The sequence below is a fragment of the Cryobacterium fucosi genome (assembly GCF_004403515.1).
GTDB classification, from domain to species: Bacteria; Actinomycetota; Actinomycetes; order Actinomycetales; family Microbacteriaceae; genus Cryobacterium; species Cryobacterium fucosi.
This window is the reverse complement of record NZ_SOHH01000064.1, coordinates 1-113200: the sequence shown is the minus strand read 5'-3', so window position 1 is coordinate 113200 and position 113200 is coordinate 1. Positions and strand designations below refer to the sequence as shown.

The following is a 113200-nucleotide window of genomic DNA, read 5'->3' as shown; positions in this document are numbered from 1 at the left end:
TCGTAGTCCATGGCGAGGCCGAACAGCACGGCCATCAGGAGGATCGGCAGGAAGCTCAGGATCGGCCCGGGATGGGCGACCCCGATCAGGTCGGCGAACCAGCCCCATTGGAAGATGGCCACGGTGGCGCCGATCGACGCGAACACGGACAGCAGGAAGCCCAGGGCGGCCTTGACCGGCACGAAGATCGAACGGAAGACCATGGTGAGCAGGAGGATCGACAGCCCGACGACGATCAGCGCGAACGGGATGAGGGCGTTGCTGAGCCGGTTGGAGATGTCGATCGAGACCGCCGTCGCACCCGTCACCGCGATGGGGGTGCCCAGCGACGCGTCGATCTCGGGTGCGAGGGCCCGAATGGACTGCACGAGGTCCTTGGTCTCCGGGGCGTTCGGGGCGCTGCCCGGCATCACCTGGATGATGGCGGTGTCGACCGTCGGATTCGGCGTTCCCTTGCTGACGAAGGCGACGTCGGGCAGGGCGCGCAGGCGTGCGCCGATGGCGCCGAGGTCGGCGAAGATATCCGTCGTCTGGGTGATATCGACGACCACGATCAGCGGCCCGTTGTAGCCGGGCCCGAAACCGTCCTCGATCAGGTTGTAGGCCGTGTACTGGGTGGATGCGGCCGGTTCGGAGGCGCCGTCGGGCAGGTTCAGGTCGAGGCTGAGGGCCGGAATCGCCAGCGTGCCGAGGATCCCGACGACGACGAGCACAACGAGCGCGGGCGCCTTGAGAACGACGCCCACCCAGAGCCGGCCGAGGGTGGGGCGACCGGTGTCCGGCATCATGGCGCGTCGGTGGGCCCGTCCTCCGGGTCTCGGGGCGAGCCTCGCCCCGGCCAGGCCGAGGATCGCCGGCAGCAGGGTGATCGCGACCCCGATCGACACGAAGACCGCGAACGCCGCGGCAACGCCCATCACACTGAGGAACGGGATCCCGACGACGAGCAGCCCGAGCAGGGCGATGATGACGGTCAGGCCGGCGAACACGACGGCACCGCCCGCCGTGGCGACGGCGGTGGCGGCGGACTCGTGCGGCTCGATGCCGCGCGCCAACTGGGTGCGATGCCTGGACAGGATGAACAGGGAGTAATCGATGCCGACGGCGAGGCCGAGCATGAGGGCGAGCATGGGAGCGGTGCTGGACACGGGCACGAACGCCGAGATCGCGGTGATGCCGCCGATGGCGACGCCGACGCCGATCACAGCCATCAGCAGCGGCATCCCGGCGGAGACGAGCGAGCCGAACGTGACGAGCAGCACCACCCCGGCGAAGAGCAGGCCGAAGACCTCGGTGATGGTGATCCCGAACGTGTTGTCCTGGAACACCTGGCCGCCGAACGCCACCTGGAGACCGGCGTCCCTGCCGATCGATGTGGTCGCGGTCAGCCCGTCGAGGGTGGCCTGGGTGACCTCGGTCGACGGTCCGCTGAGCTGCGCCTGGCTGAACGCGGTCGACTCATCCTTCGAGATCGCGCCGGAGGCGTACTCCGAGAAGGGGGTGATCACCGTGTCGACGCCGGGCACGTCGCCGATCGAGGTGGCCATCTCCTCGATGGCGGCCCGGTAGGCCGGCTCGGTGACGGATGCCCCGTCCGGCGCCCGGTAGACGACCTGCACCTGGGCGCCGGCCGCAGCCGGGAACACCTCCGCGAGCTTGTCGATGGTGTCCTGGGATTCGGTGCCGGGGATCGCGTACGACTCCTGGCTGTGTCCGCCCAGAGCGAAGCCGCCGCCGAGGATCCCGGCCAGGAGGAGAACCCAGATGCCGAGGATGAGCCAGGCGCGACGGTAGGCGACATGCCCGATGCGGTAGAGCAGGGTGGCCATGGTGCTACTTCCGGGACTCGGACGTGTGGACGGCGACGGGGGCGAGAAGTTCGGTGATCACGACGGAGAGGGCCTGGCGGATCTCGTCGGCCGGGGCGATGTCCTTGTTCAGGAAGGTCATCCCCGCGACGAGGGTGTACGCGGCGCCGCCGAGGGCGATTCCGAAGCGGATGCGGTCTTCCGTGCTGGCGCCCTCGTGGCAGAGGGTGTCGGAAAGGCGCACGATCAGCAGGCCCGCCCGGTCGATGACCGGAATGCCGCGCAGTGACTGGGCCTGGTTGATGAAGGTGTGCAGCTCCAGCCGGAACTCGAGCAGGAAGTCGATGAAGTCGTCGACGAAACGCCGCCGCGACGCGGTGCCGTCGGGGGCGGCGACGAACCGGCCGAGGATGACCTCGAGCCGGTCGATCGCGGGGGTCAGGACCTCCCCCAGCAGGGCCTCCTTCGAGGCGAAGTGATACAGCACGCTCGATTTCGAATAGCCGGCGGCATCGGCGATCTGCTGCAAGGAGGTACCGGCGAAGCCGATCGACGCGAACTGGGCGAGTGCGGTGGCCCGCAGCTCGTCGCCGGTGCTCGGCCGGGTGACCGGATGCTGCCGGGACTCGGCGTGAGGCGCGACAACGGGGTGAGTCGGGGAAGATTCTGGAGGCACCCGATCACCCTACTTGACCGATCGGTCAAATCCTGCACGATCGGTCAGAGATTGAGACAGCACGCGGGGAACCTGAGACGGCCCGGCCCGGTAGCGTAGGAGGCAGGAGGCCCTCACATGCGAAAATTCATCTTCAGTAGCGCCATGATCGGTGTCGTCGCCGGCGGGTGGAACATCCTGCAGGCCACCCGGAGCGGTCCCAGGGACTGGCGCCTCGTCCTGATGTGGCTGGGTTGGGCGCTCAGCGCCGCGGTTGCCATCGGCACGGTCATGAAGGACGCGGACGAACGGCAAATCGAGAGCTGACTTGCGGTTTCCCGCGGCGTGTCATCCAGTCAAGCCCCCTTCCGGGCGGCACACTGGTAGCAACAGCAGCATGCCAATTGAAAGGGGCTCCCGATGTTTGGTCGCCGACGTCGCGTCGCACCGGTCATTGCCGCACCCGTGCCCGAGCTCAGCGACGAACAGGTTTTCGCCCTCCTGCACAACCAGCTGTCACAGCTGGTAGGCGCCCAGGGCAAGTGGACGCTCGTCCCCCGCAGCGACAGCGACACTGACGTGATCTTCCACGGCCTCAAGGCCCACCAGATCGCCGCCTCCCTCGCCGCGGTGCTGCGCTCCGAGACTTCGCTCCTGCGCGGCGAGGTCGTCGCCGAGCCCACCGCGCTGCCCTGGACCCCCGCGCCGATCTCCGCTTGGGCTGGTCCAGAGCACGCTGAACCAGAGCGCGCAACGGTGAACGCTCCGGTGCACCTGCCGACCTTTTCCGCGGCCCAGCCCGTGACCCAGCCGGCCCCGCAGTCGGCGGAGCGCGCTCGCCTCGTCGCCTAGCTTCTCCCGCTCCGCCGGACGCCTCCCCTCAGCCGAGTTCCTTCCACTCTGCGGGGCCGGTCGACCCCGCCGGGTAGTCGTCCATTGGGACCTTCCCCGCGCGCCAGGCCGCCAGCACGGGCGCCACAATGCGCCAGCATTGCACCGCGGTGTCGGCCCGGACCGACAGGGCAGGGTCTCCGTCGAGCACCCCCTCGAGCACCTCACCGTAGGCCAGCAGCTGGCCAGGGCCGAAGGATGCTCCGAGGCGCACCCGGTCGAGGGTGCGCGGGTCTCCCGGTCCGTTGAGGTTGAGGTCGATGGCCATCTCGTCGGGCCCGAGGAAGATTCGCAACACGGTCGGTCCCGGCAGTCCGCTCAACCCGATCGGCAGGTGGGGCACGGGTTTGAAGGTGATCGCGATCTCCCGGCGGCGTTCGGCGAGCGCCTTGCCGGAGCGGAGGGTGAACGGCACGCCTGCCCACCGCCAGTTGTCGATTTCGAACGTCACCTCGGCCAGGGTCTCGGTGTCGTTGGCCGCCCGGACGCCCTTTTCGTCCAGGTAGGCCGGGAGGTGCCTCCCGTCCACGGTTCCCGCGGCGTACCGTGCGCGCCGGCTGGACCGGGTCGGGCTCCCGCCGCGCAGCCGGGTGGCACGGAGCACGAGGCCCTTCGCGTCACGGAGATCGGCGGCACCCAGCGACGACGGCGGTTCCATGGCCAGCACGGCCAGCACCTGCAGGAGGTGGCTCTGGATCATGTCGACCAGCGCCCCGGCCCGGTCGTAGTAGCCGGCGCGGCCCTCGAGTCCGAGCTGCTCGTCGTAGACGACGTCGACGCGTTCGATGTGGAGGTTGCTCCAGAGCGGTTCGAAGATCCGGTTGGCGAACCGCAGTCCCACGAGGTTGAGCACAGTGGAGCGTCCGAGAAAGTGGTCGACCCGGTGGATCTGGTTCTCCGGCACGAGCCTGGCCAGCCGGGCGTTCAAGGCAATGGCCCCCTGTTCGTCGACGCCGAACGGTTTCTCCAGGGCCAGCTGCGTGCCGTCGGGGAGGGCGACGTCGGCGAGGGCGTCACAGACCCCGGCTGCGACGGCGGGCGGGAGGGCGAAGTAGATCGCGGGCACGCCGGAGCAGAGTGCGATCAGGCGCTCCAGCTCGGCCGCGTCTGCCAGGTTGCTCGTGTGGTATTCCGTCGTCTCGAGGATGTCGTCCACCGCGGCACCGGACCCCTCACCGACCGCGAACGATTCTTTCAGCCGGGCCAGCCACTCGGCAGGGCTGAATTCCTCGCGGCCCGCCCCGATCAGCTGAACCCGCCGGTCGGGATGGGCGGTGAGCAGCTGGCCCAGGGCCGGGAGGAGGAGACGGCCGGCAAGGTCTCCGCCGGCGCCGAGGATCAGGAGCGTCGTGATTGGCTTGGTCATCAGCCCAACGTAGCTGGCAGGATGACTGCATGGCACTCAATATCGAGGATTATGCGCTGATCGGCGACTGCCATTCGGCCGCGCTCGTCGGCCGGGACGGGAGCATCGACTGGCTCTGCCTCCCCCGGTACGACTCGGCGTCGATGTTCGGGGCGCTGCTGGGCGACGAGGACCACGGGCGCTGGCTGCTGGCGCCGGCGGACCCGGCCGCCACCTGCACCCGTTCCTATGAGGAGGGCACCTTCATCCTCACCACGCAGTGGACGACGCCCGGCGGTTCGGTCGAGGTGATCGACTTCATGCCGCACGGCGATCATCGGGCCGACGTGCTGCGCCGGGTGCGCGGAGTGTCGGGGGCGGTGGAGATGATCGAGGACCTGCGTATCCGTTTCGGCTATGCGACGACCATGCCGTGGGTGCGCCAGGTCACGACCGGCGGTGAGCACGGATTGGTCGCGGTGGCCGGGCCGGACGCGATCATCGTGCGCGGCCCGGTGCTGCACGCCGCCGACCACCGGCACGCGGCCCGTTTCCGTGTCATCGCCGGCGAGGACGTCGACCTGCAGCTGAGCTGGTACCCGTCTCACCGGGAACCGCCGCCCACCCTCGACGTCTCGGCGGCGTATGCGACGACGGCCGCGTGGTGGCGTGGCTGGGCCGGGACCTGCACGCACGAGGGTCCCTACCGCGACGAGGTCGTGCGGTCGATGCTCGTGCTGCGCGCCCTCACCCACGAGACCACCGGGGGCATCGTCGCCGCGGCCACCACCTCCCTGCCGGAGCTGCGCGGCGGCCACCGCAACTGGGACTACCGCTACGTCTGGCTCCGGGATGCGGCCCTGACCCTGACCGTGCTGCTCTCCCACGGGTACGAGGTGGAGGCCCACGGCTGGCGGGCCTGGCTGCTGCGGGCCGTGGCCGGCGACCCGAACGACGTGCAGATCATGTACGGGCTCGCCGGGGAGCGGTACCTCCCCGAGCGTGAGCTGACCAGCCTGCCCGGCTACCGGGGTTCCGGACCGGTGCGGGTGGGCAACGGCGCCGTCGACCAGTTCCAGTCCGACGTGATCGGCGAGGTGATGGTGGCCCTGCACGCCGCCCGGGAGGCCGGCATCGCCGAGACCGAGTTCTCCTGGCCGTTGCAACGCGCGCTGGCCGGGTTCCTCGAACAGAACTGGTCACGGCCGGACCAGGGCATCTGGGAGGTTCGGGGGCCGGCCCGCGAGTTCACCCATTCCCGGGTCATGGTCTGGGCCGCGTTCGACCGGTTGGTGCGTGGTGCGGCCGAGTACGGGCTGCCCGGCCCGGTGGAGCGCTGGGCGCGGCTCCGCGACGAGGTGCGCCACGAGATCGAGGAGCGCGGGTTCGACCGAGCCCGGAACAGCTACACCCAGTACTTCGGCGGCGAAGAGGTGGATGCCTCCCTGCTGGTGCTCCCACAGGTCGGCTTCTGCGACGCGTCGGACCCACGGATGCTGGGCACGGTCGCCGCGATCGAAGCCGACCTGCTGCGCGAGGGCCTGGTTCTCCGCTACCGAACGGACGCCGTCGTCGACGGCCTCGCCGCGGGTGAGCATCCGTTCCTGGCCTGCTCGTTTTGGCTGGTCGAGCAGTACGCCGCCTCCGGCCGCGAGGCGGACGCTGTGGCCCTGATGGATCGCCTCGTCGGCTTCGCCAACGACGTCGGACTTCTGTCGGAGGAATACGACGTCGACGCCGGCCTGCAGGCCGGGAACACTCCGCAGGCGCTGAGCCATTTGGCCCTCGTGCGGGCGGCCGACGCGATCGTCGGTTGCGTTGCGGCAGCCGCGGGCGCACCCGCGACCGCCCCGGCGACCAGAGATCCGGCCGATTCTTTGTAGGTCTTCCCCAGCGGCGGGGTGGCCGCTAATTCTAGATTGAAGAGCATGACAGCCCGAACCCTCACCGTGCGCGATCTCGCCCAGATCGCCATCTTTGCCGCCCTCATCGCCGCCCTCGGGCTCCCCGGCGCCCTGACGATCGGAGCCGTCGCCGTGCCGATCACCTTCCAGACCCTGGGTGTGATGCTCGCCGGAGCGATCCTCGGGGCGCGCAAGGGCTTCTTCGCCGTGCTCCTCTTCCTCGTTCTCACCGCGGCGGGCCTTCCGTTGCTCTCCGGCGGCCGAGGCGGGCTCGTCTGGTTCACCACTTCGCCATCGGCCGGCTACCTCTACGGCTGGCTCGCCGGGGTGGCCGTCATCGGCTACCTCACCGCGGTGCTGCTCCCGAAGTACCCGTTCTGGCCGGCCCTGGGGGCGACCGTGCTCGGTGGGATCCTCGTGATCTACCTTTTCGGCGTTCCGGTCACCGCGATGAACCTGGGCCTGCCGCTCTGGGCCGCGCTCGTCGACAGCATCAAGTTCCTGCCCGGCGACCTGGCCAAGGCCGTCGTGACCGTGCTGGTCGCCCGCCAGGTGCACAAGGCCTACCCCGGCCTGATCCCGGTCGCCGTCCGCCGCAAGCCGTCGATCGCGGCGGGGCGCGCTGGTCGATGACCCGGATCACGTTCGACGGGGTGTCCCATTCCTATGGGGAGCGCAGTGTGCTGCGGGACATCCGGCTGGACCTCAGCGAGCACCGGATCGGGGTGGTCGGGGCCAACGGCTCCGGCAAATCCACCCTGGTGCGGATGATCAACGGGCTGATCACCCCCACCAGCGGCACCGTGAGCGTCGACGGCCTCAATGTGGCCCGGAACGCCAGGGAGGTGCGTCGGCAGGTCGGCTTCATCTTCACCAACCCCGACAACCAGATCGTCATGCCGACCGTGCAGGAGGACGTGGCCTTCACCCTTCGCCGGCGGGGGCTGACCCGGGAGCAGGTGGCCGAACGCACGGCGGCCGCCCTCGACCGGTTCGGGCTCAGCGCCCACGCCGACCACCCGGCCCACCGGCTCTCCGGCGGTCAGAAGCAACTGCTGGCCCTGGCTGCCGTGCTCGTGGCCGAACCGAAAATCGTTGTCGCGGACGAGCCGACAACGCTCCTCGACGCCCGGAACGCCCGACGGATCACGGAGCTCCTGCAGGAGATGAGCCAGCAGGTCATCGTCGTGACGCACCAGCTCGAGCTGCTGGCCGGGTTCGACCGGGTCGTCGTGATCGAAGAGGGCGAGGTCGCCTTCGACGGCATCCCCGACGCGGCCCTCGACGCCTACCGGGAGTTGCTCGCGTGAAGGCGCCGGACGAGATGCGCCTGCCGTCATGATCGGCCTGTACCACCCGGGATCCTCGATCATCCACCGCACGCCGACCCTGCTCAAGCTGTTGCTGTTGTCCGTCGGCGTGACAGTCGTCGGGCTGCTCGGCGAGCCGTGGCAGCTGCTTGCCGCCCTCGGCGGCGTCTTCGTGCTGTACGTCGTGGCCGGCGTCCCCCCCCGGCCGGCCTGGCAGCAGATCGGCCCGATTCTCTGGATCCTGGTCATCGCCGTGCCGCTCCAGGCCCTGTTCGCCGGCTGGACGACGGCCGGCATGATGGCCGGTCGCCTGGTGGTCGCGGTCGCGCTGGCCGCCCTGTTCACCCTCACGACGACGGTCACGGCGGTTCTCGAAGGGTTCCAGGCGCTGCTGCGTCCGTTCCGCCGATGGGTCGATGCGGACCGCGTCGGCCTCCTCGTCGCGCTCACCCTCCGCTGCATTCCGCTCGTCGCGGAGATCGTCGCGGAGGTGCTCGAAGCGCGCAGGGCGAGGGGCGCCCAGGGTTCCCTGCTCGCCCTGGCCGTTCCCGTGGTCGTGAGGTCGCTGTACGCCGCGGATGCGATCGGTGAGGCTTTGGTGGCCCGCGGACTCGACGACTGAGCGCATCCGCTCTAGATTGGGAGCCCGCGCCGCCCGCGCGCCCGATGGAAGAGGAACGATGTCCCGGACTGCGACAACCGGAGAGTCCCGGCCGGGCCGGATCCTGCGCCGGGTGCGCCTGCTCGGTTGGTTGGCTCTCTCCTCGTTCGTGCTCGCCATCGTCGTCTTCCTGGTCTGGGCGAACACCGTGCGCACCGTTGAGCGGGGTGCCGCCGACAGGGTGTTCCGCAATCCGGCGGTGTCGGTGACCGACACCGCGAACGCGGTCGTCCTCGCCCCGAGGTCGGGGGCATCCGGTGTCGGCCTCGTCTTCATCCCCGGCGCCCGGGTGGACCCGTATGCCTACCTCTACAAGCTCGCGGGAACGGTCGAGGAGACCGGGCTGACAGTCGTCATCGCGAGGCCAGTGCTGAACCTGGCCATCCTCGACCTGCGGCCGCTCGACACGTTCATCCGGGTCGCCCCGAGCGTCACGACCTGGCTGGTGGGCGGGCACTCCCTCGGCGGGGTCAAGGCGTGCCTATATGCCGACCAGCCCCAGGTCGCCGGGCTCGTGCTCTTCGGGAGCTATTGCGCAGCCCCCCTGACCCGGCCGGACCTGCCTGTGCTGAGTGTCACCGGCAGCGCGGACGCCCTGAGCACACCGGGGAAGATCGCCGACACCGCAGGGCTGCTGCCTGCGGACACCACATTCGTTGAGATTCCGGGGGCCAATCACGCCCGGTTCGGCGACTATGGAGTGGAGATCGGCGACGGCATCGCGACCGCGACCACGGATGCCATGGCCGCCGCGATCACCCGCGACCTCACCGCGTTCCTGGCCGATTCGACCCCGCAGTAGCCGAAGACAGGAGTCCCACCATGCCCTCCCCCACGACAGTCGACGAGTATCTGGCTTCCCTCCCGGAAAACCTCGCCGCCATCGGAAGGACCCTGCAGGCGCAGTTCGACGAGGCGCTGCCGCGTGCGGACGGGCAGATGTGGCACGGCCACCCGGTCTGGCTCACCGCGAAGACCCCGGTCGCCGGCTTCAAGGCGTATCCGGCCTACGTGACCCTGTTGCTGTGGCGAGGCCAGGACATCACGGACCCCTCCGGCCGGCTGGAGGCGGCCGGTTCCGGCAGGATGAGTTCGGTGAAGCTCCGCGGCAGCACCGATCTCGACCTCCCGCTCCAGGCCGACTGGCTCCGACAGGTGCGCGAGCTCGGCACCGCCTGACCCGGCGCGTCGGTGGTCGAGCCCGTCCGGTGGTCGAGCCCGTCCGTGGTCGAGCCCGTCCGGTGGTCGAGCCTGTCCGGTGGTCGAGCCTGTCCGGTGGTCGAGCTCGTCGAGACCCGGCGGCGTGATTTCGACAGGCTCAATCACCGTCGGTGGTCGAGCTCGTCCGGTGGTCGAGCCCGTCCGGTGGTCGAGCTCGTCGAGACCCGGCGGCGTGATTTCGACAGGCTCAATCACCGTCGGTGGTCGAGCTCGTCGAGACCCGGTGCGCCGGTTTCGAGGGCCACGCGCCCCCCTTGTCGCACCCATCCTGCGGGGCCACACTGGGCACACCAGCACCTACCCGAACCCGATCGCTGGAGGTCCCGCCATGAGCACACTCGTCGTTTACGACTCCAACTACGGCAACACCCGAATCGTGGCCGAAAAGATCGGCGCGGAAATCGCCGAGGGAACCGCCGTGGTCTCCGTCTCCGGTCTCACCCCCGAGCGCCTCACCGGCGTCGACCTCCTTGTCGTCGGCTGCCCCATCATCGGCTGGCGGCCGTCACCGCGGATGCAGGCCTTTCTTGCCCAGCTCGGCGTCGGCACGCTGCACGGCGTGAGGGCGGCGGCTTTCGACACCCGCGTGCGGCTGTTCATCCACGGTGACGCCGCCGGAAAGATCTCCCATGCCCTGGAGCGCGCCGGCGCCCACATCGTGGCCCAACCCCACGGCTTCATTGTTGAAGGCCGCGAAGGTCCCCTGGCCGCGGGCGAACTCGAAAAGGCCGCCGAGTGGGCCGGAGCGATCATGCCGACCCTGCATCGCTGAGCCTCGGTCCGACCACTCCGCCTCGGCCGACGTAGGCAGGCGGAAGGCCCCCGTCGAGATCGACGGGGGCCTTCCGGTGAGCCGGGGCTTTACGCTACCTGCTGGTGAGCGACTCGACGTAATCCTGGTTCTCGGCAATCCACTTCGCGACCACGGGGCCGTAGTCACTGCCGTCGTATTCGACAAACATGGCGTCCTCGAGCGACTGCAGCTGGTCGAGGTCCATCTTGAAGCCCGAGAGCCAGCCGGCGGCCTTCGGGAAGTCCTTCGTGAAGTCGGACTTGGCGTAGGTGTGCAGGCTTTCGGTTGCCGCCAGGGCACCCTCAGGGTCTTCGAGCGTCTTGATCGGCAGGGCGCTGTAGGCCCAGTGCGGCTGCCACAGGGTGACGACGATGTTCTCGCCGGCCTTGGTGGCCGCGGTCAGCTCGGTGAGCATCGCAGCCGTCGACGAGGTGACGAAGTCCATCTTCTTTAGGTCGTACGCGGGGATGACCTTGTCGGTCGTCGCCGCGGTCAGGCCCGCGCCCGGCTCGATTCCCACGATCCGGTTGTCGAACTTGTCGGCGTTCGCGGCGAGGTCGGCGAGGGAATCGACCGGGGCGTCGGCGTTCACCGCGATGGTGAGCTTCGCCTTGTCGTTCCACGCGCCGAGATCGACGATGTCGTCGCCGTACTCCTTGAGGTAGGAGGCATGCGTGTCGGGCAGCCAGACGTCGAGGGTGGCGTCGTAGTCGCCGGTGGAGAGACCGGAGAAGACCGGCGCAACGTCGGCCTCTTCGAGCGTGACGTTGTAGCCCTTCTCGTCGAGGATCGCCTTCCACAGTTCGGAGGCGGCGACGCCCTCGTCCCAGCCGTTGAACACGGCGATGGTCATATCTTTCTTGTCTGAGTTGCCGTTGCCGACCTTCGAGTCGGCGGCGGTGCAGCCGGTGAGAGCGAGGAGCCCGGCGGCTCCGATGGCGATCATGGTTTTCGAACGGTTCTTCATCGTTCTTCCTTACTTGTCGCCCCTGAGGGCGACCGGGTTGACGCTGGATTGGACGCGGCGATGCCGCGCGGGGAACGGATGCGAGAGCATCCGGGAGAGCTGGATCAGGCCGGTACCGGCGCGGCCGAGCGTTCCGGCGCGGGTTCCGGTAGCGCTTCCGGCGCCGTGATGGGAGCCCCGGGCCGGCGGCGGAGGGAACCGAGTGCCCGGCCGAGTGGCGTACCGCCCGTGCCGAGCGCCGCCGTGAGCCGGTCGAGGTAGATCGCGAGGATCACCACGGCCAGGCCCGCTTCGAAGCCGAGCGCGACGTCGATACGGTTCAGGCTGGCGACGACCTCGGCACCGAGACCGCCGGCACCGACCATCCCGGAGATGACGACCATCGACAGGGAGAGCATGATGACCTGGTTGATGCCGGCCATGATCGTCGGCATGGCCAGCGGAAGTTGGATCTGCCGCAGAATACGCCACGGCGACGCGCCGAAGGCCTGGCCGGCCTCGACGACCTCCTGGTCGACACCGCGGATGCCGAGTTCGGTGAGCCGGACCCCGGGTGCCATCGCGAAGATGATCGTCGCAACGATGCCAGGGACGACGCCGACCCGGAACAGGATGAGCGCCGGAATCAGGTAGACGAAGGCAGGCATGGTCTGCATGAAGTCGAGGATCGGTTTGATGATGCTCGACGCGACCTTCGACTTGGCCGCCAGGATTCCCAGCGGCACACTGAACACGATGGCGAGGATGCTGGCAACGAGCACCAGGGCCAGGGTGTCCATGGCGTTTTCCCACTGGTCGACGCCGAGGATCACGAGCAGGCCGACCACGGTGCCGAGGGTGAACTTCCAGCCCCGGGTGAAGTACGCCAAAGCCGCGGCGACCACGATGATCACCCAGAACGGCGGCGAGACGAGGAGCACGTCGACGACTTCGAAGGCGCCCTTGAAGACGGCGCGAATGAAGTCGAAGAGGAAGCCGAACGATTCGGTGATGTAGTCGATGAAACCCTCGACGATGGTGCCCAGGGGAAGTCGGAAGTCGTTCACAGGCCGGCTCCTTCCAGAGCGGTGTCGCGCAGGGTTTCGGTGATCACCTTGACGGAGATGGTGGCCGGCGGCTCGATCACGGGCAATTCGCCCGTGCCGGTGCTGACGTTGCCGAGGGCGGCCAGCAGTGTCACCCGAGGGATCACGCCGAGGAGCCGGTTCTTCTCATCGACCACGGCGATCGCCAGGTCGCTGCCGACCGACGCTTCGACCAGGTCGACCAGAGGGGTGTCCGGGCTGACCGAGGTGGCGTCGCCGCGGACGATGGCGCGCAGGTCGGTGTCGCCGGCCTTCACCTGGCGCAGCACGTCACGGTCGCGGACGACCCCGGCGAAGCTGCGGTCGCGGTTCAGCACGAACGTCGCGGAGGTCTGCAGGTCCCGCATGGTGCGGAGCGCGGCCCGGGGGCCGGCCGTGATCGTCACGACGCTGCGCACAGGCTCCATCACACTCGCGGCTGTGAGAACGCGGGCGCGGTCGACATCCTGCACGAATTGGGCCACGTAGTCGTTTGCCGGGTCGGTCAGGATTTCCTCTGGCGTGCCGATCTGCACGATGCGGCCGTCGCGCATCACCGCGATCCTGTCGCCGAGGAACATCGCCTCGTTGAGGTCGTGGGTGATGAAGATGATGGTCTTGCCGAGCTCGGCCTGCAGTTCGTTCAGCTGTTCCTGCATCTCCCGGCGGATCAGCGGGTCGAGTGCGGAGAACGCCTCGTCCATCAGGAGCACGTCGGTGTCGGCGGCGAGCGCACGGCCGAGGCCGACGCGCTGCTGCATCCCACCGGAAAGCTCGGAGGGCAGGCTGTCGGCCCAGCCGTCGAGCCCGACCAGGCGAATGATGGTGCTCGCGCGCTTCAGGCGTTCGGAGCGGGCGACGCCCTGCACCTCGAGCCCGTAGGCGACGTTGTCGATGACGGTGCGGTGGGGCAGCAGTGCGAAGTGCTGGAACACCATGGACACGTTGTTGCGGCGCACATCGCGCAGCTGCCTGGCCGGGATCCCGGTGATGGACTGCCCGGCGACAGTCACGGTGCCGGAGGTCGCGTCGAGGAGCCCGTTGAGCATGCGGATGAGGGTGGACTTGCCCGAGCCCGACAGTCCCATCACGACGAAGATCTCTCCGCGTCGCACCTCGAAGGAGGCGTCGATGACGGCCGCGGTGCCCAGTGAGGCTACCTCGTCCCGGCTGGCTCCCCCGGTCAGTTTCCTGACCATCTCGTGCGGGCGGCGCCCGAACGCTTTGTACAGTCGATCAGCCTTGACGGCAATGGTTTCGGTCACGGATTCTCCGATGCACGACGGGCGCAGCCGTTGTCACGGCCGACGGATCGGGTGCACGCTTTGTCGAACGGGTGGGCCGTGACCGGCCCGGGCACCATTGTGGCGTGGGCTGGGGCGACCATGGGGCCGACTCCATCAGAGCCTCACCATACGCCCACGGCCGACTAGGCTGGCGGCGTCGTGTTCGCGTTCTGGTGAAGGGTCGTTAGACCAAGAGTCAGTCTAACACAATCCCCCTTTTCGGGGGTGATCAGCCCCCCTTCCTGCCGGTCAGCGGGCGACCGCCGAGGCGGACATCCTCCGCCACGGCGTCAGCACGAAGAAACCAGGTGCGCACGGTCGCGGCCTGGGCCTGGCCCTCGTGCGCCAGACCGTCAATCGCCTCGTCGGCACCCTCACCATCGGACGCCGGCGCGGCGCGGTGTTCACCGTCACGCTTCCCGGTCTGTCGATCCCCGCGAGCGGTCGGGCAACGCTCGGGGCGGAGACCTCACGTGCCTGACTCCGACATCCGGGTGCTCGTCGTCGAAGACGAGGCCATCGCCGCGGAGGCGCACACCGCCGACCTGGGCCGCTTGACCGGGTTCGTGCACGCCGGAACGGCCTCCGACGGCCAGACCGCCCTTCGCCTGTTGTCGGCTGCGGCCTCCCTCGGCAAGCCGATCGACCTCGTCCTGATGGACCTGACCCTGCCCGACCTGCAGGTCGTGCGCGGCGCCGTCGCCGCGGGCATCGTGCAGTACCTGATCAAGCCGTTCACATACGCCACCTTCGCGCAGAAACTGGCGCAGTATCGCGATTTCAGGCTCCAGCTGGGCACCCCGTCAGCGCTCACCTCGCAGACGGAAATCGACCAGGCATTCGCCAGCCTCCGCACACCCAGCGAGCTGCCCCGGCCCAAGGGGCTGGCCGAGGGCACCCTCGCCGCCGTGGTCGACTTCGTCAAGTCGCGCAGCCAGCCGATCTCGTCCAGCGAGGTCATGGACGAACTCGGGATGTCGCGGGTGACGGCCAGACGCTACCTCGATTTCCTGGCCGACTCAGGCTCGGTGCTGCGCACGCGGGGAGGAGCCCGCGTTTCAGATGATACTCTCAGCTTGTGCGGCGATCTAAGACCCAGCGTCTCGCCGCCGGAACAGGTTCTTGGGGGCTGTCTGCATGATCGATCTCGCACCGTCGATATATCGTCAACGACTGGTGATCGAGGCTTACCCCAGGGAAGAGATTAGCGCCGAGCAGATCACGCGCTACCTTGCCGGGCTGGCTCCGGTGCTGGACATGAAAGCCCTGATCGAGCCGGTGACGCACCGCAGTGATACGTTCGGGTGGGCCGGCTGGACGCATTGGGAAACCTCGGGAGCGCACTTCTATGCCTGGGAGCAACCCATCCTCTTCTACAGCGTGGACATCTACACCTGCAAGGCCTTCGATCCGCTCACCGCAGTCGAATACACGAAGGAATTCTTCGACAGCGACGACGCCGTCTACAAGGAATTCTGATGACCGACCGACGGGTCGCGCAGGAGACCGCCGAGTTCACACCAGGCTACGACCTGTCCGCGGATGAAGTCGGGGACCTCACTGCGGAGCTCCTGGCCTCCCTCGACTGCGACTGGCCGGCGAAATACCGCTACGTCGGCATCGAGATTGCCGGCGACAGCCCGTTCTCCAACATCGCCCGCCACATCGAACGGGTCGTGTTCGAGGAGTCCTTCGGCAACGATGCCGCGCAGATGACGGCGGAATACGGCCCGTACGAGGCCGGCAGCGTCTTCTTCGTGTCGATCGACCGGTCCACCGAGATGCCGAGCGGCGCTCTGAGGATCATCGGCAACTCCCCGCGGGGCTTCAAAACCCTCAACGATGCCCGATCCGAGCCGTTCAGCATTCGGCCGGCCGACGTGGCGGACCAGCACGGCATCGACGACCCTGACGCCCTGTGGGACGTCGGGACGGTCGCCGTCCTGCCGCAGCACCGCAGCGGCGCGGGCGCCGTCAGCGTACAGCTCTATCGCGCGATGTACCTCTCCGCGCTCCAGCACGGGATCGACCACCTCGTGTCGATCATCGACGATGTGCCGCTGCGCAAACTGGTCGGGTTCCTCGGTATCCCGTTCGTACCGCTCGCGGGCTCCGCCCCCGGACCCTACCTGGGGTCGCCGAAGAGCCAGGCCGTGTATTGCCACGTCCCCGACTTCCAGCCCAGAACGAGAAGGCATCGGTGGACGGTGCGGGGATTCCTCGCCCGTAAGGCCCTCGCCCGCCTGGCCAGAGGGAGCGACGACGACGCGCTCAGCCTGGTTTCCTGAAAGATCCGGCTTCCTGACGCCGATACGACCGGCGCGACCGTCCGACAACGCCGGGTACGAAAAAAGGGCCGGATTCCTGGTCGCCCAGATTCCCGGCCCTTCATGGTGCACCCCCCCGGACTTGAACCGGGAACCCACTGATTAAGAGTCAGTTGCTCTGCCAATTGAGCTAGAGGTGCATGTTTCCGACCCGGGCTGACCCGAACCGACTCTAGAGACTAACATCTCGACGGGCTCCGATGCGAATCGTGACGCACACCGGCGAGCCACTCCCGCATTTACTATTCTTGGACGTGTGACCACGCCGCGAACACCCTCCCTCGACGACGACCTCGACCTGGCGACCCGCCTCGCCGACGTGGCCGACGCCATCTCCCGGGAGCGGTTCACCGCCCTCGATCTCGTCGTCACCGAGAAGCCGGACCGCACTCCGGTGACGGATGCCGACCAGGCCGTGGAACGCGCCGTCCGCGGGGTCCTGGCCGAGCAGCGCCCGACCGACGGCATCCTCGGCGAGGAATACGGCGCTGAAGGCACAACCATTCGGCAATGGATCATCGACCCCATCGACGGCACCGCGGGCTTCCTCCGCGGAATCCCGATCTGGGGCACGCTCATCGCCCTGGCCGTGGACGGGGTTCCCGTCGTCGGCATGGTCAGCGCCCCGGCGCTCGGCAAACGCTGGTGGGCGCGCACGGGCGGTGGAGCCTGGATGACCGACGAGCGCACACCCGGCGCCTCCCCCACCCGACTGCGCGTCTCCGGGGTGGCGACCCTCGACCACGCCTCCCTGAGCTACAACAGCATCCAGCAGTGGGACCAGGCAGGACAGCTTGACGCCCTCGTCCGACTGTCCCGGCAGGTCTGGCGCACGCGCGCCTACGGCGACATGTGGTCGTACATGCTGCTGGCCGAGGGGCTGCTCGACATCGCGGGCGAATTCGATCTCAAACCGTATGACATGGCGGCCCTCGTGCCCATCGTGCAGGAGGCCGGCGGCCGGTTCACCTCCGTCGACGGCAGGGACGGCCCCTGGCACGGCAGCGCCCTGGCCACGAACGGCCTGCTCCACGAGGCGACGCTGCGCACCCTCGGCCGCGCTGAACCCGCAACCGTCGCCCCGTAGTGCCGGCCAGGAGGAACTTCCCGTCGGCGGCACTGGTCGGGGTCCCGTTCGCGGTCGCGATCGCCTTCACCGGCTGCAGCGCGGTCGCCGATCTGCTGCCGGCGACGCCGCCGAGCGCGACCGCCACCACTCGGCAAGCCGCCACGCACATCACACAGCGCCTCGCCATCGCCGATTGCCTGAACGACCTCGACGCCGCCTCCCCCGCCGGGATCCCGGTCGCCTCGTGCGCCGCCCCGCACGGCTACGAGGTCTATGCCATCCTCCCCGTCCCCGGCGTCGACTACCCCGGCGACGACGCGGTCACCGCGGCCGCGGAATTGGGTTGTGCCACCCGGTTCGAAGCCTTCGCGGGGATGGACTACCGCGGTTCGGCGCTCGACTTCGGCTATATCACGCCGACGGACGCGAGCTGGGTCGGGGTGGGCGACCACGCGGTGACGTGTGTGATCTACGATCCGGCCGGGATGGTGGCCGGAACCCTGGCGGGCGCCGCGCGCTGAGCGCGGCCCGGGACCCGGAAGGGACCGTACTCTGGAGGCATGAGGATCAATGCCTTCACGGACGTGTGCCTCCGGGTGGCCATGCTCCTGGCCGCCGCACCGGATGGCGTGCTGCTCACCTCGCGCGTCATCGCCGACGGCGTTGACACCCCGTACAGCCATGTCAGCAAGGCGATCATCCGGCTCCGGGAGCTGCAGGTCGTCGAGGTGGTCCGAGGCAGGTTCGGCGGCGTACGTATCAGCGCGACAGGGCGGGAGACCACGGTCGGCTGGCTCATGCGCCGATTGGATACCCGCACCGACGTGGCCGACTGCGAGACCCCCCACGGGGACTGCCCGCTCAGCGGCGGCTGCGGACTGCGTGCCGCCCTGCGACGGGCGAGGGAGGCCTTCTACTACGAATTGGACGACACGACGATTTCCAGCCTCATCCCTCGTCGCGGGTCCGCATCCGTCAGCCTGACGTTGAGCACAATGACCGGGAACACACCGTAGGACCGGGCGCGTTGCGCATCCGTTGAGCCCGAAACGGGCTAATTAGCATGTGAGATGCTAGTTTGAGAGGCGTCCCCCCTCACCTTCCAAGGAGCCGGCATGCTGTCACCCCAGTCCCTTCCCCTGATCGATGCAACGCTCCCGATCGTCGGTGAACGTATGCCCCGCATCGCCGAGAACTTCTACGGCCGCATGCTCACCGCCCACCCCGAACTCTTTGACGGCCTCTTCAGCCGCTCCAACCAGAAGAGCGGAACCCAGCAGCAGGCCCTGGCCGGCAGCATCGCCGTCTTCGCCACCTACCTGGTCAAGAACCCGGACACCACCCCGGAGGCCATGCTCTCCCGCATCGCCCACAAGCATGTCTCCCTCGACATCCGCCCCGAGCAGTACGACGTCGTCTACCGGTACCTCTTCGAGGCCATCGCCGACGAACTCAGCGACGTGATCACCGCCGAGATCGCCGCGGCCTGGACCGAGGTCTACTGGCTGATGGCACACGCCCTGATCAAGCTGGAGAAGGGCCTCTACGCCGGAGCTGCCAGCGACAGGCCGCTCGCCCCCTGGGTGGTGACCGGCAAGGTGGCGGCCGGCACCGATGCGATCACCTTCACTCTCGAGCCGGCCGACGACACCCCGGTCACGCCGAGCCTGCCCGGGCAGTACGTCAGCGTCACGGTGCGGATGCCGGACGGCATCCGCCAGGTGCGCCAGTACTCGCTCTCCGCCGGCACCGCCACGACTCGCGTCTTCACCACGAAGCTCGACGCCGACGGCGAGGTCTCCCCCGCGCTGCACCGCGACGTACAGGTCGGCGACGCCCTGATCCTCTCCAACCCCTGCGGCGACATCACCCTCGCCGAGGGGGACACCCCGCTGGTCCTGGCCTCGGCCGGCATCGGCTGCACCCCGAGCGCGTCCATCCTGCGGTCGCTCGTGGACAGCGCGTCCACGCGCGAGGTGCTGGTCCTGCACGCCGAGAGCTCCCTCGAGAGCTGGGCACTCCGCGATCAGATGCGCGAAGACGTCGCCCTCCTCGAGACGGCCGAACTGGAGCTGTGGCTGGAAACCCCGAGCCTCGAGACCCCGAGCGACGACGCCCACGCCGGTTTCATGTCGCTGAAGAATGTGGTGATCCCCGAGAACGCGTCCGTCTACCTATGCGGCCCGCTGCCGTTCATGCGCAGCCTCCGGGCCCAGGCCCTGGAGTCCGGCGTTCCGGCCGACCGCATCCACTACGAGATCTTCGGCCCCGACCTCTGGCTGGCGAGCGTCTGACCCGTCAGGCCGCGTTCGCGCTCGGCTCGCCATCGCCAACCCACGCCGCCCGCCGGTCGAATTCGACGGACATTTTCGGATAAACGCCCGAAAATTGCGCTCTCACGGGCGTTCAAGCCAAAATCTCCGTCGAATTCGACCGGACGTCCGCCCGTATCACGCCTCCTCGTCCCACTGGGTGCCGTCGAGGTCGCCGCGCAGCGTGCCGGTGGCCGCGTCGACGGCCGCGCCGACGGTGTCGGCGAAACGCTCAGGCGGAAACCGTCCGTTCAGCCCATAGGCGCGCAGGTGGTCCTTGACGGGGCCCTTCATCTCGGCGAAGACGAGGGTGATCCCGCGGGAGGCGAGGAAGTCGTCGAGTTCGAGCAACTCGTCGACCGCGGTCGTGTCGATGTCGGTGATCGGCTCGGCCGCGAGAATGACGGTGCGCACCCCGCTGCCGGCCGCGGTCACGGTCGCCCGCACGTAGTCGTCGAAGATCCCGCCGTTGGCGAAGAAAAGCGGCGCGTCGAAGCGCACGATCACGACGCCGGGCAGCCTCTCACCCTCAGGGTGCCTGGACAGGTCGTGATAGCCGCGAAGGCCCCGGATGCGGCCGAGTTCGGCCCGGTAGGGCCGCCAGGCATGGCTGACGAAGGCGCCCAGCGACAGTGCGATCGCCACCGCGATGCCCTCGATCACCCCAACCACCAGGACGCCCAGGAATGCGGCTATCGAGAGACCGGCATCGACCTTGTTCATCCTGACGAGCGCGACAAGTGCCTTCACATCGATCAGCCCGGCCGCGGCGACCATGACCACGGCGGCGATGGTCGCCGCCGGGAGGTACCTGGTCACATCGGGCGCCAGCAGCATGAACACCAGGATGAGCACGGCCCCGACCACACCGGTGAGCTGCGTGCGTGACCCCGCCTTCTCCGCCACGGGCGTGCGCGACGACGACGCCGAGATGGGAAAGCCGCCGAGCAGCCCGGCGGCGATGTTCGACACACCGATCGCAGCCATCTCCTGACTGCCGTTGACGTTCTCTCCCCGGCGTGCCGCGAACGTGCGCGACAGCACGGCGGTGTCGGCGAACGCGATGAGCGCGATTCCCAGGGCAGGGGCAATCAGCGCGGCGACATCCGCCCAGCCCAGCCCACCGAGCGCCGGCGCCGGGAGCCCCTTCGGCAGTGCCCCGACGACGCGCACGACATCCTGCAGCCCAAGGAGAACGGTCAGGACCGTGGCGAGCACAACGGCGACGAGCACCCCGGGGATCCGAGTCCGTCCCCGGGAGAACAGCACGATGAGCCCCAACGAACCGAGCCCGAACAGCAGCGCGATCGGGTTGGTCCGGCCGCCCAGGATGCCGGAAAAGATGGAGACCGCGTCGCCGACGGGTGATTCGGACTCGATCGAGAAGCCGAGGAACGCGGGCAGCTGCGACACGATCACCAGCAAGGCCAGGGCGTTGAGGTAACCGACCCGGATCGGCTTGGAGAGCAGGTCGGTCACGAACCCGAGACGCAGGACCCCGCCGACCAGGAGAATCACACCGACCATGATCGCCAGAACCCCGGCCAGGGCCACGGCGCGACCGTCATTGCCGATCGAGAGCGGCACGATCACGGCTGCGATGATCGGAGCCAGCGCCGAATCGGGGCCGAGGACCAGCACCCGGGACGGCCCGAACACGGCGTAGGCGGCCAGCGGGATGATCGTGGCGTACAGGCCCGCGGCCGGCGGAAGACCCGCAACCTCCGCGTAGCCGATGCCCACCGGGATGAGCATCGCCGTCAGTACCGCTCCCGCGCGGAGATCGGGAAGCAGCCACGCGCGCCGGTAGCCCAGCGCCGTGTCGATTCCGGGCACCCACCTCCGCAGCCACTTCACAGCCATGCACCTCCTCCCACGGCCCCATTCTGGCGCACCGGCTTGGTTCCTACCGCCAACCGGCCGGGAATTGGCTGTGGACCTCCGACAATTCCAGCCAGCCCCTGCTCTCGAACGTCGTCTCGCGTTCATCCGGAGTCTCGACGAACGGCGTCGGGGCGTCTTATCGCGTTCCTAGCGTGGGGATCATGACGATAAAGACATCCACCGGGCTGGTCGCCCTACTCCTGCTCGGCCTCGTTGGCGGGATTGCCGCCGCGGCCATAGCGCCCAATGTTGCCGGTCCGCAACAGGACGGAACGGCGCTGACACCGGTGGGCCAGCTGGTCACACCGATCGGCCGGCAGACGAACCTGGGCGATCTCCCCCTGAACTCCACTCTCTCCCCGGACGGGAAGACGCTCCTCGTCAGCAACAACGGCCAGGGCACACAATCGCTTCAGGTCGTGGATGTGGCGGCCGGCGCGGTCCTTCAGACCCTCCCTTACACCTCCCCGGAGTCCCTCTACATGGGACTCGCCTGGAGCCAGGACGGCACGAAGGCCTTCGCCAGCGCGGCGGCCAATTCCAAGATCCGCACGTATTCGTATGCTGACGGTGTCCTCACGGAGGGCGCCTCCCTTCCGCTTCCCACCGTTGCCCCCGACGGGACCGCCCTGAACCTCTTCCCGGCCGGCCTGGCACTGACCCCCGACGGGACGCGTCTGGTCGTCGCAGACCAGCTCGCTGACGCGGTGTCCGTGATCGACCTCGGCACGGGCGCCGTCGTGACAACACCCGTCGGCCACCGCCCGCTCTGGGTGACACTGGCCGCCGACGGACTCACCGCATATGTGACCAACCAGGGTGCCGCCACCGTGTCAGTGGTCAGTCTGGCCGACGCGGCACCCGCCGTCACCGGCACCCTGATGGCAGGCCTGCATCCGAACAAGTCGGTGCTGGCCTCGGATGGCGGCCACCTCTATGTGGCCGACGGGGACGCCGACACAATCTCGGTCATCGACCTCGCGGCAGGAACCACGTCGTCGATCAGCGTGTCACCCTCGGAGGACTCACCGGTCGGGTCGAACCCCACCGGGCTGGCCCTCAACACCGACGGATCCAAACTTTTCGTCAGCAACTCCGGCAACAACGACGTGGCGATCGTGGACCTCGGCACGCAGACCGTCGACGGTGTCGTGCCCGTTGGGTGGTACCCCACCTCCCTGTCCTTCGCCGACGGCCGGCTGCACACCACGAACGCCAAGGGACTGGGCGCCGGACCCAACAACGCTGCCGGGCGTCCTGACCCCGAGTCGAGTGCGGCGACGGCGGAGAACCAATACAGCGGCTCGATGATCACCGGCACGTTGAGCAGTTTTGAAGTTCCCGTGGCCGAGGACCTGAAGCGGGCGACCCGGCAGGTCGCCAGCAACAACCGCTCCGCGAAGGCGGAGGGTGAGGTCATCCCCCGCAAGCCGGGCCAGGACAGCCCGATCAAGCATGTGATCTACGTCGTGAAGGAGAACCGTACCTACGACCAAGTGCTCGGCAGCCTCGGCCGGGGCAATGGGGACCCGGCCTTGAACCTCTTCGGCGATGAGTCTGCCCCGAACGTGCGCGCCCTGTCGAAGCAGTTCACCACGATCGACAATTTCTACGCGGACGCCGAGGTCAGCGCGAACGGCTGGAACTGGGTGGCATCGGCGAACTCCAACCCGTACGCGGAGCAGATGTGGCCGGCAAACTACTCCGGCCGGAAGGCCCCCTACCCCAGCGAGAACGCCGACCCCGAGATCGCGGCGCAGGAACCCGACAACACGTATGTCTGGCAGCGCCTCGCCCGGGCCGGCGTCAGTTTTCGCAACTACGGCTTCTTCGTCAGCCTGGCCGAAGGGCAGGCCGTGGCCAAGGATCCGGTGCTCGACGCCCAGACCGACCACGCCTACCGGGGCTATGACCTCTCCTGCCCCGATTCCGCGGGCACGTTCGCACCGTTGAAGGCGGACTGCGGCACGTCCCGGATCGACGAGTGGTCCAGGGACTTCGCCGCCAACGTGGCCGCAGACACCGTGCCGACTGTGCAGTTCGTTCGACTGCCCAACGACCACACCCAGGCCACCCGGGTCGGGAAACCGACCCCGAAGGCCTACGTGGCCGACAACGACTTCGCCTTGGGTCAGTTGGTGGACACCGTGTCGCACTCCCCGATCTGGGGTGACACCGCGATCTTCGTGACCGAGGACGATGCCCAGAACGGGCCAGACCACGTCGACGCGCACCGCACCGTCGCCCTGGCGATCAGCCCGTACACCCAGACCGGGAAGGTGGATTCCACCTTCTACAGCACCGCATCGATGGTGCACACAATCGGGCTGCTCGCGGGCATCCAGCCGATGACCCAGTTCGACGCGTTTGCGACGCCGATGAGCGCATCGTTCACCTCGACCCCCGACAACAAGCCATATTCGGCGATCAGGCCCAGCTACGACATGACGACGGTCAACGCCGCGAACGCGCCGCTGGCCGGACAGGTCGAAGGGGAGAACACGGACACCGAGGACAGGATCGACGAGCAGCTGTACAACCGAGCCATCTGGAAGTCCGTGCGGGGAGCCGGTTCGACCATGCCGACACCGAAACACCAAGTCATCGGTTCGGGCGCGGCGGCCGGGACCGACGACGACGATTGATCGAACACGTGAGAATGGCCCGGATCCCCGTGGGGATCCGGGCCATTCTCTGTCGATCTTCTCGAAACGACAGCGTGTGATCGCGACCGATGGTGGAGATGCGGGGAATTGAACCCCGGTCCACTGCTGTGGTCATATGCCTTCTACGGGTGTATCCAGTGAAATCGTTCTACTCGGCTCCGGAATTTGACACTGTCATCTAATCCGACAAGCCCAGCCCTCGTTCAAGTCCCCCCACACCCCGCGGCTCAGAGTGGGAGCAAGCTCTCTAAATGACGTCAGGATCCGGGTAGGGAGCATTCCCGGTCTGGCGGACTTCTTAGTGCGCTCGCTTAGGCAGCGAGGGCGAAGTCAGTGCGGTTTGAATTGGCACTTATTGTTTTGCAGAGATCGTTTACGAGATAACCCTGCATCCTCGACCCGCTTCTCATAATTGCGCAGGCAATGTCGAAACCGATCATCCCCATACGCACTCGACGCCATCGCCCGGCTTGCCGCCGCGCTGCACTCGAGTGGGTCACTATCACACGCTGTTGAGTTTCCAAGGCTGCGCGGCCCGTCCTGATGAACGCCCCGTGCAGCCTTTAACTCTACAACAGAAACCCTCCCCCGTCGAGACCCCGCGAACCACGTCACCGGGTCTCGACAAGCTCGACCACCGGAGGTCGAGCCCGTCGAGACCCGGACATCGAGCCCGTCGAGACCCGGACATCGAGCCCGTCGAGACCCGGAGGTAGAGCCCGTGGACCACCGGAGGTAGAGCCCGTCGAGACCCGGAGGTCGAGCCCGTCGAGACCCGGAGGTCGAGCCCGTCGAGACCCGGAGGTCGAGCCCGTCGAGACCCGGAGACAGGACCTAGTCGCCCAGGTTCTTCCTCGCCGAAATGGCCCGGTCGGACTCACGCTTGTCCTGGCGTTCCCGCAGGGTCTGGCGCTTGTCGTATTCCTTCTTGCCCTTGGCGACCGCGATCTCCACCTTGGCGTTGCCATTGCTGAAGTAAATCCGAAGCGGGACGAGGGTGTAACCGCCCTCTTTGGTCTTGTGGCTGATCTTGATGATCTCCTGCTTGTGCAGGAGGAGTTTGCGCTTGCGCCGCGGCGGGTGATTGGTCCAGGTGCCCGCCTTGTACTCCTGGATGTGCACGGCATCCAGCCAGACCTCGCCGGACTCGATGAACGCGTAGCCGTCGACGAGGGACGCGCGGCCGGCCCTGAGCGACTTGACCTCGGTGCCGCTGAGCACCATCCCGGCCTCGTACGTCTCCTCGATGAGGTAGTCGTGGCGTGCCTTGCGATTGGTCGATACGACCTTCTCGCCTTGTTCCCTGGGCACGGCCTACTCCTCAACGATGGTGGGTGTGGCAGCCCTGTGACGGCCAGCCCACCAGTCTAGCGTGCGGGTGACGCTACCGGATCAAACCTTGAGATAACGGGTGATCGCGAAGTTCGCCGAGAAGGCCGCCAGCACGGCTCCGACCACAAGCAGAATGGGCACCACGACGAGGGCGTCCGGCATCCCCACCAGCGAGAAGCCTTTGAGACGTTCACCGAGGTAGCCCTGCACGAACCAGTTCACGATGCCCACGATCGCACCGCCGGCCAGTAGTGAACCGAGCAGCGCCGCGAAGACGCCTTCGAGGATGAACGGGGTCTGGATGAACCGGTTCGAGGCTCCGACGAGCCGCATGATCCCCAACTCCCTGCGTCTCGAGAACGCCGAAAGCCGGATCGTGGTGGCGATCAGCAGCGCGGCCGCCACAAGCATCAGCGCGGCGATCCCGATGGCGGTGTAACTGGCCACGTTCAGCACCGAGAAGATCTGGTCGAGGTACTTGCGTTGGTCGGCGACGTTCTCGACCCCGGGAATGCCGGACAGGCTCTCCACGAGCACATCGGACTGGGACGGGTCCTTCAGATTGACCCAGAAGGTCTGGTTGAGCTGGTCCGGCGTCACGTAATCGGCCACCGGGTTGCCGGCGAACTGCTTCTTGAAGTTCTCGAACGCCTGGTCGTGCGTTTCGAAGTAGTACTTGTCGATGAACGGTGCGAGGGTCGGCGACACGAGCTGGGCCTTGACCGCATCGATCTGGTCTGCCGACGCCTCACCGGCCGTGCACGTCTCACCGGGCGAGATCGCCGTGCACATGTAGATTCCGACCTGGGCGCGGTCGTACCAGAAGTTCTTCATCTGGCCGATCTGCATCTGCATCAGGATGGCCGCGCCGACGAAGGTCAGCGAGATGAAGGTCACGAGCACGACCGACACGACCATGGAGGCATTGCGGCGCAGGCCGTTCGCCGCCTCGGAGAGCACAAGTCCGAGTCTCATCGGGTGGGCCCTACATTCTGTTCGCCGGACTGGTCCGTTTTCTCGCCGGGGGCACGCAGGCCGAGTTTCTCTGCGAGCGTCAGCTGTTCGGGCACGTCGTGCTGAGTGACCGGCAGCGCCGGCCGTGCCATCGGGCGTCCTGAGTCGGCGGACGGCGCCGGATCCGGTTCGACGTGCGGAAGGGGCATACCCGTGTCGGCGGCGATGACGGCAGCCTGTTCGCGTCCTGCCCTGGTCGGCGCGGGTCTGTGACGCACGGCGGGCGCGGCGACGGGTTCCGGGGCCGACGGGAAGGTGAGCGGCTCGGAGGGCGCCGGCGCGAAGACCGAAGCGAGCCGTGGTGCCACGGCAGGGGCCGGCGTGTGAGCCGCAGGGCGGTGAGCCACGGGGACGTGAGTCGCAGGGGTGTGAGCCGACTGGACGCTCGCGCGCCGGTGGGCTCCGGCGCCTTCGGTGATGGTCGGAATCGCCGCGGTGGCATAGCCACCCTGACGCTCGTCTCGCACGATCTTGCCGCTGGCGAGTTCGATCACGCGACGTTGCATCTGGTCGACGATGCCGGCCTCGTGGGTCGCCATGATCACCGTGGTGCCACCGGCGTTGATCCGCTCGAGCAGGGCCATGATCCCCGCGCTGGTGGTGGGGTCGAGGTTTCCGGTCGGCTCGTCGGCGAGCAGCACCTGCGGTTTGTTCACGATGGCGCGGGCGATGGCCACGCGCTGCTGTTCACCGCCGGAGAGTTCATGCGGGAACCGCTGTGCCTTCTCGGCCAGGCCGACCATCTTCAGGGTGTCCGGAACCGCTTCCTGGATGAATCCCCGGGACTTGCCGATCACCTGGAGGCTGAACGCCACGTTGTCGAAGACCGTCTTGTTCGGCAGCAGGCGGAAGTCCTGGAAGACGACGCCGAGATTGCGCCGGAAGTAGGGCACCTTGCGGTTGGAGATCGACCGGAGGTCCTGGCCGAGCACGTGGATGCTGCCGCTGGTCGGTCGGTCTTCCTTCAGGACCAGGCGCAGGCAGGTCGACTTACCCGAGCCGGACGCACCGACGAGGAAGACGAACTCGCCGCGCAGCACTTCGACGTCGATATCGTCCAAAGCGGGTCGGTTCGTTCCCGGATACTTCTTGGTGATGTGGTCAAAACGGATCATGGCCCTTTGAGCCTAAGCAGGCATCCGGGTTTTTCCTACTGCGACATACCGAACCGCAGACACTGTCGGAAAGCGATTCAGTCCTTCGGCGCCTGTTTACGCCAACGGATGCCCGCGGCGATGAACGGGTCGAGGTCGCCGTCGAATACCTGGCTGGGATTGTTGGTCTCGTAGTTGGTGCGCAGGTCCTTGACCATTTGGTACGGCGCGAGCACATAGCTGCGCATCTGGTCGCCCCAGCTCGCGGTGATGACGCCCGCCAGTTCCTTCTTGGTCGCGGCCTCCTGCTCACGCTGCAGGAGCAGCAGCCGGGACTGCAGCACGCGCATGGCGGCGGCGCGGTTCTGGATCTGGCTCTTCTCGTTCTGGCAGCTCACCACGGTTCCGGTCGGCAGGTGGGTGATCCGCACGGCGGAGTCGGTCGTGTTCACCGACTGCCCGCCGGGGCCGCTGGAACGGAACACGTCCACCCGGATGTCGGTGTCGGGGATCTCGATCGATTCGGTCTGCTCGATCAGGGGCACGACCTCGACCGCGGCGAACGACGTCTGGCGCTTGCCTGCCGAGTTGAACGGGCTCATTCGCACGAGCCGGTGCGTGCCGGCCTCGACGCTCAGGGTGCCGAAGGCATAAGGGGAATCGACCTGGAAGGTCGCCGACTTGATGCCGGCCTCCTCTGCGTAGCCGACGTCGAGCACCTGCACGGGGTAATTGTGCTGCTCGGCCCACCGCAGGTACATCCGCAGCAGCATCTCGGCGAAGTCGGCCGCGTCGACGCCGCCGGCGCCGGAGCGGATGGTGACCACCGCGGGGCGCTCGTCGAATTCGCCGTTGAGCAGGGTGTGCACCTCAAGGTCGCCGAGCACCTTCTGCAGGCTCGCGAGCTCGGTGGTCGCTTCCTGAGCGGATTCCTCGTCGCCCTCACCGTCGTTGGCCATCTCCACGAGGACTTCGAGGTCGTCAAGGCGGCGTTCGATGCTCTCGATGCGGGCGAGCTCGGACTGGCGGTGGCTGAGCGCGCTGGTGACCTTCTGGGCGTGCTCGGAGTCGTCCCACAGGTCGGGGGCCCCTGCCTGGTCATTCAGGTCGGCGATGTCGGTGCGCAGTTGGTCGATGTCGATCACCGCCCGGATGTCGCCAAAGGTGGCCCGCAGTGCGGCGATCTGCTCCGAAAAGTCCAGCTCAATCATGTCGGACCCCAGCCTACCGGGCCGCTCCGGGCAGACCATGGCCGTGCGGAGCCTGAAGTAGCATCGAGGAGTCATGAGTAACGCCGAACGCTCCTTCAGCCTGCGCTCCGTTGCCTTCGCCGCATTCCTGCCGACCCTGCTCTTCTCGATCGGCGAGGGGGCTATCATCCCGCTCATCCCGATCGTCGCCAACAATCTCGGGGCATCCCTCGCCGTGGCCGGGCTCATCGCCGCCATGATCATGGTTGGCGAGCTGATCGGCGACATTCCCAGCGGCTGGGTGGTCTCCCGGATCGGCGAGCGCAATGCGATGATCTGGGCCGCGATGCTCTCGATCATCGCCGTGCTGATCTGCATCGCCGCACCGAATCCGCTCGTCCTGGGACTGGGCATCTTCCTCGTCGGGCTCGCGACTGCAGTGTTCGCCCTGGCCCGCCACGCCTTCATGACCACGTATGTCCCGCTCGCCTACCGGGCCAGGGCGTTGTCCACCCTCGGCGGCATCTTCCGGGCGGGCTGGTTCATCGGCCCGTTCATCGCGACGGGCCTGATCCGGTTGACGGGCAGCACCCAGTCGGTGTTCTGGGTCTTCGTGGTCTGCTGCCTCGGTGCGGCCGCCATGCTGCTGCTGCTGCGCGACCCGTCGAGCACCTTCGGCGCGCCCGAGCTGGCCGTCGCCCCGGACGGCACGACCCGCAGCGCGGGCGAGGAACTGGCCGCCGAGGAATCCGAGGGCCTCTTCCGCACCATCTGGAGCTACCGGGCCGTGCTCGGCAAGCTGGGGACCGGGGCGGGCCTGATCGGCGCCATGCGCGCCACCCGCACGGTGCTCCTCCCACTCTGGGCGGTGAGTATCGGCATCAACGAACCCGACATCGCGCTGATCATCGGCATCGCAGGCGGCATCGACTTCGCCCTCTTCTACGCCAGCGGGCAGATCATGGACCGGTTCGGACGATTGTGGACGGCGTTGCCGTCGATGGTCGGGCTCGGGGCCGGGCACCTCGTGCTCGCGTTCACGCACGACCTTTCGACGAACGTGGAGTGGTTGATCGCGGTGGCGATGTTCCTGTCCCTGGCCAACGGGATCGGCAGCGGCCTGCTGATGACCCTCGGGGCGGACCTTGCCCCCGAGACCAACCCGGCGCCCTTCCTCGGCGCCTGGCGGTTCACGGCCGACCTCGGCGGGGCCGCCGCTCCCCTGGCGGTGTCCGGCCTGACCGCCCTGGTCTCCCTGTCGCTGGCCAGCGGCGTGATGGGGATCTTCGGCCTGTTCGGGGCGGTGCTGCTCGGACGCTACATTCCGCGCTACGCGCCCCGCCGCCCGCGCCCTCGCCCGTAGCAGGAATTCCGGCCGGTCCGATGGCGTTGAATGGTGACATGCCACTGCAGGGAGAATACGAACCGAGCCCGCAAAAATGGGTGCGCGACCAGGTTGAGCTCTACGAGGGCTCCGGCGGCACCGAGGGAACCACGATGCGAGGGATGCCAGTGATCGTGCTGACCACCGTCGGCGCGAAGTCGGGCAAGCTGCGCAAGGCCCCGCTGATGCGGGTCGAGCACGAGGGCCGGTATGCCGCGATCGCGTCGCTCGGCGGCAGCCCGAAGAACCCCGTCTGGCACGCGAACGTGGTCGCGCATCCGCTCGTGGAGTTGCAGGACGGCCCGCGGAAATGGGACATGCTCGCCGGGGAGGTCACCGGCGCCGAACGGGACGAATGGTGGGTTCGGGCGGTGGCCGCGTATCCCGACTATGCGGACTATCAGACCAAAACCGACCGGGTGATCCCGGTCTTCGTGCTCGAACCCGCGCCCGCGAGGAGTTCGACCTCTGCTCCCGCAGACGTCACGAGATGCCGCCCGCGGTGATCTCCAGATCGGATTTCGGGCGTTCCCGCTGGGTGGCGATCGCCACCCCGGCCGCGACGCACACGACGAGAATCGCCACCTGTTGCTGCAGCAGGAACGTCTCCCCCAGCACCAGGGCGCCGAACAGCGCGGCGATGACCGGGCCGACGCTCGTGATGATCGCGTAGAGCCGAGGGGTGATCCGGCGCAGGATGTAGGTGTCGAGCGTGTACGGGAACGCCGACGAAAGCACCCCGACCGCGAGGAGCAGACCGAGGACTGCCCAGTCCAGGCGGGAGTAGTCGACTGTGACCAGGGCGAACGGCACGAGCAGGGCCAGGCTGACGACGCTCGCCACCGAGATGCCTTCCAGGCCGGGGAAGGTCACCGCCACCCGGCGGGTGAGCAGGATGTAGGCCGCCCAGGCAGCCGCTGCGGTGAGGGCGAAGAGCATGCCTGGGAGGTTGAGCTCCCCGGTCGACCAGGTGAGCAGGAAGACCCCGACTGCCGCGGCGCTCGCGCAGACGAAGTCAATCGGCCGACGCGACGACGCCAGGGCGAGGGATGAACCGAAGTTGATGCTGACCTCGGTCGCGAGCTGTGCACCAGCGCCGTTCAAACGGTCACGCCGGGCGGTCACGGTTCTCCTCGTCCGCACCCGGTCGGGCGCGCTTTTCGAGAGTACCGGGTCGCCGGTCCCGATTCGGAACCGGAAGTCGTCCCCGGTTACCGGAACACCGACCGCGCGACGGCGGTGACCTCCAGCGGCACACCCTCCGGCAGGAAGAAGGCCAGAACTGGGGGACGCCAGACCGCGCCCAGCGCGACGGTCGCGCTCTGCCCGTCGGTCGAGCCGGCCCCGGTCAGTTCCACGCCGGCGACGCCGCCGTGGGGCGCCGTCGCCAGGTAGGCCTCGGCGGCCACCCGCACCTCCTCGGACCGGAGCGCGGGCCGCGGGACCGGCCCGGACGCAAGGTCGGTGACGCCCACCGCGTCGAGCGAAAAGGACTCGGCGCCGGCGAGCGCCGCGCCGTCGGCCAGGGTGAGCAACCGTTTGCGCTCCAGGTAGAGCGAGCTCGCGGCCACGACGACGAGGATCAGGACCAGGGCGAGGAAGGCGTAGAAGATCGTCAGGATCAGGGTCGAGCCCTCTTCGTCCGATCCGGTTCTTCCCCGGACGCGCCGGATCGCGGCGAACCTGTGGCCACAACGACCGACCGCGGGTCGCGATATCATCCCGCCCTCCGGAACCGGGACACCGTCTGGGTGGCCACGGCTTCAATCGGGATGCTCGCCGCGCTTCGCAGGGACAGCAGGTCGGGGACCAGCGGCAACGCCACGCGAATCCGCACCGTGACGGTCACCGTGCTGCGCCTGGCCAGGCAGCCTCCGTCCCCGCAGTCGATTGTGACCGCGGCGCGGTCTCCGGGGATGCCGTAGTCGTCCAGCCCGACCTGCACCGCGCGGATCGCCGCGGCGCGGGCCGCGGCCTCGTCCGGCGCCTGCACGTACACCCGGGCCGCCTGCCGCGCGGCGCCCTCCACCGCGAATGCCCCACCCTGCAGCGCCGACATGGCCAGCACGAGGTAGACGAGCGGGACGAGGAGGATCGATCCGGCGGTGATGAACTCGAGTGCGGCCGACCCGTCTTCCCCGGCGAGGAATCCGGTGCCGGCCTGCCGAAGCCTGGCATTCCGCATCCGCTCCGGGCGGCCGGTCCGCTCAGTCCAGGCCTTCCACGACGGCATGCCCGACCACCTCCAGACCGCGATCGAGTCCGAGGAGGCCAAGCAGCGGGAGCGGGGCGATGACCCGAACCTGCACACTCGGGAAGCCGTCGTATTCGCCGTAGCCGGCGACGACATCCGTGGCGTATCCGGGTCCGAGCGCCACGGTGACCAGTTCCCGGGTGCGCGCGACGCCCTCGGCCAGGCTGCTGTCAGCCAGTGCGGCGAAACGTGCTCCCTCGGCCGCCGCGTCGAGTGCGGTATTGCGCACGTGCAGGGCGAGCGCAAGTTGCATGACAGTGAGGGTCAGCACGGTGAGCAGCGCGCCCACCAGCACGAATTCGGCCGCCGCCGAACCTCTGTCGCCGCCCAGGCCGGATGCGCGTCGGAAGAGGGCCATGATCCGCGGTCAGAAACCGCTGACGCGGTCGATTGCTTGCTGGAACACCCCGCTCAGGGCGGGGCCGGCCAGACCCCAGATGATGATGACCAGGCCCGCGGTCATCAATGTGATCAGGACCCAGCCCGGGACGTCCCCGGTGTCGTCGCTCCACAGGGCCCGGAAACGCCGCCGCAATGTGGTCATCATGCTCCTCTTTTCCGTGGAAATCACTCGGTGGGATGGTGGATCAGAAACCCGATTGCAGGATGAACAGGCCGGGGAAGACCGCGAACAGGATGGTCAGGGGAAGAATGAGGAAGACCAGGGGCACGAGCATTGCCACCTCCTTCTTGCCGGCCACCTCCAACAACTCCCGCTTGGCACTGTCCCGTGAGTCCTGCGCCTGGGCCCGCAGAACCTCGGCCAGGGGCGTGCCTCGGTCCAGCGCGCCGGAGACCTGGTCGACGAGACGGGTCACCGCCGGAAGGTGAAGGCGACCGGACATCGATCGCAACGCGGAGTGCAGCGGCACGCCGATCCGCACATCGGCGACAACGCCGGCGAATTCGCGCGACAGCTCCCCCGTGCTCGTGCGAGACACCCGCGCGAGCGAATCCAGGATTCCCTCGCCCGCCGACAAGGAGAGCGTGAGGAACTCCAGAATCGTCGGCAACTCGCTCTGCATCCGCGCCAGCCGGGCTCCCGCCGCGCGGGTCAGGAACCAGTCCCTCGCCAGGGCGCCGCAGAGGCCGGCCAGCACTGGCAGGGCGACCGGCACCCCCACGGGCACCGAGCGGAAGGCCGGCAGCGCGATGACGAGACCGCCGCCCAGCCCGAAGGCGACAAGCGCCCAGACCACCTGCTCTGACCGGAATCGATCGACGCTGTGATCCGCCCCGGACTGGCGCAGGCGCCGCTCGATCCCGTCCGCACCACCGAGCACGGCCCCGAGTAGCCGTTTGAGGGAGCCGAACGCCGGGGCGAACAGGGTTCCGAGCACGGGGATCGGGTCTACCGACCTTCGGCCGACGAAGGCGCGAGCCTCGGCGGACACGTCCAGGATGTACGGGGCGAGCCTGTGCACGAGTCGAGGCCGGCTCAGACGCGGGATCGTGCTCACCATCGACCACAGGCCGATCCCCAGCGCGCAGCCGCACAGCAGGCCCCACGCCAGCGGCGCACTCACCGGAACCACCGGCGTTCCTCCGGGAGCCGGCCCAGGGCCACCATCACCCGGTAGGCCACGACCGACATGCCGAGGCCGCCGAGCACGACGGCCACGCCGGCACTGGTGTTGTACGCGACGGCCGCCTCCGGCCGCGACCCGAGGAGCAACAGGATCACCCATGGCGCCGCCACTCCCAGCCGTGCGGCATTCACCACCCACGACTGGCGGGCCTCGACCTCGGCCCGGATGGCCGCATCCTGCCGGAGCCAGGCCGCAAGGCTGCGGAGCACGATCGTGAGGTCGCTGCCGCCGACCTCCCTGGCCATCCGCAGGGTTTCGAGGATGCGATCGGCGACCGGGTCGGCCAGGGACTCCTTCAGCCGGTCCACGGCGTAGGCGAAATTCCCGGTGGACCGGTAGTCCCCGGCGAACGCCGCGAACGCGGCCCTGGTCGCTGCCGGGCCGGCATCCGCCAGGCTGCTCACGCTGTCGGGGAGGGCCAGGCCCGACCGCACCGCGGAGACGAGATGGTCGACGACGTCGGGCCAGACCGTATGGTTCGCCCGGCGCGCTGCCCGCGCGCGCCAGGAGACAACCAGCACGGGCAAGGCGATGCCGCCCAGCCCCGCGACGATCGATAGCGCCCCGATGCCGAGGAGCGCCTCGGCGAGCGCGAAGCCGGCCACCCCGAGGACAAGGGAAATCGCCGCGAATGCCGGCAGCGGAAGCGCGCCCAGGCCTGCCTGGGCCAGGTCCGCCCGGAAGGCTCCGCGAGCCCTGCCCCGCCCGGGATCTGCCGCCCCGCGACTCGGCCAGAGGAACGGCGATGCCACCAGCAGCAGGCCGGCACCGAGCAGGCTCCCGAGAACTATGGTCATGCCGCACCCGCACCCGCACGCAGCACAATGGCGGGGTCGAGTCCCGCAGCCAGGAACTTCGTGAGCTTTCCGGGGTGACCGCCGGTCGCCGTGAGCGTTCCGCCCTGGATGAGGAAGATGGGGCTCGCCTCGATCACGGGGCCGGCAAGCCGACCGCTTGGCGCCAGGATCTCGATGACGCGGCGACGGCCATGCCGGTCGATTTCGCAGTGCACCACGATGTCGATGCAGCCCGCAACGGTCGGCAGCACGAACGCCGAGTCGATGTTGCGACCGGCCAGGAGCGGGAGCGTGGACAGCTTGGCCAGGGCATCCCGGGCGCTGTTGGCGTGGATCGAGCACATCCCCGGCAGCCCGCTGTTCAGGGCGATCAACAGGTCAAGGCTCTCCGCCTCGCGCACCTCGCCGACGATGAGGCGGTCGGGCCGCATCCGCAGGGACTCCTTGATCAGCCGGCGCAGGGTGATCTCGCCGGTTCCCTCGAGGCTCGGCTGGCGGCACTGCATGGCCACGACGTCGCGGGCGGCGAGGTCGAGCTCGAAGGTCTCCTCCACCGTCACGATCCGCTCGTTGCGGCGGGTGGCCGTGAGGAGGGCGTTGAGCATGGTGGTCTTGCCGGTCTGTGTCGCGCCGGAGACGAGGATGTTCTGCCCTGACAGAACGCACATCCGCAGGAATTCCGACGCCTGCTGGGTGAGCGACCCCAGTCCGACCAACTGGTTCAGGTCCCGGATGCGCCGGGTGAACTTGCGGATGTTCACTGCCCAGTGCCTGCGGGTGATGTCCGGGATGACCACGTGCAGCCGCGAGCCGTCCGGCAGGGACGCATCGACGAACGGGGAAGAAAGGTCCACCCGACGGCCGGATGCCTGCAGCATCCGTTCGACCAGGTCCCGTACCTCCCGCTCGGAGAGCACCATGTCCGTCAGTTCCGGCACCCCGTCGCGGGCCACGAACACCCGTGACGGCGCGTTGATCCAGATCTCCTCGATGCCCGGGTCGTCGAGGAACGGCTGGAGGGCGCCGAAACCGGTCAGCGACGCCACCACCTCCCTGGCCGCCTGGCGCTCGTCGTGGATGAGGGGCAGGGAGGAGCCGAGGGCCCGCTCGCTGTAGCGCTGCAGCTCGTCGTGCACGTACTTCTCGGCCAGCAACAGGTCGGTCGAGAGATCGACGCCGTCGCGGCGCACCCGGGTCCGGACCTGCTCGGTGATGATGCGCACGGCCTCGCTCATCCCTGAATGATGGTCCACCGGGGCGATGCGCCGGAGAACTTATCCACAGCCCGTCGTCGAGACCCGGTGGTCGAGCCCGTCGAGACCCGGTGGTCGAGCCCGTCGAGACCCGGTGGTCGAGCCCGTCGAGACCCGGTGGTCGAGCCCGTCGAGACCGGTTCGGCATCCTATGGGGCCGCTCCACATCTGCGGCCTACTTACTCGATTCCGGGACTTGGCGATCCGTCGCGAGGCCTCGACAAGCTCGACCACCGCGGCAGGGAGCGAGGCCTCGACACGCTCGACCACCGGGCCTGGCTGGGCGAGGATCGCCTGGGCGGAGCTACCCGGAACTCAGCGGGCGGACCAGCCGCCGTCCATCCCGTAGCTGGAGCCCGTGACCATGGCAGCGTCGGCCGAGGCCAGCCAGGCCACCAGTGACCCGACCTCCTCCGGCTCGACCAGCCGCTTGATGGCGCTCTCCGTCAGCATGATCCGGCCGAGGACCTCCGCCTCGGGGATGCCGTGCACGAGCGCCTGGTCCTTGATTTGCTTCTCGACCAGGGGCGTGCGCACATACCCGGGGCTGACGCAGTTGCTCGTCACCCCGTGCTCCCCGCCCTCGAGGGCGGTCACCTTGGAGAGGCCTTCCAGCCCGTGCTTGGCCGCGACATACGCCGCCTTGAACGGCGATGCCCGGATGCCGTGCACCGAGGTGACGTTGATGATGCGTCCGAAACCGCGCTCGTACATCTGCGGCAACGCCGCCCGGATCAAGAGGAAGGGAACCTCCAGCATGAGCGTGATGATGCGGCGGAAGTCCTCCGGGTCGAAGTCCTGAATAGGGCTGATCGTCTGGATTCCCGCGTTGTTGACCAAGATGTCCACGCCCGCCAACCGCAGGGCCAGCTCCGAGTCGGTCAGCGCGGCCGGGTCCAGGAGGTCCACCGACCAGCTCGACCCGCCGACCTCCGCGGCGACGGATGCGGCACCGGCCTGGTCCATGTCGGCCACCACGACATGGGCGCCGCGGGCCGCGAGCGCTCGGACCGTGGCCGCGCCGATTCCGCTCGCTCCCCCGGTGACGAGGGCTCTTCGGCCCTCGAGGGGTCTGCTCCCGCCCCCGTCGGGTGGCGAAACGGTCTCTGGTGCTGCGGTCATCAGGTGATCCTTCGTGGTGCGGGCTGGCGTGGGCGTGCGGGTCAGGTCACTCGGCAGGGTCAGCCGGCGACCCTCGCCGGCTCCAGGCCGTGCTTGCGGGCGTCCTCCGCGTCGACCTCGCGCAGCGAGATTCCCCTGGTCTCCTTGAGCGTGACCACGGCGACGACGGTGATCGCGCAGGCGATCACCAGGTAGAACGCCACCGGCAGCCAGGACTTGTACTGCTGGAGCAGCGCCGTGGCGATGATCGGCGCCATCGAGCCGGCGAGGATCGAGGTGACCTGGTAGCCGAGGGACACCCCGGAGTAGCGCATCCGGGTCGGGAACATCTCGGCCATGATCGCGGGCTGCCCGGCATACATCAGAGCGTGGAAGCACAAACCGATGGTGATGGCCGCCACGATGACGACCGGGTTGAGGGTGTCGAACATCGGGAAGGCGAAGAACGCCCAGGTCGATCCGAGCACGGCCCCGGCGAGGTAGACCGGTTTGCGTCCGAATCGGTCGGAGAGCCGGCCGACCTGCGGGATCACGAGGAAGTGCACGACGTGGGCGAGCAGCAGGGCGAGCAGGAGCTGGCTCGTGTTGTACTGGTGCACCGTGACCAGATAGACGATCGAGAAGCTGACGATCGTGTAGTAGAGGATGTTCTCGGCGAAGCGAAGGCCCATGGCCCCCAGGATTCCCTTCGGATACTTGCGCACGACCTCCATCACGCCGTAGCTGATCGCCTTCTCCGCCTCGACCTGCGCGCGGGCCTCAAGGAAGATCGGCGCCTCGCTGACGTGGGTGCGGATGTAGTAGCCGATCACCACGATGATCGCGGAGAGCCAGAAGGCCACCCGCCAGCCCCAGCCGAGGAACTGCTCGGCGGGCAGGATCCAGGACATGGTCAGCAGCACGAGGGTGGCGAGCAGGTTGCCGACCGGCACGGCCGCCTGCGGCCAGCTCGACCAGAAACCACGGGTCTTGTTCGGGCTGTGCTCGGCCACGAGCAGCACGGCGCCGCCCCATTCGCCGCCGACCGCGAAGCCCTGGATGAAGCGCAGGACGACGAGCAGCGCGGGCGCCCAGTAGCCGATGCTGTTGAAGCCGGGCAGGCAGCCCATCAGGAACGTGGCCGCACCGACCAGGATGATCGTGACCTGGAGGGTGTGCTTGCGTCCGAGCCGGTCTCCGATCTGGCCGAAGACGATGCCGCCGAGCGGGCGGGCGATGAAGCCGACGGCGTAGGTGAGGAATGCGGCGATGATGCCGTCCAGTTCGCTGCCCGCGTTGGGGAAGAAGAACTTGCCGAAGACGAGGCTGGCCGCCGTGGCGTAGAGGAAGAACTCGTACCATTCCACGATCGTGCCGACCATCGACGCCGCCACGATCTTGCGCAGCCCCGACTTCTCCTCCGGACTGTCCTGACCAGACCCGCTCGTTCCCGGCTTCCCGGCTCCGACGCGTTGATTGACGCTCATGTCTGTCTCCTTCGGTGTCGTCGCTGACACTTGGTGGTCGATGACCGCGGGTCGAGTTCCACCCAACACGGCTCCACTGAGTATTCCCGGAGACCTTCTGTGCATCAATGACCACTTCTACAGATGTCGTGTGCATAATTGCAGATATGTCCCTCGCCGCAGCGCCGCCGCCGTCACCCAATCCCGACGACCTCCTGGTGTTACTCGCGGTCGCCCGCACCGGTCGGTACACCGCCGCGGCCGACAGCCTCGGGCTGAACCACACCACGGTCGCACGCCGGATCACCGCCCTGGAGAAGGCCCTCGACGGGCGTGTGCTCTCGCACACCGTGGGGGGGCTGGGAGCTGACGGAGCTGGGCAAGCGGGCCTTCAACGCGGCCGAGAACGTCGAAGCCGCCGTGGCCGTGCTGAACGGGCCGGCCGGTCAGCTGGGCCAGTTGTCCGGTGTCGTGCGCATGTCGGCGACCGACGGCTTCAGCGCCTACATCGCAGCCCCGGCCGTCGCCGCCCTGCAGCGCACCCACCCGAATCTCCGGGTGGAGATCGTCACGGTGACTCGGCGTGCCCTCCAGCATCGCTCCGGCCTCGACATCGAGGTGGTGGTCGGCGAACCGCAGGTGCACCGGGCCGAGGCCGTAAGGCTCGGCCACTACCGGCTCGGCATGTACGCGTCGCGCGCCTATCTCGCCGAGAAGGGAACCCCGGCGACCGTGGCCGAGCTCACGCAGCATCCGCTGGTCTATTTCGTCGATTCGATGCTGCTGGTGGACGATCTGGATGCCCCACGCCGGCTGGTCCCGTCGATGCGGGCCTCGCTCAGCTCGACCAACGTCTTCGTGCACGTTGAGGCGACCCGCGCCGGCGCCGGCATCGGCTTCCTCCCGTGCTTCATGGCCGACCGGCACCCCGACCTGGTGCGGCTGCTCCCCGCCCAGTTCAACGAGCAGCTGCAGTACTGGATGGTGCTCCGCCCCGAGTCCCTGCACCAACCGGCCGTGGCCACCCTGGTCGCGGCGTTGCGGCATCAGGTCGACTCCTTCCGGCAGGCTCTGCACGGCCGCCCGTCCCCGGCCTGACCGGCCTCCGCTCCAGACGGGACCGGCAGCGGCCGGCCCCCGGCGCACGAACTACACTGGAACCGCAGTCGCGGGAGTGGTGAAATTGGCAGACACGCAGGATTTAGGTTCCTGTGCTTTCGAGCGTGGGGGTTCAAGTCCCCTCTCCCGCACGTGAACAATGCGTCGGATGACGTCGCCCCGAGGTTTGATGCCCGGTGACCGGCGCATACGGTGTTCTCCCGTAATCTGGGGATACCCTGTACCACAGCACCCACGATCACCGCCCCACGATTACCGCCGCCCGGCCGCCCAGGCCACCGACTGGAGACTCATTCGTGATTCACACCGCCTTGGTTCACACCGCGTCGATTCACACGGCCCTCATCCCGTGGCTTGACCCCAAGTACCTGATCGACGGGTTCGGCGCCTGGGCCCTGCTCGGCGTCTGCGCGATCATCTTCGCCGAGACCGGCCTCCTGGTCGGTTTCCTCTTCCCCGGCGACACCCTGCTGGTGATCACCGGCATCCTGACCTTCAACGGCACCATCCAGATCGATATCTGGTGGGTGGCCCTGGCCATCGGCTTCGCCGCGTTCGTCGGCGGCGAATGCGGTTACCTGATTGGCCGCAAGTTCGGGCCGCGCGTGTTCGAGCGCAAGGAATCAGGCTTGTTCAGCGTGAAAAACGTCGAGCGCACCAATGCGTTCTTCGAGCGATTCGGCGGCTTCGCCGTGATCGTCGCCCGTTTCGTGCCGATCGTGCGAACCTTCGCCCCCGTGGCCGCCGGCGTGGGGCGGATGAACTACCGCCGGTATTCGATGTACAACCTCGCCGGCGCCCTGCTCTGGGGCGTCGGGGTGACCTATGCGGGCTTCTTCCTCGGCTATATCCCGCCCGTGCGTGACTTCGTCAGCCAATACATCGATGTGATCCTGCTCGGCGCGGTCCTGATCACGCTGATTCCCACCGTGTTCCACTACGTGCAGGCCACCGTGAAGGCCCGTCGTGCCACCCGCGCCGGCGTGACCACCGCCACCGAGAGTCTGGTGCTCGACCCCGACGTCTTCGAAGGCCACCACAAGCACGACTCCTGACCGTCCGACGCGATCGGCCTGCACCGCTCGCATTGTCGGATCAGAGGTGCGGGTAGTCCTCGTGCGCGGCGTGCTCCGCCGGCTCGAGCTGGAAGGTCGAGTGATCGACGTCGAAGTGCTCGGCGAGGCAGGCGGAGAGGGCATCGAGCAGTTCTCCGGATCCTCCCGACTGGAGCACCGCCGGTTCCACCACCACGTGGGCGCTGAAGACGTGCGCGCCCGATGTGATGGCCCAGACGTGCACGTCGTGCACGGCGACCACCCCGGCCGTCTCCAGCAGGTGCCGGCGGATCTCCGTGACATCCGTGTCGACGGGGGCTGACTCGCTCAGCACCCGCACGACGTCGCGGAGCAGCACGAACGCCCGGGGGCCGATCATCGCCGCGATGACGAGCGACGCGATCGCGTCGGCCTGGGCGAAGCCGGTGAGCAGGATGACCGCGGCCGCCACGATGACGGCCACCGAACCGAGGGCGTCCCCGAGCACCTCGAGATAGGCCCCGCGCATATTGATCGACCCCTTCGCCGCCGGGCGCAGGAGCAGCAGCCCGGCGATGTTCGCGCCGAGGCCGATCACGGCCACGACCAGCATCGGCATTGCCTGCACCTCGACCGGCGACGCGCCGACCAGTCGGGTCACGGCCCCGACCACGACGGAGATCGCCACGGCCACAAGGATCAGCCCGTTGATCAGCGCACCGAAAACCTCGGCCCGCTGGTAGCCGAAGGTCTGCCGGTCGGTGGCAGGCCTGGCGGCCACGACCGTCGCGACGAGGGCGATGACCAGGCCGGCAAGGTCGGAGAACATGTGGCCGGCATCCGCCAGCAGGGCGAGGGAACCGGTGAGGACGGCGCCGATGATCTCGACGACGAGCACGATCGCGACGACGCCGATCGCCACCGTGAGGCGCACGCGGTTGGTCTGCGAGGTGTGCGCGTGATCGTGGCCCATGCGTCAAACGTAGAGCGCGCACCAGAGGATAGCCAGTTGAGCCGCCAGTTGGGAATGAGTGCCATTCTCAGCACCGGGTGACACCGCTCCCGCGGCCGGTGCAGGCCGGTGCAGGCCGGCGAGGGCCAGCCGGCCGCGGTCAGTCGGACAGCAGTTCCCGAATCAGCGGAACCAGCTGTTCGAAGGCCCTCGCCCGGTGGCTTTGCTCGTTCTTCACATTCGGCGTGAGTTCGGCGGCCGAGATGGCATAGCCGTCAGGAAGGAAGATCGGGTCGTACCCGAAGCCCTGTTCCCCGGACGGTTCGGCCAGGATCTGGCCCGGCCATTCCCCGGTGACATGGCGTTCCGTGCCGTCCGGAACAGCCAGCGCCGCCACGCAGGCGAAATGTGCACCCCGGTGGTCGTCTGGCACATCGGCCAGCTGCCAGAGCAGCAGTCTCAGGTTCGCCTCGGCATCCCTGGCCGGGCCGGCCCAGCGGGCGGAGAAGATGCCCGGCGAGCCGCCGAGCACGTCGACGCAGATGCCGGAGTCGTCGGCAATGGCGGGCAGTCCGGTGTGAGCGGCCGCGGCACGCGCCTTGATCAGGGCGTTCTCGACGAAGCTGGTGCCGTCTTCGACGGGTTCGGGGCCGTCGTAGGCGAGGACCTCGATGCCGGGAAGCCGCGGGGCGAGGATGCGACGCAACTCCTCTACCTTGTGAGGGTTGTGGGTGGCGAGGACGACCTGCACGGCTAGCGCCCCAGCGCGTTCTTCTGGAACTCGGTCAGGGTGACCGTGCCGGCCAGCGCCAGGTCGAGCAGGGAGTTCAATTCGCTGCGATCGAACGGGGCACCCTCGGCGGTACCCTGCACCTCCACGAACAGCCCGCGACCGGTGACGACCACGTTCATGTCGGTCTCTGCCTTCGAGTCCTCCGTGTAGGCGAGGTCCAGCATCGGCACTCCGCCGACGATTCCGACGGAAACGGCCGCGACGCTGTCGATCAACGGCTGCGCCCTCTGGCCGAGGAACTTCTTTTCCCGGCCCCATTCGAGGGCATCCGCCAGGGCGACGTATGCGCCGGTGATGGCGGCCGTGCGGGTGCCGCCGTCGGCCTGCAGCACGTCGCAGTCCAGGACGATCGTGTTCTCGCCGAGCGCCTTCATGTCGACCACGGCGCGGAGGCTCCTGCCGACCAGGCGGCTGATCTCGTGGGTGCGGCCTCCGATGCGGCCCTTGACGGATTCGCGGGCCATCCGGTCGTTGGTGGACCGGGGCAGCATGGAGTACTCCGCGGTGACCCAGCCGGCTCCCTTGCCTGCCATCCACCGCGGGACGCCGTTGGTGAAGGAGGCGGTGCAGAGCACCTTGGTGCGGCCGAACGAGATCAGGGCCGAGCCTTCGGCCTGGTCGCTCCAGCCTCGCTCGATCGTGACCTGCCGAAGCTCGTCTGTCGTTCGTCCGTCGGCGCGCACAGTGTCGTTCACAAGGTCTCCTTGTTGGTGTTCGGATGCGATGCCGCGAATTCGACGAGTTCGCTCAGATTGAAGGTGCCGGTCTCGACGAGGTCGACCCGGGAGATGTCCTGGCCGACCAGGCGATGGGCCAGGCTGAGGAAGTCCTCGGCGCTGCCGCCGGTGGCTTCGTAGCGGTAGGTCGGCGGGCGCGTGTCCACGCGTTCGGCGCCCTGGCTGACCAGCGCCCGGTAGACATCGTTGGCCGTCTCGGTGTCGCTGGACACGAGGGTGACGGTGTCGCCCATCACGTAGGAGATGGCGCCGCGCAGGAATGGATAGTGCGTGCAACCGAGCACCAGGGTGTCGACCCCCGCCGCCTTCAGCGGTGCGAGGTACTCCTCCGCGACCGCGAGGACCTCATCTCCGGTGGTCACACCGGCCTCGACGAATTCGACGAATCGGGGACAGGCCTGGGTGAAGAGCCGGATGGTGGTGGCGGCGGCGAACGCATCGTCGTAGGCGCGGGACGTGACTGTCCCGGCCGTGCCGATCACGCCGACCCGGTTGTTCCGGGTGGTGCCGACGGCGCGACGGACCGCGGGCTGGATGACCTCGACCACGGGCACGCTGTAGCGCTCCCGTGCGTCGCGGAGCACGGCGGCGGAGGCGGTGTTGCACGCGATCACCAGCATCTTCACGTCCTGCGCGACAAGGTCGTCGAGCACCTGGAGCGCGTAGCGGCGCACGTCCGCGATCTTTTTCGGACCGTATGGGGAGTGCGCGGTATCCCCGATATAGAGGATCGATTCGTTGGGCAGCTGATCCTTGATCGCCCGGGCGACGGTCAGGCCGCCCACTCCGGAATCGAAGATTCCAATCGGTGCATCCGTCACGACAATCGAGCTTAGTCGGAATCCCCCGTTCCCGACGAAGTGCCCGGCCCGCGTCGGGATCCGCGTTAGCCCGCCTCGCCCGCCCCCGCACCGGGCGATTGTGGGCATATTCTCAGGCTCCGCCGAGAGGCCCTCGCACGTACCAGGGCGGGAATATGGGCGTAACTACACTCGGAATATGGAGCCCGCCAACCGACGGTAACCGCACAGAATGACGTCACATTCGTCGTTTGAGGAGATGACCCAGTGAATGATCGAGTCGTAATTACCGGGTTGGGCGCCTTGACGCCCCTGGGAAACACCTGGCGGGACACCTGGTCGGGACTCACAAACGGCCGAAGCGGGGTGGCGCGGATCACGCAGTTCGACCCCGAGGGTCTGCCGACCCAGATCGCCGGCGAAGTGAAGAACTTCGTTCCCGCCGAGCAGATGTCCATCAAGCAGGTCAGGCGGGCGTCCCGTGCGTCCCAGCTCGCGATCGCCGCCGCCCGCGAGGCCGTGTCCGACGCCGGGTTCGGCCCGTCCATGGAAGGAATCGACACCGCCGTCGTGGTGAACAGCGCCGTTTCCGGCTATGCGGAGATCCAGGAGGCCACCGAACTCGTCAACTCCGGCGGTTCGCGGCGCATCCCGCCGCGTTTCGTGCCGTCGTCGCTGCTCAACATGGCCGCCTGCGAGGTGGCGATCGACCTCGGCGTGCACGGCCCGGTCAACGCCAGCGCCCTGGCCTGCGCGAGCGGCGCCTACGCCCTGCTCGAAGCCCGCACGCTCCTGATGATGGGGGACGCTGACGTCGTCATCGCCGGCGGCGTCGAAGCCGCAATCACGCCCGTCATGTTCGCCGGGCTCAATGCCATGCACGCGGCCTCCAAGAACAACGACTCCCCCGCCGAGGCGAGCCGACCGTTCGACGCCGACCGAAACGGCCTCGTCTTCGGCGAGGGCGCGGTCATCTTCGTGATGGAGCTGCTCTCCCACGCCAAGGCCCGCGGCGCCCGCGTCTACGCCGAGGTCCTCGGCGGGGCGCTGACCAGCGACGGCCACAGCATCGTGGCACCCGAACCGACGGGAAAGTACGCCAGCCTCGCGATGACCCGGGCCCTCGCCAAATCGAAATTGAACCCGAGCGACATCGACATGATCTGCGCGCACGGCACCTCGACCCAGGCGAACGACCGCGCGGAGTCCTCGGCCATTCGCCAAGCACTCGGCAACTCGGCAGACGGAATCGCCGTCACGGCTCCCAAGTCGATGACCGGTCACCTGATCGGCGCGGCGGGAGCCCTCTCCGGCCTGCTCTGCGCCCTGTCGATCCGCACCGGGATCATCCCGCCGACGATCAACTACGTCACTCCCGACCCTGACTGCACCCTCGACTACGTTCCGCTGACCGCCAGGGTGAAGCCGGTCCGTTACGCCCTCGCGAACGCATTCGGCTTCGGCGGCCAGAACTGCATCGTCGCCTTCGGCGCCCTGTAAGTCCTCACCGGGCCGATCGCCGGTCGGTGCGGATAGGGTTTATCGGGTGACCGAATCCTCAGCATTCCGCACCGACCGTTACGAGCTCACCATGGTGGACGCCGCCATCCAGAGCGGCACCGCCGGTCGCGAGTGCCAGTTCGAGGCCTTCGCCAGACGACTCCCCTCCGGCCGCCGCTACGGAATCGTCGCGGGCACCGGTCGTCTCCTCGAGCTCATCCGCGATTTCAGGTTCACGGATGCCGAACTCGCCTGGCTCGACGCCAACTCCGTCGTGCGCCGGCCGACCCTCGACTGGCTGGCCGACTACGCCTTCCGCGGCGACATCTGGGGCTATCAGGAGGGCGAGGCCTACTTCCCCGGCTCGCCCCTGGTGACGGTCGACGGCGGCTTCGCCGAGTGCGTCATCCTCGAAACCCTCATCCTCAGCGTGCTCAACTACGACAGCTCCGTCGCCGGCGCGGCAGCCCGGATGGTGTCGGTGAGCCTGGGCCGGCCGCTCGCGGAAATGGGCTCCCGGCGCACCGGGGAGTACTCGGCCGTCGCGGCGGCCCGGGCCGCCTACATCGCCGGCTTCGCGTCGACGAGCAACCTCGAGGCCGGGCGGACCTGGGGCGTGCCGACGATGGGCACCGCCGCGCACTCGTTCACCCTGCTGCACGACAGCGAGGAAGACGCCTTCCGCGCCCAGGTGGCCGCCTTCGGGGCATCGACCACCCTCCTCGTCGACACCTACGACGTCACCCGCGGGATCGACCTGGCCGTCAAGGTGGCCGGTCCCGGCCTCGGCTCGATCCGGATCGACTCGGGCGACCTGCCGACCGTCGTCGCAGGAGCACGAGCGCAACTGGATTCGCTCGGCGCCGTGAACACCAGGATCACGGTCACCAGCGACCTCGACGAGTACTCGATTGCCGCTCTCTCCGCCTCGCCGGTCGACGCGTTCGGGGTCGGCACATCCGTCGTCACCGGATCCGGGCATCCCGCGGCGGGCATGGTCTACAAGCTGGTGGCTCACCGGGACGACGCCGGCGAATGGGTCTCGGTCGCCAAGACGTCCACCGCCAAGGCGGGCGTCGGCGGCCGCAAACGCTCGGTGCGACGCCTCGACGCTGCCGGAATCGCGCGTGCCGAAATCGTGCTGGTCGGCCAGTCGGATGATGACACCTCCGGCCTCGAGGCCCCGGACGGTCGTGACCGCGCCCTGCTCGTGCCGTTCGTCACCGACGGCGTCATCGACGAGGCCTACCTCGGGGTCGCCGGCACGGTGCGGGCCAGGACCCACAATGCTCGCGTCATGCAGGAGCTGCCGATCGAGGCGTTCCGGCTCGGCCGCGGAGATCCCGTCATCCCCACCCTGTACCGCCAGGCCTGACCCTACTCCCGGAGACCGGGCGGGCGATGACCCTACTCCCGGTGATCGAGCTTGTCGAGATCCGCGGTCTCGACACGCTCGACCACCGACGGCGGACTAGCCCTTCATCTTTTCGTAGATGGCCTTGCAGGTCGGGCAGACCGGGAACTTCTCCGGGTCGCGTCCGGGAAGCCATTTCTTGCCGCACAGGGCGCGCACCGGCTTTCCGGATATCGCGGACTCGAGGATCTTGTCCTTCGGGACGTAGTGGGAGAACCGCTCGTGGTCCCCCGGCTCGATCTGCTCTTGGTTGATGAGCTCCTCGAGCTCGCGGTCGAGCGTGGAGATGCCGCCGCCCGGCTGGCCCGGTTCTGCAATGCTCGCGCGAAAGTCTTCAGTCATACGAACATTGTAGGCAGGAGCGGGACGAGCGGTGTGGGCGACTCAGGCTCGAATCGCGGACGCGAGCATCTCCGGCCCGCGCCGTTCGAACGTGCGGGAGCCAAGCCAGATGCCGCCGATAAGGGTGAGCAGGCCGACTCCGACGCCCGAGAACAGCGCCGGCAGGTGCCAGATCGGATCGGAGAATATGCCCAGGACGGCGAAGGAGATCGCCGGGAGGGACAGCAGGATCGAGCCGGTGAAGGTCAGCGACTGGATCATCGCCGCGGCGGTGTCGGTCGACTGGGGCTGGGCGAATGGGCTGTCCCCCGGTTTCGTCGACGGGTACGGAAACCTGGCCGAGGTGTAGCTGGAAAAACCGAGCCCGGTGAGGAGGATGCACGTGCTCACGCCGAGCACCGACGGGAGCACCGCCCAGTCCCCGAAGAACGAGACGCTGACCGCCGAACCGATCCCGATCAACGGGATGCCGACGAACAGGGTCGGGACCAGGCGTCCGATCCGATCGGCGAATCCCCGGGTGCCGGAGGCGACGTGGAGCCAGATGGCCGTGTGGTCGTAGGCGACGTCGTTGTGCATCGTCCAGCCGAGGAAGATGCACATGAGCGGGACCGGGAGCAGGGCAAGGTAGGGGAGCGGCACCCCGGCGAAGGACAACGGCAGGATGACCAGGATCGGAATGACAGGGATCATGACGAGTGACATCCAGTAGCGCGAGTCCCTGCCCCAATATGTGAGGCTGCGTGCCGCGATGACGCCGATCGGGGTGTGCGGCATCCGGTCGAACCAGCCGAGGCCGCCGTACTGGCGGGCCTGGGCCTCCCTGCCCGGGGTGACGAGCATCCGTGCGACCAGGGCCTGCCAGGCCAGCCAAAGAAGGTAGACCGTGGCGGCCGCGATCAGCAGCTTGAGGAAGGCCGTCCCCCAGGCGCCGGTGGCGGCGTCGCCGGGAACCGCCCAGGCGGCCCCGAGGGGCGTCCAGCCGAGGATGGCCGAGAGCCCCCCGAGAAGGTCGAGGCCGTAGCGCTGCCAATCGAGGTTGAGAATGAGCAGCACAACCGGGGCCACCATCACCAGGAAGAGCACGCCGATGATGCCGGTGAATTCCCGGGACCGGCGGGTCGACAGCAGGAATGCCGCGATCGAGGTGCTCACCCGGGAGGCCAGCATGCAGGTCACCAGCAGAATGGCGGCCGCCACCATGGCCAGCAGCGTCTCGATGACACCCCGCGACCAGGTCACGACGGTGCCGAGGAGCACGAGCGAGAGCACGAGGGCCGGCACCCCGACCAGCGAGGCGAGCGCAAGTCCTCCGGACAGCCGACGATTCGGGATGCCCATGGTCGCGAACTTCCGCGGGTCCATGCTGTCGTCAATGCCGAAGACCAGGGGAACGAGCAGGAATCCGAGCACGACGATCGACCCGGCGACGACCAGGCCGTCGCGAACGGCGACGATGTCGCCGACGAAGCGGAGTCCGACCAACAGGATGACGAGACCGACAGCGACGGCAAGGCCGTAGAGGAGCGCGATCGCGATACCGACGGCCTGCCAGGGGCTGCGCCGGAACAGGTTCGCGAGCAGGCGGAGTTTCAGTCCGAGAAACTGTGCAGCCACTCCATGCCCTCCGCAACCTTGCGTCCGCCGGCAAGCTCGATGAACCGCTCTTCAAGGGTCTTCTCACCCCGGACCTCGTCGATCGTCCCCGCAGCGAGAACGGCGCCCTGCACGATGATGGCCACGTGGTCGCAGACACGCTGGATCAGGTCCATGCCATGACTGGACAGCACCACCGTGCCGCCGCTGGCCACATACTTCTGCAGTATCTCCGTGACATTGACCGCGGAGACAGGGTCGACAGACTCGAATGGTTCGTCGAGCACGAGGAGCCTCGGCGAGTGGATCATCGCGCAGGCCAGGGCGATCTTCTTCGTCATGCCGGCCGAGTAGTCGGCGACGAGCCGGTTGAGCGCATCTTCCAGGCCGAACGCCGCGGCAAGGTCTGCCGACCTCTTGCGAACTGTCGCCCCGTCGAGTCCCCGCAGGACACCGGAGTAGTAGAGCAGCTGCGCCCCGGTGAGCCGGTCGAACAGCCGCAGCCGGTCCGGCAGCACGCCGATGATGCGCTTGGCTGCGATCGGGCTGCCCCAGACATCGATGCCGTGCACCTGGACGGAGCCCGCGTCGGGCCGGAGAAGTCCGGTGATCATGGAGAGGGTCGTGGTCTTGCCCGCGCCGTTGGGGCCGACGATGCCGTAGAAGGACCCCTCGCGAACCTCGAGGTCGATCCCGGAGACGGCCACGGTGTTGCCGAAGCTCTTCTTCAGCCCGGTCAGCGACAGGACGACCGGGGTGAGGGGCTCGTCCGAGACCGGCGGGGCCGACTTCGGACTCCGCTTCGTCGAGGCACGCAATGATCGCGCCGGCGCCTTCCGGGGAGCCCGGACGGCCACCGCCTGGGGTGCCTCAATGTCTGCCTCCGGTGCCGCGACGGTTACGGCATCGTCGGTCGGCAGGGTCTCGGCGTTCGTGGCGGGCGCTGCCGTCGACGCGGGGACTGCGACCGGATCCGCAACGGCCGGGGCATCGACGATCGGCTCGAGTTTCGCGGGCGTCGAGTCAGCAGCCTTGGCGGTAGCGGGCTCGGACACAGGGGGTTCGACGTGCGCGGTCTCAACGTGCGCGGTCTCAACGACAATCGGCTCGGCGACCGTCTGGCCAAGCGAGGAAGCGAGCGCCGCGGCCCTGGTCGCTGCGGCCTTTGCGGCGCGTGCCTTCGCGGTGTCGGCACGCGCCGCACTCGACTTGGCGGCCGATTCGGCCTTGGCGGTGGCCGTGCGCGTTGCCGTTGCCTTCGCGGCCGCGGGCCTGGTCGTCCGGGGCTTCGGCGCTGCCCCAGCAGACGTCGCCGGAGCTTCCGAGTTGTCGGCGCGCGGCGGGGCGGCGGGCTTGGCACGCGCAGCGGGTGTTCGGGCGGTACCCGTCGGCCGGGCCGGAGTCTTGCGAACCGGGGCCTTGCGCACGGGCGCCCCGGGCGCCGCGGGCGTGGACATCCGAGTGTCGTGCTGGTCCGTTGTATTCTGCGACTCCGCAGTGGTCTCAACCACCACGGGTGGGACTGTCGTCGGCTCGTCGGGCTCGGAGTTGGGGGGCACAAGAGTCACCTCGCTAACCTACCAAGGACCGTCCGACACCGCAGGTTTGCCGGTCAGCTGAAGACACAAAACGAAGCCGGTTCGGCGCCGGCGTTCACGGAATTGGCGCGCGCCGGAACCGCCTCTTCCCTCTGATAGAGGGCATAAGGTAGACTGATGCTGGCATAACGGCGTGTCTATACGTGAACTTATGGGTGAACCCTAGACAAACTTGTTCGAAACAAGAGTCTTATGCATCGAATGCAGGGGTCACTCGAATCTTTTTTTAGGAGACAATCGTGACCACCCAGGTAGTCATTTTGGCAGCAGGCATGGGTAGCAGACTCGGTCGTTCGCTTCCGAAGCCGCTCACCGAGCTCAACGACGGTCGAACGATCATGCAGCAGCAGTTCGACAACATCGCGCACGCCTTCGGCAAGAAGGCCAAGGTCACCATCGTGGTCGGCTACAAGCTCGAGCACATCATCGAGGCGTTCCCGCAGGCATCCTTCGTGTACAACGAGGAGTACGACCAGACGAACACGTCGAAGAGCCTGATGCGCGCGTTGCAGGCGTCGAGCACCGGCGGCGTGCTGTGGATGAACGGCGACGTCGTCTTCGATCCCGCCATCCTCGACCGCGCCGCAGCGATGGTCGCCCGCGACCAGTCATTCGTCACCGTCAACACCTCGAAGGTGTCCGATGAAGAGGTCAAGTACACGACCAGCGCCGAGGGTTACATCAAGGAATTGTCGAAGACCGTCAAGGGCGGGCTCGGCGAAGCGGTCGGCATCAACTACATCTCGAGCGCATACAAGGCGATCCTGCTGCACCACCTCGCCAAGGTCGGCGACCAGGACTACTTCGAACGCGGCATCGAACTCGCCATCGAGAGGAACAACCTCCTCGTCGAGCCGCTCGACATCTCGGACTTCTACGCGGTAGAGGTCGACTTCGCTGAAGACCTGGAACGCGCGAACCTCTTCGTCTGAAGCAGACATCGACGTCGACGTCGCCCCCCGGCACCGAGCAGGTGCCGGGGGGCGATTTCATGCCCTGGACCCGCGTCATGAGAGGGTGGAGCCGGGCAGGGCCGGCCTCACCTACGATTGGTCGAGTGAGTAGTCATGCGGTAGTGCGCCCCGAGCAACGCACATCATTTGCGCGCTACCGGCATTCGCTCTGGCTGCTGACCCAGCGCGACCTGCGGGTTCGCTATTCGACGTCGCTCCTCGGCTACTTCTGGTCGATCCTCGACCCGCTCGTCATGGCCGGCATCTACTGGTTCGTCTTCACCCAGGTCTTCCAGCGCGGCGTGGGCCACGAGCCGTACGTCATCTTCCTTCTCTCCGCCCTACTGCCCTGGATGTGGTTCAACGGCACCATCTCCGACTGCACCCGCGCATTCCTGCGTGAGGCGAAGCTCATCCGCTCCACCCGGATCCCCCGCACCATCTGGGTCAATCGTCTGGTGCTGTCCAAGGGAATCGAGTTCCTGGCCTCCGTGCCGGTTCTCCTCTTCTTCGCGATCCTGGCCGGCGCACCGATCACGGCGGGCGCGTTCCTGTTCCCGCTGGCCATCCTGATCCAGAGTGTTCTGACCGCCGGGATCGGCCTGATGGTCGCGCCCCTGGTCGTCTTCTTCCGCGACCTGGAGCGAGCGGTCAAGCTCGTGCTCCGGTTCCTGTTCTACGCCTCCCCGATCATCTACAGCACCTCGGACCTTCCCGCCCAGTTGCACTTCTGGGCCGCGTTCAATCCGCTGAGCGGGATCTTCAGCCTCTACCGGGCGGCTTTCTTTCCCGGCGACCTCGACTGGCTCACCGTCGGCGTCAGCGCCGGGATGTCGTTGGCCATGCTCGGCCTCGGGATCCTGGTTTTCAAGCGCACCGAGCGCGCAGTCCTGAAGGAGATCTAGTGGCGGCGCCAGTCATTTCGCTGACCGGGGTCGGCATCCGTTTCAGGCGGAACCGCCGCGGTCGCCGCAGTTTCAAGGACCTCTTCGCCGGCGGGCGGCGGCGCAGTCGTCCGGACGAATTCTGGGCGCTCCGCGAGGTCTCCTTCACGGTGCAGCGCGGCGAGGCCATCGGCGTCGTCGGCCGCAACGGCCAGGGCAAGTCGACCCTCCTGAAGCTGGTCACCGGTGTGGTCCTTCCCGACGAAGGCACCGTGCACGTCACCGACGGGGTCGCGCCGCTGATCGAGATCACCGGTGGTTTCGTGGACGATCTCACGGTGCGGGACAACGTCTACCTCACCGCGGGCCTGCACGGCATGACCCGGGCCCAGATCGACGCGCGCTTCGACGATATCCTCGACTTCGCCGAGATCGGCGACTTCATCGACACCCCTTACAAACATCTGTCCAGCGGCATGAAGGTGCGGATCGCCTTCGCCGTGATCTCCCGGCTCGAGGAGCCCATCCTCCTGGTGGACGAGGTGCTCGCCGTCGGCGACAAGGCGTTCCGCGAGAAGTGCTACCGACGGATCGAAGAACTCCTCGCCGGCGGGCGCACGCTTTTCTTCGTGTCCCACAACGAACGGGACCTCCGCCGGTTCTGCGCGCGCGGCCTGTACCTGGACAAGGGTGCGCTCGTGCTTGACGCCCCCATCGACGAGGTCCTCGCGCTCTACAACGAGCAGTACGGCATCAAACCGGCCTGAGCACTGGCCGGGCGGGGCGCTTCAGCGCACCGGGCGAATGACGCCGACCTCGAAATCATCGCGGGCCGACGGTAGCTGGCCGGTCGAGAACCCGCTCATCAGGTCTCCGGGTTCGAGGCCGAGCACCGCGGCAAGCCTGATCAGGGTGTGAAACGTGGGGTTGCCGTGACCCCTGTCAATTCGGGCATAGTTGGACACGTTGAGTCCGGCCAGGTGGGCCACAGCCTCCTGATTGAGTGACAACTGGCGGCGTCGCAGACGGAGGCGATCGCCCAGGATGCGGGATGCTTCGCAGGAAGGCTCTGGCATCCTCCATCTATAGACTCCGCCCACGCATCCCGCCAGTGGTCGGGCGGAAGTCGGCACCGGCACGTAAACTCGTCGCGAGACTAAGGAGAGCAGTTCGATGGCAAGGAAACCCAAACCGATCGTGTCGACCACCGGCGGACTGCCCCACGGCGGCCAACTGCCGCCCGCCATCGCCAAAGGCTTCGACCGGGTCATGGCGATCCATCGCCCGGCGGTGCTCGCGCACATCCGGTCGATCCGCCGCCGCTCCCCGCACGCCGGTCCCATCGAGCTCGTGCAGATCCTCGAACGGCGCTACCTCGCCGCGGTGACCACCGGGGGCGCTGCCGTCGGCGCGACGGCCGTGATACCGGGCGTCGGAACCGGGATCACGCTCGCGCTCTCCGGAGTCGAAACGGCCGGCTTCCTCGAGGCCACGGCGCTGTTCACCCAGTCCGTGAGTGAAGTGCATGGGATCACCGTCGACGATCCGGAGCGCGCGCGGGCGCTGGTGATGACCATGATGCTCGGGCACGAAGGCTCTGACCTGGTGCGCCAGCTCGCCGGCCAGTTTTCCGGTGACGGGACCGCGCGCACCGCGTATTGGGGAGAACTCGTGACGACCAGCCTCCCCCGAGCCATCATGGGACCGCTCTCCGACCGGTTGCAGAGCGCATTCATCAAGCAGTTCGCGGCCCGCGGCGGCGCCAGCCTTCTCGGCAAGGCCCTGCCGTTCGGGGTCGGGGCGGTCATCGGCGGCGCCGGCAACCACATCCTCGGCAAACGGGTCATCCACTCATCGCGGCTGGCGTTCGGCCAGGCCCCGGCGGGGTTCCGCCCCGAACTCGAACCCAGGGCCAGGGCCGTCATGGTGCGCGAAATCGACGTGCGGGAGGCCGCCGGGCCGGAGACCGCCCTGCTCACGGGACGCTCCGCCAGGCTCAGCCAGCTCGGCCGCGGAACGCTCGGGAGGCTGCCCGGCCTGGTACCCAAGGCCCTGCGCCGGGCCAGGGCGGAACGAGGAACCGATGAGGGCGCATCCGGCCTCGCTCCGGACGGTGCCCTGCGCCCTCCGGCCTAAACGCCGTCGTCGGCGTCGTCGGCGTCGTCCGGGGTCACCGGGCGGGCGTCGAGGACGTCGACGCCCGCCGCCGCCGGGTGCATCGCGTCGAACCGGTCCCATTCAACCATCAGGTGCTGCACGGCAGCATGGAAGCGCTCCGTGGCGACCCCGGCCCGGGTGTCTCCGAAATACCGCTCCACCCACACTCCCAGCCGCTGCTCCACCTCGCTGTCATGAGTCAGGTCCTCCAGCACCTGCACGACGTCGCCGGCTGCGGCGGCGTCCAGCCACTCGCAGTCCGAGAGGTACCCGCTCGAGTCGATCTGGGCGGCTGCGTCGGCCGGGCGCGTCACCATGAGCGCCTTGCCCGCGGCAAGACGGTCGTAAACCATGGCCGAGATGTCGACGATGGCCACGTCCGCCGCGGAGAGCTGCCAACCCAGGTCGGGGCTCGCGTCGAAGATGTGCCTCGCGGACGCGTCACGCGAGTTGGCCGAGGCGATCGCCGCGATGATCCGGCGGTTCGCTGCCGCATACTCTGCGCTGACGACACCGCTGCGCGGGTGCGGCCGGTAGATCACCCGGTGCCGTCCGGTGTCGAGCAGGGCCGTCACGAGCGCCACACCGTGCGTCGCGATCGATCCGTAGGCGGCGGCCGGCCGGTCTCCCTCCCAGGTCGGGGCGTAGAGCACCACCTGGCGTTCGTCCGGGGTATACGGGAGCTTCCCGCTGTAGTGGTCGGCCTGCGGTCGCCCGATCTTGATTGCCCGCTTGTCGAAGTCGTAGTCCCAGAGCACCTTGTCGAGGCGGGCCAGCGCCGCATCCCCGGCGACGAAGGCGTAGTCGTAGGCCTTGACCTGATTCGTGACCATGTACATCTTGTCGCTCTCACCGTGGTTGATGAAAACGTGCCAGCGGCGCCCATAGCGCATCATCTGGAAGTTCCGCGGGTTCTGGTTGACGTACAGCACGATCCGGATGTCCTGCTCCTCGAGCACCCGTTCGAGGTCCGCGATCTTCCGCACGTAGGCGACCGGCACGGGTGCCTCGTCGATCAGGGGAAGAGCTCCACTGCCGCTCCGGCTGAGAATGAGCACCGGCCACTTCTCGGCGAGCTTCGCCAGCGGTTTGTACCACTGACGCATCTGGTAGAGGTTCACACCGCCGTCCGCGAAGTACACCGCGATTTTGAAATGCCGGTTCGGCCTGAGATCACGTGCCGCAAGCCGCCCGTTGAGGAGTCGCTGAGCCTTGCGCGATGCCGTGACGTCCCTGACCAACTTGAACGCAAGCCTGACGTCTCTTTGTATACCCACCAGTCAAGAGTACCGATTGCGGCAGGCCCGCGGCTCCCCATGACCCCCGAATGGGCGGTGGCAATCAGACGATGGGCGGACGACCGGCCAGGGTCATCCGCCACACGGTGCGGGCCTTGAGCGGTCGGCGCTCCCCTGGGTCGCTGGTCCAGCCCTCGCGGAAACCGCCGAACCAGGCCCGCAGGGCAGGCCGGTTGCGCGACCAGCGCAGGAGTTGGATGGCCAGCCATGCACCCGCGTAGACGGGAACGAACGGCGCGGGGAGGTTTCGGCGGGCGAGCCAGACCCGGTTGCGTGCGTTGAGACGGTAATAGTCAGCGTGCCGGGTCGGCTGGATCACCGGGTGATTCGCGACGAGGTCTCCCGCATACCAGGTGCGAAGCCCCAGGTCCCAGACCCGCCAGGCCAGTTCGATTCCCTCATGGGCGTAGAAGAACGGTTCCGCCCAGCCCCCGGTCGCGTCGAACACCGTCCGGGGCAGAAGCACCGCGCCCTCCCACACCGAGAAGACGTTGCTGGAGTGTGTGGCGTCGCCCTTGCGAATGCGCGGGATCCAGCGGCGGGGCGAGGTGAGACCGGAGGGATCGACCACCCTCGGCTGCACGAGGCCGATGGTCGGGTCGGCGCGGAGCATGGCGATCGCCTCGCTGAGGAACCGCGGGTCGGGGATGCTCGCGTCGTCGTCGAGGAAGAACAGGAATTCACCGGCGACGGAGGAAACCCCGCGGTTGCGCCCGGCCGGAATACCGAGATTGGTGGGCAGCCCGAGGGACTTGACCCCCGCCGGCAACCCGGTCGGCTGCCAGCCGTTGCCAACGCAGACGATGTCAAGGTGAACATCCTGCTGGTCGAGCAGTGAGTGGATGCCGCGGGCCAGGTCGTCGGGCCGCGTCCCCTGGGTGAGCACGACGACGCCGACCGTCGGAGTGACGGCCCCGATCGGGGTGCTCTCAGGCACGGACACGCCTGGAGGCCATGATGGCAACGAAGTGACCGACCAGGGCAAGGAACGACAGCGGGATGAGCACGATCAGCACGACCCGGTCAACGAGGGGCTCACCCAGGAAGCTGCCGAGAATGGCGGTGACGAAAATCAGGATTGTCAGCTCGACCGAGTGGTACAGGCGATGGAACGGCAGGAATCTGGCGAGCCGGCGCACCTGGGCGAGGCGGCTGGAGGTGAGGGTCTTCTCCCCGCGAGTGTCGGAGAGCTTCGTGAGCCCGGCGTTCGCCCTGGCCACGTGAACCATGTCGTTGAGCGCCTTGTTCAGCACGATGATGAGGGCGAGGAGCAGGCCGAGGGTGGTCCAGAGCAGGTCGGCCGGCGCCTCGAACGGGAAGGCCGCCGCCCTGATGCCGAATGCGATCGGGATGAGGGCCTCGGTCGTGTAGTGCCCGACCTTGTCGAGGAACACACCGGCCGGAGAGGACTCCTTGCGCCAGCGGGCCACTTCGCCGTCGCAGCAGTCCACGAGCATCTGCAGCTGGCCGAGGATGAGCGCCAGCAGCGCGCCCCAGACGCCCGGGATGAGCAGTGCGGCGGCCGTCGACCAGCCGACCAGGATCATCAGCCCCGTGACCCCGTTCGCGGTGATCCGGGTCTTCAGCAGCATCCAGGTGATGTACGGGGAGATGTCGCGCAGGTAGAGCGAGGCGGTCCAGTGCTCGGCGTTCGCCCGCAAGCGAACCTCGGGCGGCTGGGCCACGGCTCGCAGCTCGGCAATCGACGCCGGTCGAGCGGACGCGGGTGTTCCTGGCGTCATGGGTGCCTCCCGGTGTGGGCCGTGATGTTGTCGGTGAGTTTCAGATACCCGAGCAGGAATCCGATGCCCCAGCAGAAGTGGATGCACGGCAAGACTACGAGAAACCAGAGCCCGGCACGAAACCCGTCCGGCCGGGTGACGGCCACGGTGGCGACGGCGACGATGAGCAGGTAGGCCGCGGGGGCGACGAAACCGAGGAGCAGCCACGGCGCCGTGCCGGCGGGCATTGTGGCGACCCCGGCCACGCCGAGAAGCAGGCCGAGCACAACGCCGACCACCATCACCGGCGGTGCGAAATAGCGGATGCCGTTGGCCGCCGGGAAACGCCGGGCAAGCTCGCCGCGCCAGAGCCCGGTGGAGACCATCTGCCGGGCGAGCCGGGCGAGGCTCGGGCGCGGGCGGTAGACCACGCGCAGGCGCGGTGTGAACCAGACGGTCCCCCCAAGGTCGCGGATGCGCCGGTTGAGTTCCCAGTCCTGGCCACGTTTGATGCCCTCGTCGAACAGGCCGACCCGCACCAGGCTGTCCATCCGGAAACAGCCGAGGTAGACCGTCTCCGCCCTGCCTTCAGGGCCGCCGACGTGCAGGGGCGTGCCACCGAGGCCGATCTTCGTGCCGTACGCGCGGGCGACGGCTTTCTGGAAGGGGCTCTCGCCCTGGGCATCCATCACGCCGCCGACGTTGTCAGCCCCCGTGCGTTCGAGGGTTTCCACGGCGATGCGCGCGTAGTCCGCCGGCAGCACCGAATGGGCATCCACCCGGATCACGACCGGATATTGCGACGCCCGGATGGCGATGTTGAGTCCGGCCGGCGTAGACCCGACCTCGTTTTCGACAACCCGGATGCGCGGGTCGACGGAGGCCATCTCCTCGACGAGTTCGGTGGTGCCGTCGATGCTCGGCCCGAGGGCGAGGGTGACCTCGAACGGTCCGGTGTAGTCCTGGTCCAGGAGGCTGAGAACGGCGTCGCGAACATGGGTGACGTCGTTGAGCACGGGCATCACATAGGACACTCCGAGCAGCCGCGTGTCTCCACGAGGTGGCACCTGGCTGGTCATTTTTGCATTCCTCCGGAGGGTCGCTCGAGCCTACCAGCCGCGACTTTGCCGCCACACGTGACGCCGGAACGCAGAACTGCGCCGCCGGCAGGAGCCGGCGGCGCAGCGGGAAGGAAGGAGCGGCCTCCTAGCCGGCGAGTTGCCCGACGGTGACGGACACGGTGATCGACTTGCCGTCGCGCACGTAGGTCAGGTCGGCCTTGCCTCCGGCAGCCAGCACGCGCACCTGGGCGGTCAGGTCGTTGGCGTCGGTGATCGGGACGCCGTTGAAGTTGGTGATCACGTCACCCTTCTTCAGACCCGCCTTCTCGGCGGCACCGCCGGAGGAGACCTCGCTGATCAGGGCGCCGACGGTGACGCTCTTCGGGTCGCCGGCCGCGCTGGTCACGCTCGCGCCGAGCAGGCCGTGGGTGGCCTTGCCGTTGGCGATCAGTTCATCCGAGACCCGCTTGGCCAGGTTCGACGGAATTGAGAAGCCGACGCCGATGTTGCCGGCCGCCGAGGCGGATGAGCCGCCGGCGTTGGCGATGGCCACATTGATGCCGATCAGCTCGCCCTTGGCGTTGAGCAGCGCGCCGCCGGAGTTGCCGGGGTTGATCGCGGCATCCGTCTGGATGACCGACAGTGAGATGCTGCCCGAGTTCGACGCTCCCTGCTGGGATTTGCTGCCGTCCTTGTTCGGAAGATCGAAGAAGAAGGGACTCTGATCGTCGGGCGTGGTGGAGTCCGGCGTCGTGGGGGCTGCAGAGGAGGCAATCGAAATGCTGCGATTGAGCGCGCTGACGATGCCGTCGGTGACGGTGCCGGACAGTCCGAGCGGGGCGCCGATGGCGATCGCGGTGTCGCCGACGTTGAGCTTGCCCGAGTCGGCGAAGGTGATCGGGGTGAGCCCCTTTGCGTCGGTGAGTTTGACCACGGCAAGGTCGGAGATCGGGTCGGTGCCCACGATGGTGGCGGCGTAGAGCCTGCCGTCGTTGCCCTTGACCTGGAGGGTCGCTTCTGCGGCCGCGCCGTCAAGGGTGACGACGTGGGTGTTGGTGAGCACGTAGCCGTCTTCGGTGAGCACGACACCGGATCCGGTGCCGCCGGAGTTCCCGCTGGCGGCTTCGATCGTGACGACACTGGGCGATGCCTTCGCAGCGACGGCGGTGATCTGGTTGACACTGTCGGTGTTGTTGACCAGGACGTTGCTCGGGCCCTGCGCCCGGTTGACGGGGATGCCGTTGTCCTGGTTGGTCAGCACGAACGCCGTTACGCCGGCGCCGGATGCCCCGCCGACGAGGGCGCCGACGGCCAGCGCCGCGATCAGGGCGATGCTTGCCCTGCGCTTGGCCGGATCCTTGACCTGACCTGAGCCGGGAGTGTGCGTGGCCAGGCCGTCCGCGGTGGCGTACGCCTGCGGTGCGGCGTTCGGGGCGTAGTAGTTGGGGGCGGTGCCCTCTTCCGGCAGCGGACGACCGAACGCGTCGGTGGCGTAGCCGAGCGCCGCCTGGGTCTGGTGGGGCTGCGCCTGCTCGGGCTGGGCCGGTTCGGGCTGGGCCTGCTCTGAATGCGCCTGCTCGGGCTGGACCTGGACCGGAACTGCGGGGTCGGGGGCCGGAACGGTCTCGGCGCTTCCGGTGGGCGCGGCGGCTTCCCCGGCGGCATTCACTTCGAACGGATCTGCGTCGTCGCGATGATCAGGGTTACGGCCGGAGTCCTGCGTGTTGTCGGTCATGGTGTGCTCCTTCCAAGCGTTGCCAGCTTTGCGCCCGAACCTGAGTGAATGGTTTGTGCAGGCTGGGAGCATTCAATGACGACGCCGTGACCTTGCCCGCAGGGTTCGCCGCAACCGCGCCGCTAACAGCCCGGGCCCGCCGCGCCGACGGTGCATTCCCGGTTGACGAGCACGGTGCGCGCTTCGGCGACGACCGCGCTGAGCGGGGTCGTCGGGACCGCCAGAGTGCCGCGCACCGCGCGCCAGTCACGGCCCGCGAATCGGTACTCGGCCGAGTACACCACGCTGAGGGTGATCGAGCGACCACCGGTCTCCGTGAAGGTGTGGCTGGTGGGCGTGTCGGAGAATTCCGGGAGGTTCAGGACGGCCCAGGATGCCCCGCCTCCGGCCGAGTCCAGACCCTGGCCGTCTCCGAAGTTCCAGCGGAAACCGACCGGGGTGAATCGCACCTCGGCGGGAAAACCGAGAAGCACGCCTGAGCGGGTGTGCACGCTGGCCGTGGCGATGAAGTTCGTGGGAAGGCCGACCACGCTCCACCCGCGCGGCTCCATCTGCTGGGTCGGCGCGGCCGGGCGGAAGTTGACGAGGTCACTGACGCTCACGACCAGGTTCGGGTCGCAGGGGGTGCCGGCGACGCAGTTGATCGTGAATCCGTCCCGCACGATCGTTCCTGGGCCGGGCACCGTGGCGGCGCCCTGCCGGCCTCCGCCGCCGGACGAGTCTCCCCCGGCGCCGCCGCCCGCCTCGCTGGCGGCTCCGCCGCCGCCGCCCGATCCTGCGTCAAATCCTGCAGACAGGTCGACGCCGCCGCCGTTGATTGCTCCGCTAACCGGAGGTGGCGGGCAGAGGCCCGCCCTTAAGTCCCCTTGCGAGCATTGGCCTGCGTCAGCCATCGCAACTTTGACATCTCCGATAATCATGGAAGTGAGAGTTAGGGCCAATGCGGCCCCTAACAGAAGTTTGCGCCAGTCCATGTCACGCTCGAGGAAACCCGAAGGTCGCGAGACGACGCATTCGAATTCTCGAAATCAACTTGAAGCGGGAATCTATCGACGCGATCTGCTATCACAACGCTGGTTCCGCCTTCGTCGACTACGTCCACATTCGACAGGTCTGAGCATAAATAGGTCGTAATCCGGACCTTGCCGTTTCCGTAGTCAGAAATCGCTTGAATCTGGACCGTGTCATACGTTGTCGAACCGACAGACCGGTACTTCTTTTCCGAATAGGTTCGCGCGGTCGTAGTCTCTGCGCGAAGGGCCTCACCGACGGCAACATCTGACAACCAGCCAACATCCTTGCCACTGTTCGCCAGAACGGTATCAATCGCACGCAGGTATGCCGTATAAGCCTCGGTGGCCGCGGCGAGGGCCTCCGCGTCCGAGGCGAAGACCGGGGCATCCGTGGCCGTTGCGGAGGTGGCCCGCGGAGCCGGAGGCGAGCATCCGGAGAGTGCGAGCGTGCCGATCAGCGCCATGGCACCCATGACCGGTCGGTGACGACTGACGAACCGCATGCGGCCAACGTAGAGCAGTTTTGGCGCGGCCGCTCGAACTGTCCACAGCCGGTTGACGGGCGTGCACGCCGATGTCGTAGCTTGGAGGCATGCAGGCGACACGATGACGATCCCCGGCGCCTGGCGGCGCACCGCACGAGGCGCCGGCCTCCTCGCCGCAGACGGCACGGTCGCGGCCAGCATCTTCGCGGAGATGAGTGCCCTCGCGGCACGCACCGGCGCAATCAACCTCGGCCAGGGGTTTCCCAACGAGGACGGACCATCGGAGGTGCTCGAGGCCGCGCGCGCGGCGATCAGCGACGGAGTCAACCAGTATCCGCCGGGGCGGGGCCTCCCGGTGTTGCGCGAAGCCATCGCCCGCCACCAGCACCGGTTCTACGGGCTGGGCGCCGACCCAGAAACCGAGGTCCTGGTCACGGCCGGTGCGACCGAAGCCCTGGCCGCCACGATCCTGGCACTGCTCGAACCCGGCGACGAGGTCGTCACCTTCGAGCCGTTCTACGACGCCTACGGGGCCCTGATCGCGCTCGGCGGCGGCGTTCACCGCACGGTGAGGCTGCGCGCCCCCGATTTCCAGCCCGATCTCGACGAGCTGCGGGCCACGGTCAGCGACCGCACCCGGCTGATCATCGTCAACAACCCGCACAACCCCACCGGCGCGGTCTTCCCTGCCGAAACGCTCGCCCTGATCGTGCAGCTGGCCGAGCGGCATGACGCCGTGATCGTCACCGACGAGGTCTACGAACACCTCACCTTCGGTGTGGCGCACATCCCGATCGCGACGATTCCGGGGGCCGGCGCGCGCACGGTCACCATCTCCTCCGGCGGCAAGACATTCAACACCACCGGCTGGAAGATCGGCTGGCTCACCGCGCCCGCGCCGCTGGTCACCGCCATCCTGGCCGTGAAGCAGTTCCTCACCTACGTCAACGGGGCGCCGTTCCAGCCGGCGATCGCCGTCGGCCTCGACCTGCCCGACAGCTTCTACACGGGGATCGCCGCCGACCTTCGGTTCAAACGGGACGTCCTCGAACGGGGGCTGGCCGCGGCGGGTTTCACCGTCAGCCGCCCCCAGGGCTCCTATTTCATCGTGGCGGATGCCGCCCCGCTCGGCTACCCGGACGGCGCAGACTTCTGCCGCGCGCTGCCTGGCCTCGCCGGGGTTGTGGCCGTGCCGATTGCAGCGTTCTGCTCACCCGAGCACCGCCCCGAGTACGCGTCACTGGTGCGCTTCGCCTACTGCAAGCGTGTGGACGTGCTCGAGCGGGCCTCAGAGCAGCTGGCCGGGCTCACCGCCCGCGCATAACTCCTGCAGATCGCGGGCGGCGGCATCCGGCGCCCCGTGTTCACGGGGCCGACCCGGACAGCAAGCAGAAATTGCAGGAGTTATGCGCGGGGGGGGGCGGGATTGCCCGCGGGCCGTGATGCCCGGCGTCAGTGCTGGAGAGCCGGGTAGTCGGTGTAGCCCTCCGCGCCGGCACCGTAGAAGGTGAGCGGGTCCGGGGCGTTCTGCGGCAGGTCGTTCAGCCAGCGGCGCACCAGGTCGGGGTTGGCGATCGCGGCCCGCCCGACGACGACAGCATCGGCCACGTCGTCGGCGGTGATCGACATCGCCTCGGCGCGGGTCGTGACGGCACCGAATCCGCTGTTGACCATCACCGGTCCGCCGAAGCGGGCACGGAGACCCTGCACCAACTCACCGGCCGGGTCCTTGTGCAGGATGCTCAGGTAGGCCAGGCCCAGCGGCGCGAGGGCGTCGGCCAGGGCGCCATAGGTGGCGGCGACGTCGGCGGCATCCGGCTCGAACGCGTCCTGGATGTTGTGCTCCGGTGAGACGCGGATGCCGACCCGCCCTGCGCCGATGGCCTCGGCCACGGCCGTGACCACCTCGATGACGAAGCGCGCGCGGTTCTCCGGGGAGCCGCCGAACGCGTCCGTGCGCTGGTTCGACGCCGGCGAGAGGAACTCGTGCAGCAGGTAGCCGTTGGCGCTGTGGATCTCCACCCCGTCGAGTCCGGCGGCGATCGCGTTCTTCGAAGCCTGCACGAACTCGGCGATCACGCCCGGCAGTTCGTCTTCGCGCAGCGCGCGGGGCACGGGGTAGGCGTGCTTCCCGTCGGAGGAGCGGGTCTCCCCGGCGATGGCGATGGCGCTCGGCGCCACGACGTCCCTGCCGCCATTGGTCGCCGGGTGGGTGACCCGTCCGGCATGCATGACCTGGGCGACGAGGCGTCCCCCGGCCGCGTGCACGGCGCTGGCGACGTTGCTCCAGCCCTCGATCTGCTCGGGCGTGACCAGGCCGGGCTGGCCGGGGAAACCCTGGCCGACGTGGCTGGGGTAGGTGCCCTCGGTGACGATCAGGCCGAGGGTGGCGCGCTGCCGATAGTGCTCCACCACGAGCGGCCCCGGCACACCCTCCACGCCGGACCGCACCCGGGTCAGGGGCGCCATCACAAGACGGTTGGGAAGTTCGAGGTCACCGAGGGTGAGGGGAGAGAAAAGATTCACTGTTGCTCTTTCTGTCGGACGGGCACCACCTTGCGGCATTGCGCCGCCGCCGAATCGGAAGGCGGGTGCCCCCTGTCGGCAACTGGTCCGAGGCCCGGTCTATTCCGCCGACCCAGGCAATCCGCGCGTTCGTCGGCAACGAACCACCTTCATGACCATCCTGCTGACGCGACCACCACGGACCGCCGCGGCGCTCCCTGACACCGCCAGGGGCCCCGCGGCAGCACAGCCCGCACCGCGACCTGCAACCGCGGAATACTGTCCGTTCCCGCTCTCCCCCGATCCCCGCCGGTTCGGTCTGACGACCAGTAGCATGCGGCTCCGCGGCGGAACGATCGTGGTGCGGCACGGCCGCCGGACGGCCTCCGACACCGCGATGATCCTGCTCCACGGCGCCGCCGGGTCCTGGACGACCTGGACGCCGCTGCTCCAGGCGGCCCGCGCCGGCACCGGATTCACCGACCTGATCATCCCCGACCTGCCCGGCTGGGGCGACAGCAGCCTGGAAACGGATGCCGGAGCGCCCAGCATCGAGGCCACGGCCGGGCTCGTCGCCGAAATCGCCGAGGCTCTCGGCTACCGCCGCTGGCAGGTGCTCGGCCACTCGATGGGCGGCTTCATCGCCCTGGAACTCGCGGCATCCTTCGTGCCGCAGACCGAATCCGTCGGCCTCGTCTCGGCGACCACCTATTCGGTGATCGACAGCGTGCGGCACCCGGTGTCCCGCCTCGGCACCCTCCCGGCCTACACCGCGCTGCTCGGGATGATGCGCGTTCTCGCCCGGTTCGAACGCGCCGGAACCTCCCTCGTGCGGGCATTCGACCGGCTCAGGGTGCTCCGTCCCCTGACCGCTCCGCTCTTCGCCCGGGTCGCCGCAATGCACCCGAGCGTGATCTCCGCCCTCGCCACCGAGGTCCGGCCCGGCCGCTTCGCCGCGGCATCCGCCCTCGCCGGCCGCTACGACGCGGATGCCGCCTGGTCGCGGATCCGCTGCCCGGTCCGGGCCACCCGCGGAGATTCCGACGTGTTCGTCGCGAACGCCGACACGGCCAGGCTGCGCCGGGTCATCCGGGACTTCACGCTGCATACCCTGCCGGGCACCGGTCACTTCGGCCACATCGAGAGCCCGGGCGTCACTCTGCGACTGCTCTGCCCGGCTCCAACCTCGCCGCCAATTCGCTTGTCAAGCGCCGTCAATGCGACCACACTGAAGTGACGACTAGTTCCTGAGACAGGGTCACACCGAATCGCAGGCTCACGAGCGCTTTTTTCAACCGAATGAAAGCGGCACCCCATGGGTTCTTTGACGTATGACCGGGTCACCGTCGAATTCGACGATCGAATCCTGGCGCACCTGCAGATCGTGATCGTGCAGAAACTGCGCCGCGGGGAGAGCTTTCTGCTGTCCTGGCGCAACGCGGCCGAGGCTGGCGACGGCCGCAGTTCCGCATGGTTGCACCCCGCGATCCCGCTCTACTTCAAGTTCTCCGGCGGCCAGCCGCCCACGATCAATCCGCTCTGGCTGGCCCAGCTCACCCGGTCCGCCAACAGCTCTCAGGGCTTGGTGGCCACGGGTGAGGAGCGGGCGATGGCCGAGCCCGACGGTCCCGGTGGACCAGAGCGAAGTCATCGGCCGGAGCAGAAGTTCACCGTGCGGGCCACCCCGAACTCGCAGGATACGATCGCCTCGGAAGGCTGAGCCTGTCAGCGGGGCTGCACCGTGAACCGCCGCAGCGCCAGCGCCGGGTTCACGGCCCGCACGGACTCAAGCCGCGCCCGCGAGACCCAGGCGACCGCGACATCCGTGGTCTCACCGATGGTGACCAGCTCGACCCCCATCGGGTCGACCACCATGCTGTTGCCGACGCCGACGGGCGGGGCGTGATCGGCGGCCGCGACGTAGACGGTGTTCTCCAGGGCACGCGCAGTGACCAGGGTTCGCCAGTGCTGCTCCTTGAGCGGGCCTCGCACCCATTCGGACGGCACCAGCACGAGATCGGCTCCGGCGTCGACGAGACGGCGGGTCACCTCGGGGAAACGGATGTCGTAGCAGGTCTGCATCCCGACCGTCAGCCCGTCGACCCGGAACGTCTCCGGGGCCTGAACCGTGCCCGGCAGCACCCAGTCCGACTCCCGGTCGCCGAACGCGTCATAGAGGTGCAGCTTGCGATACGTCGCGACCAGCATTCCCGACGGATCGACCGCGACGAGCGTGTTGGAGAATCGACCCGGATCACCCGTCGATTCCAGCATGCCGGCAACGACATAGATCCCGAACTCGCCCGCGAGCTGGGCAAGGGCGGTCACGAAGGCGCCGTCCAGCGGTTCGGCCGCCGCCACGAACGAACGGCCCAGCACGGGCTCGAAGAAGGACGAATATTCGGGGAAGACGACCAGGCGGGCGCCGCGTCCGGCTGCGGACGCCGTGAGAACGCGCATGGCGGCGATGTTGCCCGCCCGGTCGGCGCCCGGCCTGAACTGGGCGACGGCAATGCCGATGTCGGCGGTGGGATCGTCGGCGGTGGGATCGTCGGCAGCGACGGAATCGATCATGGCGCCAGCCTAGCCTCCGCCCGCGGCCGACAGGCGGGGCAGATGACCGTGCGTGAACGGCGAATAGTCTGGCAAACGGCTGCGATTCCGGCACCGGAATCCCACCCACTCACCGCACCGCCCCGCACGGCGTCGTCGACGTGCCAGCATGAGGTGAGGCGGTTCCGGCAACCGAAGGGCACCCGATGAAGATCTTGGTCGTGGAAGACGATGACCAGATGGGCGAGCTCATCGAGCGCGGCCTGCACGCCGAGGGCTATGACATCGTTCGGGCCACCAACGGAATGGATGCGTTGATCGCGATCGCCAACGACGATTTCGCCCTCGCCGCGATCGACGTGATGCTGCCGCAGATGAGCGGCTTCGAGATCTGCCGGCGCATCCGGGACTCCGGAAACACGATGCCCGTGCTCCTGATCACGGCCCGGGACACCGTGGAGGACCGGGTGTTCGGCCTGGACAGCGGCGCCGACGACTACCTCACCAAACCATTCGCCTTCGCCGAACTCACCGCACGGGTTCGCGCCATGCTCCGGCGGCATTCGATGGGAACCCCGACCAGCCTCGAGCTCGGCCGCCTGGCCATCGATTCCCGCGACCTCAAGGTGACCGTGGCCGGCCGCACGCTCTCGCTGAGCCCGAAGGAGGTCGCCCTGCTTCGCCTGCTCTGCAGCCACGCAGGAGAGACGGTCGACCGGTCGACGATCCTCGAAGAGATCTGGAACGGCACGGAGCACATCGATCCGAACATCGTCGACCAGTACATCAGCTACCTCCGGCGCAAGATCGACTCCGACGCGGCGGGAATCCGCATCGTCACCGTGCGCGGCGCCGGCTACTCGGTCGAGTTGACCCCATGACGGGAGCCCCAAGGTGAAGCTCCCCGGCCTGTCGATCAGGGGCCGAATCAGCATCGGCAGCGTGCTCATCGCCGCGGTGCTGTTCAGTTCAGCGGCGTTCTTCTTCCGGCTCGAGGTGCAGTCGATCCTGATCGACACGACCGAAACACTGCTGAGCAACGACGCAGCCCCCATCGTCGCCGATCTGGTTCGCAACCCGACCGAGTCGATCGACGCGCCCACCGAAGGCCAGCTCATCGCCGTGGTCGACCCTGGCGGGGAGTTGCGCAGGTCTTCCCTCCCGAGGAGCCTGAACAACCGGCTTGACGACCTGGCGACGATCGGCGAGCATCCGCAGGCCATCGACACCGGTAACACCCGCTACCTGGTGGCGTCGACGACCGTCGTCACCGACACCGGGAACTGGGTGATCATCACGGCCCGCAATGAGGAGGCATTGTCCCTGCTCCTCGACGAGCTGACTCGGGTGCTGACGATCGGCACGATCGTGCTCACCGTCGGCTTCGGCCTGGCCTCCTGGCTGCTGACCGGCGCCGCGCTGCGGCCGGTTAATCGGCTCCGTGCCGAGGCCGAGAGCCTGAGCACCGCCGGGGCGTCCGCCCACCTGCTCATTCCCGCAGGCAACGACGAGGTCAGTCGCCTCGCGATCACCCTGAACGACTTCATCGGGCGCCTGCGGCGCGGCGTCGACCGCGAGAAACAGGTGGTGTCGGATGCCAGCCACGAGCTTCGCACGCCCCTCGCCGTGCTGAAGTCGCAACTCGAGCTCGCCCGGCTCAACTCCGGCGACGCTCCGGCCCTCGAGCGGGACATCGCCGATGCATCCGTCACCGTCGACCGGTTGGCCCGGCTTGCCACCAACCTGCTGGAGCTGTCCAAGCTGGAAGGACAGCAGCCTCCGCCCGAGACGAATTGGGGCGGCCTCGTCGCCGAGATCTCCGCGTCGGTGGACCGCGCCCGGTTGGTTCGCAACGGCGCGGACCTCGATGTCGACTACCTGGTCGACGGGGACGATCCCGACGGCCGGTACGCCATCTCACCGACCAACGTCGGCCAGCTCGTGGACAACCTCGTCTCCAATTCGGTCAGCGCCATGCACGGAAAGGGCGCGGTGATGGTGACCCTGCACCGGGCCGGGAACGAGGCTGTGCTGACCGTGCTGGACTCGGGGCCCGGGATGCCGGACGGTTTCATCCCGGTGGCCTTCGATCGTTTCTCCCGGCCGGAGCATTCACGGGCGGGCGGCGGCACCGGTTCGGGTCTCGGACTGGCCATCGTGCACGCCATCGTCGACCGCGCCCGTGGAACGATCTCGCTCCGCAATACCGGCAGCGGGCTGGCCGTGAAAGTCGGGCTGCCCCGCCGCACCCCCGAACCCTGACGGCCTGCCGACCTGGCAACCTGAGAGCCTTCGCAGACTGCTGCCCGGCCCTCGGGGCAAACGTTAACCCGGGTGCCATACCGTGTTGGTGTGTCTTCCCTCTCCGTGCTCCCGCTCACCGAGGCTCACCCGGAGCCCCGGCCGTTGCCCGCGCGCGGTCCACTTCTGCCGGCCGCGCTGCTGGGCCTGCTCGGCGTCCTCGTCTCGGCCTTCGGTTCGTGGCAGCCGTCGTACTGGGGTGACGAGGCGGCAAGCGTCATGTCGGCGGAGCGATCCCTGCCGTCGCTGTTCCGAATGCTGGGCAACGTGGACGCCGTCCACGGCGCCTACTACCTGATTCTGCACTTCTGGATCCAGGCCTTCGGCGCGACGGAGTTCTCGACCAGGCTGCCCAGCGCCATCGCCATCGGCCTGGCCACCGCCGGAATTTTCCTTCTCGCGCGCCGGCTTGCCGACACGACGGTGGCGACGGTTTCCGCCCTCGTCTTCGTCGTGCTCCCCCGCGTCACCTACATGGGAGCCGAGGCGCGCTCGACCGCCATGGCCACGGCCATCGCGGTCTGGCTGATGGTGCTGCTCATGCACATCGTGCGCAGCCCGGCGACCGGGCGTCTCGCCCGCACCGGGATGTGGGCCGGCTACGCCTCTCTCCTCGCCGCGGGGATCTACATGTTCCTCTACGTCGCGCTGCTCATCCCGGTGCTCGCGCTCACGGTGTTCCTGCTGACCCCGAGGGACGCCCGGCGCAACGCGACCTTCCGCGCCTGGGCGTTCGCCAGCACCGCCGGCCTTCTCCTTGCCCTTCCGGTCATGCTCGCGAGTGTGCAGCAGCGGGAGCAGATCGCATTCATCGGTCGCCGCCCGCAGATCGCCCTGCTGGACGCCGCCGTGCAGCAGTGGTTCGGCAACGCTCCGCTGGCGGTCGTCGCCTGGACTCTCGTCGGCGCGGCCATCGTGACCGCCTATCTGCTCCGCGGCCGGCTGGCCGCCACGCCGGCGACGAAGCGCGCCCTGGCCATCGCCCTGGCCTGGATGCTCGTGCCGAGCGCCGTGCTCCTGTTCGGCACTCACTTCGTCACCCCGATGTACTCGCTGCGCTACCTGTCGATCTGCGCCCCGGCCGCCGCCATCGCGGTGGGAATCGGCGTCGCCTGGCTGAAGCCCCGGTGGGCGCGGGCCTCGGTCCTGGTGTTGATCGTGTCGCTCATGCTGCCGATCTACCAGGCCCAGCGCGGCGACTACGGGAAAAACTTCGGCAGCGACTGGCGCCAGGCCGCTGAAATCGTGCAGGCCGGTGCACGGCCCGGTGACGCCGTCGTCTTCGATGAGAGCGTTCGGCCGTCTCGGAAGCCCCGCCTCGCGTTGCACCTCTACCCCGCGGCTTTCCAGGGGATGCGCGACGTGACCCTCACCCGTTCCTACGACACGACCGGCTCCCTGTGGGACGAAACCGCACCGCTGGCCGCGGTCGGCGATCGCCTCACCGGCACGGACACGGTGTGGATGCTCCAATACAAGGGAAGCAAGGAGTTCACGTCCGGGAGTGACGTCCGCACGCTGCAGCAGCTCGGATTCACGGTCACCGGGTCGACGACCGTCAACCGCACAATCATCATCGAACTGACAAGGTAGCTTCATGGCACAGACTCTCGTCATCATCCCGACCTACAACGAGCGCGACAACCTCGGGCCGATCGTCGCCCGGGTGCGCGCCAGCGTGCCGGATGCCGACGTGCTGGTCGTCGACGATTCGTCGCCGGACGGGACGGGCGCCCTGGCCGACGGGCTCGCCGGCCAGGATGCCCAGGTTCACGTGCTGCACCGCACGAGCAAGGACGGCCTCGGCGCCGCCTACCTGGAAGCGTTCACCTGGGCGCTGGCCAGGGGGTACGACCGGCTCGTGCAGCTCGACGCCGACGGGTCGCACCTCCCCGAGCAGCTTCCCGTCCTGCTCACAGCCGCCGATTCGGCCGACGTCGTGATGGGGTCCCGCTGGATCCCCGGCGGCGAGGTGAAGAATTGGCCGTGGCATCGGCGGTTCCTCTCCCGCGGCGGTTCCCTCTACTCCAGGCTCCTCCTGCGGCTGCCGGAGCGCGACGTGACCGGCGGGTACCGGGTCTACACCGCCCACGCGCTGGAACGGATGAGACTCTCCAGCGTCGAGAGCCTGGGCTACTGCTTCCAGATCGACATGCTGCTGCACGCCGTGCGCGCAGGACTCCGGGTGGTCGAAGTGCCCATCACGTTCGTGGAACGTACCCGGGGCTCCTCGAAAATGAGCGGCGGAATCGTGATCGAGGCCATGGCGAGGGTCACGATCTGGGGTCTGACCGGCAAGGGAGCTCGGCGCGCCGTCCAGTTGGAGCCCGCGGCCGTCTCCGATTGACGCCCAGCGGCGATGCCGCGGTTGTGAGTTCGGGTCGTTCTGACTATATGATGGTGCCACCAGTTAGAGTCACACTGACCTTTACTTAGTGGATACCGCAGATGACCGCACCAGCACAGGCGACACTCGCCGTCTCGACGGTCATCTTCGCGCTTCGCTCCGATGCGGAGTCGGACTTCAAGACCCTGTGGCTGCCGCTCGTGCGCCGCACCCGGGAGCCATTCCTCGGCCAGTGGGCGCTCCCCGGTGGGGGACTTCCGGCCGGCGAGGAACTCGCGATGGCGGCCGCACGCACCCTGCGGGAGACGACCGGCCTGACCCCCAAATACCTCGAGCAGCTGTACACCTTCGGCGACCCCGGCCGCTCCCCCGGCGGTCGCGTGGTCTCGGTGGTCTACTGGGCGCTGGTCCAATCCGACGAGGCGGCACACGCAGTGGTCGGCGACAACGTGCAGTGGTTCCCGGCCGACCGGCTCCCCGACCTCGCCTTCGACCACAACCGAATCGTCGAGTACGCCCTGTGGCGGCTCCGCACGAAGGTCGAATACTCCCGGATCGCCCATGCCTTCCTCGGTGAGACCTTCACCCTTGCCCAGCTCCGCGATGTGCACGAGGCCGTGCTGCAGAAGGCGCTCGACCCTGCCAACTTCCGCCGAACGGTCGAGTCGTCCGGCACGGTCGTCGACACCGGGGAACGCGTGGCCGGAGCCCGGCACCGGCCACCCCGGCTCTACCGCTACAACGACTCCGTACGAGCCGTCGCCCTGGGCCCGCTGGGTCCATCGATCGGCTGACCCGGATGTCCGGACCTTCGACCTGCAGCTTTCGCCTTTCTGACCATCGAGGAGTGACCGTATGACCATCGCATCCGTTGACCAGGCCATCCAGCTGATCAGCACCGGAGCCGCCGCGGGCAGCACCTGCAGCCCCGAGCTCGCCGCCGGTCCATGGGAATTCGACGCCGGAGCGCCGGGTTACGGGCCCGGCTCCTCTATGGGCGACGTGATCCCGACCGGGTCGCCACGGCAGGGGGCACTGCCCGAGTCCTACCGGGTCGCGTCGCCGGAGGAACTGTCCGGGCGCATCCGCGCCGCCAGGGAAACCCTCGGCGACCGGGTTGTCATCCTGGGCCACTTCTACCAGCGGGACGAAGTGCTCCGGCACGCCGATTTCGTCGGAGACTCGTTCCAGCTGGCCCAGGCCACGAAGAGCCGGCCCGACGCGGAGGCCATCGTCTTCTGCGGAGTGCACTTCATGGCGGAGACGGCAGACCTGCTCTCCACCCCGGCCCAAGCCGTGATCCTGCCCAATCTGGCCGCCGGCTGCTCGATGGCCGACATGGCCGACATCGACTCCGTCACCGACTGCTGGGAAGAGCTCGAGGAGCTGTACGGCACGGCCCCGGATGCCGATGGCCGGGTGCCTCTGATCCCGGTCACCTACATGAACTCCTCGGCTGCGCTCAAGGCCTTCTGCGGCGCGCACGGCGGCATCGTCTGCACCTCGTCGAATGCCGAGACCGTGCTCGAGTGGGCGTTCGAGCGCGGCCAGCGGGTGCTCTTCTTCCCCGACCAGCACCTCGGCCGCAACACGGCGAAGGCGATGGGCGTTCCCCTCGACCGGATGCCGATGTGGAACCCGCGCAAGCCGCTCGGCGGCAGCACGGCGTCCGAACTGCACGCCGCGCAGGTCGTGCTCTGGCACGGTTTCTGCAGCGTGCACAAGCGCTTCACCGTCGACCAAATCGACACCGCCCGCCGGGAGCACCCCGGTGCGCGAGTGATCGTGCACCCCGAGTGCCCCATGGCCGTCGTCGACGCCGCGGACGAGTACGGCTCCACCGACTACATCAAGAAGGCCATCGAGGCGGCTCCCGCAGGCTCGACGTTCGCCATCGGCACGGAGATCAACCTGGTGCAGCGCCTCGCCGCCCAGCACCCGGAACACACGATCTTCTGCCTCGACCCGGTGATCTGCCCGTGTTCGACGATGTACCGCATCCACGCCGGCTACCTGGCCTGGGTGCTCGAGGGTCTGGTCGGCACCGTCGACCGGCCGCCCGTGGTCCTCAATCGGATCGTCGTGGCGGACGACGTCGCGGCGCCCGCCCGCACCGCCCTCGAACGGATGCTCGCGGCCCGGCCGCCCGTACCGGCCCGCCAGGACGCCTGAGCATGGCCAACGTCCTCGTCGTCGGAAGCGGCCTGGCCGGGCTCATCGCCGCCATCCGGGCGACCGACGCCGGCCACACCGTCACCCTGGTGACCAAGGCGGGCCTGCCGGACAGCAACACCCGGTACGCCCAGGGCGGCATCGCCGCGGCGATGTTCCCCGACGACTCGGTCGAATCCCACATGGTCGACACCCTGCGCGCCGGGGCCGGGCTCTGCGACCCCGCCGCCGTCGAGGTGCTCTGCACCGAGGGTCCCGCCCGGGTGCGCGATCTCATCCGCTTCGGCGTCGACTTCGACCGGGACGAATCCGGGGTCACCCGCGGGCTCGAGGCCGCGCACTCGAGATCGCGCGTGCTGCACGCCGGCGGCGACGCGACCGGGGCCGCCATTGAGTCCGCCCTGGTCGCCACCGTGCGGGAGCGCGCGGAACGCGCCCGCACACTCCCACGGGGGACCGCCGACGCCGGCCCCCGCCTGCTCATCCGCGAGCACACCATGCTCGTCGACCTCGCCGTGCACGGCGGCCGGGTGACCGGCGCGGTCCTGCTCGGCCCCGACGGCCAACTGCGCAGCCGGGCCGCGGACTCGGTCATCCTCGCCACCGGCGGCGCGGGCTCCCTCTACCCGCACACCACGAATCCCGCCCTGGCCACCGGCGACGGCGTCGCAGCGGCCTGGCGGGCCGGGGCGGCCGTGGCCGACCTGGAGTTCTACCAGTTCCACCCGACCGCCCTCGCGGTTCCCGGCACCCCGCTCGTGTCGGAGGCCGTGCGCGGCGAGGGCGCCGTGCTCCGCAACGCGCTCGGCACTCGCTTCATGCTCGACGTGCACCCGGGCGCCGAACTCGCGCCCCGCGACGTCGTCGCCCGAAGCATCGCCCACGAGATGGCCGGACAGGACGGGACCCCCGTGCTGCTGGACGCCACCGGACTCGGCCGCGACCTGCTCGAACGCCGCTTCCCGACCATCACCGCAGCCTGCCGCCAGGCCGGCCTGGACTGGGCCACCGACCCGATCCCGGTCGCCCCGGCCGCTCACTACTGGATGGGCGGCGTGATCACCGACATCTGGGGTCGGGCGAGCCTGCCCGGCCTGTACGCCGTCGGCGAGGCGGCACGCACCGGGGCGCACGGCGCCAACCGGCTGGCCTCGAATTCCCTCCTCGAGGCGGCCGTGTTCGCCGACCGGGCCGTGCGCGCACTGGGTGCCTCCCGCGTCGACGGCGTGGACGCCGGCGCCGCCTTGGACCGGGCCGCGGCGGACCTCCCGCGCTCGGCGGCCCCTTTCGTCCCCGGCCGATCGACCCCGGGCAACGCCGGGCCGTTCGCCGATCGCGAGGGAATCCAGCGCGTCATGTGGCAGTACGCGGGCGTGCTCCGCAGCGGCGAAGGCCTCGCCGTCGCGGCCGCGACCCTGGCCTGCTGGAGCCGCCCGGCCACCGGACCGGATGCCGCCGCCCACCTGGATATGCAGATCCAAGCATACGAAGATGCGAACCTGTTCGACCTCGCCCGGATCACCGTCGCGGCCGCGCTCGGCCGAGAGGAGTCCCGCGGCGCCCACTACCGTTCCGACTTCCCGGCCAGCCGGCCGGAGCTCGCCCACACGGTCGCCTTCAGCCGGGAACCGAACGAATCGAACACCGAGGCCGAGGAGGCCATCGCATGCTGACCATGAATGCCATCGACACCGTTGTGCGCGCCGCCCTCGACGAAGACGCTCCCTGGGGCGACGTGACCAGCGAGGTGCTCATCCCCGCCGATGCCGAGGCGACCGCCCAGCTGGTGGCGAGGGAGGCCGGGGTCTTCAGCGGGGGCGCGGTGTTCGCCTCGGCGTTCCGGCTGACCGACCAGCGCATCGACGTGCGCCTGTTCGTGGCGGACGGTGCCGCCTTCGCACCGGGAGAGGTACTCGCTGAGGCGTCCGGCCCCGCACGCGGCATCCTGCAGGCCGAGCGGATCGGACTGAACTTCGTGCAGCGAATGAGCGGCATCGCCACCCTCACCGCGCTCTACGTCGTCGAGACGGCCGGCACGCGCGCCCGGATCGTGGACACCAGGAAGACCACCCCCGGCCTGCGCGCGCTCGAGCGCCACGCCGTGCGGAGCGGCGGCGGTCACAATCACCGCTTCAGCCTGTCCGACGCGGTGATGGCCAAGGACAACCACCTGGCCGTGCTCACCGCCGGAGGCCTCGGCCTCACCGAGGCGCTCCGTCAGGTGCGCGACCGGATCTCGCACACCACCCACCTCGAGGTGGAGGTGGACCGGATCGACCAGATCGAACCGGTGCTGGCCGCCGGCGTCGACACCATCATGCTCGACAACTTCACGCCGGAGCACCTCGCCGAGGGCGTTCGGCTGACCGCCGGCCGCGCCCTGGTCGAGGCCAGCGGGGGGGTCTCGCTGGCCACCGTGCGCGCCATCGCCGAATCGGGGGTCGACATCATCTCGGTGGGCGCCCTCACGCACAGCGTGCGTTCGCTCGACCTCGGCCTCGACATCGCGGTGCTCGAGGGCTGACCCGCTGATGGTCTACCTCGACAACGCCGCCACCACCCCCGTGCGCCGGGAGGTGCTCGACGCGCTCTGGCCGCAGCTCACCGGTGGCTTCGGCAACCCGTCCAGCCACCACCGGGTGGGAGAGGCCGCGGCCGCCACCCTGTTGGGGGCACGTTCGAGCGTCGCGGGGGTGCTCGGCTGCCGCCCCCCCGAGGTGGTCTTCACGAGCGGCGGCACCGAGGGCGACAATCTCGCGGTGAAGGGCATCGCCCTCGGGTCGCCCCGCGGCCGCCATGTCATCACCACCCCGATCGAGCACGAGGCGGTGCTGGAATCCTGTGACTACCTGCGACGCCTGCACGGCTTCGAGATCACCATGCTCGACCCGGATGCCTCCGGCCTGGTCGACCCCGAACAGCTCCGCCGCCTGCTCCGACCTGAGACCACCCTGGTGTCCGTGCAGTACGCGAACAGCGAGGTCGGCTCGGTCCAGCCGCTCCGCGAGCTCACCGCCGTCACCCGGGCCGCGGGGGTGCCGTTCCACACGGATGCCGTGCAGGCCGCCGGCTGGCTCTCCCTCGACACCGCCGAGCTGGGCGTCGACGCCCTCACCCTCTCCGGACACAAGCTCGGCGCTCCCCAGGGCATCGGGGCAGCCTACCTGCGCCGCCGACTGCCGATCGAACCGCTGGTCCACGGCGGCGGCCAGGAACGCGGCCGCCGGAGCGGGACGGAGAACGTGGCGGGCGCCGTCGCCCTCGCGATCGCGCTTCGTCTGGCGGAGGAAGAACGCGAGGTCGCCTCGGAGCGTGTGGCCGGTCTGCGCGACACCTTCATCGCCACGGTCCTCGCCGGCACGTCCACTGCCCGGCTCACCGGGCATCCGTCCTCGCGCCTGCCCGGCAGCGCATCCTTTGTCTTCCCCGGCACCAGCGGTGAGGCCGTGCTCCTGGAACTGGAGCAGCGCGGGATCGTCTGTTCGAGCGGCTCGGCCTGTGCGGCAGGCAGCGACGAGCCCTCTCACGTTCTCACCGCGATGGGGCTCCCGGCCGAGGAGGCACTCACGGCCGTGCGGTTCACGCTGGCCTCCGGCACGACCGCCGCCGAGGCCGGCCGGGCCGCCGCCGCCGTGCACGACGCCGTCGCCGCCGTGCAGCACCTCGGCCGCCGCTGAGTCGACCTCCGGGCGCCCGCGTAAGGAACCTCCCGTATTCCCCGGCGGAGAAAATAGTTTGAAAATAATCCAGGCCGGAAAACAGCGTAAAGATCAGGATAAATGCATCAATGTATCTCTGATCGCTGGCCGAGGTCCCCCTCGCCGACGTGCACCCCTCTTCACGGGGTCGTAGAATTGCGTCAAGAGGCGAAAAGCCCAAGTTGGGCTGCCGAAGAGGGGCACCATGACAATAATCGACAAACCGGTCACCGAGTCACTTGCAACGACAATTGACACCCTGGTCAAAGGCGCGAGCAAGGCACTGCTCGAATATGCCGATTTCACCCAGGAACAGATCGACCACATCGTCAAGAAGGCGTCGGTAGCGGCCCTCAGCAAACACGCCGAACTGGCTGTTCACGCTGTGGAGGAAACCGGCCGAGGCGTCTTCGAAGACAAGGCCGTGAAGAACCTCTTCGCCTGCGAGCACGTTACGAACTCCATGCAAAACCTTAAAACAGTCGGCGTAATCAGCCACGACGAAATTACCGGCATTACCGAAATCGCCGAGCCGGTCGGTGTTATCTGCGGAATCACCCCGGTGACGAACTGCACCTCGACCGCAATCTTTAAATCCCTGATCGCCCTTAAGACCCGCAACCCGATCGTCTTCGGTTTCCACCCCGCAGCACAGCAGTCCTCCGCTGCCGCCGCTCGCATCGTGCGCGACGCGGCAATCGCCGCCGGCGCCCCGAAGAACTGTATCCAGTGGATCGAAGTTCCTTCGCTCGAGGCCAGCACTCTGCTGATGAACCACCCCGGCGTGGCCACGATCCTCGCGACCGGTGGAAACGCCATGGTCCGCGCGGCATACTCCTGCGGCAAGCCCGCCCTGGGTGTCGGTGCCGGAAACGTGCCGGCCTTCATCGAGAAGAGCGCCAAGCTCAAGCGCGCGGTCAACGACGTGGTGCTCTCCAAGGCCTTCGACTACGGCATGATCTGCGCGTCGGAGCAGGCCGTCATCATCGAAGAGCCGCTCTACAACGAGGCCATGGCCGAGTTCAAGCTGCTGCACGCCTACCGGGTCACCCCGGCCGAGAAGACCATGCTCGAAGAGTTCATCTTCGGCGTGCAGGCCAATTCGGAGAACTGCGGCGGCGCCAAGCTGAACGCCTCCGTCGTCGGCAAGTCGCCGGTCTGGATCGCCCAGCAGGCCGGATTCACCGTTCCGGAAGACACGTCGATCATCCTGGTCGAGGTCGCAAGCGTCGGACCGCACGAGCCGATGACCCGCGAAAAGCTGGCCCCCGTGCTCGCCGTGCTGCACGCCAAGGACACCGAAGAAGGCATCTCGCTCTCCGAGCAGATGGTGGAATTCGACGGTCTCGGCCACTCCGGCTCGATCCACAGCGAGAACCCCGCGATCATCGAGGAGTTCGGCAAGCGCGTCAAGGCCGTTCGCATCATCACCAACGCACCCAGCTCGCTCGGTGGCATCGGTGACATCTACAACGCCTTCATCCCCTCGCTCACCCTCGGCTGTGGCTCGTACGGCCACAACTCCGTGTCGAACAACGTGTCGGCGATCAACCTCATCAACGTCAAGCGGATCGGTCGAAGGAACAACAACTTGCAGTGGTTCAAGGTCCCCGCCAAGACGTACTTCGAGCCGAACGCCATCCGTTACCTGACGGACATGCGGGGCGTGGAGCGCGTCACCATCGTCACCGACGCGACCATGACGAAGCTCGGCTTCGTCGACAAGATCCTCGACGTGCTGAACCGCCGCGAGAACCGCGTGTCGCTGCAGATCATCGACAACGTGCTCCCGGAGCCGACCGTTGCCGCCGTCACCAAGGGCGCGGAAGAGATGCGGGCCTTCAAGCCGGACACGATCATCGCCCTCGGCGGTGGCTCGCCGATGGACGCTGCCAAGGTGATGTGGCTCCTCTACGAACACCCCGAAATCGAATTCTCCGACATGAAGGAAAAGTTCTTCGACGTGCGCAAGCGCGCGTTCAAATTCCCCGACCTCGGTGAACTCGCCAAGCTCGTCTGCATCCCGACCACCTCGGGAACCGGCTCCGAGATGACGCCCTTTGCCGTGATCACGGACGAGGTCAGCGGAGTCAAGTACCCGCTCGCCGACTACGCCCTCCTGCCGACCGTCGCGATCATCGACCCGTCGCTGACCGCTGCGATGCCGTCGTTCCTCGTTGCAGACTCCGGCTTCGATGCCCTGACGCACGCGACCGAGGCCTACGTCTCCGTCTACGCGAACGACTTCACCGACGGCCTCTGCCTGCACGCGATCAAGCTCATCTTCGAGAACATCGCGATCAGCGCCAACGGCACGGCCAACAGCACGGATGCCGGCGTCATCAAGGCCCGTGAGAAGATGCACAACGCATCCTCGATCGCCGGAATGGCATTCGGTAACGCGTTCCTCGGAATTTGTCACGCGATGGCCCACGTCACGGGTGCGCAGCTCCACTTGATCCACGGTCGAGTGAACGCCACGTACCTGCCGCACGTGATCCGTTACAACGGACTCATCCCGACCAAGCTGACCAGCTGGCCCAAGTACGAGAGCTACATCGCTCCCGAGCGGTTCCAGCAGATCGCCAAGCACCTCGGCCTCCCGGCCTCGACGCCTGAAGAGGGCATCGAGTCCTACGCCCAGGCCGTCGAGAAGCTGCGCGACCAGGTCGGCATCAAGCCGTCCTTCCAGGCCCAGGGCGTCAATGAGGAAGACTTCATCGGTCGCCTCGACTCCCTCGCGATGGGCGCCTACGGCGATCAGTGCGCACCGGCCAACCCGCGGATGCCGATGCTCGCCGACATGAAGACGATCATGGAAGCCGCGTACTACGGGACCTCGTTCAAGGAGGTGCGCGCCAGCCGCGCTGCCGTCGTGGACGCGGCCATGAAGACCGGCGCCGAAGACCAGAGCGACGCCAAGAAGCCCGCACGCAAGGCAGCCAAGTAGGCCTCACCGCCTGATTGTTGAGGAACGGCCCCGCACCGGAAGGTGCGGGGCCGTTCTGCCCTCTCCGGACGGGACGTGTACGAGAAAACCCCCGGAATCACCAGGATTCCGGGGGTTATTGGTTGCGGGGGCAGGATTTGAACCTACGACCTCTGGGTTATGAGCCCAGCGAGCTACCGAACTGCTCCACCCCGCGCTACAAGAATGAATCTACCACAGCCCCGCCGCCGCGCGGCGCACCCGACCGCGTGACGGGCCCGGAGGGCATTCACCCACCGGCCCAACGATTGGTCGGATTGGGAATGGGGTCGGTGAACGACATGTGAATAGTATGCCCATAAATTGACATCTATCGATGTATTCGCAAGACTTCATATCGACGCACGTCGATTCAATCGACGCAGATCCACACGTCGCGAATATACGGAGCCTCATGTCTTCCCCTGCACCACAGACCGCCTCGCCTGCCGGACTGGGCTTCACCGATCGGTTCCTGCCGGTCTGGATCCTCGCGGCGATGGGCCTCGGACTGCTGATGGCGGTCTTCACGCCGGCCGTCGGCGACGCCCTCGGCGCCTTCACGATCGGGTCGGTCAGCGTTCCGATCGCGATCGGGCTGTTGGTCATGATGTACCCGGTACTGGCCAAGGTGCGCTACTCGGATGCCCGCGCCGTCGCCGGCGACCGGCGGCTGCTGATCTCCTCGCTGGTGCTGAACTGGCTCATCGGTCCCGCCCTGATGTTCACCCTCGCCTGGATCTTCCTGCCCGACCTGCCCGAGTACCGCACCGGCCTGATCATCGTCGGCCTCGCCCGCTGCATCGCCATGGTGCTGATCTGGAACGAACTGGCGTGCGGCGACCGGGAGGCGGCCGCGTTCCTCGTCGCCGTCAACTCCGTCTTCCAGGTCGTCGCGTTCGGCGCCCTCGGCTGGTTCTACCTGCAGGTTCTCCCCACCTGGCTCGGTCTCTCCACCACCAGCGCCGAGTTCTCAATCTGGGCGATCACCGCCAGCGTGCTGGTGTTCCTCGGCATCCCGCTGCTGGCCGGCTACCTCTCCCGCCGGGTCGGCGAGGCCACCCGCGGCCGCGACTGGTACGAAAACCGGTTCCTGCCGAAGGTAGGCCCGTTCGCCCTCTACGGCCTGCTGTTCACGATCGTCCTCCTCTTCGCCCTGCAGGGCCGGCAGGTCATCGACCGGCCCCTGGACGTCGCACGCATCGCCCTGCCCCTGCTCGTGTACTTCGTGTTGACGTTCCTCAGCGGATTCCTGCTCGGCAAGCTGGTCGGCCTGTCCTACGAGCGCACCACGACCCTCGCGTTCACCGCCGCGGGCAACAACTTCGAGCTGGCCATCGCGGTGGCCATCGGCACCTTCGGCGCCACCAGCGGCCAGGCCCTGGCCGGCATCGTCGGCCCGCTGATCGAAGTCCCCGCCCTCGTAGCCCTCGTCTATGTGGCGTTGTGGCTGCGCCCCCGGCTGTTCCCGGAAGCCGCGCCACAGGCATCCGTCGCCGTCGCCGAGCCGGTCCCCGACCGGGTCTAGTCTCTTCTCACCACACCGATGCGCGTCCCCTTGAAAATAAAGAAGGAATTACCTCATGAGTGAAAAGCCCACCGTTCTCTTCGTCTGTGTGCACAACGCGGGCCGCTCGCAGATGGCCGCCGGCTACATGACCGCCCTCTCCCAGGGGCGGGTCGAGGTGCTCTCCGCCGGCTCAGCCCCGAAGGACCAGATCAACCCGGTCGCGATCGAGGCCATGGCCGAGGAGGGCATCGACATCGCGGGCAACGTGCCGAAGATCCTCACCACCGAGGCCGTCCAGGAGTCGGATGTCGTGATCACCATGGGCTGCGGCGACACCTGCCCGATCTTCCCCGGCAAACGCTACGAAGACTGGGAACTCGCCGACCCGGCCGGCCAGGGCATCGACTCGGTGCGCCCGATCCGCGACGAGATCAAGGCCCGCATCGAGGCCCTCCTCGCCGAGATCCTCCCCGTCACGGTCTAGGGCTCGCCCACAATGAGCGACACCAGCGCCCGCCGGTCGCTGCCGGGCCTGACGTATCCCGAGGAGCACCTGAGGCGTCTCGCCCGAGACCTGACCGTGAAGTTCACGGGTGTCTTCGGCGCCGAAACGGTCGAACGATACGTGCTCGAGTCCTACACGGCGCTGCTGCGCACGTCGACGGTGAAGGCGCACCTGGCCACCAACACGATCCGTTTCGCCACGGACCGCCTGACCGCCCTGGCGCAGGCGAAGGGCGCGATCACGCATCCGGTCCCCGAGGTGCTGTTCGTCTGCGAACAGAACGCCGGCCGGTCCCAGATGGCGGCCATCTTCACCAATGCCCTCTCCGGCGGGGCCGTGCACGTGCGTTCGGCCGGTTCCGCCCCGTCCAGGGAATTGAATCCCGTTGTCGTGGCGGCGATGGAAGAAATCGGGCTCGACTTCAGTGAGGCCTTCCCCAAGCCCCTCACCGACGACGTCGTGCAGGCCGCGGACGTCGTCATCACGATGGGGTGCGGGGACGCCTGCCCGATCTATCCCGGCAAGACGTACCAGGACTGGGCGCTGACGGACCCGTCCGGCCTGTCCCTCGATCAGGTCCGCGCGATTCGGGACCAGATCAAGACCCGGGTCGAACGGCTACTCGAAACCCTCGCACCCCAGGCGACACCATGAGGGCAGGCAACGTTCGCGTACTCAGGCAATGACGCGCCGGCCGGTGGTGATGCCGGTGTCACCGGTTCGTGACCATGGCACGCCTGGCGGCGAGGGTCGATTAGGCTCGTCCGTATGGTGGCATCGCGTTTCGGGCAGGACTACCCTGAGCCTGCCCGATCGGTTCTCGATCGAGATGCCGCCGAGGTCCTGGCCAAGACTCTCCGCGCCATTGCCGATCCAACCCGTCTGCAACTGCTCAGCATGATGCACGGGAGCCCGGAAGGGGAGGCGACTGTGGGCGACCTGGCAGACCGCCTCGGCCTGCGACAGCCCACTGTTTCGCATCACCTGAGAATCATGATCGACGATGGTCTCCTGGTCAGAGAGCAGCGCGGCCGCAATGTCTGGTACGCCATTTCCCCGGATCGCCGCTCGGCGATCGCGGACCTGTTGAGCTAGGCCGACATGACTTCCCGTCCCGCATATCCCCCTTTGGACCCGGCCGCCGCGTCCGAACGTGCACGCCAGGTCGCCGCGCTCGTTGATCCGGCGCGCCTCCGCGTTCTCAGCGTCCTGGTCAGTGACCCGGATGGTGTGCACACGGTCGGCTCGATCGGCTCGACGCTGGGCATCGATCGCCCGAACGCCACGGCGCATCTGCGGGTTCTGCTCGACGCCGGTCTCGTCACGACGAATCCGGCACAGGACGGCCCGGCCTACATTCCGTCACCGGATGCGTGGATCCGGTTCGGTCGGATGCTGGTGCCCGCCCGTGGGAGGGTTCCCTCCGCGATGACCACGATGGCTGCGGCTGCGGAGACCGGTCTGCCTCCAGTCATCCAACAGATCTCAAGTCGTCTCGCCTACCGATTCAGCTCGTATTTTTCCAAGGAGACCGTCCAGCGATATGTGGCCGAGAGCTACGCGCTGCTCCAGGACCGTGCCAAGGTCACCCGTCATCTGCCCTCGCTGACGAGCCGTTTCGCTACCGACCGGCTGTCTGCACTGGCGACGTCGCAAGGCCTTCACCTGTCCGGGACGCCTGAGGTGCTCTTCGTGTGCGTGCAGAATGCCGGACGTTCGCAGATGGCGGCCGGCCTGCTTCGGCAGTTCGCCGGAACACGAGTCCATGTGCGCACGGCAGGGTCTCAGCCGGCACCTGTCCTGGACGACATGGTCGTCACTGTGCTGGACGAGATCGGTGTGCCGATCCTGGCGGAATTTCCGAAACCGCTCACGGATGAGGTGGTGCAAGCAGCGGACATCGTCATCACGATGGGTTGCGGCGACGCCTGTCCGATCTATCCGGGCCGCCGCTACATGGATTGGCCCATCGCTGACCCCGCCGGCCGTTCGATCGAGGATGTCCGGATCATCCGTGACGAGATCCAGGAACGCGTCGAGTCGCTGCTGCGCAGCCTGGGCTTCGACGTTCCGGAGAGTTAGGAAGTTTCGGCGACCCGATATCCGAGTCCCCGAACCGTTTCGAGTGTCGCCGCGGCCTCTGGTGAAGCTGTGTGCAGTTTCTTGCGCAGCCGCCCCAGGGCGACCCGGGTGCCCGCGACGCTGCCGTCGTCGTAGATCCCGTGGCCGGCAGTGAGTTCTTCGGCGGTCACGACCCTCGGCGACTCATTCATCAGGTTTTTCAGGAGCTGGAATTCCCGGGGGGTGAGGGAAACGAACTTGCCGTCGACTTTGACACGAAATGATTGCGGTTCCAGAATGATGGGCCCAACGGTCAGGGTGAGTGCCGGATCTCCCAAACGCGGCCCGTACGCACCCAGCTGGTGAAGTGTGTCGGCCAGGCCCTGAGCGGTGAAGGGCAAGGCTAGCAGGGCGCGGGCACCGTGTTCGAGGGCGTGAAACGCTACTTCGTATGACTGTGTGTCGCCGGACACTCCCACGATGACCGGTACATTCGCCCAGGCGCTGACGGCGTCAATGAAGTGGAGGATGTCCACGCCGCGCATATCGGTCGGCGCGATGATCGCCGCAGGCTCCTCCTGGCTCAGGCCGAGCAGGGCTGCCACCCCCTCCGAATACGGATGCAGCTCAATTCCCTGTCGCAGGAGATCGGTGCCGGACTCCTGGCCGGGGTTCGTGTCGGAGCCGATCGTCAGGACGCGAATCGGCCAACGAACAGCGCCCGGCACCCGCCGGGTTGAAGCGCGCTGGGGCTGCGCGGCCTGGTCGTTGGTCTTTTCCGTCCTGATGAGGATCACCCGAACCGACCCGAAATGTAGTCCTCGGTGCGCTGGTCCGAGGGGGACTCAAAGATTTTCTGGGTCTTGTCGAATTCAACCAGGACGCCGGTTCGGTCACCGGTGTCCTCACTGGCGAGGGCTGTGAAGAATGCTGTTCGGTCGGCGACTCTCGCGGCCTGTTGCATATTGTGAGTCACGATGACGATTGTGTAGTCCTCGCGTAGCTCAAACATGAGGTCTTCGATCTTGCTCGTCGCGATCGGGTCGAGTGAGGAGCAGGGCTCGTCCATCAGGATCACGTCGGGTTTGACGGCGATTGTGCGGGCGATGCACAGGCGCTGCTGCTGCCCGCCGGAGAGTCCGAACGCTGACTGTTTGAGCTTGTCCTTGACTTCGCCCCACAGGGCTGCACGGGTCAGAGCTTCCTCGACGAGGTCGTCCATGTTCGACGCTTTCATGCCGATCACGCGCGGCCCGTAAGCGATGTTGTCGTAGATGGATTTCGGGAAGGGGTTGGGCTTCTGGAAAACCATACCGATCCGGCGTCGCACCTCGATGGCATCGACCTCCTTGGCATAGATGTCTTCGCTTTGGAAAGTGACGGAGCCTTCCACGCGTGCACCGACAATGAGGTCGTTCATCCGGTTCAGGGACCGCAGCAGGGTGGATTTTCCGCAACCAGAGGGACCGATCATCGCGGTGATCTCGTTCTGGCCGAAGACCAGGTCAACCCCGGTCACGGCACGGAAGTCGCTGTAGTACACGTTCACGTCGCTACATTCCAGGATCGGCTTCGGGAGTTCGGGCAGAAGCCCTCCCCGATGCCCGTGCTGAGGCGTGACGTGAAGAGCCGGCTTGATTTCGGCGTTCGTTGAATAGCTCGCGGAGCGGGAGTCGCTGGTCATCACTGGTTCCTGTCTTGCGATTACCAGCGCTGCTGGTAGCGGTTGCGAATAAAAATGGCGAGACCGTTCATGGCGATCAGGATTCCCAGCAGCAGGATGCTCGCTGCGGAAGCCAATTCGTGCAACTCGGCCTGCGGGCGTGAGGTCCAGTTGAAGATCTGGATGGGCATCGTCGTGTAACCGCTGAGCAAACCGTTGGGGTCGAAGCTGACGAATACGAGGGCGCCCAAGACCAACAGCGGGGCCGCCTCTCCGAGCGCTCGGGATAGGCCGAGGATGGCTCCGGTCGCGATGCCCGGCACGGATGCGGGCAGGGTCTGCCGCCACACGGTTTGCAGGGGCGTCGCGCCCAGTGCCAGCGATCCCTGACGGATCTCCACCGGTACGGACCGCAGCGCCTCGCGGGTGGAGATGATGATGACCGGCAGCACGAGCAGTCCGAGGGCGAGGGCGCCTCCGATGACGATGTTCTTGTTCTGCACGCCCAGCAGTGCGAGAAAGCCCAGGGCGAGCAGACCGTAGACGATCGACGGAACGGCCGCGAGGTTCTGCACGTTGAGCTCGATTACCCGGTTTATCCACTTCTTGCGGTCCGCGAATTCTTCCAGGTGGATGGCCGCGGCCACCCCGAGGGGGATGGTGAGGACCGCGGTCACGCCGATCACCCAGATCGAGCCGAGGATCGCCGGCCGGAGGCCCGCTCGCTCGGGGGCGGATGAGGGGAATTCGGTGATCAATCGCGCGTCGAGCCGGTCGGCTCCGTCGATGAGCGTGGTGATGATCAGGGTCAGGAGCACGCCGAAGGAGACGAACAGGCTCAGCCACAAAATGACCAGGAACAGGATTGAGCGGGCGCTGTTCTCGCCGCCCTTGACCTTGCCCCGGATGCTCGCGCTGCGGATATGCGCGCCGAGACCGGTTGTCAATAGCGTCATCAGTAGATCTCCCGGAAGCGACGGACGAAACGGATGCTGATGAAGTTGAACAGCAGCGTGACGAGGAACAGGAGCAGGCCGACGGCGAAGAGAGTGTCGTATTCGAGGGAGCCGACCCGGGAGTCTCCGAGGGCCGCGTTTGCGATGAACCCGGTCATGGTCTGGCCCTGTTCGAGCGGGCCGGTCACCATGCGGGCCTGGCCGCCGGCGGCGATCGCGACGATCATGGTCTCTCCGACGGCTCGCGAGACGCCGAGGACGATGGCCGCGATGATGCCGGACAGCGCGGCGGGGAAGACCACCCGCACGGTGGTCTGCATGCGGTTCGCGCCGAGGGCCGCGGATCCCTGCCGCATTCCCAGCGGAACGGCCGACATGGCGTCTTCGCTGATCGAGGCGATCGTCGGAACGATCATCACCCCCATCACCAGTCCCGCGGCCAGCACGCTGAACGCCCCGGTGTCGAGGGCGAACCACTCGCGAAGCACAGTCGCTTGCACGAATTGAAGGGCGAAAAGGCCGAAGACGACCGTGGGGATCCCGGCCAGGATCTCCAGTATGGGTTTGAGTACCTTCCGAACGCCCGGTAGGGCGTATTCGGAGAGGAAGATCGCCGCGCCCAGACCCAACGGGATGGCAACGAGGAGGGCGATTCCGGAGGTCCACAGGGTTGCGCTGATGAGCGGGAGAACGCCGAACGACGCATCCGCGAACCGAGGCGCCCATCGGTCTCCGAAGAGGAAGTCGGCCACGGAAACCGTGCGGAAGAACTCGATTGACGGCACCAGGAGGGCGACCAGGATGCCGATCGTGATCAGAATGGTCAGAATCGCGGCGGCGCGCAGTACGAGCCGGACGAGAGTTTCACCGTGACGCGGTCGGGTGGACATCAGGGACACCGCGGGGCGGCCCGGCTGGATAGCCGGGCCGCCAACGGGGGTGAGTGTGCTCATGTACGCACTCTCTCCTTCTTGAATCTTCTGATCAGATGTGACGAACGTGCGGGAGTGACTAGCCGACGAGCGTGGCGAGCTCGTCCTGGGCCTTGGTCTTCTGCTCGTCGGTCAGGCCGATGAACAGGGCGGCCTCGGCAACCTTGGCTTCGTTCTCCACGTAGTAGTCGATGAAGGTGCGCAGCTGCTCCTTCTCGGCGTAGGCGGCGTTGTTCACGTAGATGTAGAGGGCGCGGCCGAGCGGCTGGTAGGTGCCGTCCTGCACGGTCTCGCTGGTGGGGTAGACGCAGCCTTCGCCGCCGTCGACCTCAATAGCGGTGATGGCGTCCTTGTTCTCTTCGACGTAGCTGAGGCCGAAGAAGCCCATGGCTCCCTTGTCGCCCGAGACGCCCTGCACGGTGATGTTGTCGTCCTCGGACGGGCTGTAGTCGGTGCGGATGGCACCCTCTTCGCCGTTGATGGCCGCGGTGAAGTAGTCGAAGGTGCCCGAGTCGGTGCCAGCACCGAAGAGGCTCAGTTCCTGGTCGGGGAATGCCGGGTCAACCTGGTTCCAGTTCGTGATCTTGCCTTCGGAGTCGGGACCCCAGATGGTCTTCAGCTGCTCGACGGTCAGGCACTTGGCCCAGTCGTTCTCCGGGTTGACCACAACGGACAGGCCGTCGTTGGCGATGACGATTTCGGTGTATTCGATGCCGGCCGTTTTGCAGGCGGCGATTTCCTCGTCCTTGATCGGGCGGGACGCATCGGAGATGTCGGTTTCACCGGCGCAGAACGCCTTGAAGCCGCCGCCGGTGCCGGAGGTGGCGACGGTGACGTTGACGCCGGGCTCGACGTCGCGGAAGAGGTCGGCGGCGGCCTCGCTCAACGGTGCAACCGTCGAGGAGCCGTCGATGGTGACGGAGCCGGACAGTCCGGCCTCCGGGTCGGTGCTGGTCCCGGTGGACTGGCCGCCGCAGGCGGTGAGGAGCAAGGTTGCGGCAAGAACACTAGCGCTGATACTCGCGGTCTTGAAAGAAAGCAGGGACACTTTCGTGGTCCTTTCCTTAGCGGCTGGTGCCGCGGAACGTGAACTGTGATTGCCGACCGACGGACGACATCACCTATAGAAGTTGGTCTATATGAACACGCGGTGAACAAAAGTTAACGGGACTCTGTCGATACATCTACAGCTTCTGATCGCCTTCGCGTGCGGGGAATCAGGCTTCTGGGTATGCGAGGCGTTCATTTTCAGAGCGATGATGGGCGGGCAGCCTGGGCATTCCGGTGGCGCGCCAAGGCCCGCGCCCTCCAGAACGACCGGGCGAGGAAAAAAGAAGACGGGCCGATGCAGCATTTCTGCTGAACCGGCCCGTCCAAAGCGCTTCCATGAAAACCCAATAGGTGTTCCGCGAAAGGCTCATGGTTGCGGGGGCAGGATTTGAACCTACGACCTCTGGGTTATGAGCCCAGCGAGCTACCGAACTGCTCCACCCCGCGCTACGACTACAAATTTACCACAGCCTCGCGAACCGGCCGACCACAGCCCCCGTCCCCACAGGCCCCCCAGACGCCGCATACGCGGGTGCCGCGCCGCGCCGCGGGTGGCAGGGCCACCGACAGGACGGCGCAGCACCCGCGTATGCGGATGGTGCGCTGGTGTTTAGCCGAGGAGCGCCAGCATGCTGGCGATGGTGTCGGCCAGCTTCTTGTCGGCCACGCCATAGGCGGAGAAGTCGCCCGCGGTCAGGGCCGCCTGCTTGTCACTCAGCGCCTGCTTGGCGACGGCCAGGAGCGACTTGAGCTCGGCATCCTTCGCCGGGTCGCCGGTCGAAGTCGGAGGGGTCGTAGTTCCGGTGGCCGGCGGGGTCGTCGTGGTCGGCGGCACGCTGGTGTCGCCGGCGTTGGCACCGGAATCACCGCCGAAGAGCACGTCGAGCGCCTTGTCGAGGGTGTCTTCGAAGGCGATCTGATCACCGAACGCCACGAGCACCTTCTGCAGCAACGGGTAGCTCGTCTCACCGGTCGACTGCACGTAGACGGGCTGCACGTAGAGCAGTCCCCCGCCGACGGGCAGGGTGAGCAGGTTGCCGTTGAGGACCTTGGACTGGCCCTGCTTGAGCAGGTTCAACTGGGTGGACACGGTCGGGTCCGCGTTGAACTTCGCCTGCACCTGGCCCGGGCCGGGAACGGTGTCGTCCTTCGGCAGGGTGAGGAGCCTGATCTTGCCGTAGCCGGCCGCACGCTTGCCGTCGGTGGAGCCGGCATCCGCGTCCACGGCGAGATAACCGGTGAGCACGTTGCGGCTGGTCGCTCCGGTCGCATCCGGGATGAAGGTCGAGTACAGCGTGAAGGCCGGCTTCTCCGACCCGGGCACCTGCATGGTGAGGAAGTACGGCGGCTGCAGGGTCGTGTTCGTCGACGGCGACACCGGGTCGTTCGGCGTGGTCCAGGCGTCGTCGACCGAGTAGAACGAGCCGGGGTCGGTGACGTGGTACTTGCCGAGCACCTTGCGCTGCACCTTGAAGAGGTCCGCCGGGTAGCGCACGTGGCTCATCAGGTCGCCGCTCATCTCGCTCATCGGCTTGAGCGTCGACGGGAAGATCTTCTGCCACGTCTTCAGGATCGGCTCCTTGTCGTCCCAGGCGTAGAGCGTGACCGAACCGTCGTAGGCGTCGACCGTCGCCTTGACGGCATTGCGCATGTAGTTGATGTTGTCGAGCGCGAACGGCTGCGGCGGCGTCTCGGTGTCGGCGATCGCGTCGCTCAGCCCGACCGGGGTCGAGTACGGGTAGCCGGCCGAGGTGGTGTAGCCGTCGATGATCCACTTGAGACGCCCGTCGACGACCGACGGGTACGCGTCCGAGTCGAGGGTGAGGTACGGCGCCACCTTCTGCACCCGGGTGACCGGGTCGCGGTCGTAGAGGATCTGCGACTTCTCGTTCACGTCGTTGGCGAGGAAGATCTGCTCCGACTGGAACTTCAGCGCGTAGATCAGCTTGTTGAACGGGTTGTCGAGCTTCGGGCCGCCGTTGCCGGTGAAGGTCGTGTAGGTCTGCTGTGCACCCTCCGTGCCGGACGGGTAGTCGAGTTCGACCGGCTTGCTGCCCTCAGCGGCTCCCACGATCGAGTAGGTCGGCGAGCTCTCGCCGAAGTACACCCGCGGCTCGTACTTGCCGAGCGATCCGCTGCTCGGGATGCCGGATTCGAGGAAGACCGGCTGGCCGTCGGCAGAACGCTGGTTGCCATAGGCCGCCACAACGCCGTACCCGTGGGTGTAGACGATGGTCGAGTTCACCCAGGTGGCGCCGGCGTTGAGGCCGGAGAGCTTGAGGTCGCGCACGGCGACCACGGTGTCCTGCGACTTCTGGTCGATCACGTACCGGTCGACGTCGAGATTCGACGGGAACTGGTAGTACTGCTTGAACTGCTCGAGCTGGCTGAACGCGTCACTGACCAGGGCCGGGTCGAGGATGCGGATGTTCGCGGTGGTCTCCGCGTCGGCGCGGAGCGCGCCGGGCTCTGCCGTGGTGCTCGCGTTGTACGGGACCTCCTCGACGTCGGCCAGGCCATAGGCATCCCTGGTGAGGTCGATGTTGCGTTTGATATACGGCGACTCGAGCGTCTTGGCGCTGGGGACGACCTGGAAGCGCTGCACCACCCACGGGTAGAGCGAGCCCAGCAGCAGGCTGCTCACGATCAGGAGCGCAGTGCCGATGACGGGCAGGCGCCAGCGGCCGATGACCGCCGTGACCAGGAAGAGGATGGCGACGACGGCTGCGATCCCCGCGAGGATCGCCCGCCCTGGGATCGTGGCGTTGACGTCGGTGTAGCCGGCGCCGGTGAACAGCTCATTCGTGTCGGTCAGGGTGGAGTACTGGTCGAGCCAGATGCTCACTGCCTGGAGCAGCAGATAGAGGCTGGCGGTGACCGCGATCTGGATCCTGGCAGCACGGGCGACGAGCACGTCGCGTCCGCTCACCCGGATCGACCCGTAGAGGTAGCTCGTCGCGGCGGCCACGATGGCGGCGATCAGAACGACGGCCGACGCGAAGCCGAGGACGGCCTGGAAGAAGGGAAGGTCGAAGAGGTAGAACGAGACGTCGAAACCGAACTGGGGCTCGGTCTTGCCGGTGGTGGTGCGGTTCAGCCACATCAGCACGACCTGCCACCGGGTCGCTGCGGCGACACCGGCGAACAGGCCGAGCAATGCCGGGATGCCGTACATGGCCAGGCGACGCAAAGGCTCGATGACCTGCTGGTACCGGTCGAGCTGCGAGTTCAGCTTGGCGTAGACGGGGCGGAGCCGGTAGGCGATCTGGATGCTCACCCAGACCGGGAGGGCCATGGCCACGAAGCCGATCAGGAACAGGACCGTGCCGGCGAGCCATTGGGTGGTCAGCACGCTGAGGAAGCCGAGCTGGTCGAACCAGAGGACATCCGCGTACAGTCCGGCGAAGATGAAGAATACAATCACCAGCCCCGCGATGATCGCGGCCGTGATGGCGAGGGGGGCTCTGCTCCGTCGGGGGATGCCCGCGGATGAATTTGTGCTCACGAATTGGCCTCTTGCTCTGTCCGATTAGGGTCAACCTCTAGTCTAGACAGGGCTTTCGTTCCGTACCTGCACGTTGACCGCGAGGCCCTGAACCTCTGCTGGGAGATCAGCCGGCCGGGCAGGTGGGCAGCTCGGCCAGGTTCCCGTCGGTGCGGATGGCGTCCAGCACCGCCAGCGAATCGTCGAGCGTCTTCACCGCGAAGACCTTGAGCCCGTCGGGGACGTGCCCGGTGACCTCGTTGCAGTTGTCTATCGGTGCCAGGAACCAGTCGACGCCGGCCTCACTGGCCCCCTCGAGTTTCTGACGGATGCCGCCGATCGGGCCGACCGTGCCGGCCTGGTCGATGGTTCCGGTGCCGGCGACATCCGCCCCGCCCTGGATCGCCCCGGGCGTGAGCTTGTCGATGATTCCGAGGGCGAACATCATGCCGGCGCTCGGCCCGCCCACCTGGTCGAGCTGGATCTTCACGTCGAACGGGAAGTCGTAGGAGGTTGTGACGTTGATGCCGACGACCACGGCCCCGGAGGACTTCACGGGGGCAACCTGCACGGTGAGGTCCTTGCCGTCGCGGAGGATGCCGATGCTGGCGGGGGCCTCGGTGCCGTTCGCCTTGAGGGCCTTCCGGAGCGTGGCGATGTCGGCGACGGCGGCCCCGTTCACGGAAACGACCTGGTCGCCGGCCTTCATGATCCCCTTCGCCGGGGAATCCTTGGGCAGGGAGACGACCGACACGACGGTCGGGTAGTCGTAGCCGAGGTTGGTCAGCGCCGCGGCGATGGCGTCCTGCTGCGAATTGACCATCATCGCCTGGTTTTCGTCGTCCCGCTGTTCGGTCGTGACGTTCGGCGGGAAGGCGGCATCGATGGGGATGACCGCCTGGCGGGGGTCCAGCCACGCCGCGGCGACCTTCAGCCAGCTCGGCCGGTTGCCGGGGTTCCCGATCAACGAGACCGTGAGCAGGTCAAGGCTGCCCTCGGTCGGGTACACGGTCTCGCCGGGGATGGTGATCAGCGGCGTCTCCGTGCCGTTGTGCTTGGCCGTGCCGATCGTGTTGTAGACGGGCCCCGGCTTCTCGATCACGTACGGCGACGGGGTCACCCCGAGGATGAGACCGATCGTGAGGGCGACGCCGAGCACGATCCAGCCGGCCCTTCCGGCGCGGCCCGATCGATGCGGATGTTCGCCGGACGGTGGCGCGTCATCGGTGAAAAGGGCCACCGGGTTCCTTCCAGGTTGCGTGTTCGCGACAGGCGGACACCAGAGACCCACCAGCGTAGGACATTTCCCAGCTCGGATAGGCGATCTCCGGATAGCGTAGAGGCACGCGACTGAGAGGTGCCTGAAGTGGCCGACGACTCACGACCCGACGAGGGTCACAATCCCGAAGACGAGTTCCGGGACATGCTGCGCGACATCCTGTCCGGGAAGTCGTCGATCGATCCGAGCCAACTCGCCGGCGCCGCCGGACTGCCCAGCGACCCCGCGAGCATCGCCGCGTTGATGAGCCAGCTGCAGGGTGCGCTGCGCGGCGACGGCGGCATCAACTGGGACGTCGCGCTGAGCCAGGGACAGGAACGCGCCGCCGCCGGGGCCCTCTCGCCGACCCCGAAAGAGCGTGCGGAACTCGACCAGGCCTTCCACATCGCCGCCCTCTGGCTGGACGATGTGATCTCCGTCGCCGAACTCACCACGTCGCCCCGATTGATGACCCGCAAGGAATGGGTCATCGCGACCATGCCGCTCTGGACCCAGCTGGCCGAGCCGGTCGCGACCAGTATCTCCGACTCACTGACCCGGGTGCTCACCGAACAGGCCCCCGAGGAACTGCAAGGTATGATGGCCGGTGCGAGCCAGGTCATGCGCAGCATCGGCGGCACCCTCTTCGCGATGCAACTCGGGCAGGTCGTCGGCCAGCTCGCGAGCGAGGTCGTCTCGGGCGGCGACGTCGGGATCCCGCTTCTCAGCGACCAGCAGGCTGCCCTGGTCCCCCAGAACGTCGCCGAGTTCGGCGACGGACTCGACGTGCCCGCCGACCAGGTGCAGATCTACCTGGCGGTGCGCGAACTCGCGCACGCGCGGCTGTTCCGCCATTCGCGCTGGCTTCGGCTGCACCTGATCAGTTCGATCACCGAGTTCGCGCGCGGGATCCGTATCGATTCCAGCCGACTCGAGGAACTGGCGGAGGGCTTCGACCCGTCAAACCCGGAGGAGTTGCGCCAGGCCATGGTGAACGGGTCGCTGATCCCGCCGAAGACCGACGCGCAACTGGCCGCACTCGATCGGCTGGAGACCATCCTGGCCCTGGTCGAGGGCTGGGTCGACGTGGTCACGATGGAGGCGACCGGACGGCTGCCCAAGGCGGACGCGATCGCCGAGACCGTCAAGCGGCGCCGGGCGTCCGGCGGCCCCGCCGAGTCCGCCTTCTCCACCCTGGTCGGGCTGGAACTCCGGCCCCGCCGACTGCGGGAGGCCGCCGCCATGTGGCAGGCCGTGACGGATGCCGTCGGCAACGAGGCGCGCGACCAGCTCTGGGCGCACCCCGACCTTCTGCCCACGAGCGCCGACCTCGACGACCCGCAGAATCTGGTCGCCCGGCTGACCAGTTCGGCCCAGGGCGCGGAGCCCGTGCTCGACGAGGTCGACCAGGCCCTCGAGGACCTGCTGCGCGACGACAACACCGAGCGGCCCCACGAGGAGTAGCGCCCGTCTCGCGGGCCGGTCTCGACAAGCTCGACCACCGGTCCGCTGCCGTCGGTGATCGAGCCCGTCGGTGATCGAGCCTGTCGGTGATCGAGCCCGTCGGTGATCGAGCCCGTCGAGATCCCCGGTCTCGACAAGCTCGACCACCGGTCCGCTCCCGTCGGTGATCGAGCCTGTCGAGATCCCCGGTCTCGACAAGCTCGACCACCGGTCCCAAGCTCGACCACCGGTCCGACCACCGGCCGCAGCGGTGCGGCTAGATCAGGCCCTTGGTGTGCCAGATCGTCTTGGTTTCCGTGAACGCGACGATGCGCGCGAGCGACGGGCTCGCGGCATCCGGGCCGTTCTCCGGCTGCAGCACCCGGGTGAGCGTCTCCGCGGCATCGATCTGCAGGTTCACCCAGTCGAGGTCACCGGCCCCGACGAGGTCGATGGCATTCACGTCGGCGTGGCTGGCCAGCCACGGCGCCATCTCGGCGGGTGAACCGGTGAGGATGTTCACGACCCCGCCGGGCACGTCGCTGGTGGCGAGGACCTCGCCCAGGCTGACCGCGGACAGCGGCATCGTCTCGTTGGCGACGACGACGACCGTGTTGCCCGCCACCAGGGCAGGGGCGACCGCGCTGACCAGTCCCAGCAGCGAGCCGCCGGACTGCGGGGCGATGATCGCGACGACGCCGGTGGGCTCCGGCACGGAGATGTTGAAATACGGACCGGAAACCGGGTTCGCATTCCCGGCGACCTGCACGTACTTGTCGGCCCAGCCGGCGTACCAGACCCAGCGGTCGATCGCCTCGTCGACCTGGGCGGATGCCGCGTTCGGCGTCACGCCCTCGGTCTGCACGATCTCGTCGATGAACTGCACGCGGCGGCCCTCGAGGAGTTCGGCGATCCGGTAGAGCACCTGGCCACGGTTGTACGCCGTGGCGCCGGCCCAGCCGCCGAGGGCCGACCGTGCCGCGACGACCGCGTCGCGGGCGTCCTTCCGGCTGGCCTGCGCGGCGTTGGCAAGGAAGCCCCCGCCGTGCGAACGGATCTCGTAGACCCGGCCCGACTCGCTGCGCGGGAACTTGCCGCCGATGTAGAGCTTGTAGGTCTTGGGAACGGCGAGGCGGGTCACTTTGCGGCCTTCTTTCGTGAAACGGGGGCCTTCGCGTCGAGCTCCGGCGAGGATTCGGCGGGAGCCGTCGCGACCGTGCGGGCGGCTGACCGCCCCGCGGCGGGCTTGAGATATGAGGCGAGGCCGTGGCGGCCGCCCTCGCGCCCGTAGCCGGATTCCTTGTAGCCGCCGAACGGGCTGGCCGGGTCGAACCGGTTGAAGGTGTTCGCCCAGATCACTCCGGCGCGAAGCTTGTCGGCGACGGCGAGGATGCGGCTGCCCTTCTCGGTCCAGATCCCGGCGGACAGGCCATACGGCGTGTTGTTCGCCTTCGCGATGGCCTCGGCCGGGGTGCGGAAGGTGAGCACCGACAGCACCGGCCCGAAGACCTCTTCCCTGGCGATGCGGTGGCTGGTCGACACATTGGTGAAGATGGTCGGCGCGAACCAGAAGCCGCTGTCCGGCAGCACGCACGCCGGGCTCCAGCGTTCGCCGCCCTCCTGCTCGCCGATGGCGGTGAGCTCACGGATCCGCCGCAGCTGGTCGGCGCTGTTGATGGCGCCGATGTCGGTGTTCTTGTCGAGCGGGTCGCCGAGGCGCAGCGTCGAAAGTCGCTGCTTGAGCCGGTCGATTACCTCGTCGTGGATGCTCTCCTGCACCAGGAGGCGGCTTCCCGCGCAGCAGACGTGACCCTGGTTGAAGAAGATTCCGTTGACGATTCCCTCGACGGCCTGGTCGATCGGCGCGTCGTCGAAGACGATGTTCGCGGCCTTGCCGCCGAGCTCCAGGATGACCTTCTTGTCGGTGCCGGCCACCGAGCGGGCGATGGCCCGGCCGGCCCCGGTCGAACCGGTGAAGGCGACCAGGTTGACGTCGGGGTGGCCGACGAGGGCCTGGCCGGTTTCCCGGCCGCCGGTGACGATGTTGACGACTCCGGCGGGCAGGTCGGCCTGCTGCAGGATCTCCGCGAACAACAGCGCGGTGAGGGAGGTGGTCTCGGCGGGCTTGAGTACGACCGTGTTGCCGGCGGCGAGGGCCGGGGCGATCTTCCACGCCAGCATCAGCAGGGGGAAGTTCCACGGGATCACCTGGGCGGCGACGCCGCGAGAGGACGGGGTCGGTCCGACGCCGGCGTGGTCGAGCTTGTCCGCCCACCCGGCGTAGTAGAAGAACCACGCGGCGACCAGGGGCACGTCGACGTCGCGGCTCTCCTTGATCGGCTTGCCGTTGTCGAGGGTCTCGGCAACGGCGAGTTCGCGGGCGCGCTCCTGCACGAGGCGGGCGATCCGGAAGAGGTACTTCCCGCGGTCGCTGCCGGAGAGCTTCGACCAGGTGCGGTCGTAGGCGCGTCGGGCCGCGGCGACGGCGGTGTCGACATCCGCCGTGTTGGCGTGCGCGATCATCGCGATCGGCTTCTCGGTGGCCGGGTTGATGGTCTGGAACGGAACGCCCCGGCCGGGGACGAAATCGCCGTTGATGAACAGGCCGTAGTCCGGGCGGAGGTGCAGCACGGCCTGGGACTCCGGTGCCGGAGCGTAGTCAAGAAAAGTCATCATATTCCTTCGGTGATCGAGCTTGTCGTCGGTGATCGAGCTTGTCGTCGGTGATCGAGCCTGTCGTCGGTGATCGAGCTTGTCGACGGTGATCGAGCCTGTCGACGGTGATCGAGCCTGTCGAGATCAGTCAATCGTCACGTAGTCGGGGCCGGAGTAGTGCCCGGTTGTCATCTTCTGGCGCTGCATCAGCACGTCGTTGAGCAGGCTCGATGCGCCGAACCGGAACAGGCTCGGGGTCAGCCATTCCTCGCCAACGGTCTCGGCGACGGTCACGACGTATTTGATGGCGTCCTTGGAGGTGCGGATGCCGCCGGCCGGCTTGACGCCGACCCTTGCGCCGGTGAGGCGCTTCCAGTCCCGCACGACCTCGAGCATCGACAGGGTGACGGGCAGCGTCGCCGCGGGCACCATCTTGCCGGTGGAGGTCTTGATGAAGTCGCCGCCGGCCAGGATGGCCAGCCAGGACGCGCGGCGCACGTTGTCGTAGGTGTTCAGTTCCCCGGTTTCGAGGATCACCTTGAGGTGGGCAAAGCTTCCGTCGGCCCGCTTGCAGGCCTCCTTCACGGCGACGATCTCGTCGTAGACCTGGCCGAACCGGCCCGAGAGGAACGCGCCCCTGTCGATGACCATGTCGATCTCGTCGGCGCCCCCCGCGACGGCGTCGCCGACATCCGCCAGTTTGACGGCGAGGGATGCCCGGCCGCTCGGGAAGGCGGTGGCGACGGCCGCCACGTTGACGCCGGTGTCGGTGCCGGCGGCGTGGGCGGAGCCGAGCGCCTCAACGGCGATGGGAACCAGGTCGCCGTAGACGCAAACGGCGGCAACCCGGGGGCAGGCAGGGTCGCCCGGGTCGGGGGTGAGGGCCTTGCCGACCAGGGAGCGCACCTTGCCGGGGGTGTCCGCGCCCTCGAGGGTGGTCAGGTCGATCAGGCTGATGATCTTGTCGAGCGCCCACTTCTTCGAGCTGGTCTTCACCGAGCGCGAACCGAGGTCGGCGGCGCGCTGTTCGAGGCCGACGGCGTCGATCCCCGGGATACCGTGCAGGTACCGGCGCAGGTTCGCGTCGGTGGCCTCGCCGCCGAGGAGCGCCAGTGCACGTTCGCCGGTGTTCAGCCGGGCCATGGCCAATTGACTGCTAGTCATGAGTTGTCCTTGCGGTTTGGGTTGGTCAAGCTTCATCGCCGAGGATGGCGAGGGCGGTGTCTTCATCGGTCACCAGCACGGTGCAGAGCCCGCTACCGACAATGGCGCGGGCGATGGCGTGCTTCGAAGTTCCAGCAATCACGGCGATCGCCGTTTTCGCCTGGCGCAACTGCTCGAGCTGGATGCCCACGGTGCGCCCGTCGAGCTCCGGGTCGACGATGTTGCCGTTGCTGTCGATGTACCGGCCGACGATGTCGCCGACCGCGCCCTTGCGCACAAGCTCGGCGACCTGCTCGGCGGTGAGGTAGCCGCTGTCGACCAGCGCCGAGAACTCGTCGGCCTGTCCGGCGCTGAAGAGGTACGCCGAGGCCGCGGTCGCCAGGTTCAGCACCGCGGCGACGGCACGGTCGGACTCGATCGCCTGTTTGGTCTCGAGGCGTTCGAGGATGGCCGGGCTGGGCAGCAGCGTCGCCGCACCCGCGGCCTTGTGCGCGATGTTCACCGCGGTCGCCGCCGCGGTCCCGGCACGCCGGTTCAGGCTGACGCCGCCGTTGATCTGCACGACGTTGACCCCGTGTGCCCAGCCCTGCTTGAGGTGCAGGGCGACCTCGTGCAGGGTCCGACCCCAGCTGATTCCGAGCGTGCGGGGAACCGGGCGGAGGCCGGTGAGGTAGTCGGCCGCGGCCTGAGCGGTGCGGGACTGCAGTTCCTCGTCGCCGGCGACGCCGGCGGAGGAGACCACGATCGCATCCGTCAGGCCGGTGGCCTCGCGGAGCCGGCGCTCGACCGAGAGCCGGCGGGCCCGGGGGTGCACGATCTCGATCCGGATGAAGCCGCTTGCCTTAGCCTGGGCGAGCAGCCGGCCGACCTTCCACCGGGTGAGGCGGAGGAGGGTGCCGATCTCGTCCTGCGTCTTGTTCTCCTCGTAGTACAGCTCGGCGGCACGAATTGACAGCAGTTCGTCAGTGTCGATCACTCTGGTGCGCTCCATCCGATTTGACTCCAGCCTAGGTTGCCTGCCCGCCCCGATCAACATCTGTTTGAAATCTTGCTCATCTGAGCAACCGGGCGAACGGATGCCACGATCTAGGCTCAGAGCATGTCCCCCACGTATGCGCTCGCCGTCGACCTCGGCGGCACCAAGGTCGAGGCCGCCCTGGTCGACGACCACGGCGCCGTCTTCTCCTCAAGCCGGCACCGTTCCCCCACCGGCCCAACGGCCACGAGCGAGCAACTCGCCGCCGCAGTCGTGTCGGTCGTCGGCCGCGCCCTCGGAGGACTGTCGGCCGGGTCAGACTTCGTCGGCGTCGGCATCGGCAGCGCCGGACCGATCGCCGTGGCCGACGGGGCCGTCTCGCCGCTGAATCTGCCGGCCTGGCGTGGGTACCCGCTCCGGGACCTGGTCGAACGGCTGGTTCCGGCTGGACCGGTGCGGGTGCGCCTGGACGGCCTGTGCATCACGCTGGCCGAGCACTGGCTCGGGGCAGGGCAGGGCGCGGACAGCCTGATGGGCATGGTCGTATCCACCGGCGTCGGCGGCGGGCTCATCCTCGGCGGCACCACGGTGTCCGGGCCCAGCGGCAACGCCGGTCACATCGGACACATCGAGGTCGGCGGGTTCGACGACCGGTGCGCCTGCGGCGGGATCGGCTGCCTGGAGGCCGTCGCATCCGGCCCCCGCACCGTCGCCTGGGCCAGGACCCAGGGTTGGAGCGGCTCGACCGGCGAGGAGCTCTCGGCCTCCTACGCCGCCGGCGATCCCGTCGCCGTGGCCGCCGTGCGCCGCGCCGGCCGCGCGATCGGCCAGGCCATCGCCTCGGCCACCAACCTGGTCGACCTCGACGTCGTCGCCATCGGCGGCGGCTTCTCGCACGTGACCCCCGACCTGTTCGACTTCGTGCGGGAGGCCGTCGACGAACGGACGGTCTTCGAGTTCGCGAGGCGCGTGCGGGTGGTGCCGTCCGCCCTATCCGGGGACGGCCCGCTGATCGGCGCCGCCGCCCTCATTCACCGGGCCGCTCTCGTCGCCTGACCGCCGGCACGCCGACCACCAGCGGACCGAGGGCGCCGAGGGCGTAGCCGATACCTGCACGAACCCTGCTGCTCCCACTCATCAACCGCCATTCGTCCGTGCGGAATCAACTGCCATCTCGGAAGTCTGCCGGCACGTTGGTGCTGTATGTGATGTTGTCGAACTCGGCCACACACCTGTCGCCCATCGGGGCCTGTGCCAGGAATCCAACGCGCAGGGGACCGTCAAAGGCGAGACGGAAGACACGAACGAAGACCCAGCTGTGGCCGTCAAAGGAATAGTGGAACGCCCAGCCCGCCCCGGAGCGAAGAACGCGGAGGTAGACCGCTTCCTCGGAGACCAGTGTTGAGTTGCAGTCGTCCGAGTACTCGTTCGTCACCACAGACACGACCATGGCCTGTCCCTGAGGCGAATACTCGAAGCACAGCTTGGCCCAATGGTCAGGGTCGCCCCAGATCGCCAGGACCGCGGCGTCGAACGTTGTTCTGTCATTCCGCACCTGGGCGCGGACCGACAGCGAAAAGTCTTTTGCCGGAGCGAAGCCGAGCGCGGTCGCTGCGTGTTGTTGAGGACCTCCGAACGCGTCATTGGTCCAGTCGGCGCCAGCGGCAGAGGTGAGGATGAGGACGCCGCTGGTGGGCGTCTCAGCCGAGCCCCGTCCGTTGACCCATTCGAGCGGCGGTACCCCCGGCACAACAACGTTCATGCGAATTCGTTCCTCTCGGCGTGGACGCAGTCCACAGCGCCGTTGTCAGCGTAGGGGACGGAGAGCTGTGGGCAGCGCCACGTGGCACTGCGAGTATCCAGACATCCATGCAACTGATGCAGAGTCCCTGGTCGTCGTGACGGCGACGACCGCCCACGGCCTCGCTGCGGCCGCGCGCACAGCCCCTCTATGGAATCTCGTGCGGGACGTCCGAACGCCGGTCCACTGCAATTCCGGCAGGGCGGCCAGAGATAAACTTCCGCAGTGCGGTCTTGACGCCCTCAATGTCAGCAGCGGCCAGTGACTGCTCGATGAAGCCGTGAAGTGTCGTTTCAACGTGCTGAATATGGGCTTCCTTCTCTCGACCGGCGTCAGTCTGGGAGAGGATCACTCGGCGACGGTCGTTGAGCGCTGGCATCCGTTCGAGTAGGGTCGCGGCCGAGTGGACCGTGATCGGCCAGCACCCGAATATCCATACGTGAGTTTCCGCACCGATCCACCTCAGACCCCGAGGTTGGCCGCCACCAGCACGATCCCGACCAGGGCGAGGGTGCGCCCGGCCCGGTGCCGGTTCGGGGTGTCGATCACCGGGCAAGTCTAGGCTGGACACCATGCCGGAATTCACGAAGTACCTGCCGTTCAGCCAACGCCCGGCCGTCGACGAGTCGGGGGCAAGTTCCGACTGGAGCGCGCCGCTCGCGGAGACCCTCACGGCCATCGCCGACCTCCTCGCCGGGCTCAGCCCCGAACAGTGGGAGGCTCCGAGCCTCTGCGGCGAGTGGCGGGTGCGGGATGTCGCGGGCCACCTGGTCTGGCGGCTCGGCACCATCAATACGAAGTTGGTCCGCGGCGTCGGCCGCGCGATGCTGGACGGTCGGTTCCTGAACCCGAACCGAGGGATCGACGTGCTCAGCCGGGCCGCGGCCGAGGCGGAGCCGGCCGAGCTCGTCGCCGCGCTGCGCCGGATCGCCGCCGGCCGGCTGGCTGGTGTCGGCCGGCACGGCGTCACCGAACTGACCGAGGCCGTCGTGCACGGCTTCGACATCGCCCGCGCGCTGGACCTGACGTTGCCGGTGGCGCCGACCGTGTCCGGAGCGGTGGCGCTCCGCCGCGCGCTGATCGCGCCCACTCCGGTGAAGGCCGTTCTGCGCCGGCGCACCCTGGTCGCGACGGATGCGCTCTGGCGCGTCGGCCGGGGACCGGCGTTCGAGGGCGCCGCCGAAGACATCGTGCTGTTCCTGTTCGGTCGCGAGGGTTTCACGCCGGGCGGGCGCCGCGCCTGATTTCGACAGGCTCAATCACCGGGACGAGCTCAATCACCGTCGGAGGTCGAGCCTGTCGAGACCAGCTCGCGTCACGTGATTTCGACGCGCTCAATCACCGGACGGTGGTCGAGCCTGTCGAGACCAGCTCGCGTCACNGGTCGAGCCTGTCGAGACCAGCTCGCGTCACGTGATTTCGACGCGCTCAATCACCGGACGGTGGTCGAGCCTGTCGAGACCAGCTCGCGTCACGTGATTTCGACGAGCTCAATCACCGGGACGAGCTCAATCACCGGACGAGCTCAATCACCGGGGCGACCGACGGCAGTCAGGACAGCAGGTGGCGCACCCGTTCGACGTCGTCCCGCATCTGCACGATCAACGGCTCGATGCCCGTGAAGGCGACCATTCCACGGATCCGGTCCACGAACGACACCTCCACCACGTGGTCGTAGAGATCGATCTCCCGGTCGAGCACGTAGGCCTCGACCTGCTTCTGGGCCACGCCGTCGAAGGTGGGGTTGTTGCCAACGGAGATCGCCGCCGGGTAGCGCACGCCGGCATCCGTCAGCCAGCCCGCGTAGACGCCGTCGGCAGGAATGAGACCCTCGGAGTCCGGCGACAGGTTCGCGGTCGGGAAGCCGAGTTCCCTGCCCCTGGCCGCGCCGTGCACGACCTCGCCGCGAACGGTCGGCAGGTGGCCGAGCAGGCCGGTGGCCGCGAGCACGTCGCCGTGGGCGAGGAGCTCCCGGATCCAGGTCGACGACACCCGGCGGATGCTGTCGGGCTTCACATCGTCGATCAGTCGCACGTCGAACCCGTCGGCGACGCCGAGTCGCTGAAGCAGGTGCACGTCGCCGGCGGCGCGGGCACCGAACCGGAAGTCCCGGCCGACGAGCACGTGCTTCGCATGCAGGCCGTTGACGAGCACGGAATCGATGAACTCCTCGGCCGGGAGCGCGGCGAGGGCATCGTTGAACTCGAGCACGAGGGCGGCGTCGACGCCGGTCTCGCCGAGGAGTTTCAGCTTCTGCTCGGTGCTGATCAAGGCCTGCGGGCAGTCGTCCGGCGCCAACAGCGCGAGCGGATGCCGGTCGAAGGTGGCCACGACCGAGGCAAGCCCCTCGGCGTCGGCGAGGGCCTTCAGCTCGGCGATGACGGCCCGGTGGCCGGCGTGCACACCGTCGAACTTTCCGATGCTCACGGCGGAGGCGGGCCAGTCGGCCGGAATGTCGCCGAGCCCCCTGATGATCCTCATCCGCGGCCCGGCGCCCGGCGGGCGAGCCACCACATGCCCAGGATCGGCAGCACGAGCGGAATGAACAGGTAGCCCCGGCCGTAGACCGACCAGACCGAGTCGTGCGGGAACAAGGAGGGGTCGAAGAGGCTGAGGGTGCCGACCAAGAGCACACCGAGCAGTTCGAAGCCGATGGTGATCCAGGCGACCCGGTACCAGCCGCGCCCGCTTCTGACCAGGGCCACGGTGGCCACGATGTAGACCACGGCGGCGAGGGCGGAGAGCGAGTAGGACAGCGGGGCGTCGGCGAACTTGGAGACGATCTGCACGAAGGACCGGCCGGTGGCGGCGAGCGCCAGGATGCCGTACACGGCGATGAGCACTCGCCCGATGCCGGTCACCCGACGGGTCGGGGCATCCTCGGTCGTCTTCACTTCGGCATCGTTCTGGGGTCCAGTCATGGCTTCGTAATTATCGCAGCATCCGGCGGGGGCTTTCTCACAGCCCCTGCACGGTCCAGATCTGCAGCATCCGGTAGAGCATGACCGCGACGGCGAGGCAGGCCGCGCCGAGGATGACCGTGCTCCACCGGCTGCGCTCGATCAGTGCCCAGATCGCCGCGGCGACCGGCACCAGGATGGCGCTGACCAGGTAGGTGTAGAACTCAAGCAGGCTGCCGCTCGCGTTGTTGCCCGTGAACGGCGCGACGATGGCGACGACGAACTGCGCCAGGAGGAGCAGCTCGACCAGGGCGGTCGCTCCCATCGACAGGTCGGTGGGCTTGCGGCCGAGCAGCCCGAGGCCGACGCAGAGCAGGCCGCCGAGGACGGCGACCGCGACCTGGGCCCAGGCGAACCACTCGATCATGCGGCACCGTCCGGCCCGGGAAGGGTGACGGAAGCGGCGGGGAGCGGAGCGTCGTCCGGCGGGAAGTTGACGAGGGACTTGGCCTGCCCGCCGCGGAACTCGACCAGGCCGACCAGCCGCCCGCCGGGGGCGATGGCCGCGACCGGACCGGCCGGACTTCGGTCCTGGTCGCCGCCGATGTCGATGCGTTTGCCGTGGCCGAGGTCGATGGTCTGCTGCTCGGTGAGATCGAGTCGGCCGAGGATGCGCGTTGCCGCCGCGGCCGGGCCGATCAGGGCCGAGGCAACGTCGAGTTCGTCGAGGGGGCAGGCGTCCTCGATCCGGAACGGGCCGATCCGGGTGCGGCGCAGGCTGGTGAGGTGCCCGCCGACGCCGAGGCCGGCGCCGAGGTCGCGGGCGAGGGCCCTGATGTAGGTGCCGGAGGAGCACTCCACTCGCACGGTGAGGTCGAGGAAGCCGTCGACGGGCGTCTCCTGCAGCAGCTCGAACGCGCTCACGGTGACCGGCCGGGCCGGGAGGTCCACCGCTTCACCGGCGCGCACGCGTGCGTAGGCGCGCACTCCATCGACCTTGATGGCGCTCACTGCGCTCGGCTGCTGGCTGATGGCGCCGGTGAGCGCCCGGATTCCGGCGACGACGACCTCCGGCGTGAGCGCTGCAACGGCGCCCGCGGGGGCCCGGCCGAGCTCCTCTCCCTCGGCGTCGTCCGTCGTGGTGGCGACCCCCAGCCTGATCGTGGCGAGGTATTCCTTGTCCAGGCCGACGACGTAGGTGAGCAGCCGGGTCGAGCTGTTGATGCCGAGGATGAGCAGGCCGGTGGCCATCGGGTCGAGCGTGCCGGCGTGGCCGACCTTGCGGGTGCCGGCGAGGCGGCGGGTGCGTGCGACGGCGTCGTGACTGGTCCAGCCCTGCGGTTTATCGATGAGCACGAGCCCACTGGCGGAGCCGCTCCTGCGCGCTGGCTGAGCCTGCGGCCCGTTGTCTGGCTGCCGGGAATCGTCGCTCACCCTTGTCATGGTATCCGCCAATCATCGGCGCCAAATCATCGGGGCCGCGTTCGCCCGGGCCGGGGACGGTGGCGGCGCTCCTCCCGCACGGTGCGACCTAGGCTGGGGCCATGAAGATCGCGGTAATCGGAACGGGCGCCCTCGGCGGCACCTTCGCCACCCTGCTGGTCCGGGCCGGTCATGACGTGACCGTCACGGCGCGCGGTGCCGGGTTGGCCGCCATCCGGGCCGACGGCATCCGTCTGACCGGAGGGTTCGGCGAGGCGCACGCACGCCCGGTTGCGCTGGAGCGCCTCCTCGAGACACCCGATCTGACCCTGGTCTGCACCAAGGCGCAGGATGCCGCCGCCGCCATCTCGGACAATGCGGCCGTTCTCGACGGCTCCCCCGTGATCGTCGTGCAGAACGGTCTCGACGGGGTGGCCACGGCCGCCCGTCTGCTGCCCCGCTCCGAATGCTTCGGCGCCCTGTCGATCATCGCCGCGAACTATACGGCCCCCGGCCGGGTGAACATCACCACCCCGGCGCCGACCTACCTGGGCCGGGGCTCCGGCGCCGCCGACGCCGAGGCCGCGGGGTGGCGGGATGTGCTGGCCGAGGCCGTGCCCACCCGGGTGATCGACAACTTCGTCGGGGCGCAGTGGACGAAGCTCGTCGTGAACATGCTCAATTCGTTGCCGGCCATCACCGGCCGCAGCGTGCAGGAGGTCGTCGACCATCCCGGCCTCCGCCGGGTGATGACGGCCAGCATGCGGGAGACCGTGCGGGTGGGCATGGCGCGTGGGATGCGGTTCGGAGCGCTGCAGGGACTCGGCGACGTCAGGCTCCGCCTGTTCTCGCGGCTGCCGCTGTCGCTCGGCCAGGTGCTGCCCAGGATGATGCGGGCGCGGATGGGCGACGTGCCGAACCTCGGCTCCACCCTGCAGAGCCTCACGCGGGGCCAGCGCACCGAGATCGACTACCTTAACGGCGCCGTCGTGCGCGAGGCCGGGCTGGCGGGGCTGGCTGCGCCGGTGAACGCGCTGCTCACGGCCCTGGTGCACGAGGTCGAGGAATGGGGCACAGCGCTCACCCCGGGCGAGGTCTGCTCGCGTTTCGCGACGCTCGTGTTGCGCTGAACCGCCCTACCGCCGAGTCCGAGCGCCGTTCCCGGTCCCCGTCCCGCGGCCCCGTCAGCAGCTGTCGAAGAACCTGCGCTCTGGCCGGGTCTGGTCGGTGAGGTCGACAACGGCGGCGACCCGGCTGCGTGGCCTCACCTCGGTGCGGTAGAGCCGGTCGGCCTCGGCCTGTTCGTCGCCGCGGTCAGCCGGACCGTCGCCCTCGATATCTGCAGGAACGACGCTGAGGGCGTCCGCGGCTTCGGCCGCCGTCTCGACGAGCACGCTGTACTGCCAGAGGTCGCGCAGCTCCCGCCGGTTCAGGTGGTCGCCGTCGATCACCAGGGTGGCGTCGGGCGGCCCGGTCAGCCAGGTCGGTTCGATCCAGGCGTCCCGGTCCGGGTCGAACGCCAGGGTCACGAAGCCGGTGCTGCCGCCCATCCGGAACGGGTCGAGCAGCACCCGGCGCAACAGCGAAAAGTCGTAGCGATGACGGAAGAGCCGCTCAGGGGACTCCGGGCCGAACCGCTCCTGCTCAGCTCGTGACCTCCGGAAATGGGCCAGCGACGCCCGGAATGCCGGGTGCTCCCGCTCGATCAGCACCGCGGCCAGATCATCGGCGAAGGCGGTGCGGGCCGCGTCGTCCGTGCCGTCAACGGCCACGACCGTGCGCCCGCGCCCGTAGAGGCCGAGGATCTCGGACGCGAGGTCGCGGAGGAAATCGATCCGGGGTGTGGAGACAAGCTTCATGAATCGACCCTAGGTTAGAAAGCGTGAAGGTCACAGCCCAGGCGAAACGCATCGTCCCCGCCATCACTGCCTGGTTTCGGGCCAACGGCCGGGACCTGCCCTGGCGACGCGACGGCTTCACTGCCTGGGGCACCCTGGTCAGCGAGTTCATGCTGCAGCAGACCCCGGTCAGCCGGGTCATCCCGCGATTGGAGGACTGGCTCGAACGCTGGCCGACACCGGCCGCTCTTGCCGCTGTGCCGCCCGGCGAAGCCGTACGCGCCTGGGCGAGCCTCGGCTACCCGCGACGAGCACTCTGGCTGCACGCGGCAGCCGTCGAGATCACCCGCCGCCACGACGGCGTCGTGCCCGACGACGTCGACGCCCTGCTGGCGCTCACCGGGGTCGGCGACTACACCGCGCGGGCCGTTGCCGCCTTCGCCTACGGCCACCGGCATCCGGTCGTCGACACCAACACCCGCCGGGTGATCGCCCGGGCCGTCGGCGGACAGGCCGAACCCGCACCGCCGGCCCGCACCCGCGACCTCGACGCGATGAGTGCGCTGCTGCCGACGGACCGCGCCGAGGCCGCCGCGTTCAACGCCGCCATCATGGAGCTCGGGGCCGTCGTCTGCACGGCCAGGAATCCCCGCTGCGACGCCTGTCCGATCCGGGACGACTGCGCCTGGCTGGGCGCGGGATCTCCCGCCTACGACGGCCCGCGCAAGGCCGTGCAGAAGAAGTTCGAGGGCAGCGACCGCCAGGTGCGCGGGCTGGTGATGGCCGAGCTCCGGGCCACCCACCGCCCCGTGACCGACGCCGAGATCGACGGTTTGTGGCCGGATGCGCCCCAGCGCCGGCGCGCCCTGGCCGGCCTGATCTCCGATGGTCTCGCCGTGCACCACGGCGACGACGGCTACACCCTGCCGCACCAGTGACGGCGGGCCCGGGAATCACCCGCGCGCCGGGTGCGCCGGCGTGCGGCGGAATCCCCGGGGAGACCGTACGATCGTAGCGATGACTGCTTCGATCCCGACCCCATATGAAGACCTGCTCCGCGACACCCTCGCGAACGGGACGCCCAAGGCCGACCGCACCGGCACCGGCACCAGGAGCGTCTTCGGCCGCCAGCTGCGCTTCGACCTGGCCGCCGGTTTTCCACTGGTCACGACGAAACGGGTGCATTTCCCGTCGATCGCCTACGAGCTGCTCTGGTTCCTCCGAGGCGACGGCAACGTGAACTGGCTCCGCGACCACGGCGTGACAATCTGGAACGAGTGGGCCGACGCGAACGGCGACCTCGGCCCGGTCTACGGGGTGCAGTGGCGCTCCTGGCCGACGGCATCCGGGGAGAGCATCGACCAGCTCGCCCAGATCATCGAGACCCTTCGCACCGACCCCGATTCCCGCCGGATGATCGTCTCCGCCTGGAATGTCGCGGACATCCCGAAGATGGCCCTGGCTCCCTGCCACGCCCTGTTCCAGTTCTACGTCGCCAACGGCAAGCTCTCCTGCCAGCTCTACCAGCGCAGCGCCGACCTGTTCCTCGGTGTGCCGTTCAACATCGCCAGCTACGCGCTGCTGACCCAGCTCGTGGCCGCGCAGGTCGGGCTGGAGCTCGGCGAATTCGTCTGGACCGGCGGCGACTGCCACATCTACGACAACCACGTCGCCCAGGTCACCGAGCAGCTGGGCCGCAGCGCCTTCCCCGCACCGACCCTGCGCATCCAGACCCCGCGGGACAGCCTCTTCGACTACGAGTTCGAGGACCTCGTCCTGGAGAACTACCGGCATCACCCCGCAATCAAGGCCGCGGTCGCGGTATGACCCTCGGGCTGATCTGGGCCGAGAGCAGCAACCGGGTCATCGGGTTCGACGGCGCGATGCCGTGGCACCTCCCGGAGGATCTCGCGCATTTCAAGGCGCTCACCAATGGCGGCGCCGTGCTGATGGGCCGGCGCACCTGGGACTCGCTTCCGCCCCGGTTCCGGCCGCTGCCCGGCCGGACCAACATCGTGATCACCCGCCAGCCGGACTGGAGGGCGGATGGCGCGGTGACGGCGCACTCCGTCGATGACGCCCTGGCGCTTGCACCGGGCACCGACGCGTGGGTGATCGGGGGTCTGGAGATCTTCGCGCTGACCATCGCCGCCGCTGACGTGCTCAAGGTCACCGAGATCAACGCCGACTACCCAGGCGACACGGCTGCGCCGGCGATCCCGGCGGGCTGGCGGCGGGCCGCCGTCGACCCGGAGCAGGGCTGGCACACCTCGCGCACCGGACTCGAGTACCGGTTCGTGCGCTACCTGCCCCGGTAACCTCGCCTGACCCGCTCTCGTCAAGCTCGACCACCGCAGCGCGCCCCCCGAGTGAGCTCCGTGCCGAATTCAGGTGCAGAGCCCGGAAGAGCCCGGAACAGTGCGACGGATGCTCGCCGTGCCCCGGAATTTTCGCTGTTCTCCTGAATTCGGAACACGCTAGAGCGCTGGGCTCGATGGACGCGACGGGCGCGGCCACGGGGCGGGCTAGTTCTTGTCCTCGGTGTGTGCGTGGGTGGACACGACCGGAGCCACCTCGTCCTCGTCCTCGTCGTATACGCGGGGCTTGACGTACGGGTCCTCGTCGCCGGCGTACTTCGCCGTGCGGGCGAGTTCGCCGACCTCGGTGTCGCGCTCACGCGCCTCCCGGAGGAGGTCGTCGATGAGGGCGGCGTTCTCTGGGATCGCGTCCGCGATGAACTCCAACGACGGCGTGAGCCTGGCCGTGATGTTCTTGCCGACCTCGCTGCGCAGCATCCCGGTCGCGGCCTTGAGGGCTGCGGCACTGTCGGCGCGTTCCTCGGCGTTGCCGTAGACGGTGTAGAACACCGACGCGTGCTGCAGGTCGCCGGTCACCTTCACATCCGTGATCGTCACGAAACCGAGCCGCGGGTCGCGGAGTCCGCGTTCGAGCCGCTTGGCCACGATGACCTTGATGCGGTCGGCCATCTTCCTGGCGCGTGCCGGATCTGCCATGGTAACTACTCCTAAATTCGAAAAACTACTGCCGCTCTCAAGCTCTCCCCCACCAAGGAACTGACGGTTCGATCCGTCCGAGACGGTGGGTCGTAGCTGGATTCCCCTAAAAAGGGAATCGGGGTAGGGGTCCCCGCTCTCTTTCCTTTTTAGGGGAATCCAGCGGAGACCCGCACCCATCATCCGTAAGTCGTTAGACCCGCGGCTTTTCCTTCAGTTCGATCGTCTCGATCTCGTCACCGATCTGGATGTCGTTGAACTTGCCCAGGCCGATACCACACTCGAAGTCCGTGCGGACCTCGGTGACGTCGTCCTTGAACCGTCGCAGCGACTCGATGCCCAGGTTGTCGCCGACGACGATGCCGTTGCGAATGACCCGCGCCTTGGCGTTCCTCGTGATGACACCCGAGCGCACGATGACGCCGGCCACGTTCCCGAACTTGGAGGAGCTGAACACCTCGCGGATCTCGGCGACACCGCTCTGCACCTCTTCGAACTCGGGCTTGAGCATTCCGGTGAGGGAGTTCTCGATGTCCTCGAGGGCGTTGTAGATGACCGAGTAGAAGCGCACGTCCACGCCTTCACGGGCGGCGCGTTCGCGCGCCTTCGTGTCGGGGCGAACGTTGAAGCCGATGATGATGGCATTGTCGACGGTGGCGAGGTTGACGTCGCTCTCCGTGACCGCACCGACACCACGGTGGATGATACGCAGCTGCACCGAATCGTCGACCTCGATCTTGAGGAGCGACTCTTCCAGGGCCTCGACGGCACCGGACACGTCGCCCTTGATGATGAGGTTGAGCGACTCGACCTTGCCCTCTTCGAGTGCGCGGGTGAAGTCCTCGAGGCTGATCCGCTTGCGGGCCTTGGCCAGCAGCGCGTTCCGCTCGGCGGCTTCGCGCTTCTCGGCGATCTGACGAGCGGTGCGGTCTTCCTGAATGACCAGGAAGGTGTCGCCGGCTCTCGGAACGCTGGAGAGGCCCTGAACCTGCACGGCCCGGGACGGGGTCGCGGTGAGCACGGGAACGCCGTTCTCGTCGGCCATCGCACGAACGCGGCCGTAGGCCGTGCCCGCCACGATGGAGTCTCCGACGTGCAGCGTTCCCGACTGGATGAGGACGGTCGCCACGGCGCCGCGGCCCTTGTCGAGGCGAGCCTCGATGGCCACGCCGCGGGCATCCTTGTCGGGGTTGGCGCGCATGTCCAGTCCGGCGTCCGCGGTGAGCAGCACGGCGTCCAGGATCTCCTGGATGCCGGTCTGCTGCTTGGCCGACACATCGACGAACATGACGTCTCCGCCGTATTCCTCGGCGACCAGGCCGAACTCGGTCAGCTGCTGGCGAACCTTCTGCGGGTTCGCGCCGGGCTTGTCGATCTTGTTCACTGCGACCACGATCGGCACGTTGGCGGCCTGGGCGTGGTTGAGCGCCTCAATCGTCTGCGGCATGATGCCGTCGTCCGCCGCGACCACGAGGATCGCGATGTCGGTGACCTGCGCGCCACGGGCACGCATGGCGGTGAACGCCTCGTGGCCCGGAGTGTCGATGAAGGTGATGGCGCGTTCGATGCCCTCGTGCTCGGTGACGACCTGGTAGGCACCGATGTGCTGGGTGATGCCACCGGCTTCGCCGGCCGCCACCTTGGCGTTGCGGATGGCGTCCAGGAGTGCGGTCTTGCCGTGGTCGACGTGACCCATGACGGTGACGACCGGCGGCCGGGCGAAGAGCTCGTCGTCGGTCTCGTCTTCCAGCTCCTGGTCGATGTCGATGTCGAAGCCGAGCAGCAGCTCGCGGTCCTCGTCGTCGGGCGAGACCATCTGGATCTTGTAGCCGAGCTCGCTGCCGAGCACGTCGAAGGTGGCCTCGTCGAGGGACTCCGTGGCCGTGGCCATCTCACCGAGGTGGAAGAGCACGGTCACGAGGTTTCCGGGGCTGGCGTCGATCTTGTCGGCGAAGTCCGTGATCGAGGCGCCGCGGCGCAGACGCACCACGGTTCCGCCGTCGCCGCGGGGGACGCTGACGCCACCCAGCGACGGGGCCTCGCGCAGCTCGAACTCCGCCCTCTTCGTGCGCTTGGACTTGCGAGCCTTGTTCTTGCCGCCACCGCGACCGAACGCACCAGCGGTTCCGCCGCCCGGGCCGCGACCGCGGCCACCTGCACCGCCGCCGCCCGCCGGGCGAGGCGGGCCGAAGCCG

The 113200-nt window shown here is 68.0% G+C and carries 110 protein-coding genes, 4 tRNA genes, 1 other RNA gene and 1 pseudogene (1 of these 116 cut by a window edge); 54 read left to right on the top strand and 62 right to left on the bottom strand.

All coding sequences use genetic code 11. The annotated features are described in order from the left end of the window. Both E3T48_RS08650 and E3T48_RS08645 read right to left on the bottom strand, forming a co-directional pair. Positions 1-1829 carry the 5' portion of an MMPL family transporter gene (locus tag E3T48_RS08650; protein WP_134523652.1) on the bottom strand. 1111 nt of this gene lie to the left of the window's left edge, so 1829 of the gene's 2940 nt are visible here — the first part of the coding sequence; the start codon lies at positions 1827-1829; its stop codon lies beyond the left edge, outside the window. A gap of 4 nt (positions 1830-1833) precedes the next feature. Then, positions 1834-2484 carry a TetR/AcrR family transcriptional regulator gene (locus E3T48_RS08645; protein ID WP_134523651.1) on the bottom strand — a complete coding sequence of 217 codons (651 nt, stop codon included), beginning with the start codon at positions 2482-2484 and terminating at the stop codon, positions 1834-1836. Positions 2485-2601: 117 nt separating this feature from the next. On the opposite strand from E3T48_RS08645, the gene E3T48_RS08640 reads away from it, so the two are divergent. Both E3T48_RS08640 and E3T48_RS08635 read left to right on the top strand, forming a co-directional pair. Beyond that, a complete protein-coding gene (locus E3T48_RS08640; protein ID WP_134523650.1) occupies positions 2602-2790 on the top strand; it encodes a hypothetical protein in 189 nt (62 codons plus the stop codon). 93 nt (positions 2791-2883) lie between these two features. Continuing rightward, complete coding sequence (locus E3T48_RS08635; RefSeq protein ID WP_134523649.1) at positions 2884-3315, top strand: hypothetical protein; 432 nt, start codon at positions 2884-2886, stop codon at positions 3313-3315. Between the two features lie 28 nt (positions 3316-3343). Here the strand turns inward: E3T48_RS08635 and E3T48_RS08630 are convergent, their stop codons facing one another. Beyond that, positions 3344-4720 (bottom strand): glucose-6-phosphate dehydrogenase, encoded by a 1377-nt coding sequence (locus E3T48_RS08630; RefSeq protein ID WP_134523648.1) that lies wholly within the window; start codon positions 4718-4720, stop codon positions 3344-3346. A gap of 29 nt (positions 4721-4749) precedes the next feature. Between E3T48_RS08630 and E3T48_RS08625 the strand changes: the two genes are divergently transcribed. From E3T48_RS08625 to E3T48_RS08595, 7 genes are all read left to right on the top strand, one after another. Beyond that, entirely contained in the window at positions 4750-6582 is a 1833-nt protein-coding gene (locus E3T48_RS08625) for a glycoside hydrolase family 15 protein (protein WP_134523647.1), read from the top strand. A 45-nt stretch (positions 6583-6627) separates the two neighbouring features. Further along, positions 6628-7236 (top strand): biotin transporter BioY, encoded by a 609-nt coding sequence (locus E3T48_RS08620; RefSeq protein WP_134523646.1) that lies wholly within the window; start codon positions 6628-6630, stop codon positions 7234-7236. Then, on the top strand, positions 7233-7913 hold the full coding sequence (locus tag E3T48_RS08615; protein WP_134523645.1) for an energy-coupling factor ABC transporter ATP-binding protein: 681 nt from the start codon (positions 7233-7235) through the stop codon (positions 7911-7913). The genes E3T48_RS08620 and E3T48_RS08615 overlap by 4 nt, the downstream gene beginning before the upstream one ends. Positions 7914-7941: 28 nt before the next feature. Continuing rightward, positions 7942-8535 (top strand): energy-coupling factor transporter transmembrane component T family protein, encoded by a 594-nt coding sequence (locus E3T48_RS08610; protein WP_134523644.1) that lies wholly within the window; start codon positions 7942-7944, stop codon positions 8533-8535. A gap of 58 nt (positions 8536-8593) precedes the next feature. Further along, positions 8594-9376 carry an alpha/beta hydrolase gene (locus E3T48_RS08605; protein ID WP_134523643.1) on the top strand — a complete coding sequence of 261 codons (783 nt, stop codon included), beginning with the start codon at positions 8594-8596 and terminating at the stop codon, positions 9374-9376. Between the two features lie 20 nt (positions 9377-9396). Then, entirely contained in the window at positions 9397-9753 is a 357-nt protein-coding gene (locus tag E3T48_RS08600) for a DUF1801 domain-containing protein (protein ID WP_134523642.1), read from the top strand. 370 nt (positions 9754-10123) lie between these two features. Then, a complete protein-coding gene (locus E3T48_RS08595) occupies positions 10124-10567 on the top strand; it encodes a flavodoxin family protein (protein ID WP_134523641.1) in 444 nt (147 codons plus the stop codon). A 94-nt stretch (positions 10568-10661) separates the two neighbouring features. Here the strand turns inward: E3T48_RS08595 and E3T48_RS08590 are convergent, their stop codons facing one another. The 3 genes from E3T48_RS08590 to E3T48_RS08580 form a co-directional block, all read right to left on the bottom strand. After that, positions 10662-11555, bottom strand: coding sequence for a glycine betaine ABC transporter substrate-binding protein (locus tag E3T48_RS08590; protein ID WP_134523640.1), 894 nt, complete (start codon positions 11553-11555; stop codon positions 10662-10664). A 104-nt stretch (positions 11556-11659) separates the two neighbouring features. Next, positions 11660-12601, bottom strand: coding sequence for an ABC transporter permease (locus tag E3T48_RS08585; protein ID WP_134523639.1), 942 nt, complete (start codon positions 12599-12601; stop codon positions 11660-11662). After that, a complete protein-coding gene (locus E3T48_RS08580) occupies positions 12598-13884 on the bottom strand; it encodes a quaternary amine ABC transporter ATP-binding protein (protein WP_241986738.1) in 1287 nt (428 codons plus the stop codon). The genes E3T48_RS08585 and E3T48_RS08580 overlap by 4 nt, the downstream gene beginning before the upstream one ends. A gap of 295 nt (positions 13885-14179) precedes the next feature. Between E3T48_RS08580 and E3T48_RS17235 the strand changes: the two genes are divergently transcribed. Genes E3T48_RS17235 through E3T48_RS08565 form a run of 4 tightly spaced genes read left to right on the top strand, consistent with a single transcriptional unit; the run spans position 14180 to position 16193 of the window. Beyond that, positions 14180-14386, top strand: coding sequence for an ATP-binding protein (locus E3T48_RS17235; protein WP_420898361.1), 207 nt, complete (start codon positions 14180-14182; stop codon positions 14384-14386). Beyond that, the gene (locus E3T48_RS08575) at positions 14379-15113 is read left to right on the top strand and encodes a response regulator (RefSeq protein WP_134523638.1); all 735 of its coding nucleotides are present in this window, start codon (positions 14379-14381) and stop codon (positions 15111-15113) included. The genes E3T48_RS17235 and E3T48_RS08575 overlap by 8 nt, the downstream gene beginning before the upstream one ends. Beyond that, positions 15082-15384, top strand: coding sequence for an S-adenosylmethionine decarboxylase (locus E3T48_RS08570; protein WP_198417645.1), 303 nt, complete (start codon positions 15082-15084; stop codon positions 15382-15384). The genes E3T48_RS08575 and E3T48_RS08570 overlap by 32 nt, the downstream gene beginning before the upstream one ends. Continuing rightward, a complete protein-coding gene (locus E3T48_RS08565; RefSeq protein WP_134523636.1) occupies positions 15384-16193 on the top strand; it encodes a hypothetical protein in 810 nt (269 codons plus the stop codon). The genes E3T48_RS08570 and E3T48_RS08565 overlap by 1 nt, the downstream gene beginning before the upstream one ends. Before the next feature lie 103 nt (positions 16194-16296). On the opposite strand, the gene E3T48_RS08560 is transcribed toward E3T48_RS08565, so the two are convergent. Next, positions 16297-16372: transfer RNA gene (locus E3T48_RS08560), tRNA-Lys, on the bottom strand. Between the two features lie 116 nt (positions 16373-16488). Here E3T48_RS08560 and E3T48_RS08555 point away from each other — a divergent pair. From E3T48_RS08555 to E3T48_RS08540, 4 genes are all read left to right on the top strand, one after another. Then, the gene (locus E3T48_RS08555; RefSeq protein ID WP_134523635.1) at positions 16489-17319 is read left to right on the top strand and encodes an inositol monophosphatase family protein; all 831 of its coding nucleotides are present in this window, start codon (positions 16489-16491) and stop codon (positions 17317-17319) included. Next, the gene (locus E3T48_RS08550; RefSeq protein WP_134523634.1) at positions 17319-17822 is read left to right on the top strand and encodes a septum formation family protein; all 504 of its coding nucleotides are present in this window, start codon (positions 17319-17321) and stop codon (positions 17820-17822) included. The genes E3T48_RS08555 and E3T48_RS08550 overlap by 1 nt, the downstream gene beginning before the upstream one ends. A 39-nt stretch (positions 17823-17861) precedes the next feature. Continuing rightward, positions 17862-18317, top strand: a complete 456-nt coding sequence (locus tag E3T48_RS08545; protein ID WP_134523633.1) for an RrF2 family transcriptional regulator — start codon at positions 17862-17864, stop codon at positions 18315-18317. A 99-nt stretch (positions 18318-18416) separates the two neighbouring features. Next, a complete protein-coding gene (locus E3T48_RS08540) occupies positions 18417-19595 on the top strand; it encodes a globin domain-containing protein (protein WP_134523632.1) in 1179 nt (392 codons plus the stop codon). Positions 19596-19751: 156 nt separating this feature from the next. Here the strand turns inward: E3T48_RS08540 and E3T48_RS08535 are convergent, their stop codons facing one another. Next, a complete protein-coding gene (locus tag E3T48_RS08535) occupies positions 19752-21476 on the bottom strand; it encodes a SulP family inorganic anion transporter (protein WP_134523631.1) in 1725 nt (574 codons plus the stop codon). Positions 21477-21658: 182 nt separating this feature from the next. Between E3T48_RS08535 and E3T48_RS08530 the strand changes: the two genes are divergently transcribed. Then, positions 21659-24142, top strand: coding sequence for a bifunctional YncE family protein/alkaline phosphatase family protein (locus tag E3T48_RS08530; protein ID WP_134523630.1), 2484 nt, complete (start codon positions 21659-21661; stop codon positions 24140-24142). Positions 24143-24232: 90 nt separating this feature from the next. Here E3T48_RS08530 and ssrA read toward each other — a convergent pair. The 5 genes from ssrA to prfB all read right to left on the bottom strand — a co-directional run bounded on the left by ssrA (position 24233) and on the right by prfB (position 28814). Beyond that, positions 24233-24607: a transfer-messenger RNA gene (gene ssrA, locus E3T48_RS08525) on the bottom strand. Between the two features lie 390 nt (positions 24608-24997). Further along, positions 24998-25474: an SsrA-binding protein SmpB gene (gene smpB, locus E3T48_RS08520; RefSeq protein ID WP_134509681.1), complete on the bottom strand. Its 477-nt coding sequence runs from the start codon at positions 25472-25474 to the stop codon at positions 24998-25000. An 81-nt stretch (positions 25475-25555) separates the two neighbouring features. Next, on the bottom strand, positions 25556-26470 hold the full coding sequence (ftsX, locus tag E3T48_RS08515; protein WP_134523629.1) for a permease-like cell division protein FtsX: 915 nt from the start codon (positions 26468-26470) through the stop codon (positions 25556-25558). Beyond that, positions 26467-27624: a cell division ATP-binding protein FtsE gene (gene ftsE / locus E3T48_RS08510; RefSeq protein ID WP_134523628.1), complete on the bottom strand. Its 1158-nt coding sequence runs from the start codon at positions 27622-27624 to the stop codon at positions 26467-26469. The genes ftsX and ftsE overlap by 4 nt, the downstream gene beginning before the upstream one ends. Positions 27625-27701: 77 nt before the next feature. Further along, on the bottom strand, positions 27702-28814 hold the full coding sequence (prfB, locus tag E3T48_RS08505) for a peptide chain release factor 2 (RefSeq protein ID WP_134523627.1): 1113 nt from the start codon (positions 28812-28814) through the stop codon (positions 27702-27704). 73 nt (positions 28815-28887) lie between these two features. On the opposite strand from prfB, the gene E3T48_RS08500 reads away from it, so the two are divergent. Together E3T48_RS08500 and E3T48_RS08495 are read left to right on the top strand one after the other, a co-directional pair. After that, positions 28888-30156 carry an MFS transporter gene (locus E3T48_RS08500; RefSeq protein WP_134523626.1) on the top strand — a complete coding sequence of 423 codons (1269 nt, stop codon included), beginning with the start codon at positions 28888-28890 and terminating at the stop codon, positions 30154-30156. 38 nt (positions 30157-30194) lie between these two features. Continuing rightward, positions 30195-30683, top strand: coding sequence for a nitroreductase family deazaflavin-dependent oxidoreductase (locus E3T48_RS08495; RefSeq protein ID WP_134523625.1), 489 nt, complete (start codon positions 30195-30197; stop codon positions 30681-30683). On the opposite strand, the gene E3T48_RS08490 is transcribed toward E3T48_RS08495, so the two are convergent. The 10 genes from E3T48_RS08490 to E3T48_RS08445 form a co-directional block, all read right to left on the bottom strand. After that, the gene (locus E3T48_RS08490) at positions 30661-31302 is read right to left on the bottom strand and encodes an EamA family transporter (protein WP_134523624.1); all 642 of its coding nucleotides are present in this window, start codon (positions 31300-31302) and stop codon (positions 30661-30663) included. The genes E3T48_RS08495 and E3T48_RS08490 overlap by 23 nt on opposite strands. 86 nt (positions 31303-31388) lie before the next feature. Then, the gene (locus E3T48_RS08485) at positions 31389-31898 is read right to left on the bottom strand and encodes a pilus assembly protein TadG-related protein (protein WP_134523623.1); all 510 of its coding nucleotides are present in this window, start codon (positions 31896-31898) and stop codon (positions 31389-31391) included. Next, entirely contained in the window at positions 31895-32410 is a 516-nt protein-coding gene (locus E3T48_RS08480) for a hypothetical protein (protein WP_241986737.1), read from the bottom strand. The genes E3T48_RS08485 and E3T48_RS08480 overlap by 4 nt, the downstream gene beginning before the upstream one ends. After that, positions 32385-32789: a TadE/TadG family type IV pilus assembly protein gene (locus E3T48_RS08475; RefSeq protein WP_174844143.1), complete on the bottom strand. Its 405-nt coding sequence runs from the start codon at positions 32787-32789 to the stop codon at positions 32385-32387. Before E3T48_RS08475 ends, E3T48_RS08480 begins: the two co-directional genes overlap by 26 nt. 9 nt (positions 32790-32798) lie before the next feature. Then, positions 32799-32975 carry a hypothetical protein gene (locus E3T48_RS08470; RefSeq protein WP_338145232.1) on the bottom strand — a complete coding sequence of 59 codons (177 nt, stop codon included), beginning with the start codon at positions 32973-32975 and terminating at the stop codon, positions 32799-32801. A 43-nt stretch (positions 32976-33018) separates the two neighbouring features. Then, positions 33019-33966 carry a type II secretion system F family protein gene (locus tag E3T48_RS08465; RefSeq protein WP_241986736.1) on the bottom strand — a complete coding sequence of 316 codons (948 nt, stop codon included), beginning with the start codon at positions 33964-33966 and terminating at the stop codon, positions 33019-33021. Beyond that, positions 33954-34817 (bottom strand): type II secretion system F family protein, encoded by an 864-nt coding sequence (locus E3T48_RS08460; protein WP_134523620.1) that lies wholly within the window; start codon positions 34815-34817, stop codon positions 33954-33956. Before E3T48_RS08460 ends, E3T48_RS08465 begins: the two co-directional genes overlap by 13 nt. Then, entirely contained in the window at positions 34814-36052 is a 1239-nt protein-coding gene (locus E3T48_RS08455) for a TadA family conjugal transfer-associated ATPase (RefSeq protein WP_134523619.1), read from the bottom strand. Before E3T48_RS08455 ends, E3T48_RS08460 begins: the two co-directional genes overlap by 4 nt. 333 nt (positions 36053-36385) lie before the next feature. Then, on the bottom strand, positions 36386-37192 hold the full coding sequence (locus E3T48_RS08450; RefSeq protein WP_134523618.1) for a 3-hydroxybutyrate dehydrogenase: 807 nt from the start codon (positions 37190-37192) through the stop codon (positions 36386-36388). A gap of 59 nt (positions 37193-37251) precedes the next feature. Then, positions 37252-38658 carry an MFS transporter gene (locus E3T48_RS08445; protein WP_134523617.1) on the bottom strand — a complete coding sequence of 469 codons (1407 nt, stop codon included), beginning with the start codon at positions 38656-38658 and terminating at the stop codon, positions 37252-37254. A gap of 146 nt (positions 38659-38804) precedes the next feature. On the opposite strand from E3T48_RS08445, the pseudogene E3T48_RS08440 reads away from it, so the two are divergent. From E3T48_RS08440 to E3T48_RS08430, 3 genes and pseudogenes are all read left to right on the top strand, one after another. Continuing rightward, positions 38805-39735 (top strand): annotated as a pseudogene (locus tag E3T48_RS08440) (LysR family transcriptional regulator). A 70-nt stretch (positions 39736-39805) separates the two neighbouring features. Then, positions 39806-39887 (top strand) — tRNA-Leu (locus E3T48_RS08435). A 198-nt stretch (positions 39888-40085) separates the two neighbouring features. Next, complete coding sequence (locus tag E3T48_RS08430; RefSeq protein ID WP_134523709.1) at positions 40086-40811, top strand: DedA family protein; 726 nt, start codon at positions 40086-40088, stop codon at positions 40809-40811. A 40-nt stretch (positions 40812-40851) separates the two neighbouring features. On the opposite strand, the gene E3T48_RS08425 is transcribed toward E3T48_RS08430, so the two are convergent. The 4 genes from E3T48_RS08425 to murI all read right to left on the bottom strand — a co-directional run bounded on the left by E3T48_RS08425 (position 40852) and on the right by murI (position 44093). Continuing rightward, complete coding sequence (locus E3T48_RS08425; protein ID WP_134523616.1) at positions 40852-41763, bottom strand: cation diffusion facilitator family transporter; 912 nt, start codon at positions 41761-41763, stop codon at positions 40852-40854. A 139-nt stretch (positions 41764-41902) separates the two neighbouring features. Continuing rightward, positions 41903-42493 carry an RdgB/HAM1 family non-canonical purine NTP pyrophosphatase gene (rdgB, locus tag E3T48_RS08420; RefSeq protein WP_134523615.1) on the bottom strand — a complete coding sequence of 197 codons (591 nt, stop codon included), beginning with the start codon at positions 42491-42493 and terminating at the stop codon, positions 41903-41905. Between the two features lie 2 nt (positions 42494-42495). Further along, complete coding sequence (rph, locus tag E3T48_RS08415; RefSeq protein ID WP_134523614.1) at positions 42496-43230, bottom strand: ribonuclease PH; 735 nt, start codon at positions 43228-43230, stop codon at positions 42496-42498. Then, positions 43227-44093 carry a glutamate racemase gene (murI, locus tag E3T48_RS08410; RefSeq protein WP_134523613.1) on the bottom strand — a complete coding sequence of 289 codons (867 nt, stop codon included), beginning with the start codon at positions 44091-44093 and terminating at the stop codon, positions 43227-43229. Before murI ends, rph begins: the two co-directional genes overlap by 4 nt. Positions 44094-44339: 246 nt before the next feature. Between murI and E3T48_RS08405 the strand changes: the two genes are divergently transcribed. After that, positions 44340-45572, top strand: coding sequence for a beta-ketoacyl-[acyl-carrier-protein] synthase family protein (locus tag E3T48_RS08405; protein ID WP_134523612.1), 1233 nt, complete (start codon positions 44340-44342; stop codon positions 45570-45572). Positions 45573-45618: 46 nt separating this feature from the next. Continuing rightward, a complete protein-coding gene (locus tag E3T48_RS08400) occupies positions 45619-46947 on the top strand; it encodes a nicotinate phosphoribosyltransferase (RefSeq protein WP_134523611.1) in 1329 nt (442 codons plus the stop codon). Positions 46948-47043: 96 nt separating this feature from the next. On the opposite strand, the gene E3T48_RS08395 is transcribed toward E3T48_RS08400, so the two are convergent. Genes E3T48_RS08395 through E3T48_RS17595 form a run of 3 tightly spaced genes read right to left on the bottom strand, consistent with a single transcriptional unit; the run spans position 47044 to position 50438 of the window. After that, a complete protein-coding gene (locus tag E3T48_RS08395; protein WP_134523610.1) occupies positions 47044-47328 on the bottom strand; it encodes a DUF3039 domain-containing protein in 285 nt (94 codons plus the stop codon). Between the two features lie 42 nt (positions 47329-47370). Further along, positions 47371-48945 carry a hypothetical protein gene (locus tag E3T48_RS08390; protein WP_241986735.1) on the bottom strand — a complete coding sequence of 525 codons (1575 nt, stop codon included), beginning with the start codon at positions 48943-48945 and terminating at the stop codon, positions 47371-47373. Beyond that, positions 48921-50438, bottom strand: coding sequence for an ATP-binding cassette domain-containing protein (locus tag E3T48_RS17595; protein ID WP_420898360.1), 1518 nt, complete (start codon positions 50436-50438; stop codon positions 48921-48923). Before E3T48_RS17595 ends, E3T48_RS08390 begins: the two co-directional genes overlap by 25 nt. Positions 50439-50761: 323 nt before the next feature. On the opposite strand from E3T48_RS17595, the gene E3T48_RS08380 reads away from it, so the two are divergent. The 3 genes from E3T48_RS08380 (at position 50762) to E3T48_RS08370 (ending at position 53126) form a co-directional block, all read left to right on the top strand. Beyond that, positions 50762-51454, top strand: coding sequence for a phosphocholine cytidylyltransferase family protein (locus E3T48_RS08380; protein WP_134523609.1), 693 nt, complete (start codon positions 50762-50764; stop codon positions 51452-51454). A gap of 143 nt (positions 51455-51597) precedes the next feature. Further along, a complete protein-coding gene (locus E3T48_RS08375) occupies positions 51598-52380 on the top strand; it encodes an ABC transporter permease (protein WP_134523706.1) in 783 nt (260 codons plus the stop codon). Then, positions 52380-53126, top strand: a complete 747-nt coding sequence (locus E3T48_RS08370) for an ABC transporter ATP-binding protein (protein WP_134523608.1) — start codon at positions 52380-52382, stop codon at positions 53124-53126. Before E3T48_RS08375 ends, E3T48_RS08370 begins: the two co-directional genes overlap by 1 nt. A gap of 21 nt (positions 53127-53147) precedes the next feature. Here E3T48_RS08370 and E3T48_RS16710 read toward each other — a convergent pair whose 3' ends face one another. Then, the gene (locus tag E3T48_RS16710) at positions 53148-53435 is read right to left on the bottom strand and encodes a helix-turn-helix domain-containing protein (RefSeq protein ID WP_166789676.1); all 288 of its coding nucleotides are present in this window, start codon (positions 53433-53435) and stop codon (positions 53148-53150) included. Positions 53436-53532: 97 nt separating this feature from the next. On the opposite strand from E3T48_RS16710, the gene E3T48_RS08360 reads away from it, so the two are divergent. Beyond that, positions 53533-54495, top strand: coding sequence for a hypothetical protein (locus tag E3T48_RS08360; protein ID WP_241986733.1), 963 nt, complete (start codon positions 53533-53535; stop codon positions 54493-54495). Here the strand turns inward: E3T48_RS08360 and E3T48_RS08355 are convergent. The 7 genes from E3T48_RS08355 to E3T48_RS08325 form a co-directional block, all read right to left on the bottom strand. Further along, a complete protein-coding gene (locus E3T48_RS08355; RefSeq protein ID WP_174844142.1) occupies positions 54492-55793 on the bottom strand; it encodes a hypothetical protein in 1302 nt (433 codons plus the stop codon). The two genes, E3T48_RS08360 and E3T48_RS08355, sit on opposite strands and share 4 nt — an antisense overlap. Before the next feature lie 64 nt (positions 55794-55857). Then, entirely contained in the window at positions 55858-56751 is an 894-nt protein-coding gene (locus tag E3T48_RS08350; RefSeq protein ID WP_241986732.1) for a glycosyltransferase family 2 protein, read from the bottom strand. Further along, entirely contained in the window at positions 56744-57556 is an 813-nt protein-coding gene (locus tag E3T48_RS08345; RefSeq protein ID WP_134523606.1) for a CDP-alcohol phosphatidyltransferase family protein, read from the bottom strand. Before E3T48_RS08345 ends, E3T48_RS08350 begins: the two co-directional genes overlap by 8 nt. Further along, positions 57553-58614 (bottom strand): glycosyltransferase family 2 protein, encoded by a 1062-nt coding sequence (locus tag E3T48_RS08340; protein ID WP_241986731.1) that lies wholly within the window; start codon positions 58612-58614, stop codon positions 57553-57555. Before E3T48_RS08340 ends, E3T48_RS08345 begins: the two co-directional genes overlap by 4 nt. A gap of 127 nt (positions 58615-58741) precedes the next feature. After that, the gene (locus E3T48_RS08335; RefSeq protein WP_134523605.1) at positions 58742-60331 is read right to left on the bottom strand and encodes a S1C family serine protease; all 1590 of its coding nucleotides are present in this window, start codon (positions 60329-60331) and stop codon (positions 58742-58744) included. A 122-nt stretch (positions 60332-60453) separates the two neighbouring features. Beyond that, a complete protein-coding gene (locus tag E3T48_RS08330) occupies positions 60454-61014 on the bottom strand; it encodes a hypothetical protein (RefSeq protein ID WP_134523604.1) in 561 nt (186 codons plus the stop codon). 266 nt (positions 61015-61280) lie between these two features. Then, entirely contained in the window at positions 61281-61847 is a 567-nt protein-coding gene (locus E3T48_RS08325) for a hypothetical protein (RefSeq protein ID WP_134523603.1), read from the bottom strand. Positions 61848-61950: 103 nt separating this feature from the next. On the opposite strand from E3T48_RS08325, the gene E3T48_RS08320 reads away from it, so the two are divergent. Further along, positions 61951-63153, top strand: coding sequence for an aminotransferase class I/II-fold pyridoxal phosphate-dependent enzyme (locus tag E3T48_RS08320; RefSeq protein WP_134523602.1), 1203 nt, complete (start codon positions 61951-61953; stop codon positions 63151-63153). Positions 63154-63281: 128 nt separating this feature from the next. Here the strand turns inward: E3T48_RS08320 and E3T48_RS08315 are convergent, their stop codons facing one another. Next, positions 63282-64394, bottom strand: a complete 1113-nt coding sequence (locus tag E3T48_RS08315) for an alkene reductase (RefSeq protein WP_198417644.1) — start codon at positions 64392-64394, stop codon at positions 63282-63284. Positions 64395-64668: 274 nt separating this feature from the next. On the opposite strand from E3T48_RS08315, the gene E3T48_RS08310 reads away from it, so the two are divergent. Continuing rightward, entirely contained in the window at positions 64669-65571 is a 903-nt protein-coding gene (locus E3T48_RS08310) for an alpha/beta fold hydrolase (RefSeq protein ID WP_166789675.1), read from the top strand. A gap of 78 nt (positions 65572-65649) precedes the next feature. After that, positions 65650-66054: a DUF7882 family protein gene (locus tag E3T48_RS08305; protein WP_241986730.1), complete on the top strand. Its 405-nt coding sequence runs from the start codon at positions 65650-65652 to the stop codon at positions 66052-66054. A gap of 5 nt (positions 66055-66059) precedes the next feature. Here E3T48_RS08305 and E3T48_RS08300 read toward each other — a convergent pair whose 3' ends face one another. Next, positions 66060-66908: a carbon-nitrogen hydrolase family protein gene (locus E3T48_RS08300; RefSeq protein ID WP_134523599.1), complete on the bottom strand. Its 849-nt coding sequence runs from the start codon at positions 66906-66908 to the stop codon at positions 66060-66062. A gap of 185 nt (positions 66909-67093) precedes the next feature. On the opposite strand from E3T48_RS08300, the gene E3T48_RS08295 reads away from it, so the two are divergent. The 10 genes from E3T48_RS08295 (at position 67094) to adhE (ending at position 80355) form a co-directional block, all read left to right on the top strand. Then, the gene (locus E3T48_RS08295; protein ID WP_134523598.1) at positions 67094-67768 is read left to right on the top strand and encodes a response regulator transcription factor; all 675 of its coding nucleotides are present in this window, start codon (positions 67094-67096) and stop codon (positions 67766-67768) included. Positions 67769-67781: 13 nt separating this feature from the next. Beyond that, the gene (locus E3T48_RS08290) at positions 67782-69149 is read left to right on the top strand and encodes a sensor histidine kinase (protein WP_134523597.1); all 1368 of its coding nucleotides are present in this window, start codon (positions 67782-67784) and stop codon (positions 69147-69149) included. A 90-nt stretch (positions 69150-69239) separates the two neighbouring features. Then, the gene (locus E3T48_RS08285) at positions 69240-70781 is read left to right on the top strand and encodes a glycosyltransferase family 39 protein (RefSeq protein ID WP_134523596.1); all 1542 of its coding nucleotides are present in this window, start codon (positions 69240-69242) and stop codon (positions 70779-70781) included. Between the two features lie 4 nt (positions 70782-70785). Further along, the gene (locus tag E3T48_RS08280; protein WP_134523595.1) at positions 70786-71535 is read left to right on the top strand and encodes a polyprenol monophosphomannose synthase; all 750 of its coding nucleotides are present in this window, start codon (positions 70786-70788) and stop codon (positions 71533-71535) included. Between the two features lie 101 nt (positions 71536-71636). Further along, complete coding sequence (locus E3T48_RS08275) at positions 71637-72329, top strand: NUDIX hydrolase (RefSeq protein WP_134523594.1); 693 nt, start codon at positions 71637-71639, stop codon at positions 72327-72329. 61 nt (positions 72330-72390) lie between these two features. Continuing rightward, complete coding sequence (gene nadA, locus E3T48_RS08270) at positions 72391-73707, top strand: quinolinate synthase NadA (RefSeq protein ID WP_134523593.1); 1317 nt, start codon at positions 72391-72393, stop codon at positions 73705-73707. A 2-nt stretch (positions 73708-73709) separates the two neighbouring features. Beyond that, positions 73710-75380, top strand: a complete 1671-nt coding sequence (gene nadB / locus E3T48_RS08265; protein WP_134523592.1) for an L-aspartate oxidase — start codon at positions 73710-73712, stop codon at positions 75378-75380. Then, positions 75374-76231, top strand: a complete 858-nt coding sequence (gene nadC / locus E3T48_RS08260) for a carboxylating nicotinate-nucleotide diphosphorylase (RefSeq protein WP_134523591.1) — start codon at positions 75374-75376, stop codon at positions 76229-76231. The genes nadB and nadC overlap by 7 nt, the downstream gene beginning before the upstream one ends. A gap of 7 nt (positions 76232-76238) precedes the next feature. Beyond that, positions 76239-77384 carry a cysteine desulfurase family protein gene (locus E3T48_RS08255; protein ID WP_134523590.1) on the top strand — a complete coding sequence of 382 codons (1146 nt, stop codon included), beginning with the start codon at positions 76239-76241 and terminating at the stop codon, positions 77382-77384. A 226-nt stretch (positions 77385-77610) separates the two neighbouring features. Further along, positions 77611-80355 (top strand): bifunctional acetaldehyde-CoA/alcohol dehydrogenase, encoded by a 2745-nt coding sequence (adhE, locus tag E3T48_RS08250; RefSeq protein ID WP_134523589.1) that lies wholly within the window; start codon positions 77611-77613, stop codon positions 80353-80355. A 119-nt stretch (positions 80356-80474) separates the two neighbouring features. Here adhE and E3T48_RS08245 read toward each other — a convergent pair. Continuing rightward, a tRNA-Met gene (locus tag E3T48_RS08245) sits at positions 80475-80551 on the bottom strand. Between the two features lie 237 nt (positions 80552-80788). On the opposite strand from E3T48_RS08245, the gene arsB reads away from it, so the two are divergent. The 5 genes from arsB to E3T48_RS08220 all read left to right on the top strand — a co-directional run bounded on the left by arsB (position 80789) and on the right by E3T48_RS08220 (position 84470). Then, positions 80789-81901: an ACR3 family arsenite efflux transporter gene (gene arsB, locus E3T48_RS08240; RefSeq protein WP_134523588.1), complete on the top strand. Its 1113-nt coding sequence runs from the start codon at positions 80789-80791 to the stop codon at positions 81899-81901. Positions 81902-81956: 55 nt separating this feature from the next. Next, positions 81957-82367, top strand: coding sequence for an arsenate reductase ArsC (locus E3T48_RS08235; RefSeq protein WP_134523587.1), 411 nt, complete (start codon positions 81957-81959; stop codon positions 82365-82367). Positions 82368-82379: 12 nt separating this feature from the next. Then, the gene (locus tag E3T48_RS08230; protein ID WP_134523586.1) at positions 82380-83042 is read left to right on the top strand and encodes an arsenate reductase ArsC; all 663 of its coding nucleotides are present in this window, start codon (positions 82380-82382) and stop codon (positions 83040-83042) included. 114 nt (positions 83043-83156) lie between these two features. Continuing rightward, on the top strand, positions 83157-83483 hold the full coding sequence (locus E3T48_RS08225) for an ArsR/SmtB family transcription factor (protein ID WP_134523585.1): 327 nt from the start codon (positions 83157-83159) through the stop codon (positions 83481-83483). A 33-nt stretch (positions 83484-83516) separates the two neighbouring features. Next, entirely contained in the window at positions 83517-84470 is a 954-nt protein-coding gene (locus E3T48_RS08220) for an arsenate reductase/protein-tyrosine-phosphatase family protein (protein WP_241986729.1), read from the top strand. On the opposite strand, the gene E3T48_RS08215 is transcribed toward E3T48_RS08220, so the two are convergent. From E3T48_RS08215 to E3T48_RS08180, 8 genes are all read right to left on the bottom strand, one after another. Beyond that, a complete protein-coding gene (locus tag E3T48_RS08215) occupies positions 84467-85054 on the bottom strand; it encodes a winged helix-turn-helix transcriptional regulator (RefSeq protein ID WP_134523583.1) in 588 nt (195 codons plus the stop codon). The genes E3T48_RS08220 and E3T48_RS08215 overlap by 4 nt on opposite strands. A 188-nt stretch (positions 85055-85242) precedes the next feature. Further along, entirely contained in the window at positions 85243-86016 is a 774-nt protein-coding gene (gene pstB / locus E3T48_RS08210; protein WP_478213391.1) for a phosphate ABC transporter ATP-binding protein PstB, read from the bottom strand. A 137-nt stretch (positions 86017-86153) separates the two neighbouring features. Further along, complete coding sequence (gene pstA / locus E3T48_RS08205) at positions 86154-87068, bottom strand: phosphate ABC transporter permease PstA (RefSeq protein ID WP_134523581.1); 915 nt, start codon at positions 87066-87068, stop codon at positions 86154-86156. Next, positions 87068-88021: a phosphate ABC transporter permease subunit PstC gene (pstC, locus tag E3T48_RS08200; RefSeq protein ID WP_134523580.1), complete on the bottom strand. Its 954-nt coding sequence runs from the start codon at positions 88019-88021 to the stop codon at positions 87068-87070. The genes pstA and pstC overlap by 1 nt, the downstream gene beginning before the upstream one ends. Before the next feature lie 58 nt (positions 88022-88079). Beyond that, the gene (locus E3T48_RS08195) at positions 88080-89048 is read right to left on the bottom strand and encodes a PstS family phosphate ABC transporter substrate-binding protein (protein ID WP_198417643.1); all 969 of its coding nucleotides are present in this window, start codon (positions 89046-89048) and stop codon (positions 88080-88082) included. A 372-nt stretch (positions 89049-89420) separates the two neighbouring features. Beyond that, a tRNA-Met gene (locus E3T48_RS08190) sits at positions 89421-89497 on the bottom strand. A gap of 163 nt (positions 89498-89660) precedes the next feature. After that, positions 89661-92555: a UPF0182 family membrane protein gene (locus tag E3T48_RS08185; protein ID WP_241986728.1), complete on the bottom strand. Its 2895-nt coding sequence runs from the start codon at positions 92553-92555 to the stop codon at positions 89661-89663. 106 nt (positions 92556-92661) lie between these two features. Then, complete coding sequence (locus E3T48_RS08180; protein ID WP_134523579.1) at positions 92662-93774, bottom strand: YlbL family protein; 1113 nt, start codon at positions 93772-93774, stop codon at positions 92662-92664. A 126-nt stretch (positions 93775-93900) separates the two neighbouring features. Between E3T48_RS08180 and E3T48_RS08175 the strand changes: the two genes are divergently transcribed. Continuing rightward, the gene (locus E3T48_RS08175; RefSeq protein WP_420898359.1) at positions 93901-95256 is read left to right on the top strand and encodes a zinc-dependent metalloprotease; all 1356 of its coding nucleotides are present in this window, start codon (positions 93901-93903) and stop codon (positions 95254-95256) included. A gap of 256 nt (positions 95257-95512) precedes the next feature. Here E3T48_RS08175 and E3T48_RS08170 read toward each other — a convergent pair whose 3' ends face one another. From E3T48_RS08170 to E3T48_RS08155, 4 genes are all read right to left on the bottom strand, one after another. After that, a complete protein-coding gene (locus tag E3T48_RS08170) occupies positions 95513-96376 on the bottom strand; it encodes an aldehyde dehydrogenase family protein (RefSeq protein ID WP_134523578.1) in 864 nt (287 codons plus the stop codon). Further along, entirely contained in the window at positions 96373-97908 is a 1536-nt protein-coding gene (locus E3T48_RS08165) for an aldehyde dehydrogenase family protein (protein WP_134523577.1), read from the bottom strand. The genes E3T48_RS08170 and E3T48_RS08165 overlap by 4 nt, the downstream gene beginning before the upstream one ends. Before the next feature lie 126 nt (positions 97909-98034). Continuing rightward, the gene (gene deoC, locus E3T48_RS08160; protein ID WP_241986727.1) at positions 98035-99054 is read right to left on the bottom strand and encodes a deoxyribose-phosphate aldolase; all 1020 of its coding nucleotides are present in this window, start codon (positions 99052-99054) and stop codon (positions 98035-98037) included. Positions 99055-99079: 25 nt separating this feature from the next. Further along, the gene (locus tag E3T48_RS08155; protein ID WP_134523576.1) at positions 99080-100030 is read right to left on the bottom strand and encodes a sugar-binding transcriptional regulator; all 951 of its coding nucleotides are present in this window, start codon (positions 100028-100030) and stop codon (positions 99080-99082) included. Positions 100031-100153: 123 nt separating this feature from the next. Here E3T48_RS08155 and E3T48_RS08150 point away from each other — a divergent pair, with 123 nt between their 5' ends. Then, positions 100154-101086 carry an ROK family protein gene (locus E3T48_RS08150; protein WP_134523575.1) on the top strand — a complete coding sequence of 311 codons (933 nt, stop codon included), beginning with the start codon at positions 100154-100156 and terminating at the stop codon, positions 101084-101086. A gap of 106 nt (positions 101087-101192) precedes the next feature. Here the strand turns inward: E3T48_RS08150 and E3T48_RS08145 are convergent, their stop codons facing one another. Further along, positions 101193-101792 (bottom strand): DUF1349 domain-containing protein, encoded by a 600-nt coding sequence (locus E3T48_RS08145; RefSeq protein WP_134523574.1) that lies wholly within the window; start codon positions 101790-101792, stop codon positions 101193-101195. Positions 101793-101979: 187 nt separating this feature from the next. After that, positions 101980-102210, bottom strand: coding sequence for a hypothetical protein (locus tag E3T48_RS08140; protein ID WP_166789674.1), 231 nt, complete (start codon positions 102208-102210; stop codon positions 101980-101982). Positions 102211-102403: 193 nt separating this feature from the next. Between E3T48_RS08140 and E3T48_RS08135 the strand changes: the two genes are divergently transcribed. Then, entirely contained in the window at positions 102404-103075 is a 672-nt protein-coding gene (locus E3T48_RS08135; protein ID WP_134523572.1) for a maleylpyruvate isomerase family mycothiol-dependent enzyme, read from the top strand. Between the two features lie 307 nt (positions 103076-103382). Here E3T48_RS08135 and E3T48_RS08130 read toward each other — a convergent pair whose 3' ends face one another. Genes E3T48_RS08130 through truB form a run of 4 tightly spaced genes read right to left on the bottom strand, consistent with a single transcriptional unit; the run spans position 103383 to position 106174 of the window. Further along, a complete protein-coding gene (locus tag E3T48_RS08130; protein WP_134523571.1) occupies positions 103383-104312 on the bottom strand; it encodes a bifunctional riboflavin kinase/FAD synthetase in 930 nt (309 codons plus the stop codon). After that, a complete protein-coding gene (locus E3T48_RS08125) occupies positions 104309-104752 on the bottom strand; it encodes a hypothetical protein (RefSeq protein WP_134523570.1) in 444 nt (147 codons plus the stop codon). Before E3T48_RS08125 ends, E3T48_RS08130 begins: the two co-directional genes overlap by 4 nt. A gap of 37 nt (positions 104753-104789) precedes the next feature. Further along, complete coding sequence (locus E3T48_RS08120; protein ID WP_134523569.1) at positions 104790-105158, bottom strand: hypothetical protein; 369 nt, start codon at positions 105156-105158, stop codon at positions 104790-104792. Beyond that, on the bottom strand, positions 105155-106174 hold the full coding sequence (gene truB / locus E3T48_RS08115) for a tRNA pseudouridine(55) synthase TruB (protein ID WP_134523568.1): 1020 nt from the start codon (positions 106172-106174) through the stop codon (positions 105155-105157). The genes E3T48_RS08120 and truB overlap by 4 nt, the downstream gene beginning before the upstream one ends. Positions 106175-106275: 101 nt before the next feature. Between truB and E3T48_RS08110 the strand changes: the two genes are divergently transcribed. Continuing rightward, positions 106276-107283, top strand: coding sequence for a ketopantoate reductase family protein (locus E3T48_RS08110; RefSeq protein WP_134523567.1), 1008 nt, complete (start codon positions 106276-106278; stop codon positions 107281-107283). A 54-nt stretch (positions 107284-107337) separates the two neighbouring features. Here the strand turns inward: E3T48_RS08110 and E3T48_RS08105 are convergent, their stop codons facing one another. Continuing rightward, on the bottom strand, positions 107338-108012 hold the full coding sequence (locus E3T48_RS08105; RefSeq protein ID WP_134523566.1) for a nucleoside/nucleotide kinase family protein: 675 nt from the start codon (positions 108010-108012) through the stop codon (positions 107338-107340). A gap of 23 nt (positions 108013-108035) precedes the next feature. Between E3T48_RS08105 and E3T48_RS08100 the strand changes: the two genes are divergently transcribed. From E3T48_RS08100 to E3T48_RS08090, 3 genes are all read left to right on the top strand, one after another. Beyond that, the gene (locus tag E3T48_RS08100) at positions 108036-108929 is read left to right on the top strand and encodes an HhH-GPD family protein (RefSeq protein WP_241986725.1); all 894 of its coding nucleotides are present in this window, start codon (positions 108036-108038) and stop codon (positions 108927-108929) included. Between the two features lie 79 nt (positions 108930-109008). After that, positions 109009-109818: a thymidylate synthase gene (locus E3T48_RS08095; RefSeq protein WP_134523565.1), complete on the top strand. Its 810-nt coding sequence runs from the start codon at positions 109009-109011 to the stop codon at positions 109816-109818. Next, positions 109815-110309 carry a dihydrofolate reductase gene (locus E3T48_RS08090; RefSeq protein ID WP_134523564.1) on the top strand — a complete coding sequence of 165 codons (495 nt, stop codon included), beginning with the start codon at positions 109815-109817 and terminating at the stop codon, positions 110307-110309. The genes E3T48_RS08095 and E3T48_RS08090 overlap by 4 nt, the downstream gene beginning before the upstream one ends. 207 nt (positions 110310-110516) lie before the next feature. Here E3T48_RS08090 and rbfA read toward each other — a convergent pair whose 3' ends face one another. Further along, a complete protein-coding gene (rbfA, locus tag E3T48_RS08085) occupies positions 110517-111005 on the bottom strand; it encodes a 30S ribosome-binding factor RbfA (RefSeq protein ID WP_134523563.1) in 489 nt (162 codons plus the stop codon). 193 nt (positions 111006-111198) lie between these two features. Beyond that, a partial coding sequence (gene infB / locus E3T48_RS08080) for a translation initiation factor IF-2 (RefSeq protein WP_134523562.1) occupies positions 111199-113200 on the bottom strand: 2002 nt, incomplete at its 5' end.

Coding starts and splice junctions, on each gene's coding strand:
- E3T48_RS08640 (WP_134523650.1), top strand. CDS start 2,602: ATGCGAAAATTCATCTTCAGTAGCGCCATGATCGGTGTCGTCGCCGGC.
- E3T48_RS08635 (WP_134523649.1), top strand. CDS start 2,884: ATGTTTGGTCGCCGACGTCGCGTCGCACCGGTCATTGCCGCACCCGTG.
- E3T48_RS08630 (WP_134523648.1), bottom strand. CDS start 4,720: ATGACCAAGCCAATCACGACGCTCCTGATCCTCGGCGCCGGCGGAGAC.
- E3T48_RS08625 (WP_134523647.1), top strand. CDS start 4,750: ATGGCACTCAATATCGAGGATTATGCGCTGATCGGCGACTGCCATTCG.
- E3T48_RS08620 (WP_134523646.1), top strand. CDS start 6,628: ATGACAGCCCGAACCCTCACCGTGCGCGATCTCGCCCAGATCGCCATC.
- E3T48_RS08615 (WP_134523645.1), top strand. CDS start 7,233: ATGACCCGGATCACGTTCGACGGGGTGTCCCATTCCTATGGGGAGCGC.
- E3T48_RS08610 (WP_134523644.1), top strand. CDS start 7,942: ATGATCGGCCTGTACCACCCGGGATCCTCGATCATCCACCGCACGCCG.
- E3T48_RS08605 (WP_134523643.1), top strand. CDS start 8,594: ATGTCCCGGACTGCGACAACCGGAGAGTCCCGGCCGGGCCGGATCCTG.
- E3T48_RS08600 (WP_134523642.1), top strand. CDS start 9,397: ATGCCCTCCCCCACGACAGTCGACGAGTATCTGGCTTCCCTCCCGGAA.
- E3T48_RS08595 (WP_134523641.1), top strand. CDS start 10,124: ATGAGCACACTCGTCGTTTACGACTCCAACTACGGCAACACCCGAATC.
- E3T48_RS08590 (WP_134523640.1), bottom strand. CDS start 11,555: ATGAAGAACCGTTCGAAAACCATGATCGCCATCGGAGCCGCCGGGCTC.
- E3T48_RS08565 (WP_134523636.1), top strand. CDS start 15,384: ATGACCGACCGACGGGTCGCGCAGGAGACCGCCGAGTTCACACCAGGC.
- E3T48_RS08545 (WP_134523633.1), top strand. CDS start 17,862: ATGAGGATCAATGCCTTCACGGACGTGTGCCTCCGGGTGGCCATGCTC.
- E3T48_RS08540 (WP_134523632.1), top strand. CDS start 18,417: ATGCTGTCACCCCAGTCCCTTCCCCTGATCGATGCAACGCTCCCGATC.
- E3T48_RS08535 (WP_134523631.1), bottom strand. CDS start 21,476: ATGGCTGTGAAGTGGCTGCGGAGGTGGGTGCCCGGAATCGACACGGCG.
- E3T48_RS08530 (WP_134523630.1), top strand. CDS start 21,659: ATGACGATAAAGACATCCACCGGGCTGGTCGCCCTACTCCTGCTCGGC.
- ftsX (WP_134523629.1), bottom strand. CDS start 26,470: ATGAGACTCGGACTTGTGCTCTCCGAGGCGGCGAACGGCCTGCGCCGC.
- ftsE (WP_134523628.1), bottom strand. CDS start 27,624: ATGATCCGTTTTGACCACATCACCAAGAAGTATCCGGGAACGAACCGA.
- prfB (WP_134523627.1), bottom strand. CDS start 28,814: ATGATTGAGCTGGACTTTTCGGAGCAGATCGCCGCACTGCGGGCCACC.
- E3T48_RS08500 (WP_134523626.1), top strand. CDS start 28,888: ATGAGTAACGCCGAACGCTCCTTCAGCCTGCGCTCCGTTGCCTTCGCC.
- E3T48_RS08495 (WP_134523625.1), top strand. CDS start 30,195: ATGCCACTGCAGGGAGAATACGAACCGAGCCCGCAAAAATGGGTGCGC.
- E3T48_RS08485 (WP_134523623.1), bottom strand. CDS start 31,898: ATGATATCGCGACCCGCGGTCGGTCGTTGTGGCCACAGGTTCGCCGCG.
- E3T48_RS08480 (WP_241986737.1), bottom strand. CDS start 32,410: ATGCCGTCGTGGAAGGCCTGGACTGAGCGGACCGGCCGCCCGGAGCGG.
- E3T48_RS08475 (WP_174844143.1), bottom strand. CDS start 32,789: ATGGCCCTCTTCCGACGCGCATCCGGCCTGGGCGGCGACAGAGGTTCG.
- E3T48_RS08470 (WP_338145232.1), bottom strand. CDS start 32,975: ATGACCACATTGCGGCGGCGTTTCCGGGCCCTGTGGAGCGACGACACC.
- E3T48_RS08460 (WP_134523620.1), bottom strand. CDS start 34,817: ATGACCATAGTTCTCGGGAGCCTGCTCGGTGCCGGCCTGCTGCTGGTG.
- E3T48_RS08455 (WP_134523619.1), bottom strand. CDS start 36,052: ATGAGCGAGGCCGTGCGCATCATCACCGAGCAGGTCCGGACCCGGGTG.
- E3T48_RS08450 (WP_134523618.1), bottom strand. CDS start 37,192: ATGACCGCAGCACCAGAGACCGTTTCGCCACCCGACGGGGGCGGGAGC.
- E3T48_RS08445 (WP_134523617.1), bottom strand. CDS start 38,658: ATGAGCGTCAATCAACGCGTCGGAGCCGGGAAGCCGGGAACGAGCGGG.
- E3T48_RS08425 (WP_134523616.1), bottom strand. CDS start 41,763: ATGGGCCACGATCACGCGCACACCTCGCAGACCAACCGCGTGCGCCTC.
- E3T48_RS08395 (WP_134523610.1), bottom strand. CDS start 47,328: ATGACTGAAGACTTTCGCGCGAGCATTGCAGAACCGGGCCAGCCGGGC.
- E3T48_RS16710 (WP_166789676.1), bottom strand. CDS start 53,435: ATGCCAGAGCCTTCCTGCGAAGCATCCCGCATCCTGGGCGATCGCCTC.
- E3T48_RS08360 (WP_241986733.1), top strand. CDS start 53,533: ATGGCAAGGAAACCCAAACCGATCGTGTCGACCACCGGCGGACTGCCC.
- E3T48_RS08345 (WP_134523606.1), bottom strand. CDS start 57,556: ATGACGCCAGGAACACCCGCGTCCGCTCGACCGGCGTCGATTGCCGAG.
- E3T48_RS08340 (WP_241986731.1), bottom strand. CDS start 58,614: ATGACCAGCCAGGTGCCACCTCGTGGAGACACGCGGCTGCTCGGAGTG.
- E3T48_RS08335 (WP_134523605.1), bottom strand. CDS start 60,331: ATGACCGACAACACGCAGGACTCCGGCCGTAACCCTGATCATCGCGAC.
- E3T48_RS08325 (WP_134523603.1), bottom strand. CDS start 61,847: ATGCGGTTCGTCAGTCGTCACCGACCGGTCATGGGTGCCATGGCGCTG.
- E3T48_RS08320 (WP_134523602.1), top strand. CDS start 61,951: ATGACGATCCCCGGCGCCTGGCGGCGCACCGCACGAGGCGCCGGCCTC.
- E3T48_RS08315 (WP_198417644.1), bottom strand. CDS start 64,394: ATGCCGCAAGGTGGTGCCCGTCCGACAGAAAGAGCAACAGTGAATCTT.
- E3T48_RS08310 (WP_166789675.1), top strand. CDS start 64,669: ATGCGGCTCCGCGGCGGAACGATCGTGGTGCGGCACGGCCGCCGGACG.
- E3T48_RS08305 (WP_241986730.1), top strand. CDS start 65,650: ATGGGTTCTTTGACGTATGACCGGGTCACCGTCGAATTCGACGATCGA.
- E3T48_RS08300 (WP_134523599.1), bottom strand. CDS start 66,908: ATGATCGATTCCGTCGCTGCCGACGATCCCACCGCCGACGATCCCACC.
- E3T48_RS08295 (WP_134523598.1), top strand. CDS start 67,094: ATGAAGATCTTGGTCGTGGAAGACGATGACCAGATGGGCGAGCTCATC.
- E3T48_RS08280 (WP_134523595.1), top strand. CDS start 70,786: ATGGCACAGACTCTCGTCATCATCCCGACCTACAACGAGCGCGACAAC.
- E3T48_RS08275 (WP_134523594.1), top strand. CDS start 71,637: ATGACCGCACCAGCACAGGCGACACTCGCCGTCTCGACGGTCATCTTC.
- nadA (WP_134523593.1), top strand. CDS start 72,391: ATGACCATCGCATCCGTTGACCAGGCCATCCAGCTGATCAGCACCGGA.
- nadB (WP_134523592.1), top strand. CDS start 73,710: ATGGCCAACGTCCTCGTCGTCGGAAGCGGCCTGGCCGGGCTCATCGCC.
- nadC (WP_134523591.1), top strand. CDS start 75,374: ATGCTGACCATGAATGCCATCGACACCGTTGTGCGCGCCGCCCTCGAC.
- E3T48_RS08255 (WP_134523590.1), top strand. CDS start 76,239: ATGGTCTACCTCGACAACGCCGCCACCACCCCCGTGCGCCGGGAGGTG.
- adhE (WP_134523589.1), top strand. CDS start 77,611: ATGACAATAATCGACAAACCGGTCACCGAGTCACTTGCAACGACAATT.
- arsB (WP_134523588.1), top strand. CDS start 80,789: ATGTCTTCCCCTGCACCACAGACCGCCTCGCCTGCCGGACTGGGCTTC.
- E3T48_RS08235 (WP_134523587.1), top strand. CDS start 81,957: ATGAGTGAAAAGCCCACCGTTCTCTTCGTCTGTGTGCACAACGCGGGC.
- E3T48_RS08230 (WP_134523586.1), top strand. CDS start 82,380: ATGAGCGACACCAGCGCCCGCCGGTCGCTGCCGGGCCTGACGTATCCC.
- E3T48_RS08225 (WP_134523585.1), top strand. CDS start 83,157: ATGGTGGCATCGCGTTTCGGGCAGGACTACCCTGAGCCTGCCCGATCG.
- pstA (WP_134523581.1), bottom strand. CDS start 87,068: ATGACGCTATTGACAACCGGTCTCGGCGCGCATATCCGCAGCGCGAGC.
- pstC (WP_134523580.1), bottom strand. CDS start 88,021: ATGAGCACACTCACCCCCGTTGGCGGCCCGGCTATCCAGCCGGGCCGC.
- E3T48_RS08165 (WP_134523577.1), bottom strand. CDS start 97,908: ATGACTTTTCTTGACTACGCTCCGGCACCGGAGTCCCAGGCCGTGCTG.
- deoC (WP_241986727.1), bottom strand. CDS start 99,054: ATGACTAGCAGTCAATTGGCCATGGCCCGGCTGAACACCGGCGAACGT.
- E3T48_RS08150 (WP_134523575.1), top strand. CDS start 100,154: ATGTCCCCCACGTATGCGCTCGCCGTCGACCTCGGCGGCACCAAGGTC.
- E3T48_RS08145 (WP_134523574.1), bottom strand. CDS start 101,792: ATGAACGTTGTTGTGCCGGGGGTACCGCCGCTCGAATGGGTCAACGGA.
- E3T48_RS08140 (WP_166789674.1), bottom strand. CDS start 102,210: ATGCCAGCGCTCAACGACCGTCGCCGAGTGATCCTCTCCCAGACTGAC.
- E3T48_RS08135 (WP_134523572.1), top strand. CDS start 102,404: ATGCCGGAATTCACGAAGTACCTGCCGTTCAGCCAACGCCCGGCCGTC.
- E3T48_RS08130 (WP_134523571.1), bottom strand. CDS start 104,312: ATGAGGATCATCAGGGGGCTCGGCGACATTCCGGCCGACTGGCCCGCC.
- E3T48_RS08125 (WP_134523570.1), bottom strand. CDS start 104,752: ATGACTGGACCCCAGAACGATGCCGAAGTGAAGACGACCGAGGATGCC.
- E3T48_RS08120 (WP_134523569.1), bottom strand. CDS start 105,158: ATGATCGAGTGGTTCGCCTGGGCCCAGGTCGCGGTCGCCGTCCTCGGC.
- truB (WP_134523568.1), bottom strand. CDS start 106,174: ATGACAAGGGTGAGCGACGATTCCCGGCAGCCAGACAACGGGCCGCAG.
- E3T48_RS08110 (WP_134523567.1), top strand. CDS start 106,276: ATGAAGATCGCGGTAATCGGAACGGGCGCCCTCGGCGGCACCTTCGCC.
- E3T48_RS08105 (WP_134523566.1), bottom strand. CDS start 108,012: ATGAAGCTTGTCTCCACACCCCGGATCGATTTCCTCCGCGACCTCGCG.
- E3T48_RS08095 (WP_134523565.1), top strand. CDS start 109,009: ATGACTGCTTCGATCCCGACCCCATATGAAGACCTGCTCCGCGACACC.
- E3T48_RS08090 (WP_134523564.1), top strand. CDS start 109,815: ATGACCCTCGGGCTGATCTGGGCCGAGAGCAGCAACCGGGTCATCGGG.
- rbfA (WP_134523563.1), bottom strand. CDS start 111,005: ATGGCAGATCCGGCACGCGCCAGGAAGATGGCCGACCGCATCAAGGTC.